Consider the following 115343-nt stretch of genomic DNA (forward strand, 5'->3'; position numbering starts at 1 on the left):
GTGTCCGACGAAGCCGGCCACGTTGACCGAGACGGCCTGACCCTTGACCGCCTTGCTGTACTCGGGCCAGCGCTCCCACGTCCACGGCACCCGGTCCTGGAAGGCGGTGAGCGGAAGGTCCTCCAGGAAGCAGAACAGGTCGAGCACGGGGCCGCGGGCGCTCTCTCGGAGCGGCGCGACCGACATCCCGCAGTTGCCGAAGACGACCGTGGTCGTGCCGTAGGCGGGCAGCGGGTCGAGGTCGGGGTTCCACCACATCGCGCCGTCGACGTGGGTGTGGGCCTCGATGAAGCCGGGGGCCACGTAGGCGCCGGCGGCGTCGATGACGCGCTCGGCGGTGTCGGTGTCGGACGCGCTCGTCGGGGTCAGGTCGGGGCCGACTTCGACGATCACGCCGTCCCTGATCCGTACATCGGCTCGGACGGGGGCTGCGCCCGTCCCGTCCACGACGATCCCGCCGCGTACCAGCAGATCGGCCATCGGCTGTGCTCCCTATTACTCGTGGGTGCTCGCTCCTCGGATTTACGTTACGTGTTGTAACTTAACTTGGTGAACTATTCAAGGGTCGGGACGCGGCCCGGCCCGATCCCGCCGCGGGGCGGTGGCGGCGGGATCGGGTGGGGATCGGCCGGGGGCCGGGTGGGTGCCGGTCAGGCGGTCGGGGCCGGGCGGCGGATGCCCTCGAAGACGCGGGCGAAGCTGTCCTTGCCGTGTCCGGCGGCGACCTGGCGGTCGATCAGGGTCTGGACCGCCGCGATCACGTCGGTGCCCACGCCCTGGTCGCGGCTCGCCTCGGCGATGGTGTCGACGGCCGCCTTGTTGAAGTCCAGGCTCTGCACGTCGGTGGTGTAGTCGCCCTGGTCGAAGAACTCGGCGTGATGGGGCAGGCCGATGGTCATCGCGCTGATCCACGGCGCGGCCATCTCGACGAACTCGGTCGCCGGGACGCCCTCGCTCGCCATCATCGCGGCGCCGTGCGCGAAGCCGGCGAACATCGAGTACATGGAACCGAGCAGCGCGAGGTCGTAGAGCGACGCGATGCCGGGGTCGGTGCCGAACCAGCGCGCGCCGCCGAGCAGCTCGAGGAGCTCGCGATGGGTCTCGAAGGCCGCCCTGGAGCCGCTGTACAGCAGTGACGCGACCGGAAGGCCGATCATCTCGGGGACGGCCATGATCGCGCCGTCGAGGTATTCGACGCCGTGCTCGGCGGCCCAGGCCGCGGTGTCGCGGGCCTGCTTCGGGGTCACCGTGGTCACGTTGATCACGAGCCGCCCGGTGAGCAGCGGGGCCAGGGGGGTCAGGGTGGCCCGTACGGACTCGTCGTCGAGCAGGCAGACGACGATGACGGGGGAGACCTCCACGGCGGAGGTCGGGCTCGGGGCGAGCGTCGCGCCCTTGGCGACGAGGGCGTCGGCCCGGCCGGCGGTGCGGTTCCACACGGTCGTGGCGTGCCCGCCGCGGTGGATCGCGTCGGCGATCGCGCGTCCCATGGCGCCGAGACCGAGGACCGTCACGGGGGTGTTGCTGCGCTCGTTCACGGTATTTCTCCGGGGTGTAGGGGCCGTTTCGTGCTTCCTTCGGCGCGTGGCACCCATGCTCGATCGATGCTGTCCGAGTAACAAGTACCTACTAATAAGTCAGGTACTGACGAATTGGTAAGCATCGAGGTCGGCGCGCATGTACGGACTCGGCGGTACGCCCCCGAGGGGCCGCCGGGGTTTACTTCCGCGGCGTACGGACACTCGGGCTGTCTGTGCGCGGGCACGAACGGACCCGCGGCGTCACGCGAGGAGCGACGAAGATGGCGAACACGTACGGCCGTGTTGCGGGAGCGTTTTCGATCGCAGCCGCACTGGTCCTGACCGGGACGGCGTGCAGTGACGACAACGACGACGGGGGCAAGGACACGTCGGTCCCCACCGCGATCGCGTCCGCGCTGAACTCGGCCGGCGAAGCCGCGAAGGACGCCCTCGCGTCCGCGAGCGCGGCCGCGGCCTCGAAGCTCGACGACATCAAGGACGGCCTCGACGCCAAGGGGGACGTGTCCGTAGGCCCGACGAAGACGGACGGCGACCGCACCACCGCCGAGGTCACCGCCGACAACCGGACCACGAGCACCGCCGACTACACCCTGACGGTCGATTTCCGCGACCCCGGCGGCAACCTCCTCGACACGATCGTGATGAACATCGACAACGTCGAGGCGGGCACCCAGGCAAAGGGCACAGCCAAGAGCAACCGCACCCTCAAGGGCGAAACGGTGGCAGAGGTGGGCCGAGCCGTCCGCCACTGACGGGCGCGGCCGCCGCAGCCGCTGTGGCCGCCCAATCCCGGCGGACGCGCGGGCGACCACGGACTGCGATGCTCGTCATCCGCCGGCCGCGACACTTCGCGACGGTCCGCCGGGGCACGAGTCACCTCCCGGACAGCGCGAGCAGGTCCCCGCTGCCGTAGCCGCTGCCGTAGCCCGGGATCACCTGCTCGTACGTCTCGTACTCGTTCGTGATGTCGAAGATCCGCGGGTTGTCGAACTGCACGTACAGCGTGCGCCGGCGCGGCGCGCCGGTCGTCGCGGGGCCGGCGTGCATTCCGCAGCCCATGTGCACGGTCACGTCGCCCGGCTCGGTGGTGATCCCGACCACCGGCAGCGCGTCCCACTCGGCCGGGGTGAACCGTTCGTGCGCGACCGTGCCCCACGACCCGGCGAGCGCGTACAACTGCGAACTGTCCTGGCTCAGCGCGTCGAGCCGGATGCCCACGTGCACGCGCGGACACGTGACCGGACAGCCGCCGAGGCCACAGTCCTTGTGCCAGGGCAGGTCCGGGATCGAGAGCGGCTCGGGCGCGGTGCCGAACTCCTTGAGCACGGCGATCTGTCCGGAGTCGCGGTCGGTCACCGCGACCACGTCCTGTCCGGCCAACCCGCACAGCATGCGCACCGTCGGGTCGTCGGCGAGCGCGGCGATCCGCGGCGACCGCATGCCCAGGTAGGTCAGCCGGTACGGCGACCGCATGCCGTTGGGGTCCTCGTTCCACAGCGAGCCGCGGTCGCCGTCGCGGCACAGCCCGCGGATCCGGTCCACCTCGCCGGCCAACTCCTCGACCCGGTCCGCGTCGAAGACCTGACGCACCACCAGGTAGCCGGTGGCACGCAGGAAGTGGGCCATCTCGTCGGGCTCGTCGCGAATGGTGAACTCGCGGTGCAGGTCGATCGGGCGATCCGCGAGATCCCGCAGGTCCAGGGCGGCGGGGTGGTAGATCGGGGTGCCCGAGTACATGCAGCGGATCGCGGGCTCCCAGACGTCCCAGTCCGCGAACTCGCCGCGCACGAACCGCACCGCGCGCGACTCGCGCAGACCGTGGCTGGTCCGCAGCTCGTACAGGTAGTCCTGCCAGGCGCCGGACTCGAGTTCGACGACCAGCTCGGCGTCCGGGCTCACGCCGGGCACGATCCGCACCTCGCCGCGGTCCTCGACATAGCTGTACGCCGCACCGTCCGGCATGCACAGCGCGATCGGGGCCCGGCCGGCCACGTCCCACGCGATCCGCTCGCCGAGGCCGCCCTCCAGGCGGCGCGGCAACTCGACCCGGTGGAACAAGTCGAAGCACACCGCGGGCCACCCCAACACGCTGAACGTGCCGCGGTCGGCGTCGTGGCCCACCCCCGATCCGGCTCCCGTCATCCCCATCGCCCGTCCTCCCCGTTGGCGCCCGGCCAACAGGCCGGGCAGTCACCAACGGTAGGCAAACAGCGTCAGAACAGCGTCAGAGCAGCGCGAAAGCACGAGGTGACAGCCAGTCAACGGCCAACCGGAGCGGCGACGTCCAGCGGATCGCCGAGCAATCGCAGGGCGTCCCCGAGCGTACGCTCAGCGTGTCGAGGCAGCCCCAACTCCACGCAACGGGCGTATGACGCACCGAAGTGCTCGCGCGCCGCGTCCCCGTCGCCGACGATCGCCGCGAGCCCGCCGAGCACCCGGCGCACCGGCCCGAGCGACATGCCGGTCCAGTCCAGGTGATCCGCGTACGGCGTCAGCGCGTCGCGCACGAGCGTGCCCCGCTCGGTGTCGCCCAGCTCGATCGCCACCTCGCCGAGCCGCAGCAACGACCCGGTCCACAGCAGGTCCACCGGAATCGTGGCGAAGCCCGGCACGCACAGCGCTTCGAACTCCTCACGCGCGGTCTTCGGATCCGCGGACGCGGCCGCCGCCCAACACGCCTGCACCCGCCACCACGACACGTCCCGCGACCACTCCGCGGCCACCCCGGCCCGGCGCGCCATCATCCCGAGCCGGCCCTGCTCCCACCGCACCGCCAGGATCTGCGACAGGTTGAACGAGCGCACCGCCTCGCGCGGCAGGCCCGACCGCCGGGCCAGCCGCAACGCGTCCGCCAACACGTCGTTCGCGCGCCCGACCCGCCCGCGCAGCAGTTCCAGGCCGCAGCGGTAGATCAGCACCTCCCAGGTGAACCACGGGTGCCGCAGCCGCCGCGCGACCCGCTGGGCCTGCGCGTACTCGCGTTCGGCGGCCGATATCGAGCCGCACACCACGAGGTCGTACGCCTGGTTCAAGTGGCTGCGGAACAGCGACTCCTGATCACACGTCAGGCCGGCGAGCACGGTCAGTTCGCTGCTCATCCGCAGCCGCTCGTCGACCAGGTCGGGGCCGGACGCGGCGAGGTGGTGCGCCTCCAGGCCCTGTGCCAGCGCGTCGTGCGAGCCCGACGCGCGGGCCGCGTCCAACGCCTCGTAGAGCATGGCAAGGCGCGCCTCGCGATCGTGCCCGAACGTGAGTGCCACCGCGAGCGCGGCCAACAGCAGCGCGCGCAGGGCGATGTCGGCGGGCAGCGCGGACGCGATCGGCAGCGCCGCCAACGCCTCGCGCAGCAGCGCGACCAATTCCAGGTCCACGCCCACCTGGTAGACCTGACCGAGCCGCACCATCGCGAGCGCGACCCGGCCCAGCCGGCGCGAGTCCTCCAGCGCGCGGGCCTCCTCGGCGGCCCGGCGCAACACCTCGCGACAGCGCCGATCCCCGCACCGATCCAGCGCGGCGCCGCGCGAGAGCAGCAGGTCGCAGCGCGTCTCGGGGGCGGGATCGGTCACCATCGGCAGTACCTCCAGGGCCTGCCGGTAGTGCTCGGCCGCGACCTCGAACGCCCCGCCGTCACGGGCCTCGTCGCCGGCCCGCCACGCGTAGTCCAACGCCCGCCGGGCCTCGCCGAACCGGCACGCGAGCCGGAAGTGGTTGGCCAGTTCCGGCAGATGGGCGGTCCGGTCGCCGCGCGCCTCCAGGGCGAGCCCGACCTTGCGGTGCAGTTGCAGGCGCCGCGCGGTGGGCAACTCCTGGTACAGCGTGGAGCGCACCAGCGCGTGCACGAACGTGAAGCGCCCGGGGCGCTCGGGCTCCTCCGCGCGCACCACGTGCGCGCGTTCGGCGTCGTCCAGCGCGTCCACGACGGTGTCGAAGCCGCCCGGATGCACCGCCGCGACCAGGTCGATGTCGAACGACGGGCCCACCACGGCGGCGACGGTGAGCGCCTCCAGGGTCGACTGCGGCAGCCCCAGGAGCCGCTGGCGCAGCACGTTGCGCACGCGGCGCGGGACGTCCGCCGGCACGCTCTTGCCAAGCGCCGACCAATCCGAGACGTCCGCCCACTGGCGCAGCAACTCGGTCGCCAGCAGCGGATTCCCGTCGCTGAGGTCGCGCAACACGTGCGCCCGGACGCCCTCCGCGCGCGGTGGCAGCGGCCCGGCGAGCACGTGCGCGAGCTCGACCAGGGCCGCCACGTCCAGGCCGCCGAGTGGTACGTGCAGGGGATGCAGGTCGCGGTAGAGGTCGGCGATCAGCCGGGTCATCGCGTGCGTCGAGCCCAGGGCGGTGTCCCGGTAGGCGACGACCACCAGCGCGCGGGTGCCGACCAGGGCGCGGGCGACGTGCCGCAGCATCAGCATCGTGGACATCGACGACCAGTGCACGTCGTCGAACAGCAGCACCAGGTCGCGCTCGGCCGCCGCGTGCCGGAACACCCCGGCCACCGCCTCGAACAGCCGGTAGCGCTCGGTGTCCGAGTCGGGCGGGCCCTGAGGCTGGATCAGGCCGGCGGGCTCCAGCGGCAGTTCGGGCAGCAGCCGGTGCAACTCGCCGCCCAGGTCGCCGACCCGTTCGCGCAGGCCCTCCGCCGCGACGTCGGAGAGATGCGCGCGCAGCATGGTCACGAACGGCTGGAACGGCGCCGCGACGCCCTCGTCGCTGCGCCCGGACAGCACCAGCGCGTCGCGCCCGGCCCGGGTGGCGAACTCGCTCAGCAGGTACGACTTGCCGATGCCGGCGTCGCCGCTGACCAGCACCACGCGCGAGCCGCTCTCGGCGCGGGTCGTCTCCTCCAGGACGCGCAGCTCGGCGGAGCGGCCCACGATCGGGCCGACCGGGCCGGACGCGGCGTGGGCCGGGCCGGTGTGCGCGGCGCGCGTCTGCGCGGGGTCGGGGGCGGCGTGTGGGCGGGGGCCGGGGAGGCGAAGCGCGCCGCGGGGGCGGGGACGGGCAGCGGTTGCGGGGACGCGTCGCCGAGCAGGCGCAGGAAGGCCGACTCGGTCTCGGGGGACGGGCCCACGCCCAGTTCGCTGTTGAGCAGCCGCCGGCACCGCTCGTACGCGCGCAGCGCCGCGGCGCGGTCGCCGCCGGCGGCGTGCGCGGTCATCAGGAGGCGGTGGCTGCTCTCGCGGAACGGGTCGAGGTCGACGAGTTGGGCGGCGCGGGTGACGGCGGCGTCGGCGCGGCCCAGGTGCAGTTCGGTGGTCACGGACACGGCGAGGGCGCGCAGGCGGGCCGAGCGCCAGCGGGTCCGCCGCTCGTTGACCCAGTCGCCGTCCAGGCCGGGCAGGAAGGGCAGGGCGAGGATCTCGTGCGCGTCGTGCGCCCGTGTACGAGCCTGCGCGAACGCGCCGTGTACGGCGAGTGCCTCGGCCTCGATCAGCGCGCCCTCGGCCGCCTCCACGTCCACCTCGGTGCCCTCGGGCAGCGACAGCACGTAGCAGCCGGCCCGGTGTCGCAGCACCGCCGACGCGTCGTAGCCGGCGTGGCCCAGGAAGCCGCGGACCCGGCTGAGCACGCCGCGCAACGCGCCCTCCCACGACTTGGGCGCCTGCTCGGGCCACAGCAGCGCGGCCAACTCCTCGCGCGGGACGGGATGCCGGCGGCCGAGCGCGAGGGCGGCGAACACGAGCTGGGCCTGTGGGCCGCCCAGGAGATCCTCCGCCGCGCGGCCCGCGGGACCGTCGACGCAGACATGGCCGAGAACACGCACCCGGACCACCATGCGACGGACCCCCCTCCTGCTGTCGTCTTCACGACAACCGATTCCCCGGCGCCGGTCCGGGAGCGGTTCGAAGGACCCCGCGGGCCACATGGTACGAACCGAAGGGTGCACCCGGCGGCTAATTGCGTCGCCCCCATGTCACAACCCGGCCAATCGCCATACCAATCCCCGGATCCGGCCCTTGATCCGGCATCGGAATTACCCGAAGCTTCCAGCGCCGCAGGACTGAGCCGGGCGGGACGGGGCACATGATCGGCGGGCCCGGTGTGGCATTCGGCGTTCGGCATGGCGACACGGGGACATGGGGAGGGGCACGGATGATGAGCCTGGACGGTTGGAATCTGCCGCCGGTACGCGAGGGGCGCGGCGCGTCCGAGGAGTTGGCGGCGCGGCGGCGCGGCACGGCGGCCTATCGCGAGGACCCGGAACCGGGCGTGACGGTACGTCAGGAGTTGTTGGGCGGCGTGCCGTGCACGTTCCTGGAGGTACCGGAGCCGGCGTTGACGCTGCTCTACCTGCACGGCGGCGGCTACCGGATGGGTGACGCCGACGGTTGGCTCGGCCTCGGGTCTCGGATCGCCCTGGCGGCGCGCGCGAGGGTGGTCCTGGCCGACTACCGGCTCGCGCCCGAGGGTCCGTTCCCGGCCGCGCTGCACGACGTGGCGAGCGTGTACAGCGCGCTCGTGGAGGAGACACGGGAGCAGGACGGCTTCCCCCCGTTCGTCGGCGGCGACTCGGCGGGCGGCGGTCTGGCCACCTCGCTCGCGGTGGCGGCGCGGGGGGCGCAGGTGCCGATGCCGGCCGGGTTGGTGCTGCTGTCGCCGTGGGTGGACCTGACGGTCACGAAACCGACATACGACTCGAACGCGGCGACGGACCAGCTGATCTCGAAGAAGTCGCTCCAGGAGGCGGCCGAGCTCTACCTGCAACTCCACGACCCCGGCGACCCGTTGGCCTCCCCGCTCTTCGCCGACCTGACCGGCCTGCCCCCGATGCTCGTGCTGGCGTCCTGCCACGAGGCCCTGCTGGGCGACAGCACGGCCCTCGCGTCCCGAGCCGCCGCCGCGGGAGTACCGGTCGAAGCACACCTGGTCCCGGACGTCCCCCACGCCTGGCCCGCCATCGAACCGACAATCCCGGAATCAACCAACGCCATAGGCACCATCACCCGCTTCCTGACCGCAACCCGAGCGGGCGCATAGGCCCGACGTGGCCCCACCGAGGGCCCCTGAAACCGCAGCCACCACACAAATCGCAACGGACGGGTGGGCGCGAACATCCCACCCAACCAAGACGCACCCGCAGCCCCGGCCCCATCAGGGCCAAGCGGCCACGAACAAGGCATGATCGTTGCGTGAGCACCGTCGAATACGTCCTGCCCCTCGTCGCCCACATCGAGAAGGACGAGCCGCCCGCCCGTACCGACGCCCTGGAGGCCGCGGCGCGAGCCGTCCTCGTCCTGTTGGCCGACGATCGGTCCGCCGATCCCGAAGGCGAGTGGCACGCCGCCGTCGAGGCGTGGCAGGGGTATCGGATCCGCAAGGTCGTGCGCCGGGCCCGGGGCGGCGAATGGCGCCGGGCGAACACGCTGCCCGGGATCACGGTCGCGCACGGCACGGCGGAGGTCCGGGTCTATCCGCCGATCCCGCTCGACGGATGGCCCAAGGATCTCGCCAAATTGCAGGTCTCGGGCACGGACCTGGACGAGCCGGCCGCGCCGCCGGCGCCCGCCCCCGGGCAGCCGGTGCTGTGGCTCAACCCCACGCTGGAGATGACCGCGGGCAAGGCCATGGCGCAGGTCGGACACGGTGCCCACATCGCGTGGATGCAGCTGGGCGCGGCGGCGCGCAAGGAGTGGGCCGCACGCGACTTCGACCTCGCGGTACGGTCGCCCGCCCCCGCCGCGTGGCCGGCGTTGGCGACGAGCGGGCGGCCGGTGGTGCGGGACGCGGGCTTCACCGAGGTCGCGCCGGGCTCGTGCACGGTGGTCGCGGACGTCCCGTGGCCGTGCTCGTGAGGGACGGCTGCTGACGGATCGTCCGATGTGACGGTCTGTCATCGAGGGTGCGCACAAAGCGGAAAACCGTACTCCGCGATGGCCGCAGAGGATCCGTGTACCCTGCAAACGAGACGTGTACGTGACCGGATCGTCACTGCCTCGGTCTCTGCGGCCCACTACGGTAGGTCACAGGCCGGGCCGACAACCCGGCTCCCGAGCCACGTATCCAGGTGTAGTCCCGGATCCGTCGGCGCATCCGATGGGAGACGGGTCGCCGATCGTTCCGTGCTTCCTGCCTCGCGGCCGAGGACACGATGGGCGAGGGGACTGCCGAAGCGTGACTCTTCAGGTGATCAAGGACGATCTCCAAGACTGGACCGTGCTGCACGTGCTCGGGGAGGTCGACTACGCCGTCGTCCCCGAACTTCGCGAACACGTCAGACGCGCGGTCGCCGACGGCCACCATCGGATCGTCCTCGAACTCACCGAAGTCGAATTCCTCGACTCCACCGGCATCGGCACCCTGGTCGCCGCGAGACGCCTGCTGCGCTCCACGGGCGGCACCCTGCGCCTGGTCATGCCCAGCAACAACGACCACCACGTCAACCGCGTCTTCACCGCCCTGGGCCTGCGCCGCCTGTTCGACGTCCACCCGGACCTCCCGGAAGCCCTCTCCGCGGACGACGAAACCGACGACGACCTGACCGCGACGGGCTAGCCCGACCACCCTTGCTACAGGACCGCCCCCGCTACAGGACCGCCCCCGCCGCCGTCAGGGTGTCCCGTGCTCGCGGGACGTGGGTCAGGCGGGTCGCGAAGGCGCGGTAGGCGGCGGGCAGGGCCTCCGGCGGGACGCGGCGGTGGGTCAGCACGTCGGCGAACCAGCGGGTGAAGTCGACGAACACCGAGTCGTCGTCGAGGTAGAGCGCGACCGCCAGGGCGTCGACCGCGGTGACCAGGCCGTCCCGCATCGTGCTGTCGGAGCACTCGCCCTCGATCGGGACCATCGCCGAGATCCCCGCCGCGACCAGCGGCGCCCGCAGCAGGCCGACCCCGTCGTGCGCCGCGTCCGGGAGATGGCGCAGCCGCGGGGCCGGGGTGGTGACCACCGGCCAGTCCGGGGCGGCCAGCGCGTCCGCGGCCCGCGTGGCGTCGGGGGCCCAGGCGTTCGCGCCGATCACGCCCGCCCACCGGCCGTCCGGGCCGAAGCCCGGGCCGCCGACCAGGACCGGCAGGCCGACCCGCCGGGCCACCTCGACCATGCCGCGGGCCCCCGGCAACGCGGTCGAGACCGTACAGCTCAGCGCGACCGAACCGGCCCCCGAATCGGGCAGTATCCGGGCCAGTTCGCCCGCGCTCGTGCCGGGCGGCAGCACCGTCGTGTCGATCCCGCGCGTGCGCAACAGCGCGGCCAGGATCGTGGACGCGAGCCCGTGCCAGTCGCCCTGCGCGCAGCACACCACGACCCGTACCTCGGACCGCGGCCGCGGCGTCGCGTCGGCGATCAGCCGCACCACCCGCCCGGTGACGTGCGAGGCGCCGTGCTCGCGGGCCACCGACCACTCGCCGGTCGCCCACCGGTCGCCGACCGCGCGCAGCGCCGGGATCACCAGTTCGGTGAGCAACTGCCCGCCCGGCACCCCCTTGCCCAGCAGGTTCCGGACCAGGGTCAGCGCCTCGACCTCGTCCGCGCGCCCGATGTGCGCCAGGAACAGGTCGAGTTCGTCGGAGACCACGTGCGTCATACGCCGTCCGGATCGTCGTCGGGGGCCGGGTAATCGGGGGCCGGGTAGTCGAGTTCGACCAGCAACGGCAGGGCCTTGTCGCCGTCCCGGTAGGGGAGGTGAATGGCCATCAGGACCACGTCGTCCACCACCGGGGCATCGGCCAGGTGCAGCATCAGCCGGTGTTCCAGCCGCTCGACGAGCGCGTCGACCGGCATGCCCGCGCAGGACGCGAGATCGTGGCGCAGCGTCTCCACGCCGTAGGCCGTTCCGTCCGCGTCGCGCGCCTCGGTGACGCCGTCGCTGTACAGCAGCAGGGTCGAGCCGGGCGGCAGGAGCAACTCGCGCTCGGTGAACACGGTGCCCGGGATGCCGGCCACGAGCGGATCGGTGAACTCCATCGCCCGCACCCGACCGGCCGGATCCATCCACAGCGGTGGCGGATGTCCCGCGCAGGTCAGCCGGATCAGCGCCGAACCGTCCGCGCGCACCGAGCAGTCGCCGGTGATCGCGGTCAGCACGAGCGATGGGTCGCCGCGGGTCAACTCCCCGTCCAGGATGCCCATGCGGCGGGCCGGACCGCATCCCGCGCTCGCGGCCGTGCGCAGTATCAGCAGCGAGCGCGAGCTGAACATGCCCACCGGCGTGCCGCGTCCGCACACGTCGCCGACCGAGAACGCCCATGCGCCCGCGTCGGCGGTGGGGTGTACGGCGTAGAAGTCGCCGCCGAGGCCGTTGGTCAGCGAGACCGGTCGGTAGCGCGCGGCGATCCGGGCACCCGGCACCTCCGGCAGCGGGCCCGGCACCAGCGCCTCGGCGAGGAGCAGCGTGCGCCGGTCCTGCTCGACGTACAGGCGCGACGTGCGCAGCGCGACACCCACCCGCTCGGCGTAGTCGACGGCGAGCGCGATCTCCTCCTCGGCGAACGGATCCGACGTCGCCGCGCGCACGAACGTCAGTACGGAGGGCGCGTCGTCGTCGGTGGGCACCGGGACCACCAGCGCGCACCGGGCGTCCACCGCCATCAGGTCGGCGACCGCCTCGATCGGCACCAACCGGCTGAGCAGCGCGTGGTCCATCAGCGGGTGCAGTTCCTGTCGCCCGGTCCGCAGCACCCGGCCGACGCCGGCGGGCGCGGTCCAGGCGGCGCCGAGGCCGGTCGTCACGCGGGCTATCGGCGAACCGGTCGCCGGCGCGTAGGTCGTGCGCAGCCGGCCGTCCTCCATGCTGGGCACCGACAGCGCGACCCAGTCGGCGAGTTCGCGGGCCGGCAGCGTCGTCACCAGGTCGGTCAACCGGCGCGGGTTGGTCGTCGCGGCCAGCACTCGGCCCGCCTCGGCGAGGAAGACCTTGCGCCTGCGCTCGGCCAACAGCGCGTCCTCGCGTCGCCGTTCGGCGGTGGTGTCCTGGACGTACCACGCGTAGTGTCCGCCGCCCAGCACGGCCCGCCGACCGCGCACGCGCCGATCGTCGACCTCGCCGTTCCAGGTCGCGCCGGTCGCGGGCAGGGTCGGATAGCCGCCGCCGGCCACGCAGTCCGGCAGCAGCCGCCGCGCCGCCGGGTTGAGGTAGCGCACGGTGCCCCCGGGCGTGAACACGACCACGCCGGTGTCGCTTTCGTCGAGCACCTCGGCGGGTGACCACAGGGCGGCCTCGGGCTCGTCCGGGGCGTGCGGTGGCTTGAAGCCGTTGGTCCGCCGATGGGCGGCCGGCTCCTGCGTGTTGCGGCCCCGCTCGTCGCTCGAGGGGCGTTGTCCGGTCATGGCTACGGAATCCCTTGCGTCCGTGCGTTTCGAGCCGGCTCGCGCCGGCAGTCGCGCAACCTTCACGGTACGACCGGGAGGGTCGCCGGCGTGGCGGTTCGCGGGGAATCACACCTATAGGGGAAGACGGTCCACTTGGGGCCGATGCGGCGAGTAGGGTGCCGATGCGAGCGTGCATTCCGGGATGGATGAGATGGTTCGTCCCGGAGCCCGTCTCCCCGATCCGGCCGGATCAGGGCCCGTGCGCCCGATCCTGCCGGGCGGCGCGGACCCGGCGCGATCGGGGCGACGGATCCTGGACGCTCGGACCGGACCAGCGGTCGCGACGCGCGCGGCCGAGCCGACACTTGATCAGGTGGAGTGCTCCCCATGAGCCTTGACGATCTCCCACCGGACGATGTCGATCACACATCGTTCTCCGCCCGCCCGTGCGTGGTGCACACCGCGTTGGCTGCCGACCTGGGTGGCACCGTGTCGGTCCACGGCGACATGGACATGACGGCGGCGCCGGTGTTCCGCCAGGCCGTCGACCGCCTCGTCGACGACGGCGCGCGCAGCCTGCGCATCGACCTCTCGGGTGTCCCCTTCATCGACTCCTCGGGCCTGGGCAGCCTGGTGTACGGCTTCCGCAGGTTGCGCGACCGCGACGGCGACGTCGTGGTGTGCGGCGTCGGCCCGCAGCCCGCGCGGGTCCTGCGCATCACCCACCTGGACCGCATCCTCAGCGTCGAGCCCGCGATGTCGGGTGTCGAGCCGGGGATCCCGGGCGCCGAGCCCGCGATCGCCGCCGCCGCGAGCCCGCGGGCCGCCCAGCGCGGCTGACCGGGTCCGGGCGTTCCCCGGCCGCGGCCGCGGAGCGTCCGACCCGGGGCGCCGCGAAGGCGTCGAACTCACAATCCCAGACCGGCCTCCACCTCGACCGCGGTACGGCTGCGGATGAGATCGTTGACGGCTTCGCCCGGTCCGACGTGTTCGAACAGCGAGGGTGGCTGGAACGTCACGTACATCGTGCGCCGTCCGCCCTCCCCGGCGGGCGCGGGCGACGCGTGCAGGACGTCGGCGATGTGCACGGTCACGTCGCCGGGGTCGGTGGGGACCGTGAGGTAGGGCAGGTTCGCATGATCGTTCGGCGAGGGCTGCGGACAGGTCCGCCCGTGCGAGCCGGCGATCGCCTCCAGGTAGCCGGTGGCCGCGGACGAGCCGGTCAGCTGGATCCCGATCGCGACCGACGGGCACATGATGTGGTGTCCGCCGAGTCCGCAGTCGGTGTGCCACGGGATGTTCGCCAGTCCCTTGAGCCGGCCCGGCGGCTTGAGCAGGACCGAGATCCCCTCCATCCGATCCGTGGTCGCCGCGAGGTCGTCGTGCAGCAGCGTCGCGAGCCGGACCAGGCGCGGGTCGCGCGCGAGCGAGGCGATCAGCTCCGAGCGCTCGCTCGCGTACACGATCCGGCACAGCACGTCCTCGCCGGCCTCGTCCACCGCCCACCACGAACGGTCGTCGCCGGGCGCGGCCTCGGCCGCGAGCCGGGCCACCTCGGCCTCGAACGCGGCGACCTCGGCGGCGGAGAACACCCCGCGCACCCGCATCACGCCGGTCGCGTCGAAGTGGTCGGCGAGCTCCCGGTCCGAGTGATCGAGCGTCAGTTCGGCGCCCAGGTCCACCGATCGGCCGTGCCGGTCGCGCACCTCGGGGCCGTGCGGCAGGTAGATCTCGATGCCCTGGTACAGCGCCCGCAGCACCGGCTCCCACCCGAACAGGTCCAGCACGCTGCCGCGTTCCGCGTGCACGTCGCCCGCGATCGCGAGCGCCGCGGCGGTGCGCATGAGCGTGACCAGGTCGGTCCACGCGTCGGGGGAGAGCCGCACGACACACGTCGCGTCGTCGTCGATCCCCTCCACGATCCGCAGCCGGGAGGCGTCCGGGCGATAGGTCCAGGCGGCGTCCCCGATCCGCATGCCGAGCGGGGCGAGCCCGGCGAGGCCGACCGCGGCGCGTTCGCCGGGCTCGCCGATGAGCAGCCCGGGAACGATGTCCCGGTGGTACGTTTCCGCGTCGATCCGGTCGTGCCCGAGCATTCTCGCGACCTCCTGCGCTGTACGTTGCCGCGCAGTATGCCGGGCGAACGCGGTGAGTTACCAGAGCGTTCGACGGTTTGCCCGATTCGGGGCGAACGCGCTGTCGAACCTCGGTGGTGACGGTGCGTCAGTCCTGTACGCGGGCCACGTTCGGGTAGGCGCGGCGCAGGTGCGTGGCGAGCGCGTCGGCCGCCGCGCGCGGATCGCGGGCCTCGATCGCGGCCAGGATGGCCCGGTGGTCCGCGCGCAACGCGCCGATGTCCGGGCCCAGTTCGGCCAGTGCGCGCTGCTGGTGCCGGCGCACGGTGTCGCGCAGCGCCCGCATGAACGTGGCCACCAGGGCGTTGCCCGACAGTTCGGCGATCGCGGTGTGGAACTCGGTGTCCTGCTCGTTGAACCGCTCCGCCGACACGTCCGGCGCCTCCATCGCCTCCACGATCGCGCGCAGTCGGGCCAGGTCGGCCTCGCTCGCGTGCCGCGCCGCCGCCTCGACCGCCCACGACTCGATCAGCAGTCGGGTCTCGACGACGTCGTCCACGGCGAAGTTGGCCAGGCCCAGATGCAGCCCGAGCACGCCGGTCAACGCCGGACCCGCCGAGCCGGCCAGGATCGCGCCGGCCTCCGGACCGCTGCCGGTGTTGGCGACCAGCACGCCCATCGCCTCCAGGACGCGCATGGCCTCGCGGACCGACGGGCGGCTGACCCCGAGCGCGGCGGCGAGCGCGCGCTCGCCGGGGAGCTTGTCGCCCGCGCGCAGGCGGCCGGTCGCGATCTGCTCCTCGATCTGCGCGACGACCTCCTCGAACGCGCGCACGCGCTTGACCGGGCGCCAGTCCGGGCCGTCTGTCACCGGGTCTCCCTTCCCCTTCGCGTCGGGGCGCGGGCCCGCCGCCCGCGTCCGCCCCACCCACGTCTCGTGGACGCGCCGCCACCGACCCGTCTTGTGGCACAGCATGACATGCCCTTAGCGTGTGCACACCACAGTGTGGTCAGACCACACGTTCGAATCTCGATTCGGACCCACCGACCTGCGAGGAGGCCGCCCGCATGCGCGTCGGGCTGTTCATCACCTGCGTGAACGACACGCTCTACCCCCGCACGGGGCAGGCCGTCGTGCGCCTCCTGGAGCGGCTCGGCTGCGACGTGGACTTTCCCGCCGCGCAGACGTGCTGCGGACAGATGCACTGGAACACCGGCTACGGCAGGCGGATCGAGCCCATGGTCCGCCGGTTCGCGGACACCTTCGCGGGCTACGACGCGGTGGTCACGCCGTCCGGGTCGTGCGGCGCGATGATCCGCGACAACCACCCGCGCGCCGCCGCACGGGCCGAGGACCACACCCTCGCGGACGCGGTCGCGGCGGTGGTGCCGAAGGTGTACGACCTCACCGAGTTCATCGTCGACGTGCTCGGGGTGACCGACGTCGGCGCCTACTTCCCGCACAAGGTCGCCTACCACCCCACCTGCCACTCGCGGCGGCTGATGAGGCTCGGCGACCGGCCCACCGCGCTGTTGCGCGAGGTGCGCGGCCTCGAACTGCTGGGCCTGCCCGGCGAGGAGGAGTGCTGCGGCTTCGGTGGCACGTTCGCGGTCAAGAACCCCGACGTGTCCACCGCGATGGGCACCGACAAGGTCCGGCACGCGGCCGGCACCGGCGCCGAGGTGTTGTGCGCCGCGGACAACTCGTGCCTGATGCACATCGGCGGCCTGATGGATCGGCAGCGCACCGGCATGCGGGTGCTGCACCTCGCGGAAATCCTCGCCTCCACCGAGAAGGAGCCCGCATGACCCGCATGAGCGGCACCGGTCCACCCACGGGCGCCACGTTCGTGGGAATGCCCCCGTTCCCGGAGGCCGCGCGGGCCGCCGTCGGCGACGCCCAGTTGCGGCACAACCTGCGCAAGGCCACCCACACGATCCGCGACAAGCGGGCCCTGGTGGTCGACGAACTCGACGACTGGGCCGAACTGCGCGCGGCCGGTGCCGCGATCAAGGACCGGACGCTGCGCCGGCTCGACGAGCACCTGCTCGCCGTCGAGGCGGCGGTCACCGCCGCGGGCGGCACGGTGCACTGGGCCGCCGACGCGGCCGAGGCGAACCGGATCGTCGCCGACCTGGTCAAGGCCACCGGCGAGACCGAGGTGGTCAAGGTCAAATCGATGGTGACCCAGGAGATCGGGCTGAACGAGGCGCTCGCGGCCGAGGGGATCCGGGCCTACGAGACCGACCTGGCCGAGCTGATCGTGCAGTTGGGCGACGACCTGCCCTCGCACATCCTGGTGCCCGCGATCCACCGCAACCGCGCGGAGATCCGGGAGATCTTCGTGCGCGAGATGGGGGAGTGGGGCATCCCGGCCCCGGAGGGCCTGACCGACGAGCCCGCCGCGCTCGCCGAGGCCGCGCGCCGTCACCTGCGCGAGCGCTTCCTGAGCGCGAGGGTCGCGGTGTCGGGCGCGAACTTCATCGTGGCCGAGACCGGCACGCTCGTGGTGGTCGAGTCGGAGGGCAACGGGCGGATGTGCCTGACCCTGCCGGACACGCTGATCTCGGTGGTGGGGATCGAGAAGGTCGTCCCCACGTGGGCCGACCTGGAGGTCTTCCTCCAGTTGTTGCCGCGCAGCTCGACCGGGGAGCGGATGAACCCGTACACGTCGATGTGGACGGGGGTCACGCCCGGCGACGGCCCGCAGGACTTCCACCTGGTGTTGCTCGACAACGGCCGCACGGACGTGCTGGCGGACCGGACCGGTCGGCAGGCGCTGCGCTGCATCCGGTGTTCGGCCTGCCTGAACGTGTGCCCGGTGTACGAGCGCACCGGCGGGCACGCGTACGGCTCGGTGTATCCGGGCCCGATCGGCGCGATCCTGGTGCCGCAGCTCAAGGGCGTCGCGACGGGGAAGGTCGACGCGCAGACCGCGTCGCTGCCGTACGCGTCCTCGCTGTGCGGCGCCTGCTACGAGGTGTGCCCGGTCGCGATCGACATCCCGGAGGTGCTGGTGCACCTGCGCGAACAGGTCGTCGAGGGTGGCGGGCACCGGGCCGAGAAGGCCGCGATGAAGGCGGCGGAGTGGGTGCTCGACGACCCGAAGCGGTTGCGGAGGGTACAGCGCGTCGCGGCGCGCTCGCGCAAGCTGATCCCCAAGCGGGCGCCGGGCCCCGGCGCGGCGTGGACCGACAGCCGGTCGATCCCGGAGGTGCCGGCCGAGTCGTTCCGGGACTGGTGGGTGCGCGAGCGGAGCGGGCCCGGGAGCGGGGCCGCCGGCGCGCCGAGGAAGACCGAGGAGGACGGCCGATGAGTGCGCGTGACGTGATCCTGGCCCGGGTGCGCGCGGCCCTTGTGGACGTGCCGCGCGACGAGGTGTTCGCGGTGCCGCGCGAGTACGCGCGGGAGCACGTGGGCGAAGGCGTGCTCGAACTGCTCGTCGAGCACCTGCGCGACTATCGGGCGCTCGTGCACGAGGTCGCCGAGGACGACCTCGCGGACGCGATCGCGCGGGCGGTGCAGCGGCGCGGGGCCCGGCGGGTGGTGATCCCGGCGGGGCTGCCGGACGGGTGGACGGCCGGGCTGGGGGAGGGGGTGTGCGTACCGGACGGATGGTTGTACGACAGTCCTATTAATAACGGGCCCATGTTGTCGGTCGCCGATCTCGACGGCACCGACGGGGTGCTCACCGCGTCCGCCGTCGCGATCGCCGAGACCGGCACCATCGTGCTCGACGCCGGGCCGGGGCAGGGGCGGCGCGCGCTGAGCCTGGTGCCGGACTGGCACCTGTGCGTCGTGCGGGCCGCGGACGTCGTCGCGTCGGTCCCGCGGGCGCTGGAACGACTGGCCCCGGGACGGCCGCAGACCTGGATCTCCGGGCCCTCCGCGACCAGCGACATCGAGCTCGACCGGGTCGAGGGGGTACACGGGCCCAGGACCCTCGAAGTCCTGATCGTGCGGTGATGTCCCGCCGATCATTTACAGTCCATAGGCGTGGCACCTGATACGAAGGCACTCGTCCGCTCGACCAAGAACCTGATGGAGATGGTCGACCTCCTGGGCAACACCAGCCCGCCCGAGGCGTACGACGCGATCGCCGAGCAACTGGCGAACACGCGTCGGCTGCTCGGACAACTGGTCGCGCCCGTCCCGACCACGTTGTGCAACGAGCATCCGTACGGCCCGGTCGACGAGGACGCGCGGGACAAGTGCCTGTTCTGCGAGAACCGGCGGCGGCGCGGGCGGGCCCGGGACGCCGCCGACGCGCGGCCGCGCTCCGCCCCGTGTCCGCGGCATCCCGAGCGCGGGCTGCTCGCGCTCGGCGAGACGTGCCCGCTGTGCGGCGGCCCCGAGGGCGTGCCGATGCCGCGGCAGGGCGTCCCGTCGGTGCGCGACCCGAGGCCGGCCCCGCTCTCGGGCGCGCGCGGCGTGGACATGCGCCTGACGGTGCTCACCCAGCAGCTGGCGGGGATGGCCGGGGAGGCGGGCCAGGACCCGCGCGGCGAGGCGTTGCTGGCGGCGGCGGTCGACGTGCTCAAGGGCGCGCAGGGCCTGATCCAGGCGGCGAACGCGTTCTCCGACGGCCGCGGCGACGAGGCGTACAACACCGCCACGCGCTCGGCCCGGGGGTTGCGGACGACGGCGGCCGGGGTGCTGGAGGACCTCTAGGGCGGCCCCAGCGGCACCGATCGCGCCCGGTGTTTGGCCCCGTGGGTGACGGGCAGGCGAAGGCACGTAGCCGTCACCGTTTGGGAGGGATGCATGGCATCCGAGCTTCAGGGCCTCACCGTCGCGTTTCTCGTCGCCCCCGAGGGCGTCGAGCAGGTAGAGCTGACCGAGCCGTGGACGGCCGTCGAACGGGCGGGGGGTACCCCGAAACTGATCTCCACGAAGGCCGGCGAGGTGCAGGGCTTCGACCACTTCGACCGGGCCGACACGTTCCACGTGAACGCGGGCATCGACGCGGTCGGCTCGGGCGACTTCGACGCGCTGGTGCTGCCCGGCGGGGTCGGCAATCCGGATTTCCTGCGGACCCAGCCCAAGGCGGTCGAGTTCATCCGGCGGTTCTTCGAGGAGGGCAAGCCGGTCGCGGCGATCTGTCACGCGATGTGGACGCTGATCGAGGCGGATGTCGTTCGCGGCCGGCAGCTCACGTCGTGGCCGAGTCTGCGCACCGACCTCGAGAACGCCGGCGCGACCTGGCTCGACGAGGCCGTGGTGGTGTGTACCGCCGGGACGAACACGCTGGTCACCAGCCGCAAGCCGGAGGATCTGCCGGCGTTCGACAAGGCGCTCGTGGCGGAGTTCGCGGTGGCGGGGAAGCGTCGATAGCGAGGGCGGCTTCGGTCGAGCCCCGGGCCCGGCGCCGTCAGCCCTCGTAGGTCGAGGCGGTCGGGTCGTGGCCGTTCCACACGACGAACACCGATGAGGTGCGTCCGTTGTTGGTGAAGTCCACCCGGATCCACGTGGTGCTGGGCCACACCTTGACCGACCACCCCGTGTTCGGGGTCGCCGCGACCAGCGTCGCGGACGTCGCCTGGTATTTGAACGACGCCCGCCCGCCGCGCACCTCGAAGCTCTGTACCGCGCTCGCGAGCTGATCGGCGCGCTTTTGCGTGGGCGGCGGGGCCGACGTCGTCGGGGGCTTGGTGGACGGCGGGGCGGACGAGGACGCGGGGGTGCGGTTGGTCGCGGAGATCAGGTCCGGCGCGGCGCTGGTCGTGACCGCGTCGGGTACCGGTGGCGAGGCCGTCACGGGCGGCGGCGGCTCGTCCCCGGCGGTGAACGTGGGGGCCTGCGGCGCCTCGAACACGGTGTTGCGCAGCACGCTTCGGACACCCCACCAGGACAGCGCGACGGCGACCGCGGTCACCGCGAGCCAGACCGAGATCGACGTGATGGTTCTCCGCACGAGCCCTATCCTTCCGCCACGGTGTTCCCCCTCCGAGGCGGGGTGGACCGGGGAGTACGAGTACGGTTCCGAACCATGGCACAGGTGCTCGTGGTCGAGGACGACCAATTCGTTCGTTCCGCGTTGATCCGATATCTCACCTCGGCCTCTCACACGGTTCGGAGCGTCGGAACAGCTCTCGAAGCATTGCGCGAAGTGGCTCAATATCCCTTCGACGTGGTCATTCTGGACCTCGGATTGCCTGATCTGGACGGCTCCGAGGCATTGAAGATGTTGCGCGGCATATCGGATGTGCCCGTGATCATCGCGACCGCGCGCGACGACGAGGCCGAGGTGGTGCGACTGCTCAACGCCGGCGCCGACGACTACGTGACGAAGCCGTTCTCGGGCGAACACCTGGGCGCCCGGCTGTCCGCGGTGCTGCGTCGCGCGCGTGGCCGGACCGCGGGAGACGTGCTCACCACCGGCGGACTGCGGATCGACATCCGCCGCCGGGAGGCCGAACTCGACGGTCGGACGCTGGAGCTGACGCGGCGTGAGTTCGACCTGCTGGCCTTCCTCGCGGCTCGGGCCGGGACCGTGGTGCCGCGGCGGGAGATCCTGGCCGAGGTGTGGGGCCAGTCGTACGGCGACGACCAGACGATCGACGTACACCTGTCGTGGCTGCGCCGAAAGCTCGGCGAGAAGGCCCGGCAGCCGAGATACCTGCATACCGTGCGTGGTGTCGGGGTGAAGCTGGAGCCGCCGGCGTGAGGGCCGACCCGGGCGGGACGGCCGCGACCGAGGACGGGCCGGCCGGGAAGCCCCCGCGACCGCCGAGGGGCCTGCGCGGGACGCTCGTTCGGGTCTCGCTCGCGGTCACCACGATGGTCGCCCTGGCGTTCCTGATCCCGCTGGTGCTGGTGATTCGCGAGATCGCCGCGGACCGCACGTTCACCGACGCGGAGCGGCAGGCCGCGGCGCTGCAACCGGCGTTGGTGATCACGACCGATCGGGCGGCGCTGGAGCCGGCGGTGGCGAGTGTGCCGGCCGGTTCGAGCGGGCGGATCGCGATCCACCTGCCGGACGGATCCGTACTCGGCCGCCCGCGCGCGAGCGAGCGCAGCATCGCCACGGCCCGTGAGTCGGCCCGCGCGTTCCGGGTCCGGGCGGGCAGCGGGTGGGCGCTGCTGCAACCGCTGGTGCTGGACCAGGGGCGGATCACGGTGATCGAGGTGTACGTCCCGGACGGCGACCTGGACCACGGCGTGACCACGGCGTGGTTGGTCCTGACCGGCGTCGCCGTCGTGCTCGTCGGCGGCTCGGTGGTGGTCGCGGACCGGCTCGGCGCGCAGGTCGTGCGGTCGGCGCGGGGCCTCGCCTCGGCGGCCCGGTCGCTGGGTACGGGGGACTTGGAGGCGCGGATCACGCCACAGGGGCCGTCCGAACTCCAGGAGGCCGCCACGTCGTTCAACACGATGGCGGATCGGGTCGAGCAACTGCTGGCCAACGAGCGGGAGATGGCCGCCGACCTGTCGCACCGGCTGCGCACCCCGCTGACCGCGTTGCGGCTGAACGCGGCGGCGCTGGGCGAGGATCCGGTCGCCGAGCAGACCCGGAACGCGGTCGCGCAGTTGGAACGCGAGGTGGACGAGCTGATCCGCACGGCCCGGCGGCAGAGCGCGAGCGTCGAACTCGTGGGCTGCGACGCGGCCGAGGTGGTCCGCGACCGGATGGACTTCTGGTCCGCGCTCGCCGAGGACGAGGACCGGCCGTGGCAACTGGTGGGCGCGGACGTGCCGGTGCGGGTTCCGGTGCCCCGGGGCGAACTGGCGGCCGGGATCGACGCGATGCTCGGGAACGTGTTCCGGCACACCGAGGAGGGCGTGCCGTTCTCGGTCACGCTGCATTCGGGCAAGGACGCGGTGATCCTGCTCGTGGCCGACGGCGGCCCGGGCATCGCCGACGCGGAGGCCGCGCTGCGGCGCGGGCACGGCGAGGGCGGGGAGGGCTCGACGGGTCTGGGACTGGACATCGTGCGGCGGCTCGCCGAGGCCACCGGCGGAGAGGTCGAGGTGGGGCGGTCGATGCTCGGCGGGACGGAGATCAGTGTTCGGCTCGGGGCAGGCCGTGCGACCTCGGTCACACGCAGGAGTCGCCGCGCCGTGAAGGGTCGGCGCGGACGGCGACGAACCCCGATTTCCTGACTCTGTGTGGTGGCTCGTGTGCCGCCCGGCACATCGGGCGGAGTCGACCCTTAAGTGGGCCTTAAACCCTCGTCCGAGACCAAATCCGGGCGGGTCGACAGGTGTTCTTCGGCCACGGTTTTTACTAGCCTTCTGAACGACGGTCCATCCGGAAACCAACGGGACTCCCCCCTTTCCGGGTGGCCCAGGCGCAGCCCAATCCCCCCCAGGGTCTGTAGCCGTTCGGGGATCTCGCATCCCCGGCCGCTCGTGTCCCCACCCCCACCCGGGGCGCGACCGGCAGGCCCGACCCGAGAGCCTTGCTCTCGGGTCGGGCTCTTTTTTATGGGCGGCTTTGCCGCCGGCTCCCGAAGCACCGCTTTTTCTCTCCCCCGCTACGCTCCTCCGAGAAAAAGCGGCACTCCGCTCGCACGTCGCCGTCCCTCCGCAAGCTCCGGGCCGTCGACGTCAGTGAAAACCTGCGGCCTCCGGCCGCTCTCCTCGCTGCGCTCGTCGATCACGAGCGTGACCCGGTCGGTGGGCGCTGACGCGCCGAACCGCACCGACCCGGCTCCCTCGATCCGGTGGACCTCACCCCGAAACCGATCGGCGCCCCGCCCGCCCCGCCGTGGCTCAACCCCCTACAGCGCCCCCACCTTCGCCAGGAACGCCTTGGTCTTCTCCGGGTCGTACATGAACTCCTCGAACTCCACCGGGTTGTCGAAGGCGCTCATGATCGCGTCGCAGACCGCCGGGTTCTCGTTCCCGGCGCCCATCAGCATCTGGACATGCGCCGGCGGCGCGCCCAGCAGGGATGTGGAGAACTTCACGCCGTGTCGGGCACGGTCCCAGAAGGCGTCGAAGAGGGTCTGCATCCACTCGGCGTCGAACGGCCGGTCGCCGTGGGCCAGGATCGCCCGCAGGTACAGGTCGGCCGCGCGGGCCGCGTTGTTGGAGCCCTGTCCGCTCAGCGGGTCGTTGGTGACCAGGACGTCGCCGATGCCCAGGGCCAGGCCGCCGGAGGGGAGTTCGGCGATCGGCTTGCGCACGATCGGGGAGAATCCGCCGCTGAGCACGCACATCGGGTCGGTCAGCTCGGCCCGGCTGATCCGGTCGTGGTCCCACGGCGCGAACCGCCGGACCAGCTCGCGCATCAGGGCCCAGTGCTCGTCGGGGTCGCGGACGCCGCCGAACACGTCGAGCGGGCCGCCCGGGACCGCCTCGAGCAGGATGATGTCGCAGGGGCCGGACAGCGTCAGGCCCGGGAACATGATGATCTCGCCGGCCTCGGGGATGCCGTTCACGTGCAGCGCGTCGTATCCGACCTCGGGCCGGGGGGTGGCGCCGTGGAAGTACGCGACCGCCAACTGGCGCTGTGGCGTGGTGAACTCGGACTTGTCGTGATCCCGGTCGAACATCGACACCAGTTCGCCCTTGCCGGCGGCCACCACCACGAGGTCGTAGTTGCGGGTGTACCAGTCGATGTCGGAGACCGCGACGGGGTGCACGACGAGGTTGCCGCCGCGCTCCACGAACAGCTCCATCCACGCGGGCATCTTCATCCGCTGGTCCACCGACTGTGCGCCGCCCATCTCGCCGAGCCAGTTCACCACCGGAGTGCCGTCCGGGCCCGGGATGGTGAACCCCGCGCGCGGGATCGGTGGCACCTGGTCGGCCCACAGGTCGAGCCCGTACGGCTTCTCCAGTTCGATCGTCGACGGCATCATGATCTGCGTCGAGGTCACCCGGGCCGCGCGGATCTCGTCCGGGGTCCGCTCGGTCATGATGGTCACGTTGTAGCCGTGGGCCAGCAGTCCGAGGCCGAGTTGAAGCCCGGACTGCCCGGCACCGACTATGAGGATCCTGCGCATCGATGGAGTCCCTTCCCCTGATCAAGGTCGCCAGCATCGTATGGCTCGCGCTGCGTGTTCACCGGAACACATGCCGGGCAGGGATCCCGATCACGGTCGTCGCGCTCCGGCGGTCCGCGCGCAGCGGCGCCGGCGACACGCTCGCCGATGCCGTCGTTCGTCCGGTCGGCGGACCCCTACACTGCGACGGCTCGTCGGGCCCCGCGCGGTCTGCCGCCGGCCGACGACGGTGACGTCCGGGGGACCGGAGGATCCGAATCAATGGAGGGAGAAGGCCGTGTGGCGTGCCACGAAGGGTGATCGGGGCGGCGTGTCCGCCCCGCCGCAGGCGGCCGCCCGCCTCTACGTCCTGGACGGGCTTCGCCTGGTCGCCGCGCTCACCGTGGTGCTCTACCACTACGTCTCCCTGCCCGGCGGCTGGGGCAGCGATCCGAACGCGATCTTCCCCACCCTGCACAAGTTCGCCCAGTACGGCTGGCTGGGCGTCGACCTCTTCTTCCTGATCAGCGGGTTCGTCATCTGCATGAGCGCCTGGGGGCGTTCGCTCGGCGACTTCGTGGTCTCCCGGGCCTCTCGGCTCTATCCCGCCTACTGGGCCGGGATCCTGCTGACCACCGGTGTCCTGACGGTCTGGCCCCAGGTGTACAAGGCGGATGATCTGGACATCATCCTGTCCAACTTTTCCATGTTGCAGACGGGGCTGAACGTCCCGGACGTCGATGGCGCCTACTGGACGCTGTTCACCGAACTGCGCTTCTACATCGTCTTCGCGATCGTCGTGGCCACCGGCGTGACGTACCGCAAATGTGTGCTGTTCTGCGGCATTTGGACCGTCGGCGCGATGATCACCCCCAAGGTCGGGAACGACCTGCTCGCGACCTGGACGATGCCGGCCTACTCGCCCTACTTCGTCGCGGGCATCGCGTTCTTCCTGATGTACCGGTTCAAGCCCAACGCGGTGCTCTGGGGCATCGTCGGTATCTCGTTCGTGCTGGCCCAGCACTACGTCGAGCTGCGGATGAAGATCAACCTGGGCGATCCGCACTACACGTCGGTGCCGGGCTGGCCGGTGCGGTTCACCATCCTGCTGTGCTTCGCGGTGATGGCCGGCGCCGCGCTCGGCCGGTTCGATCGCGTGCAGTGGAAGTGGCTGACCACGGCCGGCGCGCTGACCTACCCGCTCTACGTCATCCACATGTACATCGGGATGACGATCATCCGGCAGTTCCGGGACCGGGTTCCGGCCGCCACGCTCCTGGTCGGTGTGGTCGCGCTGATGGTGCCGGTGGCCTGGGCGATCCACCGCTTCGTCGAACGTCCGACGGGCAAGCTGCTGCGCGACTCGCTCAAGCGCGGGATGGCCGAGATCCGGCGCGACTCCGCGTCCGCCACGCCGAAACCCGCTCCGCCGGCGCCCGCCGCCGACGTGCGGCACGCCTTCGACGGCCACGGCACCGAGCACGCGGGCACCGAGCACGCGTACGACCCGCAGTCCTCGGCGACGATCATCGGGCAGGCCACCCCGCCGTCCTGACGACGCGGGGTCGGGCGGGCCGCCCACCCGACCCCGTGCTGCGCCTGGCTACATGAACGACGACTCCGCGGTCAGCCCCAGGGTCTCGTCCGCGCCCGTCACGATCGGCTGGCAGTTGCCCCAACCGACGCCGCCGCCGACCGGGTCGGTGACCTTGACGACGGTGTCCCGGATCTGGTGCAGCCGGCGCGCCTGCTCGGGGGTCGAGCAGTCGGCGACACGCTCGCCGTCCACGTGCAGGTCGCCGCGCCACTCGCCGTGGTGGCGTCCGTCCAGCCCGAAGTACAGGCCCGCGCCCAGGTGGAAGCCGGTGTCCGAGACCACCTCGATCCGCAACGGGCGCGCCGACCCGTCGGCCATCGTGGCGTGCAATGTGCCGCCGCGCAGTCGACGGTTGACCGGGTCGTAGCTCAGGTCCGGCACCAGGTCGGCCCATTCCTCCACCCGGCCGTCGGGGTGCTCGACCCCGCCCATCACCCGCTTCTGCGCGAAGCCCGGCGCGCTGGTGATCTGGTAGTGCAGGAACAGCGCGTACCGGCTGCCGTCCGGACGCTCCATCAGGATCGGCGCCCAGATCATCCGGAACGACATCGACGCGGGCATCCCGGCCGGTTCGAGGTCGGCTGCGGGCGAGCCGACGTCGTAGCGCGTGCCCCACGAGTGGTCACGTGTCGACACCCACGTGTCGGGAGTGATCTCGGTGCGTTCGCCGGCCACCTCGACCCAGCCCGACGCGACCCCCGTCTGGTGGTAGCGGACCAGGTCGGCCGTCGTGCGGTAGGCGCGCCGGTTGTGCGTGCGGTCCTCGCACACCGCCGGGACGACCGACTCGAAGGTCCAGTCGAACGCGATCGGCTGGGCCTCGTTGGGCTCCAACACGAAGCGGACCACCTTGAGCGGCTCGATCACCTCGTACCGGATCGGCCCCACCACCGTGGTGTGCGGCTCGGGCGACAGGCGGCGCGACGCGCGCACGGTGAGCTGCTCGACGCCGCGGGAGACACCCGCGTAGCAGTCCATCACGTTGCGGTTCGTGTACTTGCCGAGCCCGAAGCCCAGTTGCAGGCTGCCGTCCCGGGCCGCGGCCATCGCGCACACCTTCTCGGTCCACGACGGGTCGGTCGTGGCCACGGTCGCGAAGGTCTCGGCGACCTGGTGATGGAAGCCCTCGTCGGCCGCGGTGAGCGGCCCGATCGGGTTGGTCACGAATCCTCCGTAGCTGTGTGCCGCGTTCCCACACCGGAACGCCGGCGAATCCCGCCATCGGGACGCTGCCGGATTCTCCGCCGGACCTCGTGAAGAGGCCAGAGCCTTGACCTGTGAGAGAGAACCTGTTTTCGTCATGCCGTCGGATCGACCGGCCGCGCCGTCGGGTCGAGGCCCGGGTCAAGGGGGAACGTAGTGGAACGTGTTCCGATCGACGGGCCGCTCGCCGGCGTGCGCGTCGTGGACCTGTCCGCCGCCGCCACCGGCCCGTACGCGGTGGCCCTGCTCGCCGACCAGGGCGCCGACGTGATCAAGGTCGAGCGCCCGGGCATCGGCGACATCTCGCGCTGGATCGGCACCGCGACCGGCGGCATCAGCGCGCTCTATCAAATGTGCAACCGCGGCAAGCGCTGCGTCGCGGTCGACCTGCGCACCGACGAGGGCCGCGAGATCGTCCGGGCGCTGATCGCCGAGGCCGACATCGTCGTGCAGAACTGGCGGCCCGGGGTGGCCGAACGGCTCGGCCTCGGCTACGCCGACGTGCGCCGCGACGACCTCGTGTACTGCTCGATCTCCGGCTTCGGCGCCGAGGGACCCTACGCCGGCAAGGGCGCGTACGACACGGTGATCCAGGCGTACAGCGGGATCGCCGAGAACCAGAAGGACCCCGAGACCGGTCGTCCCCGCTTTTCCAACCAGGCCCTGGCCGACAAGGTCACCGCGCTCACCGCCGCCCAGGCGATCACCGCGGCGCTGTTCGCCCGCGAGCGCGGACGCGGCGGTCAGCACCTGGAACTGTCCATGCTCGACGCGGTGATCTCGTTCCTGTGGGTCGACTCGGCCGGCAACGACGTGCTGCGCGACGGCGACGGCAGCCAGCCCGGCAGCTTCGTCGCGGACGTGCGCCCGTACGCGTTCCTCGACGGCTGGGGGATCGCCACCCCGACCGGTGACGCCGACTTCGCGGGCATGTGCCGGGCGTTCGGGGTCGAGGGGTACGACGACCCGCGCGTCGCCACGATCGCCGAGCGCCGCCGCCACCGCGAGCTCGGGCACGCGCTGGTCACCCGCTGCCACGAGGCCGCGACCAAGCTCACCGTCGCCGAGGGCATCGCGCGCCTGGAGGCCGAGAACGTGCCGTGCGGCGTGGTCCTGGGCCCGGGCGAGCTGGCGACCGACCCGCACGTCGCGGCCGTGGGGCTGCTGGAGGACGACGTACACCCGACCGCGGGCCGCCTGCGCCAGCCGCGCCACCCGGCCCGATTCGGCGGCACGCCCGCGCGGTTGGGCCGACCGGCTCCCACGCTCGGCGCCGACACCGACGAGATCCTCGCCGAACTGGGGTTCGCCGACCGGATCGGCGCACTGCGCGCGGCGAAGGTGGTGTGCTGAACGGCCGGTCAGCGCCGCGGCGCCGTCCACTGGTCGCGCGCGCTCCAGTCGGAGTCGCGGCCCTGCTCGTCCCGGACCCGCACGCTCCAGTAGTAGGTCGTGCCCGGCTCGTAGCGGAAGCCCGACGGTCGCAGGTCGTTGTACTGCGCCGAGTGCACGACCCCGCTGTCCCAGGCGTTGGGGTCCACGCCGCCGGAGGTGATCGTGTCGATCGCGTACGGGTCGTTCGAGATGATCAGGCGGTAGCTGCTCTGCTGGTGCCGGTCGCCGTTCAACCGCACCGTCCAGCCGAACCAGGCCGAGCCCTGTTCGGGGTCGTGCGGTAACGACACCACCGTCAACGTGGCCCGCGGGCTCCGCGCACCGTCCGTCGTGCACGCGAGCGTCGCGCCGGACAGGGCCAGCCCCGCGAGCACCATCGACACCGTGCGTCCCACTCGTCGTACCAACCCCACGAGCACCCCTGTTCCCAGTGGTCGTTGATCACGGTGACCGTACGGATGCGACACGTGTCAACGGAAGGCTCACGGCGCCCGAGCGAAGGGCGAATCCGGGTTGCGTCCGGGTGCGCGCCCGCGAGCAGGCAAGATAGAGCGTGTGACTCTCATCGATCTGCTCCCTGCCGAGGCCGACCCCGACGCCCTGTACGAAGCCTTCGCGTCGTACGCGGAGGAGCGCGGCCTCACCCTGTATCCCGCGCAGGAAGAGGCGCTGATCGAGCTGGTCTCGGGCAACAACGTCATCCTCAACACGCCGACCGGCTCCGGTAAGAGCCTGGTCGCCGCCGGCGGGCACTTCGCGGCGATGGCCCGCAAGGAGCGCAGCTTCTACACCGCGCCGATCAAGGCCCTCGTGTCGGAGAAGTTCTTCGACCTGGTGGCCCAGTTCGGCACCGAGAACGTCGGCATGATGACCGGCGACGCGTCGGTCAACGCGACCGCGCCGATCATCTGCTGTACCGCCGAGGTGCTCGCCAACATCGCGCTGCGCGACGGCGCGGACGCCGACGTGGGCTTCGTCGTGATGGACGAGTTCCACTACTACGGCGACCCCGACCGCGGCTGGGCCTGGCAGATCCCGTTGATCGAGCTGCCCAAGGCGCAGTTTCTGCTGATGTCCGCGACGCTCGGCGACATGGACCGCTTCCAGACCGATCTGCGGCGGCGCACCGGCCGGGCCACCGCGATCGTCAAGTCGGCCGTGCGCCCGGTCCCGCTGTACTTCGCCTATCGGGTCACGCCGCTGCACGAGACCATCGAAGAGCTGCTGACCACGCGTGAGGCGCCGGTCTACATCGTGCACTTCACCCAGGCTTCGGCGGTCGAGCGGGCCCAGTCGCTGATGAGCATCAACATGTGCACGCGCGCCGAGAAGGACGAGATCGCGAGCGTGATCGGGCGCTTCCGGTTCACCACCAAGTTCGGTCGCCAGCTCTCGCGGTGGGTCCGGCACGGGATCGGCGTGCACCACGCGGGCATGCTGCCCAAGTACCGGCGTCTGGTCGAGCGGCTCGCCCAGGCCGGGCTGCTGAAGGTGATCTGCGGCACCGACACGCTCGGGGTCGGCGTCAACGTGCCGATCCGCACGGTGCTGTTCACCGCGCTGTCCAAGTACGACGGCCAGCGGGTGCGCCGGCTGCGGGCGCGCGAGTTCCACCAGATCGCCGGGCGCGCGGGCCGGGCCGGCTTCGACACGGTGGGCAACGTGGTGGCGCAGGCCCCCGAGTACGAGATCGAGAACCTCAAGGCGCTCGCCAAGGCCGGCGACGACCCCAAGAAGCGCCGCAAGGTGGTCCGCAAGAAGGCCCCCGAGGGCTTCGTCGGCTGGAACGACGAGACCTACACCAGGCTCCAGGAGGCCGAGCCCGAGCCGCTGGCCTCGCGCTTCCGGGTCACCCACGCGATGCTGCTCGCGGTGATCAACCGTCCCGGCGACGCCTTCGAGGCGATGCGGCACCTGCTCACCGACAACGACGAGCCGCGTGCGCAGCAGTTGCGGCACATCCGGCAGGCGATCGCGATCTACCGCTCGCTGCTGGACGGCGGCGTGGTCGAGAAGCTCGCCGAGCCGGACGAGGAGGGCCGCACGGTGCGGCTGACCGTCGACCTCCAGGCCGACTTCGCGCTCAACCAGCCGCTGTCCACGTTCGCGCTCGCCGCGTTCGACCTGCTCGACCCCGAGGCCCCGACGTACGCGCTCGACGTGCTCTCGGTGGTCGAGGCCACGCTGGACGACCCGCGCCAGATCCTCGCCGCGCAGCTGAACAAGGCCAAGGGCGAGGCGGTCGGGCAGATGAAGGCCGACGGCATCGAGTACGAGGAGCGGATGGAGCGGCTCGCCGACATCCAATACCCGCGCCCGCTCGAAGAGTTGCTCGAACACGCGTACGCGATCTACATGCGCAGCCACCCGTGGGTGGGCGACCACCCGCTGTCGCCCAAGTCGATCGTGCGCGACATGTACGAGCGCGCGATGACCTTCGGCGACTACGTCGGCTGGTACGAACTCGCGCGCACCGAGGGCATCGTGCTGCGCTACCTGGCGAGCGCGTACAAGGCGCTCAACCAGACCGTTCCGGACGACGCCAAGAACGAGGACCTGCACGACCTGATCGCGTGGCTGGGCGAGCTCGTCCGCCAGGTCGACTCCAGCCTGCTCGACGAGTGGGAGAAGCTGGCCAACCCGGACGCGACGCAGGAGGAGCTCGACGACATCGAGGGCCGCACCACGCCGGTCACCGCCAACGAGCGGGCGTTTCGGGTGCTGGTCCGCAACGCGTTGTTCCGCCGGGTCGAACTCGCGGCGATGCGGCGCTACTTCCAGCTCGGCGAGCTGTCCGAGCAGGAGGGCGACTCCGGGTGGGACTCCGAGCGCTGGCAGGACGCCCTGGAGGACTACTGGGACGAGCACGACTCGATCGGCACCGGCCCCGACGCGCGCGGGCCCAAGCTCATGCAGATCACCAAGGAGGACTCCGCGTGGCGGGTCCGCCAGGTGTTCGACGACCCGGCCGAGGACCACGACTGGGGGATCACCGCCGAGGTGGACCTCACCGAGTCGGACGAGACCGGCCGAGCGGTCCTGCGGGTGGTGGCGGTCGACCGGATGTAACCGCTGTGACAGGACGGGCCGCTGGGGCAGACTGACGGCATGACGAAGAAGATGTGGGACGCCGCGCACGGGTCGACGCTGTCGTGGCGTTCGCACAACTCGGTGCTGTCGATCGCCTCCGAGGGCTCGGTGCTCTCGATCGGGTCGGTGGGGTCGGTGCTTTCGGTCGGCTCGGTCGGCTCCGCGCTGTCCTTCGGGTCGATCGGCTCGGCACTGTCGTCCGCGTCGGTCGGCTCGTGGCTCAGCGCCGGCTCGCTGTTCTCGGCCCAGTCGGCGTGGTCGGTGTTCTCCTGGCAGTCCTCCGGCAGCGCCTTCGACCACGGCAACACCAAACACGCGGCCCGAAAGGCAGCCCTCCCAGCCACCGCCCTGGCCTGCCTGGCAACCGCAGCCCTCCTCACCCGCAAATCCCGCTGACCCCACACGTCCGGCGCTTGAGGCCGAAGCCTCGCGGGGCGCCCAAGCCCACTCCCATCAGCCCGGCCGGCGTTTGAGGCCACCTCGGCCGAAGGCCGGGTCAACCCGGCCCGTCCGGCGCTTGAGGACGAAGCCTCGTGGGGCGCGCAAGCCCACTCCGATCAGCCCGGCCGGCGTTTGAGGCCACCTCGGCCGAAGGTCGGGTCAACCCAGCCCGTCCGGCGCTTGAGGACACCACAGTGACGAGGCCGAACCCAGCCCGTCCGGCGCTTGAGGACCCCCGGGATCACTCCGCGTGCTCGTCACCCGCCCGAGGCGCAGGCCGAAACCCATGCCCGCCAACCCGCTTCGTACCGCCGACGGCGGTGAGGTCATACGCCGTCTCCGCATGTACCGCGAGGTCGAGCCCGACCTGCTCATGGTCCGCATGGGCCCGGAACCCGATCGTGCGGTCGATCGCCTTGGCGATCACGTACGTGACCCCGAAGGAGAACGCGGACACCACGAGGATCGCGACGAGCTGCTTGCCCAGCAGCGCCGCGCCACCACCGTGGACCAGTCCCTCGGGCCCGCCGGTGACGTCCTTGCTCGCGAACAGGCCGATCAGCAGGGTGCCGACCACCCCGCCGACATAGTGCACGCCCACCACGTCGAGCGAGTCGTCGTACCCGAAGCGGTGCTTCCAGCCGACGGCGTAGCTGCACAGGACACCCGCGACGAGGCCGATCACCATCGCCCCCGGCAGGTCCACCACGCCGCACGCCGGCGTGATCGCGACCAGCCCGGCGACCGCGCCCGAGGCCGCGCCGAGCGTGGTGGCGTGGCCGTCGCGGCGCTTCTCCACCGCGAGCCAACCGATCAGCGCGGTGCACCCGGCGGCCTGCGTGTTGACCAGGGCCTGCGCGGCGAGCCCGTTCGCGCCCAGCGCCGAGCCGCCGTTGAAGCCGAACCAGCCGAACCACAGCAGCCCCGCGCCCAGCACCACGAGCGGCAGGTTGTGCGGCCGCATCGGGTCGCGCTTGAAGCCGATCCGCGGGCCCAGGACCAGGGCCACCGCCATGCCGGCCGCGCCGCAGTTGATCTCGACGACCAGGCCGCCGGCGAAGTCGAGCGCGCCGAGCTCGTTCGCGATCCAGCCGTCCGGCCCCCACACCCAGTGCGCGAGCGGCACGTACACGCAGGTGACCCACACCGCGCAGAAGATCACCCACGCCCTGAACCGGGTGCGGTCGGCGATCGCGCCGGAGATGAGCGCCACCGTCAGGATCGCGAACGTCAACTGGAAGGCCATGAACAACAGTTCGGGCACGGTGCCGTGCAGGTCGGTCGGTTTGGTGCCGGCCATGAACACCTGTCCGAGGTCGCCGAGCATCCCGCCGCCGAGGTCGTCGCCGAAGGCGAGGCTGTACCCGAAGGCGATCCACACGACGGTCACGACGGCGATCGCCACGAAGCTCATCATCAGCATGTTCAGGACGCTCTTGGCCCGGACCATGCCGCCGTAGAAGATCGCGAGCGCCGGTGTCATCAGCAGCACGAGCGCCGTGGCGACGAGCAGCCACGCGGTGTCTCCGGCGTTCAGGGCGTCGGTCGCGACGGTCATGCTGCTCCCTCGTGGGCCTGATGGGGTCTCAGGTCAGGGTGGGCAGCTCGGGTTTCCCCGGGTATACCTCGGTGTTACACGCCGGTTAAGGAACCCCGTCCCGTGTTACGCCGGCGTTGCCTTGTGGTGAGCGAGTGCTCACGGGGTGAACGGCTCGACATGTCGGCGAAACACGTGACACCCGCGCGGCACGCCACGCGACGCACCGCGTCCGGAGGCGCCCGCACGCCCCGTCAGTCCGGCAGTCGGCCGCCCGACCGCCGGGTCACCAGGCGGGCGACCGAGCCCAGCCGCTCGCCGTGGTCGGTGACCCGCCGACCGGTCACCCCCTTGAGCCCGTTGAGCGTCAGCGCGACCGCGACGTGCCCCGCGGCGTCGAACACCGGTGCCACCAGGGTCGAGATGTCGTAGACGGTGTCCGGGTCCACCGCGATCAGCTCGTAGTCCTCCTCGCCGAGGGCGGCGGCCAATTCGGCCAGCCGGTCGCGCAGCGGCGCGGCCTCGCGCGGGTGCTCGGCCATCCGTTCCATGGTCACGCCGATCCGGGTGCGGGTCGGGCTCTCCAGCGTGATCGAGTACCCGCGCTCGCGTACCGCCGCGAGGGTGGCCGGCAGGTGTACCCGCGCGGTGCCGCGGACGCGCTCGTCGAGCCGGTCCAGCCATGCCTCCACCTCCTCCGGCGCCGACCACGCGTGGAACACCTGGCCCAGCGGCGGCACCATGCGCAGCCGCTGGCCCACCCGCACGTCGGCGGACGCGAGCTGCGGGCGACCCTCGACGGCCAGGATCACGATCTCCTCGCCCACGGCGACGCTCGCGATCAGCTCGGTGGCGAACTCGCCCGCCAGCTCGCGCATCTCGGCGCGCGCCAGGTCCACGGCCCGATTGCTGCGCAGCGCCGCGTCGCCGAGCGCGATCAGGGCCGGGCCCAGTTCGTAGGTCTTGCGTCGCGGGTGCCGGACCAGGTAGCCGGCGTCCTCCAGGGCCTGGAGCACGGACAGCGCCGACGCGAGATTGATGCCGAGCGCCGCGTGCAGCTCGGAGAGCGTGTACGCGCCGCCGGGGTGGGCGGCGAAGAAGTTCAGGATGTCGACCGCGCGACCGGCGGCGAGGGCGGGACGAACCATGTGCGCACTCCTCTTGCCTCTGGTGACTTGCCTCTTGTGACCGGCACCCCGTCGGGTGACACTCGTGCGACGGAATACGGGATACGGAAACACTTTTCAATATATCGAAATATCGCCAGGCAGCTCCGCAACCACCGCAACCACCGCAACAACCGCAACCCCCTGGGAGTCGCTCGATGAAGCTCGACGTGCTCTACGAAGTGGACGTGCCGCGCCCGTGGCACGGCGAACACCCGCACGGCCAGCGGCGCGAGGAGCAGCGCGCCTACCGCGAGGCGGTCGAGCAGATCCGGCTGGCCGACCGGATGGGCTTCAACACGATCTGGGCGGTCGAGCACCACTTCCGCGAGGGCCGCTCGCACATGCCGGCGTCGGAGGTCTTCCTCGGCCACCTCGCGGGCATCACCGAGCGGATCCGGATGGGCTTCGGCGTCACGCTGACCCCCTTCGGGTTCACCCCGCCGCAGCGGATCGCGGAGAAGGTCGCCACCGTCGACATCCTGTCCGGCGGCCGGGTCGAATGGGGCACGGGCCGATCGACGCCGATGGAGCAGACCGCGTTCGGCGTGGACATCGCGAAGTCGCGGGACGACTGGCGCGAGGCGATCGAGATCGTCACCGGCATGTGGCGGGAGGAGTACTTCGAGTACGAGTCGGAACGCTTCTCCTTCCCGCGCCGCATGGTCACCCCGAAGCCCTTCCAGGACCCGCACCCACCGTGCTGGATGGCCGCGACCTCGCAGGGCTCGGCGGAGATCGCCGGCCGCAACGGGCTCGGCATGCTGTCCTTCTCGATCATGCAGCCGCTGGAGACGATGGCCGCCCAGGTCGCCGCCTACCGCGCGGCGGCGGCGAACCCGACCCCGCTCACCGACGTGACCACGAACAAGGTCGCGGCCTACACGCTCGTGCACACGACGGGGAAGAAGCGGGTCGACCAAAAAGTCTGGGACTCGGTGGCGTGGTGGTACAAGAACCTCGCGATGTTCACCCTCGAATGGGAATTGCCGCACCTGACCCCGGAAGAGCAGGACCGGACCTTCCCGCTGCTCAAGCCGATGTTCGAGGGCACCGTCCCCGTCGACACGTTCGACGCCGCGGACATGATCGTGATCGGCGACGTGGAGACGTGCGTCCGCAAGATGAAGCGTTACGCGGACCTGGGCGTGGACGAACTGATCTGTTACGTCCAATGGGGCTTCCTGGACCACCAGGACATCCTGCGGACGATCGAAATCCTCGGCAAAGAGGTCATTCCGGAATTGGAGAAATACCAACCGAACCAATAGCAGTACCGACCCGCCGTACGGTCCGTGAGTGACCGTCACAGCCATTGCGCCGTGGCCCGCGGTCGGCCGGTTGGAAGTTCCGCACCGAGGGCCGGGGATACGAGTTCGACCTGGCCGCGCTCGCCGGATCCTACGGCGTCGACATCGCCTGGTCCCCTGCCCGGAGAACCGGTGAACCCTTCCGGTCACGGCACTGGTGACCGGTGGGTAGGGGACCGCGATTCGGTGCCCGGGCGGTGGAGTGGTTTGCTTGACCCGGCCGACAGCAACCGAGGGCAAGGAGTGGTCATGGCGCAGGTCAGGGCAACCGCACAGACGACCGTGACGGCGGGGCCGGAAGCGGTTTTCGCGGCGATCACGGACTACGCGGACGTGCGGCCCAAGCTGCTCACCGAGCACTACTCGGAGTACGACGTGCGCGAAGGCGGCAAGGGTGCCGGGACGGTGGCGCACTGGCGGTTGCAGGCCACGAGCAAGCGGTCGCGTGACTGCCTGGTGACGGCGACCGAGCCGGCCGCCCTGACGTTGGTGGAGACCGACGCGAACTCGTCGATGGTCACCACGTGGACCGTGTCGTCGGCCGGCACGGGTAGCAAGGTCGAGATCGTCACGGTGTGGAACGGGGCCGGCGGCATCGGCGGCTTCTTCGAGAAGACCTTCGCGCCGGCGGGACTCAAGCGGATCTACGACGGCGTGCTCGCGAAGCTGCCGGACGCGCTCTGAGTCAGGTCGAACGCGTCGGCCGGCGCCCACCGAGAGGTGGACGCCGGCCGGGTCGTGCCGATCCTCACGCGGTCGCGGTCGCCGTGGCCGCGGCGACCGCGCTCACGTGAGCAGCGAGCCCGCGCCGATCCCGAGCGCCCCGGCCGAGACCAGGCCGAAGAAGCCGACCCACACCATGCCCGGCACCCGGGTCAGGTCGGCGAGTTGGTCGGCGTCCGACCACGGGGCGCGGCCCCGGCTGCGCATCTGCTGCAACTCGAACACCGGGCGCGCGCCGGACACCAGCAGGAACCACACCAGCAGATACGCGAAGGCCGCCTGGATCCGCGCGCTCGCGAGCCACGAGATCGCGAAGATCACCCCGCCGGTCACCAACAGCACCAGCGCGCCGAACCAGTTGCGTATCGCGATGAACATCAGCGCGAGCAGCACGAGCGCCACCCACAGCACCATCGTGATGTGCGCGCCCGCCAGCAGCGCGGCCCCGCCCGCGCCGAGCAGCGACGGCGTGATGTAGCCGGCCAGTGCCGTCAGCACCATCCCGAGCCCGGTCGGCTTGCCCACCGAGACGGTCACTCCGGAGGTGTCCGAATGCAGCCTGATTCCGGACAATCGGCGCCCGCTCAACAGTGCGACCATCGCGTGCCCGCCCTCGTGGGCGATCGTCACGACCGTCCGCAAGGGACGCCAGGTCGGGCGGTACAGCACCACCGCGACGGCGATCGCGCCCGTCACGAGTGCGAGCCAACTCGGCGGATCCGGCTGGGTCCCCGTCACCCGATCCCACAGATCCTGCAACGACACCGTGTCGACGCTGCTCACGCCGCCCCTCTCGTCCTGCTCCCGGCCCCTGATCCCCGGCCTCGAACGCTACCGTCCGGGGCACGCCGGGTGTCGCCCTCGTACCGACCCGTGACCCGACTGTCGAATAGCGCCGGCCATGTCGGGTGTGGGGGAGATCATCTCTTTCGCGTCCTTCGTGCGACCGGCCGGAAACCGGTTCGACGGGCGAGCCGGGCGCGCACCCGGCAGCGCCGCACCGGAAACCCGCTCGCGCCGCGGCCATCGACGCGCCTAGCGTGCGACCCGTGTCCACGACCCTCGCCCTGTCGCCGCAGACCTCCACGACCGCCGACTGCTTGGCCCGCGCCGCCCGTGCGCGGGGCCTGGCGGTGGCCGTGCTCACCGGGCCGCGCGCCGACCTGCGCGGCACCGCGGCCTACTACGGCGGTCCGCGCTTCGCGGAGACGGTGGTCGACTCGCTGGACGTGGCCCTCCTGGAGCCCGCCGACGACTGGCTTCCCACGCTGCCCGAGCGCTACACCCGGCGGACGATCACGCCGATGACGATGGCCGAGGCGCGGCGCGGCAGCACGCCGATGTTCGTGAAGCCGCCGAGCGACAAGTCGTTCGAGGCGGCCGTGTACGCGGACGGTTCCCGGCTGCCGTCGGCGGTTTCGGGCGAGACGCCGGTGCTGGTCAGCGAGATCCGCACGTTCGTCGCCGAGTACCGCCTGTTCGTCCTGGCCGGCGAGGTGCACACCGGCTCGCGCTACGCGAGGTTCGGCCGGCTCGACCCGTTGCCCCTGGACGCCGACCCGCGGGCTCCCGAAGTCGCCGAGTTCGCCGCCGACTTGCTCGGCGCGCAGGCCGCGCGGCTGCCCGGCGCGGTGGTCGTCGACGTCGGCCTGTCCACGACGGCCGACACCGCCGAGGAGCACTGGGCGGTCGTCGAACCCAACATGGCCTGGTTCAGCAACATCTACGCCGCCGACCCCGCCCGCTGCCTGGACGTCGTCCTGGCGTCGGCGGGTCCCGCGGCCCGGGTGTCGCGGCGGGACAGGGCATTCGTCCGGGCCCCGATCAGGGCACGGGTCTGAGTCTGCAGGCGGGGCAGGGCCACCTGGCCTCCGGTGCGCAGTGTCTCGGGCGCCGGGCCTCCGCGGCGAGGAAGGAGCCGGCCAGCGAGGTGACGCAGGTGAGGTTGGTGCCCAGGCCGGGGCGGACGATCCAGGTCATCGACGAGCCGGGGTGGGGACGCGGGCCCGGGAGGGTGAGGCAGCCGCCGTGGCCGACGTAGTGGTAGCGGGTCCCCGCGGGCGGGCCGACCGCGTGCAGCCACGCGTCGGCGCTGCCGGGGCCGACCAGGTACGCCCACTTGCCCGCGTGCCCCTCGGCGATCACCGCGCCCGTCGGCTCGGCCGCGGCGGTGAGCAGTTCGAGCACGGCGGCGCCGAGGTCGGCGCGCAGCACCACGGCGTCGAACAGGCGGCCGGTGTCCGCCGCGCGCCGGGCGCCGGGGTTCGTCAGCCAGGTGTACCGCGTGTCGCGCGGATCGCGGGTGGCGGCACTGATCCACGCGATCCCTGCCTGGTTCACGCCGGCGTCGTGCTCCTGCAGCATGTTCCCTCGCCTCCCAAAGGTCGGGAAAAGGCGCGACCTGTCACTCGCGGCGCGCTCGACGGGTGGTCGAGGACTCGCTGTAAGTAGCGTCCTCGGAAGTCGCAATAAGTGCAAGTCAAACAACTCACTCGACTTGCAGTGTGTCGGACATGAGTAACATGACGGCGACTCGTGCCGGCCGAATCCTCGGAATAGGGAGGAAGAATGGGCGCTGAGCAGTATCCGACGGTACGCAGACGAGTTCTCGGCGCGAATCTGCGCCGCCTGCGCGAGGACAAGTCCCTGCTGCTCGAGGACGCCGCCGGGGCGCTGTCGTGCCATCCCGCCAAGGTGAGCCGGATCGAGTCGGGCCGCAGCGGAATCCGCCCGCTCGACCTCAAGGCCCTCCTCGACCTGTACGCGGTGGCCGATTCGGCCGCCCGGGACGGCTGGCTCGCGCTCGCCCGGGAGGGCCGCCGGCAGCGCTGGTGGCGCGACCTCGCGGACCGACTTCCGCAGGACTTCCTGGACTTGATCGGGCTCGAAGCCGAGGTGGCGTCGTGTCGGGGTTTCCAGCCGAGCATCATTCCGGGGCTCTTCCAGACGGAGGAGTACGCGACCGCCGTCATCCAGGGCGGCACGGTCGGACCGGTCGACGAGCAGTGCCGCACGCGGGTCCGGGTGCGGCTCGATCGACAGCGTGTGCTCACCCGCGGGGAACCCGCCCCGCTCCAGGCGTTCATGGTCATCGGCGAGGCCGCATTACGCCAGGAGATAGGTGGTCATCGGGTACTTCGCGAGCAACTCGGGCACTTGATCGAAATTGCACAACTATCGAACGTGACCGTGCAAGTACTACCCTTTTCGGCAGGCGCCTATCCGGGCGGCCCCACGCCGTTCTCGATCTACGGATTCCCTCCCCCGTCGGGGATGGAAGTGGTCTCGCTGGAGAACATCACCAGCCACGCGTATCTGGAAAGAGCCCAGGACACCGCTCACTACAGCAAGGTCTTCGCGGACTTACGGGGAATCGCACTGAGTCCCCTCGAGTCGGAAGCCTTCATCGCGGCCCGTGCCGATCAACTCGCACATCAGTAGGAGAACGCCGATGCCTGAGAACTCACCCCGCTGGGTCAAGAGCACCTACAGCATGCAGAACGGCGACTGCACCGAGATTCGCCCCCACGTGAACGGTTCGACCGACGTGCGCGACAGCAAGGACCCGGCCGTCGGGCACCTGACCATCGCCCGGGCCCCGTGGGCCGCCTTCGTGGCCACGCTGCGCGTCGACAGCTGATCCGCTCGTTCCCGCCCACCCCGACCGAGGCCCGGAGGACGCGCCGCCCCCGCGGGCGGCCTCCGGGCCTCGGTGCCGGCCGGCCCCGAAAGCATGGTCCGTCATGACCGACCCGAGTCCGCGGCGCCTGCTCGACCTCCTGCGCGGCGACCCCCGGACCTGGACCGCCGTGGCTTTCGTCCCGGCCGACGACGACACCTGCGCCAACGCCGCGACGCGCGCCGCCGTGCTGCGGGCGATCCTGCACGACCCGCGGCCCGGCGACCACGCGTTGCTGCGCCGGCTGGTCGAGCAGGAGGCCCTCGCGCACGAGTACGGCTGGGGACTGGCGCCCGCGCTGTACCTGGCCACGTTCCTGCTCGCCGAGCACCGCCGCGTCGACGACGCGGCGCTCCAATGGGCCGCCAGGACCGCCAACTTCGACACCCATTCGGGCCTGGACCTGTGGCCCCTGCTCGCGGGCGGCGTCACCGCCACCCGGGCGTCGATCGCCGCGAGCGCGGATCCGCACCGGGAGGAGATCCTCGACGACTTGGCACGACCTCCGTACGCCGAGGCCCACGACGCGGACGTGGAGCGTTGGCTCACCTACCAGCGGGACGAGTACTACAAGGTCCCGCGCCCGGACGCCCCGCGGTCCGACGGCGCGCACCCCGCCGACGCCCGGCGGTCCGACGCGTCGGCGGGCGACTGACCCGCGGGCACGCCCTCGGGCGCGGCGAGCGCGCAATCGGTTCGAGTCGCGCCGCGTCGGCCGGTACGCTCCGGGGGCATGGTTGCCGAGTCTGGTCTCTCCCGTATGCCCGACAAGCCCTCCCTCGACGGGCTCGAAGCGAAGTGGTCGCGCGTCTGGGAAGAGACGGGCGTATACCGGTTCGATCGGACCAGGACCCGCGAGGACGTCTACTCGATCGACACGCCGCCGCCGACCGTCAGCGGGTCGCTGCACGTGGGGCACGTGTTCTCGTACACGCACACCGACGCGATCGCGCGCTATCGACGGATGTGCGGGCGCGCGGTCTTCTACCCGATGGGCTGGGACGACAACGGGCTGCCGACCGAGCGGCGGGTGCAGAACCACTTCGGCGTGCGGTGTGACCCCGCGCTGCCCCACGACGCCGCGTTCGTGCCGCCGGAGCGGCCCGGAAAGCAGCAGATCCCGGTCTCCCGGCGGAACTTCATCGAGTTGTGCGAGGAGCTCACGCGCGAGGACGAGCGGGCCTTCGAGGAGCTGTGGCGGCTGCTCGGGCTCTCGGTCGACTGGTCGATGACCTACCAGACCATCGACGCGGTCTCGCGCACCGCGTCCCAGCGGGCCTTCCTGCGCAACCTCGATCGCGGCGAGGCATACCTCGCCGAGGCGCCCACCCTGTGGGACGTCACCTTCCGAACCGCCGTCGCGCAGGCCGAACTGGAGGACCGCGAGCGGCCCGGGGCCTACCACCGGCTGGTGTTCCGGGCCCCGACCGGCGACGCCGTCGAGATCGACACCACCCGGCCCGAGTTGCTGCCCGCGTGTGTCGCGCTGGTGGCGCACCCCGACGACACGCGGTACACCCACCTGTTCGGCGCCAAGGTCCGCACCCCGCTGTTCCGCGTGGACGTGCCGGTGTACGCGCACCCGCTGGCCGACCCGGACAAGGGCTCCGGAATCGCCATGGTGTGCACGTTCGGCGACACCACCGACGTCACCTGGTGGCGCGAACTGCGCCTGGACACCCGGGCGGTGCTGGGTTGGGACGGCCGGCTGCTGGCCGAGCCGCCGACCGGGATCGACTCGCCCGAGGGGCGCGCGGCGTACGCGGAACTGGCCGGCGCGACGGTGTTCACCGCGCGCGAGCGGATCGTGGCGATGCTGCGCGAGAACGGCGAACTGATGGGCGAGCCACGGGCGATCACGCACGCGGTCAAGTTCTACGAGAAGGGCGACAAGCCGCTCGAGATCGTCACGACCCGGCAGTGGTACCTGCGCAACGGCGGGCGCGACGCCGCACTGCGCGGCGAACTGCTGGCGCGTGGCGCCGAGTTGGTGTGGCATCCCGCACACATGAAGGTTCGCTACGACAACTGGGTCGAAGGGCTCAACGGCGACTGGCTGATCAGTCGGCAGCGCTTCTTCGGCGTGCCGGTGCCGGTGTGGTATCCGCTGGACGACGCCGGGCAGCCGCGCCACGACGCGCCGATCCGGCCGGACGAGGCGGATCTGCCGATCGATCCGTACACCGACACGCCGGCCGGCTACACACCCGAACAGCGCGGCGTGCCGGGCGGGTTCGTCGGCGATGCCGACGTGATGGACACCTGGGCGACGTCCTCGCTCACGCCGCAGATCGCCGGCGGGTGGTGCCGCGACGAGGACCTGTTCGCCCGGGTCTTCCCGATGGACCTGCGTCCGCAGGCACACGAGATCATCCGCACCTGGTTGTTCTCCTCCGTGGTGCGCGCGAACAGCGAGAACCACAGCCTGCCGTTCGCGCACGCGGCCATCTCCGGCTGGATCCTGGACCCGGACCGCAAGAAGATGTCCAAGTCCAAGGGGAACGCGCTCACCCCGGTCGATCTGCTCGCGCAGCACGGCTCGGACGCGGTGCGCTACTGGGCGGCGAGCGGCCGGCCCGGCGTGGACACCGCGTTCGACGTCGGGCAGATGAAGGTCGGCCGGCGGCTCGCGATCAAGCTGCTCAACGTGGGCCGGTTCGTGCTCTCGATCGGCGCGGCCGACGAGCGCGGCGGCGTGAGCGAGCCGCTCGACCTGGCGCTGCTGGCCGAGCTGGCCGAGGTCGCGCGCGCGGCGACCGAGGCGTTCGAGGGCTACGACTACGCGCGGGCGCTGGAGCGTACCGAGCGGTTCTTCTGGTACTTCTGCGACGACTACGTCGAGCTGGTCAAGGCCCGTGCGTACGGCGAGGCGGGCACCGCGACGGGCGCCGCGTCCGCGCGGGCCGCGCTCGCGAGCGCGCTGTCCGTACTGCTGCGGCTGTTCGCGCCGTTCCTGCCGTTCGCGACCGAGGAGGTGTGGTCGTGGTGGCAGGAGGGTTCGGTGCATCGGGCGACCTGGCCCGCGCCGGAGCCGGCCGCCGCCGAGGCGCCGGCGGCCGACCGCGCGCTGCTGGACACCGCGTCCGAGCTGATCGCCGGCGTGCGCAAGGCCAAGTCCGCCGCGCGGGTGTCGATGCGGGCCGAGGTCCCGAGAGTCACCGTGACCGGCGACGCGGGTGCGCTGGCGCGGCTCGCCCTGGTGGAGGCGGACCTGCGGGCGGCCGGGCACATCGTCCGGATAGAGCGGGCCGAGAGCGAGGGGCCGCTCGTCGTGGATGTCACCCTCGACTAATCATTGACTCGGGCAAGTACTCGTAGTACCCGTTGGCCATGACCACTCACCACCCCGACGACATGTTCCATCCGCCGACCAGTGACGACCCCTACTGGTCCGAGACCTCCTGGTTCACCTTCACGGTTCCGGATCGACGGCTGTCCGGGCAGTTGTACCCGTTCTTCCGGGCGAACCAGGGGGTCGCGGCGGGCGGCGCCTACTTCTGGGACGACAGCGGGCAGCACCCGCACGAGGCGGTGTACGCCAAGAACTTCTGGCATCTGCCGATCCCCGACCAGGATCTGACCGACCTGCGGCTGCCGAACGGCTTCCGGGTGCGGTGCGTGGAACCGCAGAGCGTGTACGAGGTCGGCTACGACGACCCCGACGGCGGTGACGAGATCCATGTCGACCTCACCTTCACCGGGGTGCTGCCGCCGCACTACCTGGGCGAGAAGCACGTCGACCAGCCCGGCCGGTACACCGGCACGATCGTGCTGCGCGGCGAGGAGATCCCGGTCGACTCGTACGGCTTCCGGGATCGCTCGTGGGGGCCGCGCTCGCAGTTCGGGCCGGGGCTGATGCAGTCGCCCGCCAAGCGCGGCGGGTACAGCTACGCGACCGCGTCCGAGCGCGACGGGTTCCACAGCATCACGATGGACTTCGGCTCGGGCTGCGTGTCGATCCACGGCTACCTGCTGCGCGACGGCGAGTGGGCCAAGCTCGCCAAGGGTCGCCGCGAGGTGGTCGAGCGAGACGACGCCACCGGATGGGCGACCCGGATCGTGTTGACCGGAGTGGACGAGCTCGGCCGCGAGCTGCACGCCGAGGGGCGCACGCACAACCGGCTCGGCTTCTTCCTCAATCCCAACCTGTTCACCGTCAACGCGCTCACCGAGTGGACCTTCGACGGCGTCACCGCGTGGGGCGAGGACCACGAGAACTTCTCGGCCGCCGAGATCCGCCGACACAGCCGGGCCTGGCGAGCGCGCTGATCTGGTCTTTTCCGGCAATTAGCGGCAAAGGTCCCAGCGTGGGAGGCCCGCGAGCTGCACGCTGCTGCGGATCGACCCCGCGACGGGGGAGTGCGCGGTGGCCCGGGCCGGACACGTACCGATGATCGTGCTGGACCCGGACGGGAGTTCGCACGTGATCGAGACGCCCGGCGGTCCGGTGCTCGGGATCATGGAGGGGGCCGTGTACCCGACCCACCAGACCCGGCTCGCGCCGGGCTCGATCATCGTGCTGGTGACCGACGGGGTCGTGGAGTCGCGGGAGTTGCCGATCGACGTCGGCCTGGAGCAGGCGGCGGCGTGGGCCCGGTCGCGGGCCGCCGAGGGCGTGGACGAGATCGCCGACGCGGTGCTCGCGGCGGCGGAGGGGACGGGCAACGTCGACGACGCGGCGGTGCTGGTGCTGCGCCTGCCGCTGCCGGACGAACGGACCGACTCCCGCGTGTGACGTTGTGCACGCGACCCGGGCTTGAGTTAGGACAGCCTTACCTTTAAGTTGCGCAGTGGGACAAGGCAAGGCTTGCCTAACCGGCGACGCCGTGTCCGACCCACTCCACAGCTCGAAAGGCCGCCGGATGCGCTTGCGTCGAACAACCTTGAAGGTGGCCGCGGCCGTCCTCGCCGTCACCGCGTTCGCCGCGGCGTGCGGCGACGACGACAAGAAGTCCGACACCGGGACCGCCAAGGCCGCCTCCTCCGCGGCGCTGCCGGTGACCGTGGACACCACGCGCGGCAAGGTCACCGTGAAGGACGCGAGCCGAATCGTTCCGCTGGGCGGCGACATCGCGCAGAGCATCTACGCGCTCGGCCTCGCCGAGAACGTGGTCGGGGTGGACGCCTCCGGCGCGGTCCTGCCGGAGAGCAAGGGCAAGCCGACGTTCGGCAATTCGCGCGCGCTCAACCCCGAGGGCATCCTCGCGCAGCGGCCCACGGTCGCCATCGGCAGCGCCTCGGTCGGCCCGCGCACCGCGATCGACCAGCTCAAGGCCGCCGGTGTCGCGGTCGTGCTGATCCCGGACAGCAGCAAGCCCGAGGACGCGGTCACCCGCATCCAGGCGATCGCCACCGCGCTCGGCGTGCCCGAGAAGGGCAAGACGATGGCCGATCGGACGGCCGGCGAGATCGCCGCCGCCAAGGCCAAGGGCGCGCAGGCCGCCACCAAGCCGCGGGTGGCGTTCCTGTACATCCGCGGGCAGGCCAACCTGTACCACCTCGGCGGCAAGGGCCTGGGCCCGGACAGCATGATCACCGCCGCCGGCGGCATCGACACCGGCACCGAACTGGGCATCGAGATGTCCGCCGCGATGACCCCCGAGTCGATGGTCGCGGCCAAGCCCGACGTGATCCTGGTCTTCCGGAAGGGTCTCGACTCGGTCGGCGGCGTCGACGGCGTCCTGAAGCTCCCCGGCGTCGCGCAGACCCCCGCCGGCCAGAACAAGAAGGTCGTCGCGATGGACGACCTCGAACTCGGCGGCGGCGGCCCGACCGCGGGCATCGCGCTGGACCAGCTCGTCACCCTCTTGCACAGCTGATCCCACGCAGGCGCACGACATGTGATGCCCCGTCACCAGGTCGGCCGAATCGGCCGCGCGGTGACGGGGTTTCGAACCGAGGGGAGAGGTGGGGAGAGCGTGGCCACGGTGACGGGTTGTCAGGAACCCACGGGCGAGGCGGAACCGGCCGCTGCCGAAACGGCCGAACGGGCCGAACGGGCCGAACGGGCCGAACGGGCCGAACCGGCCGAACCTGCCGAACCTTTCGGGCCGTCGGACAGGGTCGGGCGGGCGGACCCCGTCGTCCCCGCCCCGGCCCCGCCCGTGATCACCGCCGCGCCGCGAAGGCATGGCCGGTGGCTGATGCCCGTGCTCGTGCTGCTGCTGCTCGGCACCTGCGTCGCGTCGGCCGGCATGGGCGCCTTCGAGATTCCCTCGGACCAGGTGCTCTCCTCGATCCTGCACCACCTCGGCCTGGACATCGGGCACGTGTCGCAGGCCAACGAGGCCGTGCTGTGGAACATCCGATTCCCGCGGATCGTGCTCGGCGTCATGGTCGGCGCGTGCCTGGGCTGCGCCGGTGCCGCGATGCAGGGCGTGTTCGGCAACCCGCTGGCCGAACCCGGCGTGATCGGGGTGTCCTCCGGGGCCGCGCTCGGCGCGGTCGGCGCGATCGTGCTCGGCGTCTCCACGTTCGGGTCCTGGACGGTGACCGCGTTCGCCTTCGCCGGCGGCCTGATCACCACCTTCGGCGTGTACCTGCTCTCGCGCGCCAACGGCCGCACCGAGGTCGTCACGCTCGTGCTGACCGGCATCGCGATCAACGCGCTCGCGGGCGCCGCGATCGGCCTGTTCACCTTCGTCGCCGACGACGCCGAACTGCGCAGCATCACCTTCTGGAACCTCGGCAGCGTCGGCGGCGCGAGCTGGAAGATCATCGGCGCCCTCGCGCCGTTCGCGATCGTCGGCCTGCTGATCCTGCCCCGGTACGCACGGGCCCTGGACATCATGGCGCTCGGCGAGCGCGGCGCCCGGCACCTGGGCGTGGACACCGAGCGGGTGCGGATCGTCGTGGTCGTGTCGAGCGCGACGCTGGTCGGCGCGGCCGTCGCCGCCGCCGGCGTGATCACCTTCGTCGGCCTGGTCGTGCCGCACATCATCCGGCTGATCGCCGGGCCCCGGCACCGCCTGCTGCTGCCCGCGAGCGCCGTCATGGGCGCGCTGGTCACCGTCGGCGCCGACCTCGCGGCCCGCACCATCGCGGTGCCCAAGGAGGTCCCGCTCGGCGTGCTCACCGCGCTGATCGGCGCGCCGTTCTTCCTGTGGCTGCTGCGCAGGACCCGTTCTCGGCAGGGAGGCTGGGCGTGATGAGGCTGCTCGCGCGGACCAGGACCGTCGCGGTGGACACCGCCCGGGAGATCGGCTCCGTCGGCGTCGAGGCCGAGGACGTCGGCTACGCGATCGACGGCCGCAACCTGGTCGACGGGGTGTCGCTGACCGTCCGGCACGGCGAGATCGTCGCCGTGCTCGGCCCCAACGGCGCCGGCAAGTCGACCCTGCTCGGCCTGCTCACCGGCGACCTGACCCCGCGTCAGGGCACCGTGCGGATCGCCGACCGGCCACTGTCCGCCTACTCGCAGCGCGAACTGGCGTTGCGCCGCGGGGTGTTGCCGCAGTCGGTCATGCTGTCCTTCCCGTTCACCGTCGACGAGGTGGTGCGGATGGGCCGCGCCCCGCACGCGGGCCTGCCGGGCGGCGAGTCCGAGGACGCGGTCGTGGCCCGCTGCCTGGCCGAGACCGACGTGGCGCACCTGGCCGACCGGGTCTATCCGTCGCTGTCCGGCGGCGAGCGGGCCCGGGTCTCGCTCGCGCGCGTGCTCGCCCAGGGCGCGCCGGTACTGTTCCTCGACGAGCCCACCGCCGCGCTCGACCTCAAGCACACCGAGGACGTGCTGCGACTGGCCCGCGAACGCGCGCGCCGGGGCGACGCGGTCGTGATCGTGCTGCACGACCTCAACCTCGCCGCCGCCTACGCGGACCGGATCGCGCTGCTGGCCAAGGGCCGCCTCCTCGCGTGCGGCGCACCCGCCGAGGTCTGCACGGCACCGGTGTTGTCCGAGCTGTACGGCCACCCCGTGGACGTCATGCGGCGGCCGGGCGGCGACGAACTGCTGATCCTGCCGTCACGCTGACCCGTGCCGCGTGTGCGGTGCGGGCCGGGCGTGCGGCCGGGGCCTAAGGGTGCCTAAGGGTGCAACGCCTTGTGCAGCGAAGCGAACGAGCCCGTCGCGCACTCGGCGCAGCGCGGCACCAGGTCCACGAAGCTCATGAAGCCGTGGACCATGTCGTCGAACAGCTCGAACTCGACCTCGTTGCCCGCCGCGCGCAACCGCTCGGCGTAGTCGGCGCCCTCGTCCCGCAGCGGGTCGTATCCGGCGACCACGACATGCGCCGGCGCGAGCCCGGACAGGTCCTCGATGGTGCCGATCGAGGCGTACGGGCCGAGTTCGGCGCGCTCTCGCCCGCCGAAGTAGTGGCCGAGGAACCAGGTGAGCGAATCGGCGCCGAGCAGCGGCGCGTGCGCGTTCTCGACCTGGGACGGGGTGCCCTCGACGCCGGTCCCCGGATACCAGAGCATCTGCAACACCGGTTGCGGGACGCCGTGTTCGCGAGCCAGCAGGCACGCGGTCGCGGACAGCGTCGCGCCCGCGCTGTCGCCGGCGAGGGCGATTCTGGTGGGGTCGCCGCCGAGTTCGGCGGCGTGCTCGCGCACCCAGCGGTAGGCCGCGAACGCGTCCTCGGTCGCGGCCGGGAACGGGAACTCGGGGGCGAGGCGGTAGTCCACCGAGATCACGACGCACTCGGCGTGCCGCGCGATCCGTCGGGCGAGCGCGTCGTGGCTGTCCAGGCCGCCGATCACGAAGCCGCCGCCGTGGAAGAACACCGTCACCGGCAGGTCCGACTCCTCCGACGGCCGATACACCCGCACGGGCAACTCCCCGGCCGCGCCCGGGATCGTGCGGTCCTCGACCCGAGCGAGCTCGGTCATCACCGGCATGAGCCCGACACCGGCGTCGATGGTCGCGCGGGCGGTCGCGGCGTCGCCGACGAACAGGTTCTCGGGCATGACGCTCAGCAGTTCCACGAGCTGTGGGTTGATCGGCACCGCGTTCCCCCTCCGTAGGGTCCGGCCGACGACGACATACCGGCCGGTACGGAATCTACGACGCATGGCCCGCACTTCATAGCCCGGCCGGCGTTCGAGGCCACCTCGAACCAAGCCCGGCCCGAACCAACCCCGGCCTCGAACCAAGCCCGGCCCGAATCAAGCTCGGCCCGAATCAAGCCCGGCCCGAATCAAGCTCGGCCTCGAATCTAGCCCGGCCCCGAATCAAGCCCGGCCGGCGTTTGAGGCCACCTCGGCCGAAGGCCGGGTCACTTCGAGCCCGGCCGGCGTCAGAGGCCCCCGCACCGGCGGCCGCCATGAGAGCACATCGTCCAGCGAACGCAGCGCCGCGTCCGGCGCGAAGCGACCCGCGGCGCGCAGGAGCGTGTCGCGGACCGCCACCGCCACCGGCGTATCCCACTGCGCCATGGCGCCCAACCTGCGCGACTTGCGGACGATCGCCGTGGTGCGGGCCAAGCGCCGCCCGGTGTAGCCCGGCACCGCGTCGACCACGCCGTCCGCGCCGACGCCGACCAGTACATCCGCCAGCTCGACCGCGTCCTCCAGGGCCTGGTTGCCGCCCTGTCCCAGGTTGGGCGTCATCGCATGCGCGGCGTCGCCGATCAGCACCACCCGGCCGCGGTGGTGGGCGGGCAGCGGCTCGGCCATCTCGTGCACGTCCAGGTGCAGGATCTGCTCGGGCGTCGCGGACGCGATCAGCCGCGGGATCGGCGCGTGCCAGTCGCCGAACAGGCGCAGCAGCTCGGCGCGTTCGTCACCGTGCTCGGCGCCGGCCTCGCGATTGGCGGTCGCGTACCAGTACACCCGGCCGTCGGACAGCGGCATCGCGCCGAACACCAGGCCGCGGCCCCAGGTTTCGCCGGGGGTGAGGTCCATCCCCGGGACGATCGCGCGCCACGTGGTGAACCCCGCGTAGCGCGGACCCGGGTGCTCGGGGAACAGCGTGCGTCGGATCACCGAGCGGATTCCGTCGGCCGCGACCACCAGGTCGGCGGTGAACGTCCCCGCCTCGGTGACCACCGACGCCCGCCGGTGCGCGTCGCCCGGGTCCACGTCCAGGACCGCCGCGCCCGTGCGCAGCGTGCCCTCGGGCAGACCCGCGAGCAGTACCCGCATCACCTCGGCGCGCGGTGCGAGCACCATCGGCGCGCCGAACCGCGCGGCGAACGCCTCGCCGCTGGTGGGCGCGAGCACCCGGCCGTCCGGTCGGCGCAGCGCCGCCGCGCCCTGGATCGCGGCGAGGGCCCGGATCGGCGCACCCGCGTCGATCGTGTCGAGGGCGCGCAGGCCGTTGGGGGCCATCGCGATCCCCGCGCCGATCGGTTCGAGCACGGCCGCGCGTTCCAGGACGACGACCGACCAGCCCTGCCGGTGCAGCGCGGTAGCGGCGGCGAGTCCACCGGGGCCGGCGCCGACGACGATCGCTTCGGGTTTGGTGACGGACATGGTTTCCCCCGGCGAGAAGTATGCGGATGACCACTACAGGTGTAGAGGCGATGTCATTGACTCTACATCTGTAGTGACACTTTTCTCTACGGCTGTAGTGACTTTTCCTCTACAGCTGTAGCGGGATCGCTAGGCTGATCCGTGTGACCACCGCGAAGCGCAGCAGCCCCGAGCGCCCCGACCGCCTCGTCCTGATCGGCGACACCGCGATCCGCCTGCTCGTCGAACGCGGCATGCGGGGGCTGACCCACCGCGCCGTCGACGAGAGCGCCGGTCTGCCGCCGGGGTCCACCTCCTACTACGCGCGCACGCGCGCGGCCCTCCTGGAGTTGGCGCTCGCGCGGATGACGGTCCTGGAGGCGGGCGAGTTCGCGTCCGTGAGGGGCGACGGCGACCTCGTGGCCGCGCTGCCCGCCGACCTCGCCGGGATCGCCGACCTGGTCGCGGTGATCGTGGGCGGCGCGATCCGCGACGGGCGGGACCAGAAGATCGCCCGCTACGAGTTGGCCCTGGAGGCGACCCGCCGCCCCGAGCTGCGCGGTGTGTACGACGAAGCGGGCGCCGCCTTCCGCGGTGCGGCGGTGGGCATGCTGGCCGCGCTCGGCTCGCGCGACCCCGAGCGGCACGGGCGGTTCCTGGTCGCCTGGTGCGAGGGTGTGATGTTCGACGCGATTGCAGGAGCGGGCTGGGCGACGCCCCCTTCGCGCGAGGACATCCGGGTGGGCGTCACCGAGTTGCTCACCGGAATGTTGACCTGAACCGGCCCAGAGAGTGACATGACCGACGCACTCGATCGTTCCCGACCCCTTTGGTCAAAAGTTGTTTCATCCTGACTTAGTCTGTTCGATTGTGAGTAATGAGCACGTGCGCCAAAGGGGCGATAAGCACCACGGGGTAGGGAAGTCGCACTACCTGCCCGAGCCCGATCTCAAGGACAAGGGGCTGAGTCGAAACTCGATCGGTCTCCTGGGGAGCGTGGTCGTCGCCATCTCCACGGTGGCGCCCGTCTACACCCTCACCGGTGCGCTCGGGCCGACGGTCAACGAGGTCGGCACCCACATGCCGGCGATCTTCCTGGTCGGCTTCGTTCCGATGCTGCTCGTCGCCTTCGCGTACCGCGAGCTCAGCAAGGCGGTCCCGGACGCCGGCTCCTCCTTCACCTGGACGGTCAAGGCGTTCGGCCCGCGGGTGGGCTGGATGTGCGGCTGGGGTCTGGTGATGGCCACGATCATCGTGCTGTCCAACCTCGCCGGCATCGGCACGTCGTTCTTCTACCTCGCGGTCGGCGAGGCGTTCAACAGCGACTGGCTCAAGGAACTCGACGACAACAAGTGGGTGCACGTGCCCACGTGCCTCACGTTCATCGCGGTCGCCACCGCGATCAGCTACCGCGGGATGACGGTGACCAAGCGCGTCCAGTACGTGCTCGTCGCGTTCCAGCTCGCGGTGCTCGCGCTGTTCATCGTGCTGGCCATCGGCAAGGCGACCGCGGGGGACGTGCCCACGTCGATCTCGTTCTCGCTGGACTGGTTCAACCCGTTCAGCATCGGGAGCTTCGCCGCGCTGACGGCGGGTCTGTCGCTGTCGATCTTCATGTACTGGGGTTGGGACACGGCCCTTAGCATCAACGAGGAGACCGCCGGCGGCCCCAAGGTCCCCGGTCGGGCAGCGATCATCTCGGTGCTGTGCATCGTGGTGGCCTACCTGATGACCGGCGTCGCCACGCTGATGTACGCGGGCACCGGGACCACCGGACTGGGCCTGAACAACACGGACGACACCAACATCTTCGCCAAGCTCGCCGACCCGGTGCTGGGTTCGGGGCTGGGCATCCTGATGTTCGTCGCCGTCCTCGCCAGTTCGGTCGCGAGCCTGCAGACCACGTTCATCCCGGTCGCGCGCACCCTGCTGGCGATGAGTACCTACCAGGCGGTCCCGAAGGTGTTCTCGCGCGTCCACCCGCGCTTCAAGACACCGGGCTTCGCCACCGTCTCGGCGGGTGTCGCCACCGGCGCGTTCTACACGATCATGACGATCCTGAGCGAGAACGTGCTCACCGACACGATCTACGCGCTCGGCCTGATGATCTGCTTCTACTACTCGCTGACGGCCTTCGCCTGCGTGTGGTACTTCCGCAAGGACCTCTCGCGCAGCCTGAACGAGCTCTTCGTCAAGGGCGTCATGCCGATGCTCGGCGGGATCATGCTCGCGGCGATCTTCATAAAGACACTCGTGGACGTGTCCGACCCGAACTACGGTGACGGGCACCGCGTGGCCGGTGTGGGCACGGTGTTCATCATCGGCGTCGGGCTGCTTGTGCTTGGGGCGGTGCTGATGGAGGTGTCGCGGGTGGTGAGTCCTGCGTTCTTTCGGGGCGAGGTGCTCAAGCGCGATACGCCGGTTCTGGTGCCGGACGAGGACTAGCCGGGGGTGGCCTCAAACGCCGGCCGGCTGGTGGCCTCAAACGTCGGCCGGGCTTGATCGACCCGGCCTTCGGCCGAGGTGGCCTCAAGCGCCGGCCGGGCTATTTGGCCTCAAACGCCGGCCGGGCTGGGTTGGCTCGGTCTTCGGTCGAGGTGGCTTCAAGTGCCGGCCGGGCTGGGTTGGCTCGGTCTTCGGTCGAGGTGGCCTCAAACGCCGGCCGGGCTGGGTTGGCCGGCGTTTGAGGTGGGTGGGTCAGCGGTTTTGGATGGCGTCCATGGCGACGGCTACGCAGATCGCCAGGCGGCGGTCCATCGTGGGGTCGGGCAGGGAGACCAGGTACTGGTCGCGGAGCTTCATCTGGCGTTCGACCGAGAGCATCGGCTGCCCGTCCTCGGCGACGAAGTCGAAGTGGTACGTCGGGGCCGGCAGGTACGCGCCGACGTACGGTATGAAGCCCCAGAGTCGACGCAGGATCGCGCCGAACAGGCTGCGCTCCTGGCCCACGGCCTTCGGCGCGTCCGGGCGCTCCAGGTTCCAGGTCGAGCGGAGCAGGGACTTCTTGAAGTCCTTCGAGAACATGCCGAGGTTCGTGCCCTCGACGCCCGTGACATCGTGCTGCGCTTTGATGTCGAGCATCTGCCGCGCCTTGAAGCGGGCGAGCTCGGTGGTCTTGGTGTCATCCGTGTAGAGGATGACCTCTTCCTTGAGCTTGCCGCGCTTTTGCTGGGCGAACGCGATCACCGGTCCGTGCTGTCCGTCGGGACCGACGAGGTGGACCACGTACTGGTTCACCAGCGGACGGAAGTTCTGACGGATGATCAACTGCTTTTCGTTCTGGAACGGCATGGTCATGGCGTGCGGGATCCCCCCAGGGACATTGTGTAGTGGAGCGCACAACCTACCGTTGTTCCAACGAGCCGGCAGTATCGATTTCGCAACCCCGACCGCGACCACTCGCCGATCGTGATCGGCCGGTGACACAAAGGGGGTTCGGCCCGCCGGGCCGGTCAGGCCGAGTGCGCCGCAGCGGCTCGGCGGTACTCGTCGATCAACAGGCGCTTGTACAACTTGCCCGTCGGGTGCCTGGGCAACTCGGCGCGGAAGTCCAGCGAGCGCGGGCACTTGTAGTGCGCGAGGCGGGCCCGGCAGTAGTCGATCAGCTCGCGCGCCAACTCCGGCCCCGCCACCGCGCCTTCGGCCGGTTGGACGACCGCCTTGACCTGCTCGCCCATCTCCTCGTCCGGGACGCCGAACACCGCGACGTCGGCGATCGCGGGATGCAGCGCGAGCAGGTTCTCGACCTCCTGCGGGTAGATGTTCACGCCGCCGCTGATGATCATGTGTGCTTGACGATCCGTCAGGTACAGGTAGCCGTCGGCGTCCAGGTGCCCGATGTCGCCCAGCGTGGTCCAGCCCCGGCCCTTCGGATCGCGCCCGGCCTCGGTCTTGGCCGGATCGCCGTGGTACGAGAACTCGGGCCCGTCCGCGAAGTAGACGATGCCGTCCTCGCCCACCGGCAGCTCCCGGCCCTCGCCGTCGCAGATGTGCGGCGTGCCCAGGATCGCCCGCCCCACCGTGCCGCGATGCGCGATCCACTCCTGGGGCGTGCAGTTGACGTAGCCGTTGCCCTCGGTGCCCGCGTAGTACTCGTGCAGCACCGGCCCCCACCACGCCAGCATCCGCTCCTTGACCTCGGGCGGGCACGGCGCGGCGGCGTGCACCGCGTAGCGCAGCGAGGACACGTCGTACCGGGCGCGCACGTCGTCCGGCAGCTTGAGCATCCGCACGAACATCGTCGGCACCCACTGGCTGTGCGTCACCCGGTAGCGCTCGATCGCCGCGAGCGCGTCCTCGGGGTCGAAGTGGTCGAGCACCACGACCGTGTGCCCGCCGCGCAGGAACTGCACGCAGTAGCGCAGCGGCGCCGCGTGGTACAGCGGCGCGGGGCACAGGTACACGTCGCCGCCCTCGCCCGAGGTGTTCATCCCGTACAGCGCCCCGATGATCCCGAACAGCGTCAGGCTCGGTCCGCTGCCCAGCGGATGCTGCTCGCGGCTGGGCAGCACGCCCTTGGGCCGGCCCGTGGTGCCCGACGAGTACAGCATGTCGGCGCCCTCGAACTCGGCCGCGATCGGCGTCGTGGGCAGCATCCGCACCGCCTCGCCGTACGCCTCGAAGCCGGGTGCCGCGCCGTCCAGCATGAGCCAACGCTCGACGCCGGGCGCGCGCTCGCGGATCGCGCCCGCGAGGTCGGCGAGCGCGGCCGAGGCCACGAACACCCGCGCCCCGCAGTTCTCCACCACGTACGCGAGTTCGTCCGGTTGCAGCCGACAGCTCACCGGCGTGTAGATCAGCCCGGAGCGCTGCGCGGCCCACACGATCGCCAGGTACAGCGGGTGGTTCTCCAGCACGAACGCGATGTGGTCCCCGGGCCGCAGCCCCGCGTCGTGGAGCAGGTGCGCGAAACGATTCGACTCGGAATCCAACTCGGCGTACGTGACGACCCGGCCGGAGCCGGCCATGATCACGGCGGGGCGGTCGGGGTGCGCGGCGGCGATGACACCAGGATGCATGGGCGATCCTCGTCTCGATGCGAGGGCCCTCCCGGGCGGGAAAGGGGCCCCAGTGCTTCCGTGCTTCCGTGCTTCCGTGGAGTTTTCGCTGAGCTTCCGTTCGGGTGGCGCCGGTGAAGTCTCGCATCGGGCACAGCCGTTATGAAGGGCCCGTCGGGTGGTCCTTTGCATGCGAACGAGTCGATGGGGGCGGGCCGTTCGGCCGACGACGGATCAGTGTCGGGGCGGCTCGGCCACCGGCGACGGGTCGGGTGCCCGACCGCCCGGTCGGACCGCGATCTCGCCCGCGAGCCACTCGAACGCCTCCGGCAGACCCTTGGCCCAGGTCCCGAAGTTGTGGCCGCCCGACGGCGCGATCCGCACCTTCACGGTGTCGGTCGGCTTGAACCTCTTCGCGAACTCGCGGGCCTCGCCCGCCGCCTTGCCCTCGCCCTTGGCCGCGAACAGGTACATCCGCGCGGGAGCGGTCCGCGGGTCGTCGATCGTGTACAGCGGGCTGTTCGCCCGGCGCAGCGCCTCGTCGCCCTTGTACAGGTCGCCGGTCGTCATGTCGGTGATCGCCTTGAAGTAGCCCGACAGGCTCGCCGCCGCCGCGTAGCGGTCCGGGTGGCGCAGGGCCAGGTTCGCCGCGCAGAAGCCGCCCGTCGAGTAGCCCATGACACCCCAGTTCGTCGGCGCGGGCGCGGTCCGGAAGTTGGCCGCGATCGCGTCCGGCACGTCGAGCCCGAGGTAGGTGTCGGCGCGGGCGCCGCTCGACGCGTCCACACATTCGCTGTCGCGACCCTCGATCGGGTTCTGCGCCGCGATCACCACGATCGTCGGCGGCATCCGACCGGACTCCATCAGCCCGGAGAGCATCTGGTGCACCTTCATCCGGCGCAGCCACGTGTCGGGAGTGCCCGGGAACCCGGACGCGAGTTGGATCACCGGAAAGCGGGTCCGGGCGTGTTCCGGCGCGAAGTAGGCGGCCGGCAAGTAGACGAACGTGTCGAGCCTGTAGCCGGTGCGCGGACCCTGGATGCTGGTGTGGACCAGCACGCCGTGCTTGGGGTCGGCGCCGTGCCGGCGGTTGTGCGGGGGCCGCGGCTGATCGGTGAGCGTCGGTTTGGTGACCATGAACGGCAGGCCCTTGCCGTCGTCGTCGGAGAACGGCACGGCCGGCCTCGGGTCGAGGTGCTTGACCTTGACGGTGGAGACCGGGACGTCGGGGACCGGGGGGCCGTCGGCGATGTGCATCAGGTCGGACAGCGTCGAGTAGAAGTACATCTGCGCGTTGACCGCGGCCAGGATCGTGAAGGTCACCATGAGTTGGGTGAACAGCAGCGTGCAGACCCGGCGGGTGCGTTGCAGCGTGGGGCGGTTCCAGAACCAGACGGTGGCGAAGGCGGTGCCCGCGGTGGCCACCGCCATGCCTATGACGAACCATCCGCTCGTGATGTCCACGTCCCAGGCGGGACGCCCCGCCAGCACTTGATTCAATGCTCCCACTGCCTTCTGACCGAGACCGACCGATGGCGCCGGCACCCGGACAGCCCTCCGCACAGTCGCGCCGGGAGCGGTGCAGCCTGCGTCTCCATCCTGAGCCCGGCCCCGTCCCGGCACGTCCGCCCGGAGTCCCGAGCCGAATCATTCACAAGTCGCACACAGGCGGAACAGACTCCTCCGTGGACGCCCCGGGATCAGTACGAACGCGGCAAACCCAGTGTGTGCTGGGCCACATGATTGAGGATCATCTCCCGGCTGACCGGCGCGATCCGCAGCGTCCGGGCCATGCCCCACAGCGGGACGAGCCCGAAGTCGCGGCTCATGCCGTTGCCGCCGTGGGTCTGGATCGCGGCGTCCACGGCGTGGATCGCGGCCTCGGCGGCGGCGTACTTCGCCATGTTGGCCGCCTCGCCCGCCGGCTCGCCCGCGTCGTGCAGCCAGGCTGCCCTGTACGTCATCAGCGCGGCCAACTCGACCTCGATCGCGGCCTGCGCGAGCGGGTGCGCGATCGCCTGGTGGGTGCCGATCGGGCGATCCCACACCTCCCGGGTGCGGGCGTACTCCGTGGCCCGCGCCAACGCCTGCCGGGCGATGCCGACGCCGAGCGCCGCGCCGGTCACCCGCTCGGGGTTGAGGCCGTGGAAGACCTGGCGCAGGCCGTCGCCCTCGGTGCCGATCAGCCGATCGGCGGACACCGCGACGTCGTCGAAGAACAGCGTGAACTGCTGCTCGGGGGCGGCCCCCTCGACCGGCAGCGGGGTCGCGGTCAGGCGCGGATCGTCGGTGTCGACCAGGAACAGCGCCAGCCGACCGCGGCCGGAACCGGGGTCGGTGCCGGTGCGGGCCACGACCAGGATCGCGTCGGCCTCGTTGACGCCGGAGATGTAGTGCTTGGTGCCGCGCAGCAGCCAGCGCTCGCCGTCCCGGGTCGCGGTCGTGGCCAGGCGGTGGGTGTTGGAGCCCGCGTCGGGCTCGGTGATCGCGAACACGATCTTGCCGGTGCCGGCCGCCAGGCGCGGCAGCCACGCGCCCTTCTGCCCGGCCGTGCCGAAGCGGGTCAGCACCTCGCCCGCGATCGCGCCGGAGACCAGGAGCAGCAGCAGCGGACAGCCGTGCGCGGCCACCTCCTCGCACACGATGGCCAGTTCGACGAGCCCGCCCCCGCCGCCGCCGTACTCCTCGGGCAGGTTCACCCCGATGTAGCCGTGTCTGCCCAGGGCCTGCCACAGCTCGGTCGTGGGCTGCCGGTCGCGGCTGTGCTCGGCGAAGTAGGTGGCGCCGAACCCGTCGGTGATCGCGCCCACCGCCGCGCGCAGTGCCCGGTGTTCGTCACTCTCGCCGATCTCGTGGAACCGCATGTCACCCTTCCAACAGTGTCGTGGGGATGTCGGTGTGCCGGGACCTGACGTACTCGGCGAGGCCCTTCGCCTGTGGGTCCGGGCGGGTCGAGGACGCGACGCCCTCGCCGAGCAGGCCGGTGATCACGAAGTTGAGCGCGCGCAGGTTGGCCAGCACGTACCGCTCGATCGGCAGGTCGGCTGCCTCCGGGAGCAGTTCGCGCAGCCGATCCACCGTCAGATGGCCGCGCAGCCAGGCGAATCCGGCGTCGTCGCGGGCCCACAGGCCGAGGTTGGCGTCGCCGCCCTTGTCGCCGGAGCGGGCGCCGACGACGAGCCCTAGCGGGGCCCGGCGGGTGTGGAGGTGGGGACGCGGTGGGGGATCCGGTGGTCGGCAGGCCGGTGGGGCGAGCGGCGCGGTGTGCTCGGGCGGGGCGATCACACGCGTCCCGCCGTCCGGCAGGACCACGGTGTGCTCGACCTCGCCGGCCGGGATCCAGGCGGCGCGGTAGACGCCGTACGCGGTCTCGGCGGTCGGCGGGGTCGTGGTGTGGAAGCCCGGGTAGCCGGCGAGCGCGAGTTCGACGACCGCGCCGGAGAAGGCCCGGCCGACCTTGGTGGGGTCGGGGTCCTTGACGGTGATCCGCAGGTGCGCGGTGGCCTGTTCGTTGGTCGGCGCGTCGGGGCGGTCGTAGCGGATCAGCCGCACGTCGACCTCGGCGAACCGGTCCCGGCCGCCGAGCGCGGCGAACAGCATGTGTTCGGCGTGCGCGGCCTTGGTCTCGATGTCGAGGCCGGTCAGGACCAAGGTCATCGTGTTGCGGTAGCCGCCGAGTTCGTTGACGGCGACCTTGAGGGTGGGCGGCGGCGGGAGCCCTCGGACGCCGCGGATCCGGACCCGGTCGGGGCCGGCCCCGCCGAGGCGGATCGTGTCGAAGCGGGCCACCGCGTCGGGGTTGGCGTAGGCGGGTCCGGCGATCTCGTACAGCAGTTGCGCGGTGACGGTGCCGATCGAGACCAGGCCGCCGGTGCCGCGGTGCTTGGTGATCACCGACGAGCCGTCGGCGGCGACCTCGGCGATCGGGAAGCCGGGGCGGCGGGGGTCGGGCAGGGCGAAGTCGGCGGTTCGGCCCGGGCGTTGCAGTGTCGGCAGTTCACCGAGGAAGGGGTAGTTGCCGCCGGTGGCCTGTGGGCCGCACTCGATCACATGGCCCGCGACGATCGCGCCGGCGAGCCGGTCGTGCTCCTCGCGCCCCCAGCCGTGCCACCACGCGGCCGGGCCGACCACGAGGGACGCGTCGGTCACGCGCGGACAGATCACGATGTCGGCGTCCTCGGCGAGCGCCTCGGCGATGCCCCAGCCGCCGAGGTAGGCGTTGGCGGTCACGGTGCGTGGGCCGTGCTCGACCTTGGCGAGCACGTCGTCGCCGGTGATGTACGCGATCCGCGGTGCCAGGCCCAGGCGTCGCGCGCTCTCGTGCAGGCGCTCGGCGAGACCGGCCGGGTTGAGGCCGCCGGCGTTGGACACGACGCGGATGCCGCGGTCCAGGCAGCTGCCCATGACCTGTTCCAGCTGGGTCACGAAGGTGCGGGCGTAGCCGGCCGCGGGGTCCTTGCGGCGGGCCTTCCACAGGATCGACATGGTCAGTTCGGCCAGGTAGTCGCCGGTGAGCACGTCGATCGGGCCGTCCTCGACCATCTCGCGGGCGGCGGAGAGCCGGTCGCCGTAGAAGCCGGAGCAGTTGGCGATCCGGACCGGGCGGCGGGCAGTGCCGGCGGGGCCGTCGGCGCCGGTGTCGGGCTCGGTGCGGGTGGTGATCGTCGGGCGGGCCGCGGTGGGGCGGGACCGCGTCCCCCGCTCGCTCATTCGGCGACCGTCTCCGCCGCCACGACCGCCAACACCGCGCCGGTGTCCACCACTTCGCCCGGGCCGACCGGCAGGTGCGTGACCGTGCCCCCGTGCGGTGCGGTGACCTCGTGCTCCATCTTCATCGCCTCCACGGCCAACACGAGTTGCCCCGCGTGGACGTGGTCGCCCTCGGCGACCGCGACCCGGACCACCGTCCCGGGCATGGCGGCCAGCAGTGATCCGGCGGGTTCGGGCTCGGGCTCGGCGGGTTCGGGCAGGCGCGGCAGTTCGGTCAGCACGCTCGCGCCCAGGGGGCTGTCCACGTACACGGTCTCGCCCACGCGGTGCACGGCGATCGTGCGGCGGACGCCGTGGACCGTCAGATCGACCCGGTCGGCGCACGCGGCGTGAACGACCAGGCCGGGGAGGGGCTTTCCGTCGATCGCCACGTGGTCGGGGAGCCGGTAGGTCACGGTCGTGCGGCCGGCGGTGTCGTGCGTGTAGGTCACCTCCTGGTCGGCGCCGCGGACGTTGCGCCAGCCCGAGGGGAGGGTCGCGAGTACGCCGGCCGCCGCGCGGCGTTCGGCCTGGCGGGCGAGTGCCGCGGCGGCGGCGTGGACGGGAAGCGCCGCCGGGTCGGCCGCGCACAGGTCGGTCGGGGCGTGCCGGTCCAGGTAGCCGGTGTCCGCGTCGCCGGCCGTGAACTCCGGCTCGCGCAGGATGCCCACGAGCAGGTCGCGGTTGGTGCGTACACCGTGGATGCGGGCCCGGGAGAGCGCGTACGCGAGCTTGCGGCGGGCCTCGTCGCGGGTCGGCGCGTACGCGATCACCTTGGCCAGCAGCGAGTCGTAGTACGGGCCGACGCTCGTGCCGGTGACGACGCCCGAGTCCACCCGGATGCCGTCCTGCTCGGGAATCTCGAACCGGTGCAGGGTCCCGACCGTGGGGGTGAAGTCGCGGATCGGGTCCTCCGCGTACAGCCGGGCCTCGATCGCGTGGCCGGTCGCGGTGATCCCGGTGGGCAGCGGATGACCCTCGGCGACCAGGAGTTGCAGTCGGACCAGGTCGAGTCCGGTGGTCAGCTCGGTGACGGGGTGCTCGACCTGGAGCCTGGTGTTGACCTCCAGGAGGTGGAACGCGCCGGCCCGGTCCACGACGAACTCCACGGTGCCGGCGCCGAGATAGCCGATCGCCCGACCCGCGGCGACGGCCGCCGCGCACAGTTCGGCGCGCAGCGCGGCGTCGACCGCGGGGGAGGGGGTCTCCTCGATCAGCTTCTGGTGTCTGCGCTGGATCGAGCAGTCCCGCTCGAAGAGCGCGACGACCCGGCCGTGCGCGTCGCCGAAGATCTGCACCTCGACGTGCCGGGGACGCTCGACCAGGCGTTCCAGGAACACCGTGTCGTCACCGAAGGCGGCGGCTGCCTCGCGCCGGGCCGCCGCGACCGCGTCGGCCAGGTCGCCCTTGTCGCGCACCGCGCGCATGCCCCGACCACCACCGCCGAACGCGGCCTTGACCAGCAGCGGGAAGCCCACGTGCGCGGCCAGATCGGCGAGGGCGTCGAGGTCGTCGGCGTCGCGGACGAGCCCGCCGGGCAGCACGGGGACCCCGGCACGGCCGAGCAGGTCCTTGGCCGCGACCTTGTCGCCCATCGCGGCGATCGTCCGTGCCGAGGGGCCGACGAAGCTCAGGCCGGCCGCGTCGGTCGCGCGCGCGAAGTCGGCGTTCTCGGACAGGAATCCGTATCCGGGATGGATCGCGTCGGCGCCGGTCGCGCGGGCCGCCGCGATCAACAGGTCGGCGCGCAGGTAGGTGTCGGCGGGAGTTCGGCCTGGGAGCCGGACCGCCTCGTCGGCCGCCGCGACGTGCGGCGAGTCGGCGTCCGGATCGGCGAACACGGCCACGGTCGCGATGCCCATGGCGCGCGCGGTGCGGGCGATCCGGACCGCGATCTCGCCTCGGTTGGCGATCAACAGCCTGCGGATGAGCGGCATATGGTCCCCTCGGTGGGCGGTGCTGGGCACCTCGCGGTGGTCGGCGCCGCGGGCGCGACGGCGCAGCGCGGCGGTCACATGCGGAAGACCCCGTACCCGGTGGTGCCCGCGACCGGCGCCGAATGCGCGGCGGAGAGCGCGATGCCGAGCACGGTGCGGGTGTCGCGCGGATCGATCACGCCGTCGTCGTACAGCCGGGCGGTGACGAAGAACGCGTGCGACTCGCGCTCGATCTGCGCCTCGATCGCGGCCCGGCGCAGCTCGTCGATCTCCTCGTCGAAGGCGATCCCGCGCGCGGCGGCGGCCTGTCGGCCGACGATCGAGAGCACGCCGGCCAGTTGCGCCGCGCCCATCACCGCGAGCTTGGCGGTCGGCCACGCGAACAGCAGCCGCGGGTCGAAGGCCCGACCCGACATCCCGTAGTTGCCCGCGCCGAAGGACGCGCCGATGTTGAGGGTGATGTGCGGGACGGTCGAATTGGTCACCGCGTTGATCATCTTGGCGCCGTCCTTGACGATGCCGCCCTGTTCGTAGGCGGTGCCCACCATGTAGCCGGTGGTGTTCTGCAGGAACAGCAGCGGGGTGTCCGAGCGGTTCGCGAGCTGGATGAACTCGGCGGCCTTCTTGGACTCCTCGCCGAACAACACGCCGCGCGCGTTGGCCAGCACGCCGACCGGGAAGCCGTGCACGGACGCCCAGCCGGTGACCAGGCTGGTCCCGTACGCGGGCTTGTACTCGCCGAACCGCGAACCGTCCACGATCCGTGCGAGCACCTCGCGCGGATCGAACGGCACGCGCAGGTCCGCCGAGACGAGGCCGAGCAACTCGTCGGCGTCGTAGAGCGGTTCGTCGGCGGCCCGGCTGGGCCCGGGCCCGCGCTTGCGCCAGTTCAGCTCGGACACGATCCGCCGGCCGATCCGCAGGCAGTCGTACTCGTCCACCGCGAAGTGGTCGGCGAGCCCGGACACGCGCGCGTGCATCGCGGCGCCGCCCAACTCCTCGTCGTCGGCCTCCTCACCGGTGGCCATCCGCACCAGCGGCGGCCCGCCGAGGAACACCTTGGCCTGGCCCGCCACGAGCACCGCGTGGTCGCACAGGCCGGGGATGTACGCGCCGCCCGCGGTCGAGTTGCCGAAGACGAGCGCGATGGTGGGGATCCCGAGCGCGGACAGCTCGGTCAGGTCGTGGAAGACCCGGCCGCCGGGCACGAACAGCTCGGCCTGGGTGGGCAGATCGGCGCCGCCGGACTCGACCAGGTTGACCACCGGGAGGCGATTGCGCCGGGCGATCTCCAGCGCGCGCAGGTTCTTGCGCAGCGAGTACGGGTTGATCGAACCCCCACGCACGGTCGGGTCGTTCGCGATCAGCACGCATTCGACGCCGGACACGACCCCGATTCCGGTGACGATGCCGGCCCCGACCGTGAAGTCGGTGCCCCACGCGGCCAACGAGGACAGTTCCAGCAACGGCGAGTCCGGGTCGACCAGCAACTCGACGCGCTGACGGGCGGTCAGCCGACCGCGGGCCCGGTGCCGTTCGACATACCGCCCGCCACCGCCGGCCCGCGCGAGATCGAGCTGCTTGTCGAGCGCCGCGAGGGCGGCGAGTTGCGCCGCGCGGTTGTTCCGATAGGTATCCGACCGGGCATCGAGGCGGGAACGAAGAACGGACACGACCGGGCCTCCCTCGACAGTCGAAGGGAACCCCCGGATGTTAACGGCCGGTCACTTGGCAGCGGAAGAGCCGGCCGGCGCGACCTCGCCCGCTCGCCGGTCCGCGGTCCGCCATGGGTGAGCCGCGGCGCGCACGACACCGGCGCGGCCCGGGGGAAGTCGTGGGCCGCGCCGGTGTCGGTCGGTGGGGTGTCACCCCTGGTGGTGCCCGTGCTGCCCGTGCTGCCCGTGGGGGCCGTGGTGACCGGCGTGCGGGTCGGCGGGCTGTTCGGCGTGCCGGTCGACCGGGTGTTCGGTGGCGGCCGGGGCGGCGGGCTTGGCGGCGTGCACGGTGAACTCGGCGGTGCGGACCACGCCGCCGTGTTGGAAGTCGAGGAAGAACCGGTACGTCCCGACGCTGGGCAGTTCGGTGTGGAAGGCGATCTCCGGGCCGGCCGGGGTGACGCCGTCGCCGGGCGCGCCGCCGGGGTGCACGTGCAGGTAGGCGAGGTCGCCGTCGCGCAGCACGACGAGGTGGCCGAAGGCGGCGAGGTAGGGCTCCAGATCGGTGACGGGGCGACCGTCGCGGGCGATCGACAGGGTGAGGTGCGCGCCCTGCCCGGCGGCGGGTTCACCGGCGAGGGTCACGGTGTAGCCGTCCACCTCGGCGGTCGCGGCCGGCTCGGGCAGCGGCACGGGCCGGAAGTCGCCGGCGACGTGTACGTCGATCCCCAGCGTGAGCGGGGTACCGGTCGCCGCCGGCGCGAAGTCCGCGAAGACGCGGTACGTACCGGCCTGATCGAGGGTCAGGTCCTGGGTCCAGACGCCGTCCTCGCCGAGGACGGGGTGCACGTGCCGGAAGCCGCTCAGATCGCGGCGGACCACGATCAGGTGCAGGTCCTTGTCGTGCTGCGGTAGGTACTCGCGCACCGGGGCGCCGTCGGGACCGTCGATCCGAAACGCGAACGTGCCCGTGGGGGCGGCGACGGGGACCAGGGTGTAGCCGTCGCGGGAAACCTGCAGGCCCTCGGGGGCGGTGGGGGCGGCGGCGTGGTGGGCGTGGACGGTCATGACGAACTCCCCTGTGTGGGCTTGCTTCCGTGGTTCCTCGGCTTCTCGGTGACCTCCGGCGTCGGCCACACGGGAAATTTATACCCCAGGGGGGTATATGACAAGAGCAGAGATCCGGCCGGTCGCCCTCGGCCGTGCGCCGACCCGGCGGGCCTGAAGTCGCGGAGCGCTCGAACGCGCGTCCGGCGGAAAATCGTGCCCATGGCGGAGCCCGGGTATCGGATACTTCGGCGCAACGGTGACGGGGAATCGAGGGGCGAGCGGCATGCGTACGTTGTTGATGGGGGTGGTCGGTTCGACCGCCTATGGATTGGCCACCGCGGCGTCCGACGAGGATCTGCTCGGCGTCTACCTCGCCGACTCCCGGGACGTGTTGGGCCTGGACGGACCGACGGTCGTGAGTGGTTCGCAGGTGACCACGAAGCCGGACGTCACCATGCACGAGCTCGGCAAGTACTGCTCGCTCGCGCTCAAGTGCAACCCCACGGTCACCGAACTGCTCTGGCTCCCCGAGTACCGGGTCGAGACCGAGGCCGGCCGCCGACTCCGGGCGCTGCGCGACTCGTTCCTGTCGACCGAGTACGTGCGCGGCGCGTACGGCGGCTACGCGCTGCAACAGGCCAGGCGCCTGTCGGGGCGGCACGAGGCGGGCAAGGCCGGCTTCTCGTCCGACACCGCCAAGCGCACGGCCAAACACGGTCGGCACTGCATGCGATTGCTGTTGCAGGCACAGCAGTTGTTGCGTACGGGCGTCCTCGTCCTCGACATGAGCGACCGCCGCGACGAACTCTTCGCGGCGGGCGACCTGGCCGCGAACGACCCGACCGCCTTCGCGGCCCTCTTCGAGCGCGAGAAGGCCACCCTGGACGCGATCGACTCGGTCCTCCCGACCCGCCCGGACCGCGAAGCGGTCAACAACCTGCTGGTGACCCTACGGGTGGCAGCCCTGACGGGCTGAGGGACGGGCCCGCCACGGCGCGTCGCACGGATCGACGGGTCTACTTCCTCCGGATCGACGGGTCTACTTCCTCTACTTCTTTATTTCCTTTCCTCTACTTCCTTTATTTCCTTGACCTTCGCGGTGATCGCCTTGGTACGGTCCGGCCGTGTTCACGCTGGCCGAACCCCCGCTCTTCGCCCGACTTCGAGATGCCCGCACCGTGTTGATCGCCGGTGCGGGCGGTGGCTTCGACGTGTTCGCCGGGCTGCCGTTGGCCATCGCCCTGATGGACATGGGCAAGCGGGTGCACTTCGCGAACCTGTCGTTCGTGACGGTGGATCGTCTCCCGTCCGCGAGCAGGCTGTTGCCGGGACTCGCGGCGGTCCGGCCGGACACGCCCGGGAACGACGACTACTTTCCCGAGCGGGTGCTCGCGTCGTGGCTGCGGCGAAACGGCTTTCCGGACACGGTGTACGCGTTCGCGAAGACCGGGGTCGTGCCGCTGCGGACGTCGTATCGCAGGCTCGTCAAGGACCTGGACGTCGACGCGATCGTGCTCGTGGACGGTGGCACGGATATCCTGATGCGCGGCGACGAGGCATCCCTGGGCACGCCCGAGGAGGACATGACGAGCCTGGCCGCGGTGGCCGCCGTCTCGGTGCCGACCCGGCTCGTGGTGTCGCTCGGCTTCGGGATCGACGCCTACCACGGCATCTGTCACGCGCAGGTGCTGGAGAATCTGGCCGCCCTCACGCGCGCGGGCCACTACCTCGGCGCGTTGTCGATTCCGCACGAGTCGCGCGAGGGCGCGCTGTACATGGACGCCGTCGCGTACGCGACCCGACGGACGCCGCTGCGCCCGAGCATCGTGCACGGATCAGTCGCCGCGGCCCTGCACGGCCGGTTCGGTGACGCGCACTTCACCGAACGGACGGGCAACAGCGAGCTGTTCATCAACCCGCTGATGAGCGTGTACTTCACCGTCGACCTCCTCGGGCTGGCCGAACGCTCGCTCTATCTCGACCGCTTGACGGACACCCGGACGATCTGGGAGGTCGCGTTGCGGATCGACACCTTCCGCGACGAACTCGAGCGGACGCGGCCGAGGTAGCCGATCCCGCACTGATCGGCGGGTGGGTACCGGCGACTGTGTGCGGCGGCCGCCGGGTATCAGAGCCGCATGGCAACCATCAGCACGGAGGCCACCCGTGCGCGTGCCGCCTTTCGCGGCGGGCTCGTGGTACCGACGGCCGGGCGGGCGAGCGGGTACGTGCAGGCGAACCTGGTCGCGGTGCCCGCCGATCGGGCCTACGACATGCTGCTGTTCGCGCAGCGCAATCCGCGCTCCTGCCCGATCCTGGAGGTGGTCGACGCCGGCTGCGTACACAGCGCGCTCGCGCCCGAAGCCGATCTGCGGACCGACCTGCCGCGCTATCGGGTGTGGCGGTACGGGGCCGTGACGGACGAGCCGACGGATGTCGTGGACGTGTGGCGGGACGACCTCGTCACGTTCGTGATCGGGTGCAGTTTCACGTTCGACGCCGGCCTGGCCCGGGCCGGGATCCCGGTGCGGCACGTCGAGTTGGGGCGGAACGTGCCGATGTACGTGACGAATCGGCGCTGCCGTTCCGCGGGTCGGCTGGACGGGCCGCTCGTGGTGTCGATGCGGCCGATCCCGGCGGCGCTGGTGGCCCGCGCGGTCACGGTGAGCGCGGCGCTGCCCGCGATGCACGGCGCGCCGGTACACGTGGGCGCGCCCTCGGAGCTGGGCGTGGCCGACCTGGCGCGGCCCGACTACGGCGACGCGGTGCCGGTCGGGCCGGGAGAGGTACCGGTCTTCTGGGCCTGCGGAGTCACGCCGCAGGCCGCGTTGGCCGCGTCGCGCCTACCGTTCGCGATCACGCACGCGCCGGGACACATGTTCGTCACCGACGCGCGCGTGGAGGAGTACCTGTGAGCGCGGTGCCGTGCGGCCCCGCGGCGGCGCCGCCGACGGGTCGGTCGGCGGCTCGCCCGACGGCTCGTCAGGTCTCGCGCAGCGGGCGGTAGTCCGCGGCGCTGACGCCGAACGTCCAGGCCACGCCCTCGCGGGCGGTCTCGGTGTCCGGCGGTACGCGCAGCCAGTAGGTGCGGGTCGTGCCGTCGGGCTCGGGTGTGGAGTTGAGCACTTCGACCATCACGATCGGTTCGTCGTCGTCGAGTTCGATCTCCCACAGCACGCCGGTCTCGTCGCGGTCCAGCGGCTGGGCGCCGACGTCGCGCAAGTAGCGGTCGTAGCCGTAGATTTCCAGCATCACCCGGCGCAGTTCGGCGTTCTCCTCGTTGTTGATGCCGCGCACGGTCAGCCGACTGCCGCCCGGGCCGAGGCCGCCCACGAAGTCGGCCGGAACGGGCATGCCGCGCCACGCGTGCAGCGCGAAGCCGTCGGCGTAGGTCAGTGCGGGGCCGTCGCCGTTGTGCAGCCGCGAATGATCGTCGCGGTGCATCGCGGTGGGTCGTTCGCTGACCAGGACGACCCGCTCGTACGGCCACCACCAGCCGACCTGGCGGGCGACCTCGCCCAGCTCGGCGAGCACGGGGAAGGCGAACTCGGGGAAGCGCTCCCGGAGTCCGTCGAACACCGCGAGCCATGCGGCGTCGTGCTGACCGCCGAGCGCGCTGTGGGTGGTCGCGCGGACCTTGTCGGCGAAGTCCCCGCGCCCGCCGGCGGCGGGGGTGCGCACGGAGGGGTCCCAGGCGCCGGCGCCGGCGTGCACGGCGTCCCGGATCCGCTCGGTCAGCTCACGGGTGGGCTCCCACAACCGCGACGCCCCCTCGTCCCAGGCGAGATTCCACCCGGCAACGCCGAGCGCCGCGGTCGCCTCCGCCTTGGCCGCCGCCCACGGCCCGCTCCACAACCGCTCCTGAACGGGCCGCCCGGGCCGCCCGGGCACCTTGACGGACAGGCGCGTCGCGGCGAGATCGGCGGGCTTGCACGTCCCCGACGCGACGGCGGCGGCCACGGCCGCCCCGAGCGGCGAGTCGTACCAGACCACCCGCTCGGGCTCGGCAAGCCCCGCGGCGCGATAGACGGCCCGAATGGCCGCCTCGGCAACGGGCCGATCAGCGGGCCCGGTCGCAGCCCCGACGCCCGCCCAGCGGGTGATGGCCTCGCCGAGGGCGAGCCGGTCGGGGAGGGAGAGGGGGCTTTGGGACGTGCGGCCGACTTGGTGGGTCGGGCGGGCTCGGCGCGTGCGGGAAGCCGGGGGCGTGGAGGCGTCGCGACCGGCGACCGGCGGCGATTGACGCTCGGCTGCCCGATCCGCGGACGTGGTGTGCGCGGTCGCTCCGCGACGGGCGAGGACAGCGGGGTTCGTGGGCACGGTGGCCGCGGTGTCCGCGTTGGCCGCGTTGGCCGCGTTCGCGGGCGAGCCGGCGTCCCGAGCAGCAGCCCGCTCCCGCCGCGCGGCCCACGCGGCCGCCGCGGGATTGGCAGGCGGCGGTGCCGGTGCCGGTGCCGGGGCCGGCGGCACCGCGGTCGGAGGCCGTCGGCCGATGCCTGAGACGGGCAGCGCGATGCCGGGTGATTTGCGGACCGGGGCCATCGGCTCTCTCCTGTGGGCTGCGGTTGCGTTTTGGTCGGGTCGAGTTGGTGGTCCCACCCGCTCCACCCGTTGCGTTGTGCGTCTCGGGCTGCGGTTCTTCAGGCGACCGGTGGGCCCGGTCGGGCCTGGCTGCGTGGTGCGTGGTGTGCGGTGTGTGGGTCGCTGGGGTTGCGTCTTGGTTGGGTTGGGATGGTTGCGCCCACCCGCTCCGCCCGTTGCGTATGTGTCTCTGGCTGCGGTTTTAGAGGCGGCCGGTGGGTCCGGTCGGGCCTGGTGGCCACCGGTGTGGCTGCGCGAGTTCGGGTGGGTTGGCTGCGGTTCTACGGTGTGGGCCGGCCCTGGGTCGCCGGGTTTGGCTGCGGTCCTGGCGCGTCAGCGCCCACCGGTCGGGTCGGGGTCGTGATCGACGAGCGCAGCGAGGAGAGCGGCCGGAGGCCGCTGCTTGTGCTTTTCACGACGTCGATGGCCCGGAGCTTGCGGAGGGACAGCGACGTGCGAGCGGAGTGCCGCTTTTGTGGAGCGCCAGCGGAACAAAAGTGGTGCTTCGGGAGCCGGCGGCCCCGCCGCCCAAAAAGAAGGTCCGCCGCACCCGCGACACCGGCTTCGCCGTCCCGCCGCACCCGCGACACCGGCTTCGCCGTCCCGCCGCACCCGCGACACCGGCTTCGCCGTCCCGCCGCACCCGCGACACGGGCCTCCCACTCCCGCCGCACCCGCGACACCGGCTTCGCCGTCCCGCCGCACCCACGACCCGGGCCTCCCACTCCCGCCGCACCCACGCCCCTCCCCTAGTCCGCCACCATGCGCACCGCGCCCGGGATGTACTCCCGCTGCCTGATCACCCGGTACCAGCCCTTGGGCAGGTCGATGGTCGCGTGTTCCTCGTGGACGATCCGGGTCGCCTCGTCCAGCCGCAGGTGGCCGATCAACATCGGCTCCGGGGCCAGGTACAGCGTGCCCTCGCCGACGACCGCGTGCGCGTGGCCGGTGGCTTCCCCCAGCGCGAGGACCAGCCGGCCACGAGCGTCGCGCGGCTTGGCCGGCAGCGCCTCGACGCCCTTCGGCACGGTGGTCTCGGTGACCGGCAGCAGCAGGATGTCGCCTTGGCGGAACATGGCTAACCTCCATCGGAATCGGGGTCTTGACGGTGGGTCGGTTCCACTCAGGAACACGTTAGGGCCGGGGACCGACAGGCGGCCGGCGACGCGGGGGAGGCACCGCAGAGGCGGCGGGAACGGGATGCCGGGGACGCAGGCGCGGCGGCACGGGGCCCGCATCGCGGGTGTGGCGGGGCGGGGAGGCCGGGGTCGTGGGTGCGGCGGGGGCGGCGGCCCGTGACGGTGGCGCAGCGGGGGTGGGAGGGCCCGTGTTGCGGGTGCGGCGGGACGGCGAAGCCCGGGGCGCCGGTGCGGCGGAGCAGGGAAGCCGGTGTCGCGGGTGCGGCGGACCTTCTTTTTGGGCGGCGGGGCCGCCGGCTCCCGAAGCACCACTTTTGTTCCGCTGGCGCTCCACAAAAGCGGCACTCCGCTCGCACGTCGCTGTCCCTCCGCAAGCTCCGGGCCATCGACGTCGTGAAAAGCACAAGCAGCGGCCTCCGGCCGCTCTCCTCGCTGCGCTCGTCGATCACGACCCCGACCCGACCGGTGGGCGCTGACGCGCCAGGACCGCAGCCAAACCCGGCGACCCAGGGCCGGCCCACACCGTAGAACCGCAGCCAACCCACCCGAACTCGCGCAGCCACACCGGTGGCCACCAGGCCCGACCGGACCCACCGGCCGCCTCTAAAACCGCAGCCAGAGACACATACGCAACGGGCGGAGCGGGTGGGCGCAACCATCCCAACCCAACCAAGACGCAACCCCAGCGACCCACACACCGCACACCAGGCAGCCAGGCCCGACCGGGCCCACCGGTCGCCTCTAAAACCGCAGCCCGAGACACACAACGCAACGGGCGGAGCGGGTGGGCGCAACAGCCCAACCCAACCAAGACGCAACCGCAGCGACCCGCACACCACCCACCACCCACCACGCACCAGGCAGCCAGGCCCGACCCGGCCCACCGGTCGCCTGAAGAACCGCAGCCCGCGACGTATACGCAACGGGCGGAGCGGGTGGGCGCAACAGCCCGCCGTGGCGCTACCGCAGCCGGCTCCCGGGTTACCCAGGCTCCTTGACCCCCGTCAGCATGCCCTCGATGCGGTCCGGCGGCCCCGGACGGGAGAAGTACCAGCCCTGACCGGCATCGCAGCCGATGGCGCGGAGGCGTTCGGCCTGGACCGCGGTTTCGATGCCTTCCGCGGTGACCGTGAGGCCGATGGCGTGGGCCAACTCGACCAGGGAGGCGACGATGCGGCCGTCGACCGGGTCCGAGTCGCCGGGTTGGCGGAGGCCCTCGACGAAGGAGCCGGCGATCTTGAGTTCGCAGACCGGCAGGCGCCGCAGGTAGGCCAGGTTCGAGTAGCCCGTGCCGAAGTCGTCGATCGCGATCCGGATGCCCATCGCGGCCAGTTCGCGCAGGCGTTCCAGCGGGCCGCCGTCGGTGGACATGATCTGACTCTCGGTCAGCTCGAATTGCAGGCGGCCGGGGTCCAGGCCCGTCTCGGACAGTACGCGTTCGACCTGGCGGACCAACCCCGGTTCGCGGCACTGGCGTTCCGCGAGGTTGACGCTGATGAAGGGTGCGCCGTCGGGTTCCAGGTCCTGCCAGCGGCGCGCCTCGCGGCAGGCCTGTTCGAGCACGTGCATGCCCAGCGGGACGATCAGGCCGGTCTCCTCGGCGAGGCCGATGAAGCGGTCCGGGCCGACCAGGCCGTTGCGCGGATGGCGCCAGCGGACGAGGGCCTCGACGCCCAGTACGCCGCCGTCGGCGAGCGAGACCAGCGGCTGGTAGTCGACGTAGAACTCGCCGTGGTGCAGGGCCGCGGGCATCTCGGCGGACAGCGTGTAGCGGGCCACCTCGCGGTCGTTGCGGTCGGTGTCGAACACCGTCCAGCGGCCCCGGCCGTCGGACTTGGCCCAGTAGAGCGTTATGTCGGCCGCGCGCAGGGTGTCGGCGGGGCTGGTGCCGGCCACCGGGCGTTCGACGATGCCGATGCTCGCGGTTACCGTCAGATCGTGGCCGCGGATCCGGAACGGCTCGCGCAACGCGGCGAACACGCCGTCGGCGAGCGCGACCACCTGGCCCGTGCCGGTCGAGTGCTCGACCAGGATCACGAACTCGTCGCCGCCCATGCGCGCCATCAAATGGCCCGCCTGGCCCGCGTACCGGCTCAGCCGCCGCGCCACCGCGACCAGCAACTGGTCGCCCACGTCGTGCCCGAGGCTGTCGTTGACCACCTTGAACCCGTCCAGGTCCAGGTAGCACAGGCCGACCCGATCACCGGGGCCCGGCCGTTCGAACGCCGCCGTCAGGCGCTCGACGAAGAGCGCGCGGTTGGGCAGGCCGGTGAGCTGGTCGTGCATCGCCTGGTGGCGGAGCCGGGTGTGCAGGCGGTGCCGGTCGGTGACGTCCTCCAGCATGCACACCTGGTACTCGGGGTTGCCCTTGGAGTCGCGGACCAGGGAGAGCGACAGGTGCGTCCACAGGGTCTCGCCGTCGGCGTTCTCGAACTGCTTCTCGAGCGCGAAGTGGTCGCGCTCGCCGGTCACGAGGTCGTCGTACAGCTTCCACATGTGGTCGGTGTCGCCGTCGTGCATGAAGTCGCGGACCTGCCGCTTGCACATCTCCTCGACACTGGCCGCGAACATCGTCGTCATCGCCTGGTTGACGTCGATCACGTTGCCGTCGACGTCGCCGATCCCGATGCCGATCGCGGCCTGGTCGAACACCGCGCGAAAACGCGCCTCGCTCGTGTGCAGCGCGTGCTCGGCGTTGTCGCGCGCGACCAGGACGGCCGCGTGGATGGCCTCCTGCTCGTCCAGGGTCCGCCGGCGCAGGGCCTCGGCGTAACCCGCGGCGAGGGCGCCCACGAGCGTGGAGAGGCGTTCCAGGTACTCGTTGGGGTCCTGGCCGCGCGAGACCGCGTCGTTGCGCAGGATCGGCCACCACGGGCCGACCAGGCCCAGGGTGCGCTCCAGCGTCGCGCTGCTGGTGAAGTGTTGGCCCACGAGCGACGCGCCGACCTCGCGTGCGGCGGCCGGGTCGAACGGCTCGGTGCGCAGTGCCGTGGCCAACCGCACGGCCTGTTGACGCAGGTACTGTTCGATTTCGTTGCCGCTCAACGGGACGAAGCTGGTGCCCTCGACGGTGCGGGCCCAGTCGCGGGCGAATCGGCTCAGCGACGCCTTGACCCCATCGGCCCGCGCGTCGTCCGTCGTACCGCTCACCCTGCGCTCCCCACGGTGGTCCGGGCGCACATTCCGGCCCCCCGGCACGCCTGGACCCACGCTGTGCCCGGCGCCCACGATGGTCGATCCACCGCCCCACCTTTCCTCCTCGGGGGCGATCCGTCACCGCGCAATGTCGGTGCGGTCGCCTCTCGGACGAGCCGGCCACAATCCCCAGCAGCCGTGTGAACGAGCCACATCACCCGTTATCACCCGTTCGGACGAGCCGAATGGTACGTCCGGTACGTCCCGACGATCGCGTGATCATCGTTGACGGTATCCGCCGCGGCGCGGAAACGTCTTGCAGTTGGACACGGCGCGAGGAGCATCACTCCGGAGAGGGACAGGTGGTGCGCGCGGGTCCATACCGATTTGTGGCGTACGCCCCTGCACTCCGGCGCACGCATGGCTCCTGACATTACGACTGACGGACCATCAGGTTGCCGCCCCGGGCCACGGTACGCTCTACCGGCTTGCGTCGGGGAGGTGGGGCGCTGCTGCATTCGGCGGATGGCGGGCCACCCGGGTGGGGGATGTGGTTCATCGTGTTGGTCGAACTGGCTGTCGGAGACGCTTATGGAGCCGGCTTCGAGTATGCGGATCGCCCGTTCGTGGCGCGAGGCAACACGCTGGCCGGTTACGTGCAACATCCTCGTCATCGTGACGTGCTGCCCGGTCGATACACCGACGACACGCAGATGAGCATCGCGGTCGCCGAATGGCTGCTCGGCGACGATCACGGAATCCCGGTGCTCGCGGACCTGTTCGTACGGGCGTACAAGCGGGACGCGCGCGCCGGTTACGCGCGGGGGTTCCGGGGCGTACTCGAAGACGTGGTCGACGGGGCGCAGTTGCTCGAGGTGCTGCGTCCCGAGAGCGACAAGAGCGGCGCGGCCATGCGGGCGGGCGTGATCGGACTGCTGCCCGACATCGCGGACGTGCGGCGCACGGCGGCGCTCCAGGCGCGGATCACGCACCGGACGCTCGGCGGGATGACCTCGGCCACGGCGGCGGCCCTCGCGGTGCACTACTGCCGCTACGGCCTGGGCCCGGTCGCGGCGCTGCCGGACTGGCTGGCCGCGACCCTGCCGGCGTCGACGGACCCGGCCGTGTGGGCGCGGCCGTGGCGCGGCAAGGTCGGCTCGGCGGGCATGGACAGCACCCGCGCGGCGGTCACCGCGCTCGCCGCGCACACGAGCGTGGCGGCCCTGCTGAAGGCCTGTGTGGCGTACAACGGCGACGTGGACACGGTGGCCACGATCGCGCTGGCGGCGGCGAGTTGCTCGGCCGAGTACGCGCAGGACCTGCCGGAGGAACTTCTGGCGGGCCTGGAAAACGGCCGCTACGGCCGCGACTTCCTCGCCGAGTTGGACGCGAGGCTGGTCGCGCGGTTCGGCTGAGCCGAGGCGGCGTCCCTCGATGGGCGCCGGAAGCGCGACGGTCGACGATTGCCGACCGACGATTGCCGCCCGACGGCAGGCGACAGGCTACGGACGACAGACGTGCGAGAGGCCCCCCGGTGAACCGGGGGGCCTCTCGTCTGCCTGGAGCCCCAATACGGAATCGAACCGTAGACCTTCTCCTTACCATGGAGACGCTCTACCGACTGAGCTATTGGGGCCTGCGCGGCGAAAACTTACCGGATCCGCGTTCGGACTGCCAACTTGATCCCCGCGGCCGGGCCGACGCCGTTCGCGTGTCCATGCTCAGGCGCTCCGCGGACCCGCGCTCACCACTCGCCGGGACTCATCGTGAAGTGCGCGTACGGGACCGTCCAGACCACCTCGTGGGCGACGTTGTGGCCGGTGTGGCCGTCCTCGCCGTAGGCCGTGCCGTGGTCGCTGGTGACGATCGCGAAGCACGGGCGGCGGAAGCTCATCGCCCGAAAGAGTCGGCCGATGTGCCGGTCGACGTACTCCAGGGCGGCCGCGTGCGTCTCGCGGCTGTCGCCGCCGGCGGCGGTGGCGCCCGGGGTGTGGAACCAGTTCGGCTGGTGGATCGCCGCGACGTCGACCAGCAGGAACAGCCGACGGTCCGGGTCGAGGCCGCCGACGACCAACTCGGCGCGCGCGACCTGGGCCTCGAACGAGATCGGCGACGTGACGCCGAGCTCGGGGTCCCAGTGGCTCTCGGCGAACATGCCCGGCAGCACCGAGTCGAGCGCGCCCTGCTTGTCGAAGCAGCCGACGCCGCCGATGCACGCGGTGTGATAGCCGGCCTTCGTCAGCGCGCCGGCCAGGTCCGGGGTGTCGAACAGCCAGGTGTGCGCGTCGGTCGACTCGTTGTCGCCCTGCCGGGCCGCGAACAGGCGCGGGTGCGGCCCCGGGGCCGTCGGCGTGGGCAGATGGCCCGCCAGGAACGCGGTGTGCGCGGCGAACGCGAGGATGGCCGGCGTGTGCCGGCGCTCCCAGCCGCCCTCGGGCAGCACACGGGCCAGGTTGGGCAGCCGTCCGGCCGCGGCGAGTTCCACGGCCACGTCGTACCGCAGCGCGTCGAGCGTGACGAGCAGTAGGTCCTGCTCGCCCACGACGGCGTTCATGTCGGGACCGGTCATATCGGACATGCCACCTTCTCCGCTCCTGCTCGGGTGTTCCGGGCGCCGCCGGTGGCCCGCACGCGGGCGGCGATGGATCGCCCATGCCTACCAGAGGGAGCCGACCCCGCGAGGGATAACCCCCTCGCCCGTGTCGGTCGAAGCGTGTATGTTGTTCTCAGGTTCAGAAAATCTCATATGGAGAATAACTTGCGAGAGGGCGTCGGGAACGTGAACCGACGGGGGTGCGTCGGACGTGCATCGCACTGAGCACATCAACTGGGCACATCGGAAGGAAGCACGACATGGTCGACACCGTCACCACCGAACGCGACTGGCTCGCGTCGTACGACCCGCGTGCCTACGAACCGATCGCGGTGACCGTCGACATCGTCGCCCTGACCATTCGCCGACTCGCGGGCGAGCCGGCCTCGGACCACACCGCGGACGGCGCCGCCGAAAGCGCCGCGAAGGCGCTGCACGTCCTGCTGGTGCGGCGTGGCGAGATGCCCTTCGCGGGCCGGCTCGCGCTGCCCGGCGGGTTCGTCCGGCCGGTCGTGGACCCCGACGGCACGCGCCGCGAGGAGGACCTCGACGAGGCCGCCGAGCGCGAACTGGCCGAGGAGACCGGGCTCGCCGCCGGCGCCCGGCTCGACCGCGTCCACCTCGAACAGCTCGGCACGTACGGAACCCCCGGGCGCGACCCGCGGATGCGGATCGTCTCGGTCGCGCACCTCGCGTTCGCGCCGGACCTGCCCGATCCGACCGCCGGTGGCGACGCCGCCCACGCGCTGTGGGTGCCGGTCGCCGGCATCGATCCGCGCACGCTGGCCTTCGACCACGCGCGCATCCTCGCCGACGGCCTCGAACGGGCCCGCGCCAAGCTCGAGTACACGCCGCTCGCCACCGCGTTCGCGGGTGAGGAGTTCACGATCACCGAGCTCCGCGAGGTCTACCAGGCGGTATGGGGCGAGCCCATGCACGCCGGCAATTTCCACCGCAAGGTGCTGTCCGTGCCCGGCTTCGTCGAGGACACCGGCGCCACCACCGCCCGCGGCGGAGCCAGGGGCGGACGGCGCGCCCGGCTCTATCGCGCGGGCCCCGCACGTCTGCTGCACCCGGCGCTGCTGCGCCCGTCCCCGGAGGAGGACTCCCGATGACAAGGACGCCAGGCACCACCTCGACCGCTCCCGTGACCCTCGAAGACGCCCTCGACCTGCTCACGAACGCCCTCGATCCGCAAGCCGTCTTCGGGCCCTACGACGGCACCCCCGAGGCGTGCCTGCGCGCGGGCAGCCGCACCTATCGACTGCTCGCCCGGCTGCTCCACCCGGACACCGCGCCCGAGGCCCGACGTACCGAGGCCGCCGCCGCGTTCACCCGGCTGGGCGAGCTGTGGAACCGCTACCAGCAGGACATCACCGGAGTGACGGGCCGTCAGGTCGTGATCACCACCAAGCGCCGGGTCTACTCGGTCGGCGAGGAGCGTGCGCGCGGCGACATCGCGACGCTGTACAAGGTCGCCTACCGGGCCGAGGACGACGGCGAGTCGCGCGCGCTGCTCAAGCTGCCGCGCTCGGTCACCGACAACGACCTGATGGAGCGTGAGGCGACCGCCCTGGAGCGGATCGCCCGCGAGGGCGACCCCGAATACGCGGCCTACGTACCGAGGTTGATCGAGACCTTCCGCTACCGCGACGCGAAGTCCGGCACCGAGCGGCGCGCCAACGTGATCGAGCGGGTCCGCGGCTTCCGCTCGCTGACCGAGGTGCGCGAGGCGTACCCCGACGGCCTGGACGCGCGCGACGTGGCGTGGATGTGGCGCCGGCTCCTGGTCGCCATCGGCTACGCGCACCGGGCCGGCGTGGTGCACGGCGCGATCACCCCCGACCACGTGCTGATCCACCCGCGCGAGCACGGCCTGGTCCTGGTCGACTGGTGCTACTCGGTGCTGCTGGCCGGGCCCGACGACGCCGATCGGCCGGACGCGGTGCTGCGGGCCAAGGCCGTCGAGCACGTCCCGGCGATGATCGACCGGCACGCCGCCCTGTACCCGCCGGAGATCCCCGGCAAGCAGCCGCCGGAGACGGCCGCGGACGTGTACATGGCGACGAAGTGCGTCACCGACCTGCTCGCCGCGGACGCGCCCAAGGCGCTGCTCCGGTTCGCCCGCGGCTGCTCGCTGCCGGCGCCCGCGCGTCGTCCACACGACGCGTGGAAGCTGCTCGGCGAGTTGGACGAACTGCTCGGCAAGCTCTACGGCCCGCGCCGCTTCCGGCCGTTCGCGATGCCGTCCCGGCGCGAGCCCAAGGCCGCGGCCGACCCCAGGACCGCCGACAAGGCCGCCGACAGGGCCACCAGGTCCGCCAGGTCCGCGAGGTCCGACACGGCCGACGGGTGAGCCGACAAGACCGACAAGACCGGCGACCGGCCGGTCGATTCCGCCCCGGCCCCCGAAGGCCAATCAGCAGCAATCCCATCGTCCCGATCGGGGAGTGAGCACCATGGGCAGTGGCAACTGGTCCACCAACGTCTACGACGCGGCGCAGAGCTACAACGCGGCCAAGGGCCGCAGTGCGTTCCACTACAGCCACGTCACCCAGAACAGCACGCCGCGCAGCGCGTGGAAGGCGCACGCCGACCTCGACCCGCGCTCGGCGGGGATCCGCGAGAGCCGCGACAGCGACGAGCACCCGACGTCGCTCGCGATCTCGGTGCTGTTCGACGTGACGGGGTCGATGCTGCAGGTCCCGCAGACCCTGCAGACCAAGCTGCCCGAGCTGTTCGGGCTGCTGCTGCGCAAGGGCTACGTCAGCGACCCGCAGATCATGTTCGGCGCGATCGGCGACGCCACCTGCGACCGAGTGCCGTTGCAGATCGGCCAGTTCGAGTCCGACAACCGGATGGACGACCAGCTCGGCAACATCCTCCTCGAGGGTGGCGGCGGCGGGCAGAAGCGCGAATCGTACGAGCTGGCCCTGTACTTCATGGCCCGGCACACCTCGATCGACTGCCACGAGAAGCGCGGCAAGCGCGGCTACCTGTTCGTCATCGGCGACGAGATGCCCTACCGCAAGGTGCGGCGGGCCGAGGTGAAGGAGTTCATCGGCGACGACATCGGCGAGGACATCCCGATCGAGCGGATCCTGGCCGAGTTGCAGCGGATGTACGAGGTCTACTACATCCTCCCCGCCGGATCGTCCTACGTGGGCGACAAGGAGGTCCTGGGGGAGTGGAAGGGCCTGCTGCGGCAGAACGTCATCGAACTCGACGACGCGGACGGCGTGTGCGAGACGATCGCGCTGACCATCGGGCTCGCCGAGGACGCGATCGATCTCGACGAGGGCCTGGACCACCTGCGCGAGGTGGGTGCCACCGGCCAGGTCGCGAACGTGTCGAAGGCGCTCGCGTCGTACGCGCGCACGAACGGCGCGGTCGCGGTGTCCGGCGCGCTGCCGGGTCCGGACGGCGACGACGCGGGCACCACGCGTCTGTGATCCATCGTCACATCGCGGTCGTGGACCTCGGGTTCGGCGACGCGGGCAAGGGCACCACGGTGGACCGGCTGTGCGCGCGAGCGCGGGACGAGGGGCGGCCGGTCCACGCCGTGGTGCGGTTCAACGGCGGCGCGCAGGCCGCGCACAACGTGGTCACCGACGACGGGCGGCACCACACCTTCGCCCAGTTCGGCTCGGGCACGTTCACGCCGGGCACGCGCACGCACCTGTCCCGGTTCATGCTCGTCGATCCGCTCGCGCTGGCCGCCGAGGCCGGACACCTGCGGACGCTGGGGGTGCCCGACCCGTTCGCGCTGCTGACGGTGGACCGGGACGCGCTGCTGACCACGCCCTACCACGCGGCGGCCAACCGGGCCCGGGAGCTGGCGCGCGGCGCGGCGCGGCACGGCTCGTGCGGGATGGGGGTGGGCGAGACCGCGGCCTTCGCGCTCGCCCACCCCGCGCTCGCGCCCCGGGCCGGCGACTGCGGCTCGCCCGCGCTGCTGCGCCGCCGACTGGCGGCCGTGCGGGACGTGCTGAGCGTCGAGTTCGGGACACCGCTGGGGCCGGACGTGGACGCGTGCGTGGCGGCGTTCCTGGCGTTCGGCCGGGCGGTGCGGGTGGTGGACGACGCGTACACGCGCGAGCTGCTGCGCGGCGGCCCGGTCGTCTTCGAGGGGGCCCAGGGCGTCCTACTCGACGAGTGGCACGGGTTCCATCCGTACACGACCTGGTCGACCACGACGTTCGCGAACGCCGAGACGCTCGCGGCCGAGGCGGGGGTGGGGCTGTACCGGCTCGGCGTGCTCCGCACGTACACGACCCGGCACGGCGCGGGCCCGCTGCCCACCGAGGACGCGGCCCTCGCGGCGGCTCTGCCGGACGCGCACAACGGGACGGGGCGCTGGCAGGGCGCGTTCCGGGTGGGGCACTTCGACGCGGTCGCGCATCGGTACGCGGTCGCGGCGTGCGGGGGAGTGGACGGGGTCGCGCTCACCCACCTGGACGTACGCCGGCCCGAGCTGGGGGTCGCGCGCGCGTACGCGAGGGTGGAGGAGGGGGCGGCGGGGACGGCGCCGGTGGTGGGTCCGGCGCGGGACCTCGCGCACGCCGAGCGGATGACCGGGCACATGTTCGCCGCGCGGCCGATCGTGGAACCCGCGCCGGCCCCCGCCGCGTGGCCGGAATTCGTCGCCGCCGAGCTGGGCGCGCCGGTGACGTTGCTCTCGTTCGGACCACGCACCGGTGACAAGCGCGAGGAGCGGGTACTAAGCTCCTATTACTCTCCAGTAACATAGCCGTTCGGGGGGCGCTGGAGAAGTGCTGAGGGGTCGGACGAGGGTCGATGGTCGGCGGCTTTGCCAGGACCGCGTACTCTCGATTCCAGAAGTTGACGGACCGTCAGAACTGAATGTGCCCTGTGTCACGCGTGCGCCCCCGCGCGGGCGTGGCATCGTGGCGCGGAGATTGATGGATCTTGGGGCCGGAACCGCGGGCCCGTCGCGGACCTCGTCGACGGGCATGACACCCTCGGAACGGCACCTGGGTGACCGGACGACCACAGGAGAACTGTTGTGAAAATCGTTGTCTGCGTGAAGTACGTACCCGACGCGACCGGGGACCGGGGCTTCAACGACGATGGCACCACCGATCGCGAGTCGGTCGACTCCCTGCTGTCGGAGCTGGACGAGTACGCGATCGAGCAGGCTCTCAAGATCGTGGAGTCCGGCGTCGAGGCCGAGATCACGTACCTGACGGTCGGTCCGGACGATGCCAAGGACGCACTGCGCAAGGCCCTGGCGATGGGCGGCGACAAGGCCATCCACGTCAACGACGACGACATCGCGGGCACCGACGCGCTCGGTACCTCGCTGATCCTCGCGAAGGCCATCGAGCGCGCGGGCTTCGACCTCGTCGTGTGCGGCATGGCCTCCACCGACGCCTCGATGGGTGTCGTCCCGGCCATGCTCGCCGAGCGCCTGGGCGTTCCGCAGGTCACCTACCTGGACGAGGTCGCCGTCGAGAAGGGCGTCGTCAAGGGCCGTCGCGAGGGTGACGTCGCCACCGAGCGCATCGAGGCATCGCTGCCCGCCGTCGTGTCCGTCACCGACCGCACCGGCGAAGCCCGTTACCCGTCCTTCAAGGGCATCATGGCGGCCAAGAAGAAGCCGCTGGAGTCCCTGGACCTGGACGACCTGGGCATCGAGTCGGACCAGGTCGGCCTGTCCGCCGCGTGGTCCACCGTCGACACCGCCACCAAGCGCCCGCCGCGCGCCAAGGGCGAGGTCGTCGAGGACGAGGGCGAAGGCGGCGTGCAGCTCGCCGCGTTCCTCGCCGCCAAGAAGTTCATCTGAGTCGGTCAGCAGCACCGGACTGTTTCAACAAACAAACCCCCGGCCGGAGCAATCCGGGCTGTACCGGACAAGGAGAGAACCCACATGGCTGAGATCCTCGTTCTCGTCGACCACGCCGACGGCGCGGTCCGCAAGCCGACCCTGGAGCTGCTGACGCTGGCCCGCCGCCTCGGCGAGCCGTCCGCGGTCTTCCTGGGCAAGGGCGCCGACGGCGCCACCGAGACGCTGGGCAAGTACGGCGCGCAGAAGGTCTACGTCGTGGACGCCCCGGAGGTCGGCGACTACCTCGTCGCCCCGGCCGTCGACGCGCTCACCCAGATCGCCGGCGGCATCGAGCCGGGCGCGATCCTGGTCGCCTCCTCGGCCGACGGCCGCGAGATCGCGGCGCGCGTCGCGGTCCGCCTGGAGTCGGGCCTGATCACCGACGCCGTCGACATCGAGGCCGGCCCCGACGGCCCGGTCACCGAGCAGTCGGTGTTCGCCGCGACCTACCAGGTCAAGGCGCACGTCACCAAGGGCACGCCGATCATCACGGTCAAGCCCAACGCCGCCACCCCGGTGGAGGCCCCGGCCACCCCGGCCGTGGAGGCCGTGACGGTGGACTTCACCGCCGTCGCGACCGGCACCAGGGTCGTCTCGCGCGCCCCGCGCGAGAAGTCCGACCGCCCCGAGCTGACCGAGGCCGACATCGTCGTCTCGGGTGGCCGCGGCGTCAACGGCGCCGAGAACTTCCACGTGATCGAGTCGGTCGCGGACGCGCTCGGCGCGGCCGTGGGCGCCTCGCGCGCGGCGGTCGACGCCGGCTGGTACCCGCACAGCCACCAGGTCGGCCAGACCGGCACGCAGGTCTCGCCGCAGCTGTACGTCGCGGTGGGCATCTCCGGCGCGATCCAGCACCGCGCGGGCATGCAGACCTCGAAGACCATCGTCGCGATCAACAAGGACGAGGACGCCCCGATCTTCGACCTGGTCGACTACGGCGTCGTCGGCGACCTGTTCAAGGTCATGCCGCAGCTCGAGGCCGAGATCAACAAGCGCAAGTAACCGCCCCCAGGGCGACTTCGTGAACGACCCCGCACCGGCTCGCCCGGTGACGGGGTCGTTCCGTGTCCGGGCGCCGAATCTCCGCCGGGGATTGCAGACACGCCCTGGTCAGTCGTCGCCGAGGCACAGGACCGGGACGCGTTGGACCAGGTTGTTGGCGAAGCCGCCGCGGTTCCAGGGTTGGCTGAGGGGTTGGGTGTTGCCCTCGGCGTCGGTGGCGCGGGCGCTGAGCACGTGGGTGCCGGGCGTGGCCGACCAGGACGCCTGCCAACGGCGCCAGGCCCAGGGGTGTTCGTCCGCCGGCGCGAGCGCGGCCGCGTGCCATGTGCGGTCGTCGTCCGTGCTCACCTCGACCCCGATGACCGGGCCGTGTCCGGACCAGGCCCGGCCCTCCAGGAGCACCCGGCCGGGGCGGACGACGCGGGCCCTGGACATGAAGTCCGGGAACCCGGGCGGGATCATCAGCGCCCGCGGCGCGATCCGGGTGACCGGCCGGCCCGGGTCGTCGGCCCGCTGCCGGTAGCGGTAGGCCACTTCCTGTTGGAAGCCGGTGAACGGGCGGTCGGTGACCGTGATTTCGCGCAGCCACTTCACGTGCGCCATGCCGTACCAGCCGGGCACCACCAGCCGCAGCGGATGGCCGTGCTGCGGGGGTAGGGGCAGGCCGTTCATGGCGTACGCCACCAGCACCTCGGGATCGTCGCCGGCGGCCACCGCCAACGGCAGACTCCGCTGGTAGTCCTGCTCGACGCCGCGCTCGACACCGTGGTCGGCGCCGGTGAACACGACCTCGACGGCAGCCGGCTCCGACCCCGGCTCCACCCCGGCTTCGGCGAGCAGCACGCGCAGCGGCACCCCGGTCCACTCGGCCGTGCCGACCGCCTCGACCAGCCACGGCTGGCTCACCGGCCGCGGCGCGAGCCGGGCCCGGCCGTTGCCCGCGCACTCCATCGTCACGCGGTGGGTGACGGCCGGGAGGGACCGCAGCGTCGCCAGGTCCAGCATCAACGGGGCCCGTACCCGACCGCTCACGGTGAGCCACCAGTCGTCGGCCGGGGCGGTGGGGATGTCGTAGTGGATCAGCACATAGTGCAGGCCGGGCGGCGTCACGTCGTAGCGCAGGGCCTCCAACGGAAGGCCGTGGTTCCGGGCCGCGAGCGCGAGTTCCGCCATCCCGATGCCCTCGGTGGGCTCCGCGAGGCGACCCGGCGGGCTGATGTCGCCGATACGTCCGTCCATGACCTCATGGTCCTCTCCGCGCCGCGTCCGGGCACCTCGCGCGCGGCGCGCCTGTAGCCCGGCGCGGCTGAATTGCGCCGCCCGTCGCCCGGCGGGAGGCTGGAGGGGTCAGCCCTTCGGTGTCGGGTCGGGCTGCGGCCCGTGACGGCGCCGAGGCACCGGCGCACGACCGCTTGCCGAGGGCCGTTCGGGGGCGGGCCTGGCGGGTTCGCGATCCGCGCCTCGTCAGGGAGATGCCATGGACGGCCACACACTGGAAGCGATGCGGACCACGTTGCGCGGTCCGATCATCGGCCCGGACGATCCGGACTACCACCAGGCTCGCAAGATCTACAACGCGATGATCGACAAACGCCCGGCGGCCATCGTGCGCTGTACGGACACGGCGGATGTCATGGCCGCGGTCGACTTCATCCGCGACCGGGGTCTCGAACTCGCGGTCCGGGGCGGCGGACACAGCGGCGGCGGCCTATGTCTGGTCGACGACGGCGTCACCATCGACCTGTCGCCCATGCGCTGGGCGCGCGTCGACCCCACCGCGCGAAGGGCCCGGGTCGGCGGCGGGAGTCAGCTCGGCGACCTCGACCACGCCGCCCACGCCTTCGGGTTGGCCACCCCCGCCGGCATCGTGTCCACGACGGGCGTCGGGGGCCTCACCCTCGGCGGCGGGCACGGCCACCTGACCCGCAAGTACGGTCTGACGGTGGACAATCTGCTGTCCGCGGACGTGGTGCTCGCCGACGGCAGCTGCGTCGTCGCGAGCGAGGCCACGAACGCCGACCTGTTCTGGGCGCTGCGCGGTGGCGGCGGGAACTTCGGCGTCGTCACCTCGTTCGAGTTCCGGCTGCACCCGGTGCACACCGTGGGAGTCGCGGTCACCCTGTGGCCGGTCGATCGCACCCCGGATGTGCTGCGCTGGTACCGCGACTTCCTGCCGCAGGCACCCGAGGACCTGAACGGCTTCTTCGCGGCCCTCGCGGTGCCGCCGGCCCCGCCGTTCCCGGAGGAGATCCACGGCCACAAGATGTGCGGCGTCGTGTGGTGCTGGACCGGCGACCCCGACCAACTGGAGCGGACCCTCGCGGTGGTGGGCGAACCGGCCCCGCCGGCCTTCCACTTCACCACCCCGATGCCCTACCCCGTGCTGCAGGGCATGTTCGACGAACTGATGCCCACCGGCCTTCAGTGGTACTGGCGCGGGGACTTCTTCGACACGATCACGGACGAGGCCGTCGACGTGCACGCCAAGTACGCCGAGAACCTCCCCACCAACCTGTCGCTCATGCACCTGTACCCCGTCGACGGAGCCGCCGGCCGAGTCGGCCACGACGACACCGCGTGGAGCTACCGGGACGCGGTCTGGTCCGGCGTCTTCGGCGGCATCGACCCCGACCCGGCCAACGCCGAGGCCATCAAGCGGTGGGCCGTCGGCTACTGGGAGGACCTGCACCCGTACTCCATGGGCGGCGCCTACGTGAACTTCCTCGGCGCGGACGAGCGCGCCGACCGGGTGAAGGCCACCTACCGCGGTCACTACGACCGGCTCGCGGAGGTCAAGGCCGCCTACGACCCGAACAACCTCTTCCACGCCAACCAGAACATCGAGCCGGCCGGCCGGTCCTGACCCACCCGTGCGACCACCGCGCCGCACGGCACGACGCGGGCAACGGGCCCGGACCCGCGGATCGCGGCTCGGCCCGTTGCCCCGGCGTGCTCGGGTCGGTCAGTGGCGGGTGCCGCTCATGTCCGCGTTGCCGGCCGCCTTGGCGACCAGGTCCGGGATCACGTCGGTGAGTTCGGCCGGGCTCCAGCGGGCGCCCTTGTCGACGGTGGGGCCGTTGGACCAGCCCTCGGCGACGCTGATGGAGCTGCCGGTGACCGAGAAGACGCGGCCGGTGACGTCGGCCGAGGCGGTGCTGCCGAGCCAGACCACGAGCGGTGAGATGTGCTCCGGGGCGAGCTGTTCGGCGATCTTCGCGGCGGCCTCCGCGTCGTCGGCGAAGCCGGCCAGGTCCTCGGTCAGGCGGGTGAGGGCGGTGGGGGCGATCGCGTTGACCGTGACGCCGTACCGGCCCAGTTCCTGGGCCGCGATGATCGTGAAGCCGGCGATGCCGGCCTTGGCGGCGCCGTAGTTGGTCTGGCCGATGTTGCCGAAGATGCCCGACGGCGAACTCGTGTTGATGATCCGGCCGGTCACCTCCTCGCCCGCCTTGGCCAGGCCGCGCCAGTAGGCGGCGGCGTGGTGCGCCGGGGCGAACGTGCCCTTGAGGTGCACCTTGATGACCGCGTCCCACTCGGCCTCGGACATATTGGTCAGCATGCGGTCGCGCAGGATGCCCGCGTTGTTGACGAGCACGTCGAGCCGGCCGAACGTCTCGATCGCCTGGTCGATCAGTGCCTTCGCGCCCGCGAAGTCGGAGATGTCGGACGTGTTGGCGACCGCCTCGCCGCCCGCCGCGACGATCTCGGCCACCACGGCCTCCGCCGGACCCGCGGACGCGCCGGTGCCGTCGCGCGCGCCGCCGAGGTCGTTCACGACGACCTTGGCGCCCTCGGCCGCGAACGCGAGCGCGTGCGCCCGTCCGATGCCGTTGCCCGCACCCGTCACGATGACGACGCGTCCCTCGCAGATCCCGCTCATGGGGCTCCTCCGTTGCTTCTCGACCGCTTCCGACGACCTGTACGAACGTCACAGTATGGCGAGACCGTTGCCACGTACATCCTTTGTGCGGCCGGGGCGCGGGGCGGGCGGGCGGGGCGCGAGTACGGCACGCGGGTCGCGCTGGAGTCACTCGGTGGTGCACATAGGTGTGGCCCCCGATCCCTTACGGGACCGAGGGCCACATGTGGTCGGTGGGTCAGTGGGTCAGTGGGTCAGCTCTGCGCGTTGGCTCGCCCACGTGCGCGGAACCAGAGCAGCAGGGCCGCGCCGATCCCGAGGGCGAGGGCTCCGCCGCCGAGCGTCAGCACGATGTTGCTCGACAGGCCGCTGTGCGCCAGGTGCTGCGCTCCACCGGACGAGCCGCCGGGGGAACCGCCGCCCGTCCCGTGGTCGGGATGCGCGCCGCCGCCCTTGTGGCCGTCATGCGCGACCGGGGGCACCGGGCGGCTCGACGACGAGGTCGAGGTCGACGGGGTCACCGAGGGCGAGGCCGTGGGGTGCCCGGACTTGGTCGGCCAGGAGGTGTGGTGCCAGGACTTGGTCGGCGAAGCCGACGGGGTCACCGAGGGCGAGGCCGTGGGGTGCCCGGACTTGGTCGGCCAGGAGGTGTGGTGCCAGGACTTGGTCGGCGAAGCCGACTGGGTCACCGAGGGCGAGGCCGTGGGGTGCCCGGACTTCGTCGGCCAGGAGGTGTGGTGCCCGGACCTGGTCGGCGACGCCGAAGGCCGCATGGTCGTGGGTGTGACCGAGGGCGAGGCGGTGGTGACGCAGTCCGGCAGATCACCGTCGAACGGGTACCGGTGGAACTCGGAGTCCGACCTCGACTGGTGGACCAGCGAACCGGTGGTGAAGAACCGGCCGTTCATGCCGGGCACCGAAACGGTCGTGGTACTGGCCCGGTTGCCGACCAGCACGCTGCCCTGGAACTGGGCACTGCCCTTGATCGTCACCGAGGTGGCGTCCGGGAAGTTCCACAGCAGCCGCTCTCGCAGTCCGGCGGGGATGTCCGCGCTGCCGATGTAGGTGCTGATGGTCCGGGCCGACCCGGTCAGGTTGACCAGCACCGTGGCGCCGCGAGGGATCCCCACGAACGAGATGTCCTGGTCCCCGTTGCCGGCGCCGACCATGTCGAAGTCGACGTTGAAGACCTGCAGCATGGATGTTCCGTCACCGGTGAACACCGTGGCGTTGGTCGTGTACACGGCCGTTCCGGTGGCCGGGCGCAGCCTCCCGTTCGGGAACGCGTAGAACGCGGAATAGTCGGTCAACCGGCTCCGCAGACCCCTGTAGGCGGCGGCGGCTTTCCGGTCCCGGACGGCCGTGGGCTCCACGGTGCCGGAGAGCGTACCGCCGTAGCGGACGACGCCCTTGGCGTTCGTGCCCTCCTCGGCGATCAGTCGCTGCGTCGGCGCGATGGTGATGTTGCCGCCGACGGTGAGGAAGTCGGTGTTGTTTACCGGGGGGACCCGGCTGCCGAAGCCGACGACTCCCACGTTGTAGACGGAGGACCCGCCGGTCTTGTTCATGTCGAAGTTGCCGAGGGCGACCAATTTGCCCTCCGCCTCGGCAGCGGATCCGCCCACCGACCAGTCACCGCCGACGAACATGTTGATGCCGTTGTCCCGACCTGCGATCGGGCCGTCGTTGGGTTCCGCGTTTATCGCCGGGCAGTTGCCCGGCACACAGGGCCCCAGCCCACCGGGCAAGGGCTTCGCGAAGCCCAGCACGGCGAATACGCAAACGAGGATCACACCGCCGAGGGTGACGGCGCCGGAGATCGCGAGACCTGCCGTGCGCGTCCGATTAGTTGAGTACCTGTGCATTTCTGAAGCATCGGACAAAACGTAGGAAAGTATGACAAGACACGCACATGATCCCTCGAATGCCCTCGTCGACCTGCCTTGTGCCATGTCGTCAACCGAGATGCGTACGGCCCTGGTACGCCGCAGGTATGGGATGCGACGACGCGGCGGAATTGGGAAACCGCAGGCGGGCCACGATCGTTGGCGAGGCGGTGCGAGAGTGGTCGGCTGGTCCGCCGTGCGGCCGGCAGGGTGTGTGTTGCCGTTCGCGATGGTCGTCTTCGGTGTCGACGCGTGATCGTTCTCGGCGGCCGTTCGCGGCGGCCGTTCTCGGTACGTGTGAAATGGAGTCTTTTGTGATCGTCGGACTTGTCACCGCTGTCGCGGCTTCCGCGTGTTACGGCGTGGGGTCGGTTCTACAAGCGGTGGGGTCTCGTCGATCCGCGCGCGAGGAGGCGGCCAAGCAGGCCGAGTCGGGCGGTGGCAGCGCCGCGGTGACGGGGTACGGCGGCCCGAGCCTGTCCTCCACCGCGAAGGCGGCGGTCACGTGGGAGTTCATCCTCGGGACCATCCTCGACTTCGTCGGGTTCGGCCTCGGGGCGCTGGCCGCGCGGTTGCTCCCGTTGTTCCTGTCGCAGACCATCATCAGCGCGAACCTGGTGGTCACGGCCGTGCTCGGGATCAGGCTGTTGGGGATCAAGCTGCACCGAGCCGACTGGACCTCGATCGGCGTCGTGTGCGGCGCGCTGGTGCTGCTGGGTATCGCGGCCGGGCCGGAGGGTGACGGGCACAGTCCCCGGGCCACGCACTGGTGGGTGTTGATCGTCACGTTCGTGGTGATCGTGGGCGGGACGCTGCTGGTCCGGTTCCTGGGCGCCAACGGGGCGATCGTCGCGGGCCTGCTGTCCGGGCTCGGTTTCGGCGGGCTCGGCATCGGCGTGCGAATCCTGGACGGGATCGACCCGTTCGACCTCGGCGAGCTGCTCGCGGACCCCGCGTTGTACGCGGTGTTGATCGGTGGCATCGGCGGGATGTATCTGCACACGATCGCCTTGCAGATCGGGTCGGTGAACGGCGCGACGGCGGCGCTGGTGGTCGGCGAGACGGTGGTGCCGGGCGCGGTCGGTGTGTTGTGGCTGGGCGATACGTCGCGGGACGGGCTCGGGTGGATGGCGGGGCTCGGCTTCGTACTCGCGGTGTCCGGTGCGGTCGCGGTCGCGTACTTCGGCAAGCACGCTCCGGAGGAACCTTCCGCCTCGGCCGAACCGGATCCCGCCGCGGCGGTCGCGCGGGGGTGAGTGGGGCCGGTCTCGGTCCGGCCCGTGGTCAGGACCCCGGCCCCTTCCGGGCGGCCAGCTCCGCGCCGACCTCGCGCAGGGCGGTCAGCAGCGGCGACGGGCCGTGCCCGCGGCGGACCGCCGCCATCAGGTGACGACGCGGCGCGGGTGCGGTGAGCGGGCGCAGGACCACCCCGGCGGGCAGCGTCGGCTGGGCGAGCCGCGGAATGATCGTCACGCCCAGGCCCGCCGCCACGAGCGCGAGCTGGGCACCGAAGTCGGTCGAGGTGTGCATCAGGCGAGGTTGGAATCCGGCGTGGTGACATGCCGTCAGCAGCAGCCCGTGGCACGCCGTTCCGGGCGCCGTGATGATCCAGTCGGCGTCGGCGAGGTCGGCCGCGAGGTCGACCTCGGCCCGGCCGGCGAGCGGGTGGTCGGTCGGCAGCGCGATCTCGAAGGGCTCGTCGAGGAGCGGATGCAGCTCGATCCGCGGGTGGTCGGGTGTGGGCAGATCCGGGTGCGTCATCACCAGCGCCATGTCCAACTCCCGGGCGGGCAGCAGCGGGAGCGCCTCCTCGGTCTCGTGCTGGACCACTTCGAACCGCCAGCCCGGATGGGTCACCTTGAGCCGCGCCAGCGCCGGCGCCACCAGGCCCGAGATCCCGGACGGGAAGCTGGAGACCCGGGCCCGACCGATTCGCCCGTCGCGCTGCGCCGCGAGGTCGGCGCGAGCCCGCTCCAGGCGGGTCGCGATCGCGTCGGCGTGGCCGAGCAGCACGTGCGCCGCGGCGGTCAGTCGTACCCCGCGCCCGTTCTTCTCCAACAGCACGGCGTCGGCCTCGCGCGCGAGCACCGCGAGCTGTTGCGACACCGCGGACGGGGTGAGGTGCAGCGATTGCGCGGCGGCGGCGACCGTGCCGTGCTCGTCGAGTGCGCGGAGGATGTTCAGCCGCTTGAGTTCCATGTAGCAAAACTACCGGTTGAGGTGCGGAAAAATTAGCTGGACCAGATGGATGGTCCCACCACAGACTGCGTGGCATGACCCGTACCGATTCCATGTGGGCCGCGCTCGTCAGCGTCATCTGGGGCGTCAACTTCGTCGCGATCGACGCGAGCCTCGACGACTTCCCGCCGTTCCTGCTCGCCGCGCTGCGCTTCACGCTGGTCGCGTTTCCGGCGGTGCTGTTCATCAAGCGGCCGCAGACGAGCTGGTGGCTGATCATCGGGGTCGGGCTCACGGTCAACGCGGGCCAGTTCGCGTTCCTGTTCAGCGCGATGCACGCGGGCATGCCGGCCGGCCTGTCGTCGGTGGTGATCCAGTGCCAGGCGATGTTCACCGTGCTGTTCGCGGTGCTGATGCTGCGTGAGATCCCGGGCCGTACCCGGCTGATCTCGCTCGGCGTGGCCGCCGTCGGGATGGGCGTGATCGCGTTCGGGCGCGGTCAGGGCGCGTCGCTGTGGCCGTTCCTGCTCGTCGTGGGCGCGGGCGCGTCGTGGGGCTTCGGCAACATGCTGACCCGCAAGGCCGGTATTCCGGGCGGCGTGGGGCTGGTGGTGTGGTCCGCGCTCGCGGCGCCGCTGCCGCTGCTCGGCCTGTCGTTCGCGGTCGAGGGACCCAGCCGGGACTGGGACGCGCTGACCTCGGCGTCCTGGGCCGGCGTCGGCGGCCTCGCCTTCACCGTCGTGCTGTCCTCGTGGCTCGGCTACGGCCTGTGGTTCGCCCTCCTGGGCCGCCGCTCGGCGTCGGCGGTCGCCCCCTACGGCCTGCTCGTCCCGATCGTCGGCATCTTCGCGGCCTGGGTCGTCCTGAACGAACGCCCGGGCTGGATCGAAGCGGCGGGCGCGGCCATCGTCCTGGCGGGCATCGCCCTGACCAACCTGCCGCTCCGCTCCGCGACCGCCGCGCCGAAGCCGCCCACCGTCACGCCGCCGGCCCCGACCACCTCCCAGGCCCCCGTCCCGGCCACGGGCATCCGGCCCTGACGCGGTTCGGTCGTGGCATGGAGACGCCGGCCGTGCCCGGGGTGAGCGGGCGCGGCCGGCGCGTGTGGGGGTGGGGCTACTTCGTGATGCCGAAGCGTTCCAGGCCGAAGGCCTTGATGGCGTTGCCGCGGAAGAGCTTGTCGCACTCCTCCTGGGTGAGGCCGGCGTTGGTCGCGATGTCGAGGGCGACCTTGTGCGTGTGCGGGAACGTCGAGTCGGCGTGCGGGTAGTCGACCTCGAAGCAGATCTGGTCGATGCCGATCACGTCGCGGTTTCGCAGGCCGATCTCGTCGTCGAAGATGCAGCCGTAGATCCGGTCGGCGATGTACAGGCTGGGCTTCTGCTTGAGCGAGGAACCGAACGCGTTGTCGTCGCGCTCCGCCCACAGCTTGTCCGCGCGCTCCATGACGTACGGCATCCAGCCGACCTGGCCCTCGGCGTAGGCGATCTTCATCTTCGGGAAGCGGTCGAAGACGCCCGAGAAGATGTAGTCGACCATCGAGCCCATGGCGTTCTGGAAGGTCAGCACGGAGGAGACGATGAACGGCGCGTCCGGCGACGTCGACGGCATCTTCGAGGACGAGCCGATGTGCATGCAGACGATGGTGTTCGTCTCCTCGCACGCCTGGAAGAACGGGTCCCAGAAGCGGTCCTTGTCGTGCACCGACGGCAGGCCCAGCGGGACCGGGTTCTCCGAGAACGCGACCGCGAAGGAGCCCTTCGAGGCGCAGCGGCGGACCTCGGCGGCGGCCAGGTGCGCGTCCCACAGCGGGATGATCGTCATCGGCAGCAGGCGACCCTTGCCGTCGCCGGCGCACCACTCGTCGATCATCCAGTCGTTGTACGCCTGGACGCACAGGAGGGCGAGCTCCTTGTCCTCACGCTCGTAGAACGCCTGGCCGCAAAAGCGCGGCAGGATGTTCGGGAAGCACAGCGACGCGTCGACGTGGTTCGCGTCCATGTCCTTGAGCCGCTCGGACTGGATCCACGCGCCCGGACGGATGTCGTCGAACGTGACCGGGGTCACGTCGAGCGTGTCGAAGCCGACCGCGGCCGAGAGCTTCGGGAAGGGGTAGACCAGGTCGTCGTAGAGCCACCAGTCGCACCACTCGCCGTCCTCGACACCGCGCTCGTACGAGAAGACGCCGCCGATGAAGTTGAACTTGGCCTTGTCGCGCACGACGCGCGGGCCGCGGTCCTTGTACTTGGCGGGCAGTCGCGAGGTCCACAGGTCCGGGGGCTCGACCACGTGGTCGTCCACGGAGATGATGCGCGGGATCTCAAGCGTCATGGCCTGCTCCTCGTTGGCTCGGTGCTGCGGGGCGGCGGTGGCCCCGCTTGCGACGCGTGGACCCTGCGCTATCCAGGAAACCTCCTGACGGGTCGTCAGCCAAGCCCCTGTTCTTGCTAACGTTATGCCGACACGGCATAGGTGGGAATCCATGGAACTGCGCGACCTGAGATGTTTCCTGGCGGTTGCCGAGGAACGGCACTTCGGCCGGGCCGCGGCACGCCTGTATCTGTCCCAACCGATGGTCAGCAAGGCGGTCCGACGGCTGGAGCAGCAGCTCGGCGCCCGACTCGTGGACCGCTCGTCGCTCCCGGTCGCGCTCACGCCGCTGGGCGAGGTGTTCCGCAGCCGGCTCGACGAGTCGTTGCGGCTGCTCGACGACGCCTGCGCGGAGGTACGCCGGCGCGCGACGTGGGACGCCGGGCAGGTGCGTGTCGGGTATACCTCGGGCCTGGGGCCCTCGCTCGTGTCGGCGGCGATCTCGGCCCTGCACATCCGGCATCCGGCCCTGCGCGTGCAGTGGACCAGCGAGCCGACGGCCCGTCAGGTGGCCGATGTCCGCGAGGGAGTGCTCGACGCCGGGCTCGGCTGGCTGCCCGACCTGGGCCCGGGCTTCGAGTCCGCGCGGGTCGGTACATTCGCCTTCGTGGCGCTGCTCCCGCAGGAACACGCGCTCGCCGGGCGGCGGTCGGTGGACCTGGCCGAGCTCGTCGGGTGCGGCGAGCCGATCGTGGTGTGGCCGCGGCAACCGCATCCCCGGCTCTACACCCGTGTCACCGACGCGCTGCGGCGATCCGGCGCGACCGACATCGTCGAGGCGTACGGCAGCGTGGACGACGTGATCGCGCGCGTCGTGGACCGGCAGGGGGTCGGCCTGTCGCCGCGAGGGTGGGCCCGACAGCGGCCCGTGCGCGGCGTCGTACAGGTGCCGCTGACCGGCGCCCCGGATGTCGCGGTGACGGCGTTCTGGCGGGCCGACCAGGGCCACGAGGGCGTCGACGTGCTCGTCCAGCTGTTGCGCGAGGTGGCGGCGGACAGCGATTTGGCCGACCAGTTGTGAACGCGCCGGCCGCGAGCGCTCGGCGTTCCCGCCGGCCGTGTGGCGACCTTGCCGGAGCAGGTGTCCGTACTCGAGCCCGTACTCGAGCCCAAGTCCGAGTCCGTGCCCGAGCGTCGGCGAGCCGGGCATTGGCGAGGCCCTCCACCGTCCCCAGTGAAGGGCCTCGTCTGGTCAACGGCACCGGTCCGTGCGCAGTTCCCGGTTCCGCCGGTTCGTTTTACCGACGCTTTGCCCAACCGGCGCTTTTCCGAACCGGGTTCCGCCCGACCCGCTCCTCCGCTACCGCAGCCCGCGCAACCCCGGGATGTTCGGCAGCCCCGGGATCCCGAGCACGCCGCCCGGCGCCGGCTGGTTGGCACCGGTCGCCTGGGCGGGCACCGTGGGCGCGGCGATCGAGATCTCCGACGACTGCATGAGCACCGTGCCGGTGCCGACGAAGTCGTACTGGTGCTCCTCGCCGGACGCGCCGCCGAGCCCGGTCAGCCGGCGCGCCGCGCCGTACACCCCGCGCATGTACTTGGTGTCGAAGTGGTGGCACGGCGTCGGACAGTCCGCCCAGCCGAGCAGCGCCTCCGGGTCGACCCGGATCGGCGGCTCGACGAAGTGCACCGCGCCGTTCGAGGCGGCCACGAACTTGCCGGTCCCGATCAGCGTCACGAAGCCCGGCACGATCGACTGCTTGAGGTCGAGGCCCGGTTCGAACGCGAGCAGGTTTGCGGCCCGGATGGTCAGGTTGCCCTGCTCCAGGTCGAACGAGTTGACGTCGAAGCCGCGGTCGGCGAGCAGCAGCTGCCCCTTGCCCTGCGCGACGATCCAGTCCTGTACGTACAGCGGCGAGTGGAAGTTCGCGGTGACCAGCCGGTCGAGGGCACCCACACCGAGCCCCTCGAACTTGATCCGCCCGTAGTAGGCGATCATCTTGCCCTTCTGCACGAACCACTGTCCGTCCAGAGCCACGCAGAAGGTGTACGGATTGACGTTGTCGTCCTGCGGCAGCGTGCGCGCGTCGAGCACGGCAGGACCGGAGCCCGGGGTCGTCACAGCTTCTCCTCGCTCGCCTGGACGTACACCGTGCCGGTGCCGGAGAGTTCCAGCTGGAACGCCTCTCCGGAGCCGCGCCCGATCACGTCGCGCCAACCCACCGAGGCGCCGATCTTGTTCTCCAACTGCCCTCGATGCGCTATGTACGCCTGCGGGTCCACGTGGATCGGCCGCCCGGGCGTGACCGGCAGTTCGATCACGCCGCCGTGGGCGAGCACCGCGCACCAGCCGCGCCCGGTCAGCGTGGTGGTGAACAGCCCCTGACCGGTCACCTGGCCGCGGATCATCCCGCGCACGCCGCCCTGCGAACCCATGAACATCGTGCCCTGCTGCAGGGTGTCCTCGAACACGAGTAGTCGGTCCGCCTCGACGTGCAGCATGTCGCCGGTGATCTCGATCAGGTGCACGTGCCGGCCCGCGTGGCCGAACATCACCGTGCCGTCGCCCTCGGCCTTCATCAGCGGTACGGACTCGCCCGCCAGGCGCCGCCCGATCATCCCGCCGACGCTCTGCCCCCCGGTGGTGCTCGGCGTGAACGACACCTCGCCGCGATAGGCCAGCATCGCGCCGCGCAGGCAGTACAGCGTCTGCCCCGGCCGCACGGCCGCCTCGATCATCTTGGAGTTGAGCTGGGTGAACGTCACGTCTGCCCCCCGATCGTCTGCCGCTCGGCGGGCTGTACGTACACGAGCCCGTCCCCTTCGAAGCGCAGCTGCACGCTCTCGCCGGAGCCCTCGCCGATGAAGGTGCGCCAGTTCACGTCCTTGACGAACTCCTTGCGGAGCTGACCGGTGTGCGCGACGTACGCCCCCGGGTCGACGGACAGCGGCTCGCCCTGCGACACCCGCAGCACGATGGCCGGCCCGTCCGACGTGACGGCGACCGTGCCCGTGCCCGCGACGGTCGTCGTGAACAGACCCTGACCGCTGGTCGCGCCGTGCAGACCGGTGAACTCGGTGCCCGTGCGCAGGCCCTGGTCGACGGCGAGCAGGTTGCTCGATTCGACGTGCAGCGTCTCGCCGGTCAACTGGACGAGATTGATCTCGGTGGCCCGGTCCGCGAACCAGCACGTACCGTCGCCGCTCACCTCCATGAGGGTCATGCCCTCACCCGTGAGCCGGCGGGTCACCATTCCGCGCAGCCCCTCACCCCCACCGGACAGCCGTTTGAACGACATCCGTCCGTCATAGGCGATCATCGTCCCGTTTCGGGCCTTGACCGCATCTCCGCTCATGCCCACCGCGAGAACTCGCGTGCCATGCATCCGAAAGGTCGCCACGAATCGCGAAGCTAGCAGCGCACTACCGGTCCATGGAGGGTGGAAGCCCCTCATCTTGCCGGGGCTTTACCAGCGCGGACGTACACGTGGCTCTGCACCCCGACGATGGCCCGGGCCGGGTCGTGCACCGTTGGTCATGTGACAGTGCGTCAGGCCGTCCGGTGCGGGCGGCGACGCGTCTTGTAGCTTGGGTTGGTCGACGGCAGCAAGCAAGCAGGCAAGCAAACAGGCAATGGCCCCGCGAGGAGTGCACCACCATGACGATGTTCGCCTCGCCCGAGGACGCCCGGGTCCGACTCTCCGCCGTCGACTACCTGACCGACCCCGGCATCGCCACCGCCGTCTTCCTGGCCGACGCGCTCGGCAAGCCGCTGCTGATCGAGGGACCGGCGGGGGTCGGCAAGACCGAGCTGGCCAAGGCCGTCGCGGCGGCCGGGTCCGCCGAGCTGATCCGGCTCCAGTGCTACGAGGGGCTGGACGAGTCCCGGGCGCTGTACGAGTGGGACTACCGAAAGCAGTTGCTGCGCATCCAGGCGGGTGTGGACGGGTGGGACGAGGCACGCGCCGGCATCTTCGCCGAGGAGTTCCTGCTCGCCCGCCCGCTGCTGACGGCGATCCGGCGGACCGAGCCGACCGTGTTGCTGATCGACGAGACGGACAAGGCGGACGTCGAGGTCGAGGGGCTACTGCTGGAGGTGCTCTCCGACTTCCAGGTCACCATTCCCGAACTCGGCACGATCACCGCGGCACGGCGGCCGTTCGTCGTGCTCACGTCGAACGCCACGCGCGAACTCAGCGAGGCCCTCAAGCGCAGGTGTCTGTACCTCTACATCGACTACCCGACGCCCGAGCGCGAGCGCGACATCGTGCTCACGCGCGTGCCGGGGATCCGGGAGCAGCTCGCTGAGCAGGTGGTCCGCACGGTCGCGTCGCTGCGCGCCCTCGAACTCAAGAAGGCCCCGTCGATCGCGGAAACCCTGGACTGGGCACGGACCCTGATCGCCCTTCAGGCCGACGAGCTCGACGAGGAGGCGATCGCGCGGACCCTCGGGGTCGTGCTCAAGCATGCCTCCGACCACACCCGGGCGGCGAAGGAACTCGGCCTGCCCGGCATCGGCGGCTGACCCCGATGTCCCTCCTCGATCGGCACACCGGCTTCGTCCGGGCGCTGCGACACGGCGGGCTGCCGGTGTCGCTCGCCGAGGGCCTCGACGCGGCGCGCGCGTTGACCGTGCTCGACCTCGCGGATCGCGAGACGCTGCGGGCGGCGTACGCGGCCTCGTTGGTCAAGCGGCACACGCATCGACCGGTCTTCGACACGTTGTTCGAGCTGTGGTTTCCGCTGGGGGTGACGGCGGGCACGGGAGTCGGGGACGCGGATGCCGAGGGCGATGCGGACGCTGCGGAGAGTGCGGATGCCTCGGCAGCTGCGGATGCCTCGGACGCCTCCGACGCGGAGGTCTTTCGGGACCGGCTGCGTGAACTCCTGCTCGGTGACGACGACATCGCGCTGCGCGCGCTCGCGCGGGAGGCGGTCGGGCGGTTCGGCGAGGTGGAGGGACCGTCAGGGGGATCGTGGTCCGCGCATCTGGTCGGCCGGGCGCTGGATCCGCGGACGCTGATGGCGGGACTGCTCCGCGCGGTGCTCGGCGGGCAACTCCCGGGCGGGGTCGCCGAACGCAACGCGCGGCGGATGATCCAGACCCGGGTGGACCGGCTCGACCAGCACATCCTCTCGGACGTGCGCCGGCGGCTCGCCGAGGAGCGCGGCGTCGAGCGGGTCGCCGAGACGGCGGTCAAACCCGCGGTCGAGAACCTCGACATCCTGCGCGCGAACCGGGCCGACCTGGTGGCCCTGCGCCGGGAGATCCAGCCGCTCGCGCAGCGGCTGGCCACTCGACTGACGATCCGTCAACGGGCGGGCCGGAACGGCCGGTTGGACTTCCGCCGAACGGTACGGGCCTCGCTGTCCACGGGCGGCGTCCCGCTGGCGACCCATCACCGCCCGCGCCGGCCGCACAAACCGGAGTTGGTGGTGCTGTGCGACGCGAGCGAGTCGGTGGCGTCCTTCGCGCACTTCACCCTGATGCTCGCCTATGCGTTGCGCGAACAGTTCGCCCGGGTGCGGGCGTTCGCGTTCATCGACACCGTCGACGAGGTGACGAGGTTCTTCGAGCGTCCGGGCGGCGACATCACGGAGGCGATGCGCCGATTGACCGCGGAGGCGAACCTGGTACGGATCAGTGGGCACAGCGACTACGGGCACTCGTTCAAGGTGTTCGTGGAGCGGTACGGCGACGTGATCGGCCCGAAGTCCTCGCTGTTGATCCTGGGCGACGCGCGCAACAACTACCAGGACCCGGCACTCGCCGCGCTGGCGGCCATGGTGACACCGGCCCGACACGCGTGGTGGCTCAACCCCGAGCCGGAGCGCGATTGGGACACGGGGGATTCCATCGCGGGCGTGTACGCGCGACACATTTCGATGATCGAGTGCCGCAATTTGACGCAGCTGGGTCAATTTGTGGGCGAGCTGGCGTAAGGGTGAGGGCCCGCTTGACTTGCCCTCACGGATCTCGAGATCGTACGTTGCCGTGATCACGGCCTAAGGGCAGTGCTCTGTCCTCTAGCAGGCAAAATGTGTACTTTCGTACAGATTACCGTGAATGGGTGAGAATGACAAAGTTTGGTCAGGTCGATGCTCCGAAGTGGCGCAAGAGTTCGTGGAGCAACGACGTCGCCTGCGTCGAAGCCGCCGTCGTCAATGGTGTACTTGTGCGCGATTCGAAGCAGGCATCGGGCCCTCGCCTGCGTTTCTCGGGTACAGAGTGGCGGCATTTCATCCTGGCGGCGGGCGCCGAGGGTGTGAGGTAGCGGTTCTCGTGGGAAGCGGATGAAGCGTCGACTGTGACCCGGATGCGAAATTCGGGTCCGGTTCTCGATCGAAGTACGCGATGGCTCTGCGTAGGAGATCGGCCGCTTGACCGATGTGGGCGATCTGTTCCAAGCGCCAGAAATCCTCAAGGTAATTCAGCGGTGCCGAGACATCCAAATTCTCGCGAATGATGTTGTACTCCGGGCCTTCGAGGGTGAGCACCACACCGTCTTCGGGATCGTGGAATTCGAAGATTGTGTAGCCGACGTTGACGATGGAATTCAGACCGGCGCTGAGCGGTGCGATCCGCAGGACGACCTGTGGATGGTCCGTGATGGCCAAGAGATGGCGCAACTGCCGTCGCATCGCGGTGATCCCGCCGATCGGTCGATAGAGCGCGCACTCGTCGATCACGAAGTTCAGCCGCGGCCCGTTCGTGCCTGTGTCGAGGATGCGCTGGCGATCCATACGCATACGCACCCGTTCCTCGACCGTATTGTCCTGGAACAGGTGATCGAGGAGCGCTCGCGCGTAGTCCTCCGTCTGAAGCAGTCCGGGGATGCGAATGGGTTCGAAGTTCCGGATCGTCGCCGCGGAGGACTCGAAACCCAGGAACGCGAGCATGGTGGGCGTGGTGATGGTCCGATAGGAACTCCACTGCGTCCGCTCCCGCGCGGCTCGCGCCAGCGCGAGGAGTTCGTCCATGCGAGTGCGGTCGCTGATGCCGTACTTGTGGATCAACGCGCGCAGGTCGGTGATCGTCACGCCGACACTGCCGGATTCAATACGTATCACCTTCGAGAGTGACCACTCCAGTTCGGTCGCCACATCGCGCTGGGTCAGTCCGGCCGATTCACGGAGCCGCCGGAGCGTGTCGCGTAGTCGCCTGCGGCAAATCATCGGATCTTGGCTCGTCGGCATTCATGCCTCCCCCGTGGTGGTCGAAAAGATCACCCATCGGCTTTCGTATGCGGCCATCTCGCGCCTGGCGAGGTGGCAGAAAGCCAACGCACAACCGACATATTGAGCTGTACTGCATGGAGATACCCCTCGACAAGAGGTGTGGCACCCGCGTCGTCGGCGAGATGCGGCGCGAGCGGATGTATTCGGCCAGGTGCAAAGAGACGCCGCGCGGGTGAATCCCGCGGCAGGTCTGTGACCGGCGGGGCGTACGGGTATGCGTGGGACGGGGGTCAGGCCCTCGGCGGGGCGGACGCGTGGTCGCGTCGGAGCAGGGCCCGCACCAGGTGACCGTGTGCCATGGCCGGCAGTCGGCGAAGGCGCTCCCGGGTCGGCCCGTACGCGCGACCGATCTCGTCGAACGTGGCCGATTTTTCGCAGGTGAATCCTTCGCGCGGAGCCGCGCTCGTGTTCCGGCGGCGGGTCGTGGGCCCGGTCTGAGACGCTCGACGACATGGACGCGAACGGGATCGAAGTCGATTACTGGGACAACGCCTACGCGGACGGCATGTACGCGGACGCCGAGCCCGACCCGCTGGTGGGGGAGATCCTGGCCACGGCCGCGCCCGGCACGTCCGGTGTCGAGATCGGCTGCGGGAACGGGCGCAACCTCGTCCCGTTGATCCGCGGCGGCCTGGACCTGATCGGCGTCGACCCGTCCCGCACGGCGCTGGCCCAACTGGCGGCCAGGGCACCGGACGTGGCGCTGGTCCACGGCACCCAGGACGACCTCCCGGCGGGGCGCCGCTACGACCTGGTGATCGGCATCCAGGTCCATCAACACGGCACCCGCGCCGCCGCCCGTGCCCTCCTGCGCGGCTCGCTCGCGCGCGTCGCCCCCGGCGGCCTGTTCGTGCTGCGCACCGCCTCCGCCGACACGGAGGCGGTCGAGGCCCACGAGGTCCTGGACGTCACGAAGGACGGCGGCCATACCTTCCGCTACCTGGAGGGCTTCAAGGCCGGCCTGATCGTCCACTACTACGGCCGTCTCGAACTGGAGAACCTGCTCCGCGACTTCGAGCCGGTCGTCCCACTGCGCGTGCACCACACGCCGCGCCTGGACCCGCCGCCGGGCGTCTGGGCGCACTGGGAGACGATCGTGCGCAGGCCCGGCTGAGACCGCCGGGAGCGTGGGCCGATGTGGCCGCGCTGTCGCTTCCGGCGTCGGACCCTTGCGGGTGCGCGCTCCCTGGGCTAGAGATCGTCGGGACCCGATCGCGACAACGTACGGAGACCCCATGAGCGTGACCAGCCTGCGGCGCGGACGGGTGCTGGTGGTGTCGATCGAACGCGAGGCCAAGCGCAACGCGATCGATCAGGAGGTCGCGGACGGGATCGAGGCCGCGCTCAATCTGCTGGAGGACGATCCGGAGTTGTGGATCGGGGTGTTGACCGGGACCTCGACCGTGTTCTCGGCCGGGACCGACCTGTCCGCCGGGATGAGCCCCAAGGGGGAGCGCGGAGGGGAATACGGCCTGATTCGACGGCAGCGGAGCAAGCCGTTGATCGCGGCGGTCGAGGGGTTCGCGCTGGGTGGCGGCTTCGAGGTCGTGCTCGCGTGTGACCTGGTGGTGGCGTCGAGCGCGGCCCGGTTCGGGTTGCCGGAGGTCAAGCGCGGGCTGATGGCGATCTGCGGCGGTACCTTCCGGGCGCCGCGGGCGCTGCCGCTCAACGTGGCCAAGGAGATGCTGCTCGTCGGCGACCCGATGCCCGCCGAGCGGCTGTACGGGGTCGGCGTGGTCAACCGCGTCACCGAGCCCGGCCGGGCCCTGGCCGGCGCCCTCGAACTGGCCGAGCGAATCTGCGCGAACGGCCCCGTCGCGGTCCGCGCCACCCTCAAGGCCGTCGACGACGTGGTCACGGCCGACGACGAACTCGGCTGGACCGCCACGGACGAGGGCTTCGCCACGATCAGCGCCTCCGAGGACATGAAGGAGGGTGTCACCGCCTTCCTGACCAAGCGCCCACCGGAGTGGACCGGCCGCTGACGGTCCGTCGAGCGGCGGCCGGCGCGTGCGGCGCGAGCGCCGTCAGGGGCCGACGTCGGCTGCCTGGCCGCCCGTCATGCGGAGGAGCTCCTCGTAGGTGGTCGGGTACATGTGCGTGTGGTCGCCCGCGCCCGCCCAGACCACCTCGTGCTTGGAGAGCCAGGTGTCGATCAGGGTGCGGACGCGGTACGGGTGGCCGACCGGGGCCACGCCGCCGACCTCCTGGCCCGTGGCCGACAGCACGAACGCCGGGTCGGCGCGCCGGAGCTTGCGGATGCCCAGAAGCTTGGACACCAGCCTGGTGTCGACCCGGTGGGCACCGCTGGTGACCACCAGCAGCGGTTGGCCGTCGGCGGAGAAGATCAGGCTGTTCGCGATCGCGCCGACGTCGCAGCCCAATTGTTCCGCGGCGGCCGCCGCGGTCGGGACCGTCTCGGCGAATTCGCGAATCTCGCCGGTGGCGTTCAGCGCACGCAGCGCGGCGGCGACCTTTTCGACCGGGGTGCTCATGGGACGAGCTTAGGGCGTGTCGTCAATCGCCCGACGGGGGATCGACGACACGGCCCTTGGGCCTGGTGCGCGGTGGGCGGCGAACCGGGTGAGATCCGTCAGACGGGTTCCGGCCGCGCCGGTGCTACCGGGTCTATGCGCAGTGCACCGGGCTTCAGCCCGGTGGTGAAGCGAATCTGAGAACTGCTCTGACCTCGGATGTCGGTATGGATCCGCAGTGTTGATCTCGGCCATGTCAGAGCGGCCGGTGTTGCTGCTGGATGTACTGCTTCACGATGCTGAGCGGCGCACCGCCGACGGACCCGGCGAAGTAGGAGCCGGACCACAGGCGCTGCGCCCGCCAGTAGTGGCGGACGAGGTCGGGGAACTCCTGGCGGAGCCTGCGCGAGGACACGCCCTTGAGGGAGTTCACCAGCTTGGACAGGGCGACCTTGGGCGGGAAGTTCACGAGCAGGTGGACGTGGTCGTTCTCGCCGTTGAACTCGACCAGTTCGCATTCGAAGTCGGCGCACACCGCGCGCATGATCTCTTCCATCCGCGTGAGGTGCGCATCGTTGAAGACCCGATGCCGGTACTTCGTCACGAAGACCAAGTGCGCGTGAAGGGCGAAAACACAGTGTCTACCAGTGCGGATGTTCTGTATGTCGGCCATGGACCAAGCGTAGTACGATCACGGTGTGCAGCTTCGGTACGGCTTCCGCTTGTATCCGAGCGCCGGTCAGCGCACCGCGCTGGCTAGGGCGTTCGGGTGTGCGCGGGTGGTCTACAACGACGCCCTCGAGGCTCGGGAGACCGCCCGCTCCCAGGGGCTGCCGTTCCCGAGGACCGGCGACCTGTCGAAGCTGCTGATCACCGAGGCCAAGCGCACCCCGGAACGGGAATGGCTGGGCGAGGTGTCCGCTGTCCTCCTCCAGCAGTCCCTCCGGGACCTGGATGCCGCCTACCGGAACTTCTTCGACGGCCTGAAGGGCAAGCGCCCGCGCATGGGCGCGCCCCGGTACAAGTCGAAGAGGGACACCCGGCAGGCGGTGCGGTTCACGGCGAACGCCCGCTGGTCGATCACCCCGGGGCGGAAGCTGCGTCTGCCGAAGATCGGCGATGTGAAGGTCAAATGGTCCCGGAGACTGCCGTCCACCCCGTCCACGGTGACGGTGGTCAAGGACTCGTCGGGCCGGTACTTCGCAAGCTTCGTCGTCGACACCGACGACACGGAGATCCCGCCGGAGGCCACGGGAGCGATCGGGATCGACCTTGGGCTGACGCACTTCGCGGTCCTCTCCGACGGCCGGAAGATCGACAGCCCACGCTTCCTGCGCCGGGCGGAGAAGAAACTCAAGCGGGAACAACAACGCCTGAGCCGCAAGGCCAAGGGCAGCAACAACCGGACCAAGGCCCGCATCAAGGTCGCCCGCGCACACGCGCGGGTGGCCGACGCGCGGCGCGAGTTCCACCACCGGCTCTCCACGGAGCTGATCCGCGGGAACCAAGCGGTCGCCGTGGAGGACCTGGCGGTCGCGGGACTCGCCCGCACACGCCTGGCCAAGTCCGTCCACGACGCCGGATGGTCCGCGTTCGTGAGGATGCTGGAGTACAAGGCCGCCCGGTACGGGCGCACCTTCACCCGGATCGGCCGCTTCGAGCCCACATCCCAGGTGTGCTCACGGTGCGGCATGAAGGACGGCCCCAAGCCCCTCGACGTCCGTACGTGGACGTGCTCGGCGTGCGGGGCCGTCCTGGACCGGGACATCAACGCGGCGGTCAACGTCGCCAAGGCCGCCGGACTGGCGGTATCAGCCTGTGGAGCGCAGGCAAGACCGGGAGTGATCCCGGCACCGCGCAGCGAAACAGGAACCCACCCGAAGCCACCCACCACCCTGCGGTGGGACCAGGCGGGAATCCCCGGCCCTTAGGCCGGGGAGGATGTCAACTTGACCGGCCATGACAGCCAGCCAATCGTCGGGTGCTCCTGATCAGTGGGTCGCTCCGGGCCGAGTCCACGAATTCCGCGCTGGTCCGCACCGCGCGGGCGGTGGCCCCGGACGGGATCGAAGCCGTCGTGTTCGACGGGATCGGCCGCCTTCCGCACTTCAACCCGGACGACGACCGGGAGCCGCTGCCGCCGGCCGTCGTCGAGTTGCGGGCCGCGATCGACGCCGCCGACGCCGTGGAACGCCGGTAAGGCGGAACACCAGTGGGACGGAACACCGGTAGGAGAGAACACCGGTACGACGGAAGGTCGGTAAGGCAGATGCGGATGTTCGTGGTGGCCGGGGTCGCCGGTTCCGGGAAGTCGACCGTCGGCGCCGCGCTCGCGGCCCGCCTCGGCTGCGCGTTCGTCGACGGCGACGACCTGCATCCCGCCGCGAACGTGGCCAAGATGCGGGCCGGCCGTCCGCTCGACGACGCGGACCGCGCGGCGTGGTTGGCCGCGATCGGTGCTTGGCTCGATCGGCGGATCGCGGCCGGCGAGGACGCGGTGGTCGCGTGCTCGGCGCTGCGGCGCGCCCACCGCGACCGCCTGGCCGCCGGGCGGGCCGGCCTGTGCTTCGTATACCTGGACGCCCCACCGGAGTTGATCCGGACCCGTCTCTCCCACCGAGCCGGCCACTTCTTCCCGGCCGACCTGATGGGCAGTCAATTCGCGGCCCTGGAACGGCCCGAAGCCGACGAGCGCGCGGTGATCGTCCCCGCCGACCGGCCGATCGAGGAGATCGTCACGCGCGCGCTCGCCGGGCCGACACCCTCGCGCGATTGACCGTCGAAAGCCCCCTCCCGAACCCCGATTCGCCGCTCTATGCTGGCCCCCGCCATCGAGACGGGGGTTACGCGTGCCTGTGATCGTGATCGCTCTGGGGATCGTCTTCCTGGTCGACATCCTGCGCGTGTGGTTGCCCTCGCTGATCACCGTGTACGGGGACGCCGGGGCCACGCCCGCCGAGCAGCTCGGGCTGTTCGCGATCGTGTGGTTCGTGGCGGCCTTCGCCGCCGTACCGCTGTGCCGACGCGTCACCGGCCGGCCGGTCGCGGTCCTGGCCGGGATCGCGATGGTGATGCTCCGGCTGTGGCTCCAGTTCACCGACGGCGGCGACGCGCAGCTCTACCTCGCCTGCGTCGCGCTGATCGCGGCGCTGTGCTGGCTGGTCGCGGTCGCGCACACCGGCTGGCCGGCGGGTGTCGGCGTGGTGACCGGCCTCGCGATCGCGACGTCGCTGCACACCGGCCTGGGCACGCTCGACCCCATGTGGCTGGAAGCGTGGCGCGGCTGGGCCGTGCTCGGCACGCTCGCCGTGGTGTTCGTCGGCGCGCAGGTGTGGATCCAGGCGCCGGCGGTGCCCGAGCCGAGGCCGGTCCTGTGGGCCGCGCTCGGCCCGGTGCTGTTCCTGACCGGTGTGCTGTTCGGCAACGCAGGCGTCGCGTACGCGGCGGCCGGCGAACCGCGCTGGGGCATACCCGTGCTCGTCGCCGCGTGGGCGCTCGCGGTGCCCGTGTCGCGGCTGCGCGGTGTGTGGGTGCTGCCGCTGGGCCTTGTGCTGCTGGTGGCCGGCGTGCTGGGCGCGGGGTACATCCAGGCGAGCGCGCACGAGGGGATCGTGGGCCTGGCGCCGGCCGGTACGCCCGGGTGGCAGGCGCTCGGTGCGCTCGGCGTGGGCCTGGTGCTGGGTGACGCCGCGAGTCGGCCCCGAGCGGCCGTGCGGTGGGCGCCCGCGTGCACCATGGTCGGGTTCTTCGTGCTGACCTTCCTGCACTACGCCCGCTACGACATGGAGATCGGCGTACTGGCCCGCGGCCGGGTGCTGCTCCTGGGCGTCGTCGCGCTCGCGGTGGTGGTCGGCACGGCCGCGGTCCGCGACCGGCGTGCCTCTGCCCCGGCCGAACCCGAGGCCGCGGCGGTCCCCGCCCGTACGCCCGCCCGCAACGCCGCCCGCAATCCCGGCCGGACCGTGGCGCATGCCGGCGGCCGTACCGGCGCCCGGGCGGACGTCCCGTTGGGCGGGCGCCGCGCCGGCCGTACCGGGCAGCGCCCCGCCCACCGGCCCGGCACCCGCCCCGGCGCCAAGCCCGCGACCAACCGGGCCGGCAGCCGTCCGGGCGCGCCCGCCGTGCCGCGCAAGGGCGACAAGGCGGCCCGTGACGTCCCGCCGCCGCCGTCCCTGGCCGAGCGGGTGCACGCGCCGCTCGCGCTCGCGACCGTGGTACCGGTGCTGATCGCGCTCGCCGCGTTCGGATTGCGGCCGCCGACCGGGTCGGCGCCGAAGCCGGACGGGGCCGCCGGGACGCTGCGGGTGGTCACGTACAACATCCGGATGGGCTACGGCATGGACGGCCGGTTCGACCTCGACCGGACGGCGACCACGATCCGGGCGCTCAAGCCCGACGTGCTGCTGCTCAACGAGGTGGATCGGGCCTGGTTCCTCAACGGCGGGCACGACGTGATGACGCTGCTCGCGCGCCGGCTCGACCTTCCGTACACCTTTGCGCCGGCCGCCGATCCGCAATGGGGTGACGCGGTGCTGACCCGCAAGCCGATCCGGCACCTGGAGTCGATCAAGCTGCCCTCGGGCGGTGCGCCGACGGGGGCGCAGGCGCTCGGGGTGGTGGTCGAGGCCGAGCCCGGCAAGCGGGTCGCGCTCGTGGCCACCCATCTCCAGGACGTCGACGACGAGGTCCCGCAGGTCCAGGCGGACCGGGCCGCGGCGTTCGCGGCGGAGCTGGGGGCGGACGGCGTGCCGGTCGCGGTGCTCGGGGACATGAACGCCGCGGTCGACAGCCGGCAGCTGGGCGCGTTCGCTGCGCGGGGCTTCGTGGACGGGCTCGCGGGTGTGCGGCCGGTGCGGACGTATCCGGCGGACAAGCCGACTTTGGAGATCGACCATGTGTTCGTCGGGGCGGGGCTGCGCGTGTTGGGGGCGGATTCTTCGTCGTCGCGGGCGTCGGATCATCGGCCGGTTGCGGTAACGCTCTCGTTTTAGCGCCGCGGGGGTCCTCAAGCGCCGGACGGGCTGGATTGGCCGGCTTTGGGTGTTGGGTTGGCTTTGCAGGCTTGTCCTCAAACGCCGGACGGGCTGGGGTTGGCCGGCCTTGGGTGTTGCGGGCTTGTCCTCAAGCGCCGGACGGGCTGGGTTGGCTGGGTTGGCTGGGGGTGGTCACCCGGGCGGCGGCCTTGGGGGTGGGGGAAATGGGCATCGTTCTTCGGATGGTCGGTGTTCGGGTGGCTTCAGGGAGGGTGGGTCATGGGCGACGGGAGTCCCTTGCCCGACCCGAACCGTTGGAAGGCGTTGGCGGTCTGTCTGATCGCCGGGTTCATCACGCTGCTCGACGTGTCGATCGTCAACGTCGCGTTGCCCTCGATCCGCGAGGGGCTCGGCGCGTCCGAGAGTGAGATCCAGTGGGTGCTGTCCGGCTACGCGCTGACCTTCGGGCTCGTGCTGGTGCCGGCCGGGCGGATCGGGGACGCGCGCGGGCGCCGGATGATGTTCATGACCGGCCTCGCCCTGTTCACCGGCGCCAGCGCGCTGTGCGGGGCCGCCCAGACCTCGATATGGCTCGTGCTGGCCCGCCTGCTCCAGGGCATCGCCGGCGGCATCCTCACGCCCCAGATCTCCGCACTGATCCAACAGATGTTCTCGGGCCGTGAACGCGGTCGCGCGTTCGGCATGTTCGGCACCGTGATCGGCATCTCGACGGCGGTGGGTCCGCTGCTCGGTGGCGTGATCATCAAGCTGTTCGGCGCCGAGGAGGGTTGGCGCTGGGTCTTCTACGTCAACCTGCCCATCGGCATCGTCGCGTTCGTGCTCGCGTCGCGGCTGCTGCCCGGTCCCGATCACGAGAACCGCGCGTGCCTTCGCGACCTGGATCCGATCGGGGTGCTCCTGCTCGGCTCCGGCGTCGTGTTGTTGCTGCTGCCGCTGGTCGAGCAACGCCAGTGGAACGGCGGGACCAAGTGGTTGCTCGTGCCGCTCGCGGCGGCCCTGCTCGTGGTCTTCGTGCTGTGGGAGCGGCGGCAGACCCGGCGCGGCCGCATGCCGGTCGTGGACCTGGCCCTGTTCAGGTTTCACTCGTACACGCTCGGCCTGTTCGTGATGCTGTTCTACTTCGCCGGGTTCACCTCGATCTTCTTCGTCCTCACCCTCTACCTCCAGTCCGGGCTCGGGTACAGCGCGCTGCTCGCGGGCCTGACCATCACGCCGTTCGCGGTCGGCGCGTCGGTCGGCGCGTCGATCGGCGGACACCTGGTGCACCGGTTCGGGCACGCGCTCGTGGCCACAGGCCTGTTGATGGTCGTGATCGGGTTGTGCGGCTCGATCCTGGCGGTGTACGAGGTGCCCGGGCACCGGGTCGGCTGGGCGCTGGTGGCGCCGCTGCTGTTCGCGGGCCTGGGCAGTGGGCTGGTGATCTCCCCGAACCAGACGCTGACCCTGGCCGAGGTACCGCCCGCCCAGGGCGGCAGCGCGGCCGGCGTGTTGCAGACCGCGCAGCGGATCGGCTCGGCGATGGGCATCGCGGTGGTCGGCTCGATCTTCTTCTCGCGGCTGGCCGAGGACCAGGGCCAGGACTGGGCCGGACCGCTGCGGCACGGTCTGGTCGCCTCGGTCGCGTTCGTGCTCGTGGCCTTCGTGGTGGCGTTCGCGGATCTGCGCAAGGGACGTGTCCTACGGTCCCGGTAGCGTCCCGGTATGACTTTCGACATCCACGCGGCGCTGCCCGCCGCGCTCGCGGACCGGTCCGGGGCCTGGGCGTTCATTCGCGCGTTCGCGGCCGACCGGGGCGCCTCGATCGAGGCCGGGGACGGGTACGACGCGGCGGATCTGGACGCGAGCGCGGCGCGGCTCGGGATCACGCTGCCGGCGGCGCTCCGCGAGTTGTACGAACTCGTGGGCCGACGCGGGGACCTGACCAGCAACCACGACGTGTTGCTGCCGCCGGACAAGCTCTACGTCGAGGACGGCGTGCTGGTGTTCCGCGAGGAGAACCAGGGTGTCGCGTGGTGGGGCGTGCGGCCCGGGGGTGACGATCCCGCGGTGATCTTCATGTACAGCATGGCCGATCCCACCGCCGAGGAGTGGGCGGCGTGGCTGCCGCGGTTGTCCCACGCGGCGATCGAGATGGTGCTGTCGGAGACCGTGCTGTTCGACGACGAACTCGTGGACGTGATCGACTTCGTGCCGGAGGAGATCGCGGAACTGCCGGAGAATCTGCCGGAACTGGCCTTCCCCGGCTACCCCGAGAGCGAGGACCCCGGAAACCGGGTGCGCTGGTTCGCCGGTCCCGACCTGATCGCCCGCTTCGATGGCGGGGTGCTGATGGTCCGGGCGCGTACGGAGGAGGATCTGGAGACCTTCTACGACGCGATCTCCGGTGACGAGGCGGAGATGAACGAGGCGGACGGGACGGACGGGACAGGCAAGGCGGACGAGACGGACGGGTGACCCGGCGTCGAACGCGCCGAGGCCCGGCGCCCATGGCAGTGGGCACACCGGGCCTCGGCTCCGTTCACGGCCTGTTCGGGATCAGAACCGGCTGTTGCGGAACGGCTCCTTGGGCTTGCCGAGGTTCGGCTTGCCCAGCACGTCCTTCGACGACACCGCGTAGATGCCGTGGTTGGTCAGCACCCAGACGATGTTGCGGTCCCACTCGACGTACACGCCGTGCGTCTGGTTGCCCTTGGCCCAGTCCGGGAACGCGCCGTCCTCGGTCGGCCAGTCCTGTGTCCTGGTGCCGAACGCCTTGGGCACGAAGTACGCCTCGATCTCCGGCCGGGCCGGGTTCTTGACGTCGAAGACCTGGGCGCCCGCGTTGTAGAAGCCGTACACGAGCGTGCCGTCGTCGTGCTTGCCCGGGTTGGTGTAGTAACCCGTGCGCTTGGGGCCGAAGCTGCCCCGGCGCTGGCAGTAGTCGGTGATCCCGGCCGACTTCGGCGGGGTCGGCCGAGGCAATTGGCCGACGATCCGCGGGTTCGCGACATCGCGCGCGTCGATCTGGTAGATCGGCTTGTACGGCTCGTAGCAGTCCTCGGTCAGCGGGTAGCCCGAGACGTAGATCATCCCGGTCTTCTCGTACTGCGACACGTCGATGTTGTCGCCCTCGGTGCCCGCGACCGACGGCGGCAGGTCCACGTGGCCGACCTGGCGCATCCGCGACGGGTCGGAGATGTCCAGGATGGTGATGCCCAGGCCGCCCTGCACGGCGAAGCCGTACCTGCCGCCCTGCTCGACCGGCTTGGGCACGAACAGCGACATCCGCGCGCCCAGCCAGCTGGTCCGGTTGCCGCAGCGCGGGTTCTTCGCGTACGCGTCCTCCTCGCCGGTGACCTGGCCGGGCAGGTGCCAGGTGTCGAGCAGCTTGGGCGCGGTCGGGTCGGACATGTCGTACGACTGGTAGCCGGCCGAGTGCAGGTTCGTCGGGTACTCGGTGTTGGCGAACGTGTTGTTCGGCGCGACCGCGATGAACATGTACTTGCCGCCGTCCCAATACGGCACGTCCAGCGACCCCGAGCCCTGCTGGGCCTTGGTCGGGTCGCTGTTCGACGGGTTCGGCTGGGTCGAGTCGGTGCTGACGGTCGAGATCAGCTTCCAGTCGGCCTTCCGGGGCCCGTCCAGGCGGTAGACCTTGAAGCCCTTGAGCCCGGGCTTGGTGCGCAACTTCTCGACGCCCTCGGGGTTGCCGTACTTGTCGTGGCCCGGCTCGTCGGTCAGCTCGCTGATCTGCCGCTTGTCCTCGAAGGACTGCACCATCACGTACGCGCCGAGCCGCCGGTTCCACTGGATGGTGGACGCGCCCCAGTAGTCGCCCGCCGCCCACGTGCCGTTGGCCCGGAGCTCGTCGCCGCCGACGTCGTTGCGACTCATCTTCTCGATCACCTTGACGTGCTTGACGTCGGTGATGTCGTAGACGCGGCCCTCGGAGCGGTCGTACTGGAACATGTATCGGCGACCGTCGAAGTCGACGATGTTCTGCCAGGTGTGGAAGAAGTCAGGCGTGAAGTCGTAGCCCTCGTAGGCGGCTTCGACCTCCATGTTCTGCACGTACTGCTTGCCGTCGTAGTCGTCCCTGCGCCCCGGGAAGGGGTGCGGGTTCTCCTCGTCGAGCGGGGTCGACGCGGGCGCCAGGAACGAGCCGTCCAGCTGCATGCCGTACGCGTTCGGGTCGGCCTGCCCCGGTCGGCGCTCCTGGCACACGAACGGGATGTCGGGGTCCTGCTTGGCGCCCGCGGCGGTCGCGGCATTCGGTGAAGAACCGCGCGCCGTACGGCCGTTGCCGCTCGGACCGCCCGCGTAGGTGCTGCCGGTGATCGCCACGAGGGCGGCCAGCGCGACGGCCGAGGATCTGCTGTATCTGTTGCCGAGCAGGGGTTTGAGGCGCATCTGACGAACCTTCCGACACGGGACGATGACGGGGGAGTGCGCTTGCGGGGTGGTGCCACCCGCGGTTCGCGCGGCCGAGCGGGTGCGGGAATCCGCCCCGATCGGGCGCGAACGGCGGGCGAGGGTCGGGCGGCAGCTTCTCGAACGGGCCGGTGCGGACGAGCCGCCGGATGGACAGGTGCGTCCGCGCGGTACCGGTACCTGCCACCGCGTAGTGGGCGACACGTCGTATCAAGGTGCAAATGCCCCGAACGTTCGCGCGCAGCCAAGACGATTCCTGGTCGCGCAGAATGCGCGACCGATCGCGGGAGATGCGTGGGAAGGCGGGTGCGTGCACGTCGATCACGGGTGAAGCCGCTGTCATGGGGGAGTCCCGATGGCTCGTCAAGAAGCTGTCGCCACGTGCATGATGGCTGCGCCGGTACATGTCCATCCAATGCCGATCCGGCGCCACTTCATCTCCGAACAGGTATGGGAGCTCGCGTGGACCTACTCGACGGACGTCTGAAGTTCCGGCACTTGACCCTGATCACGGCGATCGCGGAGCACGGGGGCGTCAGCCGGGCCGCCGAGGCCCTGCACCTGACCCAGCCCGCCGCGACCCGCACGCTGCGCGAGCTGGAGACGATGGTGGGCGTCCCGCTGTTCGAGCGCGGCCCGCACGGGATGTCCCCCACGCTCTACGGCGACGCGCTGGTCGCGCACGCCCGGGTGATCCTCGCCGAGGTGCGCCGGGCCGGCGATCACATCGCGGGCCTGCGCGAGGGTCAGACGGGCACGGTCACCGTCGGCACGCTGCTCGCGGGCACCAGTGTGCTCCTGCCGCGCGCGGTGTCGGCGCTCAAGCGGGACCGGCCCGGGATCACCGTCATCGTGCGCGAGGCGACGTACGACGTGCTGTACCCGCAGCTGCTCGCGGGCGAGATCGACGTCGTGATCGGTCGGCTCGGGCGGGCCGAGGACGCCGGCCGGGTCCGCCGGACCGCGCTCTACCACGAACCGATCCGCCTGGTCGTGCGCCGCGACCATCCACTCCTGGACACCGCGCGCGTGCTCGCCGACACGATCGCGCACCCGTGGATCCTGCCGCTGGAGCAGACCGCGCTGCGCAGCGAACTGGCCCGGTTGTTCACCCGCAACGGGCTCCCGCTGCCCGCCGATCGGGTCGAGTGCACGTCCATCCTGACCGTGCGCGCGCTGCTGCTCGGGACCGACATGATCGCCGCGCTGCCCGAGTTGGTGGTCACCGGCGACGAGCGGCTCGCGGTGTTGCCCGTACCGCTGGAGTCGGTGCGCCGCACGGTCGGCACCACGCTGATGGCCGACCGTACGCCGACGCCCGCGGTGAGCGCGTTCCTCGCCTGTATCGGGGATCAGGCGACCGCGTTGCGAGCGGCGCTCGGCGAGGAAGCGGCGCTCGATCTCGATTGAGCGCCCTGCGCGCACTCTCGCGCGCCCTGTTCAAGCGGTTTCGGCGGGGAGCACCATGCCACCTTGACGACCGCGCGCGGCATCGCGCACAGGGGGGCACCGTGTCGAACGATTCGCTCAGCCATGCTCCGAAACGACATCTGTTGCTGGTGATCAACGGGCCGTTCGGGGTGGGCAAGAGCACGGTCGCCGCCGCACTCACCCGGCACGTTCGGGGCGCGCTCGTCTTCGACGCCGAGTCGGTCGGCGGCCCCGACTACGAATCGCCCGGTGCCGGTGCCGGTGCCGTTGCCGCTCTCCGGGACTCGGCCGCCTGGCGGGCCCTGGTCGCCGAGGCCGCGGGCGCGCTGCGCGGCCGGCACCGCGGGCCGATCCTGATGCCGGTCACGCTCCTGGACCGGGCGCACTGCGACGACGTCCTCGGTCGCCTCGTGGATCTGGGCTTCGACGTCCGGCACGTGACGCTGCATACGGACAAGCACCGGCTGCGGGCCCGGGTCGGCGACGACGAGGCGGTCCGGGACGGCCGGCAGTCCCGCCGCCACCGAGTCGAGCACGAGCAGCGCTACGA

General features: G+C 71.4%; 99 protein-coding genes, 1 tRNA gene and 1 pseudogene (2 of these 101 cut by a window edge). 57 read left to right on the top strand and 44 right to left on the bottom strand.

All coding sequences use genetic code 11. From position 1 onward, the window contains the following. Together OG928_RS26720 and OG928_RS26725 are read right to left on the bottom strand one after the other, a co-directional pair. Nucleotides 1-480, bottom strand: the beginning of a protein-coding gene (locus OG928_RS26720; protein ID WP_406288206.1) for an amidohydrolase family protein. 1236 nt of this gene lie to the left of the window's left edge; only the first 480 of its 1716 coding nucleotides appear in the window; its start codon is at nt 478-480; its stop codon lies beyond the left edge, outside the window. A 170-nt stretch (nt 481-650) separates the two neighbouring features. After that, nucleotides 651-1538, bottom strand: a complete 888-nt coding sequence (locus OG928_RS26725) for an NAD(P)-dependent oxidoreductase (RefSeq protein WP_406288208.1) — start codon at nt 1536-1538, stop codon at nt 651-653. A gap of 263 nt (nt 1539-1801) precedes the next feature. Between OG928_RS26725 and OG928_RS26730 the strand changes: the two genes are divergently transcribed. Next, entirely contained in the window at nt 1802-2293 is a 492-nt protein-coding gene (locus tag OG928_RS26730; protein ID WP_406288210.1) for a hypothetical protein, read from the top strand. Nucleotides 2294-2414: 121 nt separating this feature from the next. On the opposite strand, the gene OG928_RS26735 is transcribed toward OG928_RS26730, so the two are convergent. The 3 genes from OG928_RS26735 to OG928_RS26745 form a co-directional block, all read right to left on the bottom strand. Then, nucleotides 2415-3689, bottom strand: coding sequence for a phytanoyl-CoA dioxygenase family protein (locus tag OG928_RS26735; protein WP_406288212.1), 1275 nt, complete (start codon nt 3687-3689; stop codon nt 2415-2417). 110 nt (nt 3690-3799) lie between these two features. Continuing rightward, nucleotides 3800-6418, bottom strand: coding sequence for an ATP-binding protein (locus tag OG928_RS26740; RefSeq protein ID WP_406288214.1), 2619 nt, complete (start codon nt 6416-6418; stop codon nt 3800-3802). Then, nucleotides 6307-7308 carry a BTAD domain-containing putative transcriptional regulator gene (locus OG928_RS26745; protein WP_406288216.1) on the bottom strand — a complete coding sequence of 334 codons (1002 nt, stop codon included), beginning with the start codon at nt 7306-7308 and terminating at the stop codon, nt 6307-6309. Before OG928_RS26745 ends, OG928_RS26740 begins: the two co-directional genes overlap by 112 nt. Before the next feature lie 329 nt (nt 7309-7637). Between OG928_RS26745 and OG928_RS26750 the strand changes: the two genes are divergently transcribed. The 3 genes from OG928_RS26750 to OG928_RS26760 all read left to right on the top strand — a co-directional run bounded on the left by OG928_RS26750 (nt 7638) and on the right by OG928_RS26760 (nt 10037). Further along, nucleotides 7638-8522: an alpha/beta hydrolase gene (locus tag OG928_RS26750; RefSeq protein WP_406288218.1), complete on the top strand. Its 885-nt coding sequence runs from the start codon at nt 7638-7640 to the stop codon at nt 8520-8522. A 152-nt stretch (nt 8523-8674) separates the two neighbouring features. Next, nucleotides 8675-9337, top strand: a complete 663-nt coding sequence (locus OG928_RS26755; RefSeq protein WP_406288220.1) for a peptidyl-tRNA hydrolase — start codon at nt 8675-8677, stop codon at nt 9335-9337. Between the two features lie 319 nt (nt 9338-9656). Further along, complete coding sequence (locus OG928_RS26760; protein ID WP_406288222.1) at nt 9657-10037, top strand: STAS domain-containing protein; 381 nt, start codon at nt 9657-9659, stop codon at nt 10035-10037. A gap of 31 nt (nt 10038-10068) precedes the next feature. Here OG928_RS26760 and OG928_RS26765 read toward each other — a convergent pair whose 3' ends face one another. Beyond that, entirely contained in the window at nt 10069-11064 is a 996-nt protein-coding gene (locus tag OG928_RS26765; protein ID WP_406288223.1) for a B12-binding domain-containing protein, read from the bottom strand. After that, nucleotides 11061-12806, bottom strand: coding sequence for a SpoIIE family protein phosphatase (locus OG928_RS26770; protein WP_406288225.1), 1746 nt, complete (start codon nt 12804-12806; stop codon nt 11061-11063). Before OG928_RS26770 ends, OG928_RS26765 begins: the two co-directional genes overlap by 4 nt. Nucleotides 12807-13175: 369 nt before the next feature. Between OG928_RS26770 and OG928_RS26775 the strand changes: the two genes are divergently transcribed. Then, nucleotides 13176-13628, top strand: coding sequence for an STAS domain-containing protein (locus OG928_RS26775; protein ID WP_406288227.1), 453 nt, complete (start codon nt 13176-13178; stop codon nt 13626-13628). Between the two features lie 68 nt (nt 13629-13696). Here the strand turns inward: OG928_RS26775 and OG928_RS26780 are convergent, their stop codons facing one another. Further along, complete coding sequence (locus OG928_RS26780; RefSeq protein ID WP_406288229.1) at nt 13697-14884, bottom strand: phytanoyl-CoA dioxygenase family protein; 1188 nt, start codon at nt 14882-14884, stop codon at nt 13697-13699. Between the two features lie 127 nt (nt 14885-15011). Then, on the bottom strand, nt 15012-15734 hold the full coding sequence (locus OG928_RS26785; RefSeq protein ID WP_406288231.1) for a FadR/GntR family transcriptional regulator: 723 nt from the start codon (nt 15732-15734) through the stop codon (nt 15012-15014). A gap of 197 nt (nt 15735-15931) precedes the next feature. Here OG928_RS26785 and OG928_RS26790 point away from each other — a divergent pair, with 197 nt between their 5' ends. The 5 genes from OG928_RS26790 to OG928_RS26810 all read left to right on the top strand — a co-directional run bounded on the left by OG928_RS26790 (nt 15932) and on the right by OG928_RS26810 (nt 20198). Then, entirely contained in the window at nt 15932-16672 is a 741-nt protein-coding gene (locus OG928_RS26790; protein ID WP_406288233.1) for a (Fe-S)-binding protein, read from the top strand. Nucleotides 16673-16677: 5 nt separating this feature from the next. Beyond that, complete coding sequence (locus tag OG928_RS26795; RefSeq protein WP_406291222.1) at nt 16678-18180, top strand: lactate utilization protein B; 1503 nt, start codon at nt 16678-16680, stop codon at nt 18178-18180. Continuing rightward, the gene (locus OG928_RS26800; RefSeq protein WP_406288235.1) at nt 18177-18830 is read left to right on the top strand and encodes a lactate utilization protein C; all 654 of its coding nucleotides are present in this window, start codon (nt 18177-18179) and stop codon (nt 18828-18830) included. Before OG928_RS26795 ends, OG928_RS26800 begins: the two co-directional genes overlap by 4 nt. 30 nt (nt 18831-18860) lie before the next feature. Further along, nucleotides 18861-19535, top strand: coding sequence for a hypothetical protein (locus tag OG928_RS26805; protein WP_406288237.1), 675 nt, complete (start codon nt 18861-18863; stop codon nt 19533-19535). A gap of 93 nt (nt 19536-19628) precedes the next feature. Continuing rightward, nucleotides 19629-20198, top strand: coding sequence for a type 1 glutamine amidotransferase domain-containing protein (locus OG928_RS26810; RefSeq protein WP_406288239.1), 570 nt, complete (start codon nt 19629-19631; stop codon nt 20196-20198). Between the two features lie 37 nt (nt 20199-20235). On the opposite strand, the gene OG928_RS26815 is transcribed toward OG928_RS26810, so the two are convergent. Next, nucleotides 20236-20778: a hypothetical protein gene (locus OG928_RS26815; RefSeq protein WP_406288241.1), complete on the bottom strand. Its 543-nt coding sequence runs from the start codon at nt 20776-20778 to the stop codon at nt 20236-20238. A 75-nt stretch (nt 20779-20853) separates the two neighbouring features. Here OG928_RS26815 and OG928_RS26820 point away from each other — a divergent pair, with 75 nt between their 5' ends. After that, the gene (locus tag OG928_RS26820; RefSeq protein ID WP_406288245.1) at nt 20854-21531 is read left to right on the top strand and encodes a response regulator transcription factor; all 678 of its coding nucleotides are present in this window, start codon (nt 20854-20856) and stop codon (nt 21529-21531) included. 71 nt (nt 21532-21602) lie between these two features. After that, on the top strand, nt 21603-22964 hold the full coding sequence (locus OG928_RS26825) for a sensor histidine kinase (protein WP_406291224.1): 1362 nt from the start codon (nt 21603-21605) through the stop codon (nt 22962-22964). A gap of 620 nt (nt 22965-23584) precedes the next feature. Here OG928_RS26825 and OG928_RS26830 read toward each other — a convergent pair. Further along, nucleotides 23585-24814, bottom strand: a complete 1230-nt coding sequence (locus OG928_RS26830; RefSeq protein ID WP_406288248.1) for a styrene monooxygenase/indole monooxygenase family protein — start codon at nt 24812-24814, stop codon at nt 23585-23587. Between the two features lie 277 nt (nt 24815-25091). Here OG928_RS26830 and OG928_RS26835 point away from each other — a divergent pair, with 277 nt between their 5' ends. Continuing rightward, nucleotides 25092-26348, top strand: a complete 1257-nt coding sequence (locus OG928_RS26835) for an acyltransferase family protein (protein WP_406288251.1) — start codon at nt 25092-25094, stop codon at nt 26346-26348. A 48-nt stretch (nt 26349-26396) separates the two neighbouring features. Here the strand turns inward: OG928_RS26835 and OG928_RS26840 are convergent, their stop codons facing one another. Then, nucleotides 26397-27554 (bottom strand): hypothetical protein, encoded by a 1158-nt coding sequence (locus tag OG928_RS26840; protein ID WP_406288252.1) that lies wholly within the window; start codon nt 27552-27554, stop codon nt 26397-26399. A 195-nt stretch (nt 27555-27749) separates the two neighbouring features. Here OG928_RS26840 and OG928_RS26845 point away from each other — a divergent pair, with 195 nt between their 5' ends. Next, entirely contained in the window at nt 27750-28946 is a 1197-nt protein-coding gene (locus tag OG928_RS26845; protein ID WP_406288253.1) for a CaiB/BaiF CoA transferase family protein, read from the top strand. Between the two features lie 8 nt (nt 28947-28954). Here the strand turns inward: OG928_RS26845 and OG928_RS26850 are convergent, their stop codons facing one another. Continuing rightward, the gene (locus OG928_RS26850) at nt 28955-29383 is read right to left on the bottom strand and encodes a hypothetical protein (RefSeq protein ID WP_406288256.1); all 429 of its coding nucleotides are present in this window, start codon (nt 29381-29383) and stop codon (nt 28955-28957) included. Between the two features lie 160 nt (nt 29384-29543). On the opposite strand from OG928_RS26850, the gene OG928_RS26855 reads away from it, so the two are divergent. Together OG928_RS26855 and OG928_RS26860 are read left to right on the top strand one after the other, a co-directional pair. Next, entirely contained in the window at nt 29544-32057 is a 2514-nt protein-coding gene (locus OG928_RS26855; RefSeq protein ID WP_406288258.1) for a DEAD/DEAH box helicase, read from the top strand. Between the two features lie 39 nt (nt 32058-32096). Further along, on the top strand, nt 32097-32474 hold the full coding sequence (locus OG928_RS26860; RefSeq protein WP_406288260.1) for a hypothetical protein: 378 nt from the start codon (nt 32097-32099) through the stop codon (nt 32472-32474). A gap of 286 nt (nt 32475-32760) precedes the next feature. Here the strand turns inward: OG928_RS26860 and OG928_RS26865 are convergent, their stop codons facing one another. Together OG928_RS26865 and OG928_RS26870 are read right to left on the bottom strand one after the other, a co-directional pair. Then, entirely contained in the window at nt 32761-34077 is a 1317-nt protein-coding gene (locus OG928_RS26865; RefSeq protein ID WP_406288262.1) for an ammonium transporter, read from the bottom strand. Between the two features lie 233 nt (nt 34078-34310). Next, nucleotides 34311-35204 (bottom strand): IclR family transcriptional regulator, encoded by an 894-nt coding sequence (locus tag OG928_RS26870; RefSeq protein ID WP_406288264.1) that lies wholly within the window; start codon nt 35202-35204, stop codon nt 34311-34313. A 176-nt stretch (nt 35205-35380) separates the two neighbouring features. On the opposite strand from OG928_RS26870, the gene OG928_RS26875 reads away from it, so the two are divergent. Beyond that, on the top strand, nt 35381-36493 hold the full coding sequence (locus tag OG928_RS26875; RefSeq protein ID WP_406288266.1) for an LLM class flavin-dependent oxidoreductase: 1113 nt from the start codon (nt 35381-35383) through the stop codon (nt 36491-36493). Between the two features lie 288 nt (nt 36494-36781). Then, nucleotides 36782-37216, top strand: coding sequence for an SRPBCC family protein (locus OG928_RS26880; RefSeq protein WP_406288268.1), 435 nt, complete (start codon nt 36782-36784; stop codon nt 37214-37216). A 102-nt stretch (nt 37217-37318) separates the two neighbouring features. Here OG928_RS26880 and OG928_RS26885 read toward each other — a convergent pair whose 3' ends face one another. After that, nucleotides 37319-38038 (bottom strand): M50 family metallopeptidase, encoded by a 720-nt coding sequence (locus OG928_RS26885; protein ID WP_406288270.1) that lies wholly within the window; start codon nt 38036-38038, stop codon nt 37319-37321. Nucleotides 38039-38304: 266 nt separating this feature from the next. Here OG928_RS26885 and OG928_RS26890 point away from each other — a divergent pair, with 266 nt between their 5' ends. Next, nucleotides 38305-39096: an ATP-grasp domain-containing protein gene (locus tag OG928_RS26890; RefSeq protein WP_406288272.1), complete on the top strand. Its 792-nt coding sequence runs from the start codon at nt 38305-38307 to the stop codon at nt 39094-39096. On the opposite strand, the gene OG928_RS26895 is transcribed toward OG928_RS26890, so the two are convergent. Continuing rightward, the gene (locus tag OG928_RS26895; RefSeq protein ID WP_406288275.1) at nt 39080-39619 is read right to left on the bottom strand and encodes a hypothetical protein; all 540 of its coding nucleotides are present in this window, start codon (nt 39617-39619) and stop codon (nt 39080-39082) included. The two genes, OG928_RS26890 and OG928_RS26895, sit on opposite strands and share 17 nt — an antisense overlap. Before the next feature lie 204 nt (nt 39620-39823). Between OG928_RS26895 and OG928_RS26900 the strand changes: the two genes are divergently transcribed. The 9 genes and pseudogenes from OG928_RS26900 (at nt 39824) to OG928_RS26940 (ending at nt 48906) form a co-directional block, all read left to right on the top strand. Next, on the top strand, nt 39824-40696 hold the full coding sequence (locus tag OG928_RS26900; RefSeq protein ID WP_406288278.1) for a helix-turn-helix domain-containing protein: 873 nt from the start codon (nt 39824-39826) through the stop codon (nt 40694-40696). Between the two features lie 10 nt (nt 40697-40706). Then, on the top strand, nt 40707-40895 hold the full coding sequence (locus OG928_RS26905; protein WP_406288280.1) for a DUF397 domain-containing protein: 189 nt from the start codon (nt 40707-40709) through the stop codon (nt 40893-40895). Nucleotides 40896-40998: 103 nt separating this feature from the next. Beyond that, a complete protein-coding gene (locus tag OG928_RS26910; RefSeq protein ID WP_406288282.1) occupies nt 40999-41589 on the top strand; it encodes a hypothetical protein in 591 nt (196 codons plus the stop codon). Nucleotides 41590-41667: 78 nt separating this feature from the next. Next, nucleotides 41668-44226 carry a valine--tRNA ligase gene (gene valS / locus OG928_RS26915; protein ID WP_406288284.1) on the top strand — a complete coding sequence of 853 codons (2559 nt, stop codon included), beginning with the start codon at nt 41668-41670 and terminating at the stop codon, nt 44224-44226. 38 nt (nt 44227-44264) lie between these two features. Next, nucleotides 44265-45203: a hypothetical protein gene (locus OG928_RS26920; protein ID WP_406288286.1), complete on the top strand. Its 939-nt coding sequence runs from the start codon at nt 44265-44267 to the stop codon at nt 45201-45203. Nucleotides 45204-45246: 43 nt separating this feature from the next. Beyond that, nucleotides 45247-45669: pseudogene (locus tag OG928_RS26925) on the top strand (PP2C family protein-serine/threonine phosphatase); the annotation flags it as partial. A 154-nt stretch (nt 45670-45823) separates the two neighbouring features. Beyond that, nucleotides 45824-46753, top strand: a complete 930-nt coding sequence (locus tag OG928_RS26930; protein ID WP_406288288.1) for a hemin ABC transporter substrate-binding protein — start codon at nt 45824-45826, stop codon at nt 46751-46753. Between the two features lie 285 nt (nt 46754-47038). Beyond that, entirely contained in the window at nt 47039-48082 is a 1044-nt protein-coding gene (locus tag OG928_RS26935; RefSeq protein ID WP_406291226.1) for a FecCD family ABC transporter permease, read from the top strand. Next, nucleotides 48082-48906, top strand: a complete 825-nt coding sequence (locus OG928_RS26940) for a heme ABC transporter ATP-binding protein (RefSeq protein WP_406291228.1) — start codon at nt 48082-48084, stop codon at nt 48904-48906. The genes OG928_RS26935 and OG928_RS26940 overlap by 1 nt, the downstream gene beginning before the upstream one ends. A gap of 53 nt (nt 48907-48959) precedes the next feature. Here OG928_RS26940 and OG928_RS26945 read toward each other — a convergent pair whose 3' ends face one another. Together OG928_RS26945 and OG928_RS26950 are read right to left on the bottom strand one after the other, a co-directional pair. Further along, on the bottom strand, nt 48960-49880 hold the full coding sequence (locus OG928_RS26945) for an alpha/beta hydrolase (RefSeq protein ID WP_406288290.1): 921 nt from the start codon (nt 49878-49880) through the stop codon (nt 48960-48962). A gap of 225 nt (nt 49881-50105) precedes the next feature. Next, entirely contained in the window at nt 50106-51347 is a 1242-nt protein-coding gene (locus OG928_RS26950) for an FAD-dependent monooxygenase (RefSeq protein WP_406288293.1), read from the bottom strand. 143 nt (nt 51348-51490) lie between these two features. On the opposite strand from OG928_RS26950, the gene OG928_RS26955 reads away from it, so the two are divergent. Both OG928_RS26955 and OG928_RS26960 read left to right on the top strand, forming a co-directional pair. After that, complete coding sequence (locus tag OG928_RS26955) at nt 51491-52105, top strand: TetR/AcrR family transcriptional regulator (RefSeq protein ID WP_406288295.1); 615 nt, start codon at nt 51491-51493, stop codon at nt 52103-52105. Between the two features lie 154 nt (nt 52106-52259). Continuing rightward, a complete protein-coding gene (locus OG928_RS26960) occupies nt 52260-53771 on the top strand; it encodes an APC family permease (protein WP_406291230.1) in 1512 nt (503 codons plus the stop codon). A gap of 252 nt (nt 53772-54023) precedes the next feature. On the opposite strand, the gene OG928_RS26965 is transcribed toward OG928_RS26960, so the two are convergent. The 8 genes from OG928_RS26965 to OG928_RS27000 form a co-directional block, all read right to left on the bottom strand. Beyond that, entirely contained in the window at nt 54024-54623 is a 600-nt protein-coding gene (locus OG928_RS26965) for a hypothetical protein (RefSeq protein WP_406288298.1), read from the bottom strand. Between the two features lie 155 nt (nt 54624-54778). After that, nucleotides 54779-56344: an acyl-CoA synthetase gene (locus OG928_RS26970; RefSeq protein WP_406288301.1), complete on the bottom strand. Its 1566-nt coding sequence runs from the start codon at nt 56342-56344 to the stop codon at nt 54779-54781. A gap of 213 nt (nt 56345-56557) precedes the next feature. Next, nucleotides 56558-57814, bottom strand: coding sequence for an alpha/beta hydrolase (locus OG928_RS26975; protein ID WP_406291233.1), 1257 nt, complete (start codon nt 57812-57814; stop codon nt 56558-56560). A gap of 209 nt (nt 57815-58023) precedes the next feature. Then, nucleotides 58024-59187, bottom strand: a complete 1164-nt coding sequence (locus OG928_RS26980; protein WP_406288304.1) for an acyl-CoA dehydrogenase family protein — start codon at nt 59185-59187, stop codon at nt 58024-58026. Between the two features lies 1 nt (nt 59188). Beyond that, nucleotides 59189-61033, bottom strand: a complete 1845-nt coding sequence (locus OG928_RS26985) for an acyclic terpene utilization AtuA family protein (RefSeq protein WP_406288306.1) — start codon at nt 61031-61033, stop codon at nt 59189-59191. After that, entirely contained in the window at nt 61030-63009 is a 1980-nt protein-coding gene (locus OG928_RS26990; protein ID WP_406288309.1) for an acetyl/propionyl/methylcrotonyl-CoA carboxylase subunit alpha, read from the bottom strand. The genes OG928_RS26985 and OG928_RS26990 overlap by 4 nt, the downstream gene beginning before the upstream one ends. A 74-nt stretch (nt 63010-63083) precedes the next feature. Beyond that, nucleotides 63084-64682, bottom strand: a complete 1599-nt coding sequence (locus OG928_RS26995; RefSeq protein ID WP_406288311.1) for an acyl-CoA carboxylase subunit beta — start codon at nt 64680-64682, stop codon at nt 63084-63086. A 192-nt stretch (nt 64683-64874) separates the two neighbouring features. Next, complete coding sequence (locus OG928_RS27000) at nt 64875-65732, bottom strand: hypothetical protein (RefSeq protein ID WP_406288314.1); 858 nt, start codon at nt 65730-65732, stop codon at nt 64875-64877. Between the two features lie 265 nt (nt 65733-65997). Here OG928_RS27000 and OG928_RS27005 point away from each other — a divergent pair, with 265 nt between their 5' ends. The 3 genes from OG928_RS27005 (at nt 65998) to OG928_RS27015 (ending at nt 68629) form a co-directional block, all read left to right on the top strand. Next, nucleotides 65998-66690, top strand: coding sequence for a DNA polymerase beta superfamily protein (locus OG928_RS27005; protein ID WP_406288317.1), 693 nt, complete (start codon nt 65998-66000; stop codon nt 66688-66690). A 148-nt stretch (nt 66691-66838) separates the two neighbouring features. Then, nucleotides 66839-67783 (top strand): DUF1152 domain-containing protein, encoded by a 945-nt coding sequence (locus OG928_RS27010; RefSeq protein WP_406288320.1) that lies wholly within the window; start codon nt 66839-66841, stop codon nt 67781-67783. A gap of 69 nt (nt 67784-67852) precedes the next feature. After that, complete coding sequence (locus OG928_RS27015; RefSeq protein WP_406288323.1) at nt 67853-68629, top strand: putative hydro-lyase; 777 nt, start codon at nt 67853-67855, stop codon at nt 68627-68629. A 67-nt stretch (nt 68630-68696) separates the two neighbouring features. Here the strand turns inward: OG928_RS27015 and OG928_RS27020 are convergent, their stop codons facing one another. The 3 genes from OG928_RS27020 to OG928_RS27030 all read right to left on the bottom strand — a co-directional run bounded on the left by OG928_RS27020 (nt 68697) and on the right by OG928_RS27030 (nt 74584). Then, nucleotides 68697-69818, bottom strand: a complete 1122-nt coding sequence (locus OG928_RS27020; RefSeq protein ID WP_406291236.1) for a DUF6745 domain-containing protein — start codon at nt 69816-69818, stop codon at nt 68697-68699. A gap of 1226 nt (nt 69819-71044) precedes the next feature. Beyond that, nucleotides 71045-71371 (bottom strand): hypothetical protein, encoded by a 327-nt coding sequence (locus OG928_RS27025; protein WP_406288326.1) that lies wholly within the window; start codon nt 71369-71371, stop codon nt 71045-71047. Between the two features lie 1044 nt (nt 71372-72415). Continuing rightward, on the bottom strand, nt 72416-74584 hold the full coding sequence (locus OG928_RS27030; RefSeq protein ID WP_406288329.1) for a putative bifunctional diguanylate cyclase/phosphodiesterase: 2169 nt from the start codon (nt 74582-74584) through the stop codon (nt 72416-72418). 611 nt (nt 74585-75195) lie between these two features. Between OG928_RS27030 and OG928_RS27035 the strand changes: the two genes are divergently transcribed. After that, nucleotides 75196-75984: an ADP-ribosylglycohydrolase family protein gene (locus OG928_RS27035; RefSeq protein WP_406288331.1), complete on the top strand. Its 789-nt coding sequence runs from the start codon at nt 75196-75198 to the stop codon at nt 75982-75984. Between the two features lie 145 nt (nt 75985-76129). On the opposite strand, the gene OG928_RS27040 is transcribed toward OG928_RS27035, so the two are convergent. Beyond that, nucleotides 76130-76205, bottom strand: a tRNA-Thr gene (locus tag OG928_RS27040). 108 nt (nt 76206-76313) lie between these two features. Further along, nucleotides 76314-77123: an STM4013/SEN3800 family hydrolase gene (locus OG928_RS27045; RefSeq protein ID WP_406291239.1), complete on the bottom strand. Its 810-nt coding sequence runs from the start codon at nt 77121-77123 to the stop codon at nt 76314-76316. A 299-nt stretch (nt 77124-77422) separates the two neighbouring features. Between OG928_RS27045 and OG928_RS27050 the strand changes: the two genes are divergently transcribed. The 6 genes from OG928_RS27050 (at nt 77423) to OG928_RS27075 (ending at nt 84012) form a co-directional block, all read left to right on the top strand. After that, the gene (locus OG928_RS27050; protein WP_406288333.1) at nt 77423-78277 is read left to right on the top strand and encodes an NUDIX domain-containing protein; all 855 of its coding nucleotides are present in this window, start codon (nt 77423-77425) and stop codon (nt 78275-78277) included. After that, on the top strand, nt 78274-79518 hold the full coding sequence (locus OG928_RS27055) for a lipopolysaccharide kinase InaA family protein (RefSeq protein ID WP_406288336.1): 1245 nt from the start codon (nt 78274-78276) through the stop codon (nt 79516-79518). Before OG928_RS27050 ends, OG928_RS27055 begins: the two co-directional genes overlap by 4 nt. A gap of 103 nt (nt 79519-79621) precedes the next feature. Next, the gene (locus tag OG928_RS27060) at nt 79622-80614 is read left to right on the top strand and encodes a hypothetical protein (protein ID WP_406288338.1); all 993 of its coding nucleotides are present in this window, start codon (nt 79622-79624) and stop codon (nt 80612-80614) included. Continuing rightward, a complete protein-coding gene (locus OG928_RS27065) occupies nt 80611-81912 on the top strand; it encodes an adenylosuccinate synthetase (RefSeq protein WP_406288341.1) in 1302 nt (433 codons plus the stop codon). Before OG928_RS27060 ends, OG928_RS27065 begins: the two co-directional genes overlap by 4 nt. Before the next feature lie 294 nt (nt 81913-82206). Beyond that, the gene (locus OG928_RS27070; protein ID WP_406288343.1) at nt 82207-82968 is read left to right on the top strand and encodes an electron transfer flavoprotein subunit beta/FixA family protein; all 762 of its coding nucleotides are present in this window, start codon (nt 82207-82209) and stop codon (nt 82966-82968) included. Between the two features lie 84 nt (nt 82969-83052). Continuing rightward, nucleotides 83053-84012, top strand: coding sequence for an electron transfer flavoprotein subunit alpha/FixB family protein (locus OG928_RS27075; RefSeq protein WP_406288344.1), 960 nt, complete (start codon nt 83053-83055; stop codon nt 84010-84012). Nucleotides 84013-84120: 108 nt separating this feature from the next. On the opposite strand, the gene OG928_RS27080 is transcribed toward OG928_RS27075, so the two are convergent. Further along, the gene (locus tag OG928_RS27080) at nt 84121-85251 is read right to left on the bottom strand and encodes a sulfite oxidase (protein ID WP_406288346.1); all 1131 of its coding nucleotides are present in this window, start codon (nt 85249-85251) and stop codon (nt 84121-84123) included. Nucleotides 85252-85489: 238 nt separating this feature from the next. Here OG928_RS27080 and OG928_RS27085 point away from each other — a divergent pair, with 238 nt between their 5' ends. After that, the gene (locus OG928_RS27085) at nt 85490-86875 is read left to right on the top strand and encodes an FAD-binding oxidoreductase (protein WP_406288349.1); all 1386 of its coding nucleotides are present in this window, start codon (nt 85490-85492) and stop codon (nt 86873-86875) included. A 99-nt stretch (nt 86876-86974) separates the two neighbouring features. On the opposite strand, the gene OG928_RS27090 is transcribed toward OG928_RS27085, so the two are convergent. Then, complete coding sequence (locus OG928_RS27090) at nt 86975-87892, bottom strand: SDR family oxidoreductase (protein WP_406288352.1); 918 nt, start codon at nt 87890-87892, stop codon at nt 86975-86977. 233 nt (nt 87893-88125) lie between these two features. Then, nucleotides 88126-89664 carry a choice-of-anchor A family protein gene (locus OG928_RS27095; RefSeq protein WP_406288354.1) on the bottom strand — a complete coding sequence of 513 codons (1539 nt, stop codon included), beginning with the start codon at nt 89662-89664 and terminating at the stop codon, nt 88126-88128. 407 nt (nt 89665-90071) lie between these two features. Here OG928_RS27095 and OG928_RS27100 point away from each other — a divergent pair, with 407 nt between their 5' ends. Continuing rightward, nucleotides 90072-91013, top strand: a complete 942-nt coding sequence (locus OG928_RS27100) for a hypothetical protein (protein WP_406288356.1) — start codon at nt 90072-90074, stop codon at nt 91011-91013. A 28-nt stretch (nt 91014-91041) separates the two neighbouring features. Here the strand turns inward: OG928_RS27100 and OG928_RS27105 are convergent, their stop codons facing one another. Beyond that, on the bottom strand, nt 91042-91956 hold the full coding sequence (locus OG928_RS27105; protein ID WP_406288358.1) for a LysR family transcriptional regulator: 915 nt from the start codon (nt 91954-91956) through the stop codon (nt 91042-91044). A 74-nt stretch (nt 91957-92030) separates the two neighbouring features. On the opposite strand from OG928_RS27105, the gene OG928_RS27110 reads away from it, so the two are divergent. Beyond that, a complete protein-coding gene (locus OG928_RS27110) occupies nt 92031-92975 on the top strand; it encodes an EamA family transporter (protein WP_406288361.1) in 945 nt (314 codons plus the stop codon). Nucleotides 92976-93051: 76 nt separating this feature from the next. Here OG928_RS27110 and OG928_RS27115 read toward each other — a convergent pair whose 3' ends face one another. Beyond that, nucleotides 93052-94266 (bottom strand): amidohydrolase family protein, encoded by a 1215-nt coding sequence (locus OG928_RS27115; RefSeq protein ID WP_406288364.1) that lies wholly within the window; start codon nt 94264-94266, stop codon nt 93052-93054. A gap of 151 nt (nt 94267-94417) precedes the next feature. On the opposite strand from OG928_RS27115, the gene OG928_RS27120 reads away from it, so the two are divergent. Further along, on the top strand, nt 94418-95326 hold the full coding sequence (locus OG928_RS27120) for a LysR family transcriptional regulator (protein ID WP_406288367.1): 909 nt from the start codon (nt 94418-94420) through the stop codon (nt 95324-95326). 279 nt (nt 95327-95605) lie between these two features. Here the strand turns inward: OG928_RS27120 and OG928_RS27125 are convergent, their stop codons facing one another. The 3 genes from OG928_RS27125 to OG928_RS27135 are packed head-to-tail and all read right to left on the bottom strand — an operon-like array spanning nt 95606 to nt 97646. Then, nucleotides 95606-96367 carry an AIM24 family protein gene (locus OG928_RS27125; protein WP_406288371.1) on the bottom strand — a complete coding sequence of 254 codons (762 nt, stop codon included), beginning with the start codon at nt 96365-96367 and terminating at the stop codon, nt 95606-95608. Beyond that, nucleotides 96364-96984: an AIM24 family protein gene (locus tag OG928_RS27130; protein ID WP_406291242.1), complete on the bottom strand. Its 621-nt coding sequence runs from the start codon at nt 96982-96984 to the stop codon at nt 96364-96366. Before OG928_RS27130 ends, OG928_RS27125 begins: the two co-directional genes overlap by 4 nt. A 23-nt stretch (nt 96985-97007) precedes the next feature. Beyond that, a complete protein-coding gene (locus OG928_RS27135) occupies nt 97008-97646 on the bottom strand; it encodes an AIM24 family protein (protein ID WP_406288373.1) in 639 nt (212 codons plus the stop codon). 263 nt (nt 97647-97909) lie between these two features. Here OG928_RS27135 and OG928_RS27140 point away from each other — a divergent pair, with 263 nt between their 5' ends. The 3 genes from OG928_RS27140 to OG928_RS27150 all read left to right on the top strand — a co-directional run bounded on the left by OG928_RS27140 (nt 97910) and on the right by OG928_RS27150 (nt 100520). Beyond that, on the top strand, nt 97910-98770 hold the full coding sequence (locus tag OG928_RS27140; protein ID WP_406291245.1) for an AAA family ATPase: 861 nt from the start codon (nt 97910-97912) through the stop codon (nt 98768-98770). 5 nt (nt 98771-98775) lie between these two features. After that, nucleotides 98776-100188, top strand: a complete 1413-nt coding sequence (locus OG928_RS27145) for a vWA domain-containing protein (RefSeq protein ID WP_406288375.1) — start codon at nt 98776-98778, stop codon at nt 100186-100188. Between the two features lie 134 nt (nt 100189-100322). Further along, the gene (locus tag OG928_RS27150) at nt 100323-100520 is read left to right on the top strand and encodes a DUF397 domain-containing protein (protein WP_406291247.1); all 198 of its coding nucleotides are present in this window, start codon (nt 100323-100325) and stop codon (nt 100518-100520) included. On the opposite strand, the gene OG928_RS27155 is transcribed toward OG928_RS27150, so the two are convergent. Next, on the bottom strand, nt 100486-101442 hold the full coding sequence (locus OG928_RS27155; RefSeq protein WP_406288377.1) for a helix-turn-helix domain-containing protein: 957 nt from the start codon (nt 101440-101442) through the stop codon (nt 100486-100488). The two genes, OG928_RS27150 and OG928_RS27155, sit on opposite strands and share 35 nt — an antisense overlap. Nucleotides 101443-101935: 493 nt before the next feature. Here OG928_RS27155 and OG928_RS27160 point away from each other — a divergent pair, with 493 nt between their 5' ends. Together OG928_RS27160 and OG928_RS27165 are read left to right on the top strand one after the other, a co-directional pair. Beyond that, nucleotides 101936-102598, top strand: coding sequence for a class I SAM-dependent methyltransferase (locus tag OG928_RS27160; protein ID WP_406288379.1), 663 nt, complete (start codon nt 101936-101938; stop codon nt 102596-102598). A gap of 121 nt (nt 102599-102719) precedes the next feature. Beyond that, complete coding sequence (locus OG928_RS27165; protein WP_406288381.1) at nt 102720-103469, top strand: enoyl-CoA hydratase-related protein; 750 nt, start codon at nt 102720-102722, stop codon at nt 103467-103469. A 42-nt stretch (nt 103470-103511) separates the two neighbouring features. On the opposite strand, the gene OG928_RS27170 is transcribed toward OG928_RS27165, so the two are convergent. Beyond that, nucleotides 103512-103979 (bottom strand): YbaK/EbsC family protein, encoded by a 468-nt coding sequence (locus OG928_RS27170; RefSeq protein ID WP_406288382.1) that lies wholly within the window; start codon nt 103977-103979, stop codon nt 103512-103514. A gap of 235 nt (nt 103980-104214) precedes the next feature. Then, nucleotides 104215-104631, bottom strand: coding sequence for an IS200/IS605 family transposase (tnpA, locus tag OG928_RS27175; RefSeq protein WP_406288383.1), 417 nt, complete (start codon nt 104629-104631; stop codon nt 104215-104217). A gap of 25 nt (nt 104632-104656) precedes the next feature. On the opposite strand from tnpA, the gene OG928_RS27180 reads away from it, so the two are divergent. The 6 genes from OG928_RS27180 to OG928_RS27205 all read left to right on the top strand — a co-directional run bounded on the left by OG928_RS27180 (nt 104657) and on the right by OG928_RS27205 (nt 111406). Continuing rightward, nucleotides 104657-105889 (top strand): RNA-guided endonuclease InsQ/TnpB family protein, encoded by a 1233-nt coding sequence (locus OG928_RS27180; protein ID WP_406288385.1) that lies wholly within the window; start codon nt 104657-104659, stop codon nt 105887-105889. A gap of 50 nt (nt 105890-105939) precedes the next feature. Continuing rightward, nucleotides 105940-106158: an NADPH-dependent FMN reductase gene (locus OG928_RS27185; protein WP_406288386.1), complete on the top strand. Its 219-nt coding sequence runs from the start codon at nt 105940-105942 to the stop codon at nt 106156-106158. 69 nt (nt 106159-106227) lie between these two features. Then, nucleotides 106228-106734: a gluconokinase gene (locus tag OG928_RS27190; protein ID WP_406288388.1), complete on the top strand. Its 507-nt coding sequence runs from the start codon at nt 106228-106230 to the stop codon at nt 106732-106734. Between the two features lie 73 nt (nt 106735-106807). Beyond that, a complete protein-coding gene (locus tag OG928_RS27195) occupies nt 106808-108949 on the top strand; it encodes an endonuclease/exonuclease/phosphatase family protein (protein ID WP_406288390.1) in 2142 nt (713 codons plus the stop codon). Between the two features lie 261 nt (nt 108950-109210). Beyond that, entirely contained in the window at nt 109211-110644 is a 1434-nt protein-coding gene (locus OG928_RS27200; RefSeq protein WP_406288392.1) for an MFS transporter, read from the top strand. A gap of 9 nt (nt 110645-110653) precedes the next feature. Continuing rightward, nucleotides 110654-111406: an SMI1/KNR4 family protein gene (locus OG928_RS27205; protein ID WP_406288395.1), complete on the top strand. Its 753-nt coding sequence runs from the start codon at nt 110654-110656 to the stop codon at nt 111404-111406. 81 nt (nt 111407-111487) lie between these two features. Here OG928_RS27205 and OG928_RS27210 read toward each other — a convergent pair whose 3' ends face one another. Further along, nucleotides 111488-113341 (bottom strand): hypothetical protein, encoded by a 1854-nt coding sequence (locus tag OG928_RS27210; protein WP_406288397.1) that lies wholly within the window; start codon nt 113339-113341, stop codon nt 111488-111490. Nucleotides 113342-113824: 483 nt separating this feature from the next. On the opposite strand from OG928_RS27210, the gene OG928_RS27215 reads away from it, so the two are divergent. Beyond that, nucleotides 113825-114772: a LysR substrate-binding domain-containing protein gene (locus OG928_RS27215; RefSeq protein ID WP_406288400.1), complete on the top strand. Its 948-nt coding sequence runs from the start codon at nt 113825-113827 to the stop codon at nt 114770-114772. 101 nt (nt 114773-114873) lie between these two features. Further along, nucleotides 114874-115343: the 5' portion of a hypothetical protein gene (locus OG928_RS27220; protein ID WP_406288403.1), read on the top strand. The gene runs 304 nt beyond the window's last position; only the first 470 of its 774 coding nucleotides appear in the window; its start codon is at nt 114874-114876; its stop codon lies beyond the right edge, outside the window.

Source organism: Embleya sp. NBC_00896 (assembly GCF_045207785.1).
Taxonomy (GTDB): domain Bacteria; phylum Actinomycetota; class Actinomycetes; order Streptomycetales; family Streptomycetaceae; genus Embleya.

Excerpts from the sequence above, each read along its gene's own strand:
- OG928_RS26920 (WP_406288286.1), top strand. The coding sequence starts at position 44,265 with ATGACCACTCACCACCCCGACGACATGTTCCATCCGCCGACCAGTGAC.
- OG928_RS26910 (WP_406288282.1), top strand. The coding sequence starts at position 40,999 with ATGACCGACCCGAGTCCGCGGCGCCTGCTCGACCTCCTGCGCGGCGAC.
- OG928_RS26880 (WP_406288268.1), top strand. The coding sequence starts at position 36,782 with ATGGCGCAGGTCAGGGCAACCGCACAGACGACCGTGACGGCGGGGCCG.
- tnpA (WP_406288383.1), bottom strand. The coding sequence starts at position 104,631 with ATGGCCGACATACAGAACATCCGCACTGGTAGACACTGTGTTTTCGCC.
- OG928_RS26985 (WP_406288306.1), bottom strand. The coding sequence starts at position 61,033 with ATGAGCGAGCGGGGGACGCGGTCCCGCCCCACCGCGGCCCGCCCGACG.
- OG928_RS27080 (WP_406288346.1), bottom strand. The coding sequence starts at position 85,251 with ATGGACGGACGTATCGGCGACATCAGCCCGCCGGGTCGCCTCGCGGAG.
- OG928_RS27055 (WP_406288336.1), top strand. The coding sequence starts at position 78,274 with ATGACAAGGACGCCAGGCACCACCTCGACCGCTCCCGTGACCCTCGAA.
- OG928_RS26750 (WP_406288218.1), top strand. The coding sequence starts at position 7,638 with ATGATGAGCCTGGACGGTTGGAATCTGCCGCCGGTACGCGAGGGGCGC.
- OG928_RS27160 (WP_406288379.1), top strand. The coding sequence starts at position 101,936 with ATGGACGCGAACGGGATCGAAGTCGATTACTGGGACAACGCCTACGCG.
- OG928_RS26940 (WP_406291228.1), top strand. The coding sequence starts at position 48,082 with ATGAGGCTGCTCGCGCGGACCAGGACCGTCGCGGTGGACACCGCCCGG.
- OG928_RS26730 (WP_406288210.1), top strand. The coding sequence starts at position 1,802 with ATGGCGAACACGTACGGCCGTGTTGCGGGAGCGTTTTCGATCGCAGCC.
- OG928_RS27015 (WP_406288323.1), top strand. The coding sequence starts at position 67,853 with ATGGCAACCATCAGCACGGAGGCCACCCGTGCGCGTGCCGCCTTTCGC.
- OG928_RS27110 (WP_406288361.1), top strand. The coding sequence starts at position 92,031 with ATGACCCGTACCGATTCCATGTGGGCCGCGCTCGTCAGCGTCATCTGG.
- OG928_RS26905 (WP_406288280.1), top strand. The coding sequence starts at position 40,707 with ATGCCTGAGAACTCACCCCGCTGGGTCAAGAGCACCTACAGCATGCAG.
- OG928_RS27090 (WP_406288352.1), bottom strand. The coding sequence starts at position 87,892 with ATGAGCGGGATCTGCGAGGGACGCGTCGTCATCGTGACGGGTGCGGGC.
- OG928_RS27005 (WP_406288317.1), top strand. The coding sequence starts at position 65,998 with ATGCGTACGTTGTTGATGGGGGTGGTCGGTTCGACCGCCTATGGATTG.
- OG928_RS27050 (WP_406288333.1), top strand. The coding sequence starts at position 77,423 with ATGGTCGACACCGTCACCACCGAACGCGACTGGCTCGCGTCGTACGAC.
- OG928_RS27000 (WP_406288314.1), bottom strand. The coding sequence starts at position 65,732 with ATGACCGTCCACGCCCACCACGCCGCCGCCCCCACCGCCCCCGAGGGC.
- OG928_RS26860 (WP_406288260.1), top strand. The coding sequence starts at position 32,097 with ATGACGAAGAAGATGTGGGACGCCGCGCACGGGTCGACGCTGTCGTGG.
- OG928_RS27060 (WP_406288338.1), top strand. The coding sequence starts at position 79,622 with ATGGGCAGTGGCAACTGGTCCACCAACGTCTACGACGCGGCGCAGAGC.
- valS (WP_406288284.1), top strand. The coding sequence starts at position 41,668 with ATGGTTGCCGAGTCTGGTCTCTCCCGTATGCCCGACAAGCCCTCCCTC.
- OG928_RS26775 (WP_406288227.1), top strand. The coding sequence starts at position 13,176 with ATGAGCCTTGACGATCTCCCACCGGACGATGTCGATCACACATCGTTC.
- OG928_RS26810 (WP_406288239.1), top strand. The coding sequence starts at position 19,629 with ATGGCATCCGAGCTTCAGGGCCTCACCGTCGCGTTTCTCGTCGCCCCC.
- OG928_RS26770 (WP_406288225.1), bottom strand. The coding sequence starts at position 12,806 with ATGACCGGACAACGCCCCTCGAGCGACGAGCGGGGCCGCAACACGCAG.
- OG928_RS26735 (WP_406288212.1), bottom strand. The coding sequence starts at position 3,689 with ATGGGGATGACGGGAGCCGGATCGGGGGTGGGCCACGACGCCGACCGC.
- OG928_RS27165 (WP_406288381.1), top strand. The coding sequence starts at position 102,720 with ATGAGCGTGACCAGCCTGCGGCGCGGACGGGTGCTGGTGGTGTCGATC.
- OG928_RS26765 (WP_406288223.1), bottom strand. The coding sequence starts at position 11,064 with ATGACGCACGTGGTCTCCGACGAACTCGACCTGTTCCTGGCGCACATC.
- OG928_RS27085 (WP_406288349.1), top strand. The coding sequence starts at position 85,490 with ATGGACGGCCACACACTGGAAGCGATGCGGACCACGTTGCGCGGTCCG.
- OG928_RS27205 (WP_406288395.1), top strand. The coding sequence starts at position 110,654 with ATGACTTTCGACATCCACGCGGCGCTGCCCGCCGCGCTCGCGGACCGG.
- OG928_RS27155 (WP_406288377.1), bottom strand. The coding sequence starts at position 101,442 with ATGCCGACGAGCCAAGATCCGATGATTTGCCGCAGGCGACTACGCGAC.
- OG928_RS26900 (WP_406288278.1), top strand. The coding sequence starts at position 39,824 with ATGGGCGCTGAGCAGTATCCGACGGTACGCAGACGAGTTCTCGGCGCG.
- OG928_RS26795 (WP_406291222.1), top strand. The coding sequence starts at position 16,678 with ATGAGCGGCACCGGTCCACCCACGGGCGCCACGTTCGTGGGAATGCCC.
- OG928_RS27130 (WP_406291242.1), bottom strand. The coding sequence starts at position 96,984 with ATGATCGAGGCGGCCGTGCGGCCGGGGCAGACGCTGTACTGCCTGCGC.
- OG928_RS27145 (WP_406288375.1), top strand. The coding sequence starts at position 98,776 with ATGTCCCTCCTCGATCGGCACACCGGCTTCGTCCGGGCGCTGCGACAC.
- OG928_RS26780 (WP_406288229.1), bottom strand. The coding sequence starts at position 14,884 with ATGCTCGGGCACGACCGGATCGACGCGGAAACGTACCACCGGGACATC.
- OG928_RS27075 (WP_406288344.1), top strand. The coding sequence starts at position 83,053 with ATGGCTGAGATCCTCGTTCTCGTCGACCACGCCGACGGCGCGGTCCGC.
- OG928_RS27190 (WP_406288388.1), top strand. The coding sequence starts at position 106,228 with ATGCGGATGTTCGTGGTGGCCGGGGTCGCCGGTTCCGGGAAGTCGACC.
- OG928_RS26830 (WP_406288248.1), bottom strand. The coding sequence starts at position 24,814 with ATGCGCAGGATCCTCATAGTCGGTGCCGGGCAGTCCGGGCTTCAACTC.
- OG928_RS27115 (WP_406288364.1), bottom strand. The coding sequence starts at position 94,266 with ATGACGCTTGAGATCCCGCGCATCATCTCCGTGGACGACCACGTGGTC.
- OG928_RS27105 (WP_406288358.1), bottom strand. The coding sequence starts at position 91,956 with ATGGAACTCAAGCGGCTGAACATCCTCCGCGCACTCGACGAGCACGGC.
- OG928_RS26865 (WP_406288262.1), bottom strand. The coding sequence starts at position 34,077 with ATGACCGTCGCGACCGACGCCCTGAACGCCGGAGACACCGCGTGGCTG.
- OG928_RS27170 (WP_406288382.1), bottom strand. The coding sequence starts at position 103,979 with ATGAGCACCCCGGTCGAAAAGGTCGCCGCCGCGCTGCGTGCGCTGAAC.
- OG928_RS27200 (WP_406288392.1), top strand. The coding sequence starts at position 109,211 with ATGGGCGACGGGAGTCCCTTGCCCGACCCGAACCGTTGGAAGGCGTTG.
- OG928_RS26970 (WP_406288301.1), bottom strand. The coding sequence starts at position 56,344 with ATGCATCCTGGTGTCATCGCCGCCGCGCACCCCGACCGCCCCGCCGTG.
- OG928_RS26875 (WP_406288266.1), top strand. The coding sequence starts at position 35,381 with ATGAAGCTCGACGTGCTCTACGAAGTGGACGTGCCGCGCCCGTGGCAC.
- OG928_RS27120 (WP_406288367.1), top strand. The coding sequence starts at position 94,418 with ATGGAACTGCGCGACCTGAGATGTTTCCTGGCGGTTGCCGAGGAACGG.
- OG928_RS26965 (WP_406288298.1), bottom strand. The coding sequence starts at position 54,623 with ATGACCATGCCGTTCCAGAACGAAAAGCAGTTGATCATCCGTCAGAAC.
- OG928_RS26800 (WP_406288235.1), top strand. The coding sequence starts at position 18,177 with ATGAGTGCGCGTGACGTGATCCTGGCCCGGGTGCGCGCGGCCCTTGTG.
- OG928_RS27140 (WP_406291245.1), top strand. The coding sequence starts at position 97,910 with ATGTTCGCCTCGCCCGAGGACGCCCGGGTCCGACTCTCCGCCGTCGAC.
- OG928_RS26870 (WP_406288264.1), bottom strand. The coding sequence starts at position 35,204 with ATGGTTCGTCCCGCCCTCGCCGCCGGTCGCGCGGTCGACATCCTGAAC.
- OG928_RS27045 (WP_406291239.1), bottom strand. The coding sequence starts at position 77,123 with ATGAACGCCGTCGTGGGCGAGCAGGACCTACTGCTCGTCACGCTCGAC.
- OG928_RS27210 (WP_406288397.1), bottom strand. The coding sequence starts at position 113,341 with ATGCGCCTCAAACCCCTGCTCGGCAACAGATACAGCAGATCCTCGGCC.
- OG928_RS26990 (WP_406288309.1), bottom strand. The coding sequence starts at position 63,009 with ATGCCGCTCATCCGCAGGCTGTTGATCGCCAACCGAGGCGAGATCGCG.
- OG928_RS27150 (WP_406291247.1), top strand. The coding sequence starts at position 100,323 with ATGACAAAGTTTGGTCAGGTCGATGCTCCGAAGTGGCGCAAGAGTTCG.
- OG928_RS27025 (WP_406288326.1), bottom strand. The coding sequence starts at position 71,371 with ATGTTCCGCCAAGGCGACATCCTGCTGCTGCCGGTCACCGAGACCACC.
- OG928_RS26790 (WP_406288233.1), top strand. The coding sequence starts at position 15,932 with ATGCGCGTCGGGCTGTTCATCACCTGCGTGAACGACACGCTCTACCCC.
- OG928_RS26895 (WP_406288275.1), bottom strand. The coding sequence starts at position 39,619 with ATGCTGCAGGAGCACGACGCCGGCGTGAACCAGGCAGGGATCGCGTGG.
- OG928_RS26980 (WP_406288304.1), bottom strand. The coding sequence starts at position 59,187 with ATGCGGTTCCACGAGATCGGCGAGAGTGACGAACACCGGGCACTGCGC.
- OG928_RS26950 (WP_406288293.1), bottom strand. The coding sequence starts at position 51,347 with ATGTCCGTCACCAAACCCGAAGCGATCGTCGTCGGCGCCGGCCCCGGT.
- OG928_RS26820 (WP_406288245.1), top strand. The coding sequence starts at position 20,854 with ATGGCACAGGTGCTCGTGGTCGAGGACGACCAATTCGTTCGTTCCGCG.